105 protein-coding genes, 1 tRNA gene and 2 pseudogenes (2 of these 108 only partly in view) are annotated in these 113,318 nt (G+C 65.1%); 86 read left to right on the plus strand and 22 right to left on the minus strand.

Annotated elements, in window-relative coordinates; genetic code table 11:
• The 12 genes from ABC419_RS01880 to ABC419_RS01935 form a co-directional block, all read left to right on the plus strand.
• A protein-coding gene (locus tag ABC419_RS01880) for a tyrosine-type recombinase/integrase (RefSeq protein WP_125999597.1) crosses the window boundary here: on the plus strand, positions 1–1,236 show its 3' portion. Its footprint begins 18 nt before the window's first position; the window shows 1,236 of its 1,254 coding nt (coding positions 19–1,254); its start codon lies beyond the left edge, outside the window; the stop codon is at positions 1,234–1,236.
• Positions 1,237–1,352: 116 nt separating this feature from the next.
• Positions 1,353–1,652: a thermonuclease family protein gene (locus tag ABC419_RS01885; RefSeq protein ID WP_234831998.1), complete on the plus strand. Its 300-nt coding sequence runs from the start codon at positions 1,353–1,355 to the stop codon at positions 1,650–1,652.
• A gap of 40 nt (positions 1,653–1,692) precedes the next feature.
• Positions 1,693–2,058 carry a type II toxin-antitoxin system RelE/ParE family toxin gene (locus tag ABC419_RS01890; RefSeq protein WP_125999596.1) on the plus strand — a complete coding sequence of 122 codons (366 nt, stop codon included), beginning with the start codon at positions 1,693–1,695 and terminating at the stop codon, positions 2,056–2,058.
• A gap of 4 nt (positions 2,059–2,062) precedes the next feature.
• Positions 2,063–2,434 (plus strand): type II toxin-antitoxin system RelB family anti-toxin, encoded by a 372-nt coding sequence (locus ABC419_RS01895; RefSeq protein ID WP_125999595.1) that lies wholly within the window; start codon positions 2,063–2,065, stop codon positions 2,432–2,434.
• Positions 2,431–3,750 carry an SIR2 family protein gene (locus tag ABC419_RS01900; RefSeq protein WP_125999594.1) on the plus strand — a complete coding sequence of 440 codons (1,320 nt, stop codon included), beginning with the start codon at positions 2,431–2,433 and terminating at the stop codon, positions 3,748–3,750. Before ABC419_RS01895 ends, ABC419_RS01900 begins: the two co-directional genes overlap by 4 nt.
• Positions 3,750–4,280: a hypothetical protein gene (locus tag ABC419_RS01905; RefSeq protein ID WP_125999593.1), complete on the plus strand. Its 531-nt coding sequence runs from the start codon at positions 3,750–3,752 to the stop codon at positions 4,278–4,280. The genes ABC419_RS01900 and ABC419_RS01905 overlap by 1 nt, the downstream gene beginning before the upstream one ends.
• Positions 4,277–6,325, plus strand: coding sequence for an AAA family ATPase (locus ABC419_RS01910; protein ID WP_125999592.1), 2,049 nt, complete (start codon positions 4,277–4,279; stop codon positions 6,323–6,325). Before ABC419_RS01905 ends, ABC419_RS01910 begins: the two co-directional genes overlap by 4 nt.
• Positions 6,322–8,640 carry an nSTAND3 domain-containing NTPase gene (locus tag ABC419_RS01915; RefSeq protein ID WP_125999591.1) on the plus strand — a complete coding sequence of 773 codons (2,319 nt, stop codon included), beginning with the start codon at positions 6,322–6,324 and terminating at the stop codon, positions 8,638–8,640. Before ABC419_RS01910 ends, ABC419_RS01915 begins: the two co-directional genes overlap by 4 nt.
• Positions 8,641–8,686: 46 nt before the next feature.
• Positions 8,687–12,676: an nSTAND3 domain-containing NTPase gene (locus ABC419_RS01920; protein WP_125999590.1), complete on the plus strand. Its 3,990-nt coding sequence runs from the start codon at positions 8,687–8,689 to the stop codon at positions 12,674–12,676.
• Positions 12,677–12,819: 143 nt separating this feature from the next.
• Positions 12,820–13,545, plus strand: a complete 726-nt coding sequence (locus ABC419_RS01925) for an ImuA family protein (protein ID WP_206435088.1) — start codon at positions 12,820–12,822, stop codon at positions 13,543–13,545.
• Positions 13,460–14,971 (plus strand): Y-family DNA polymerase, encoded by a 1,512-nt coding sequence (locus ABC419_RS01930; RefSeq protein WP_125999588.1) that lies wholly within the window; start codon positions 13,460–13,462, stop codon positions 14,969–14,971. The genes ABC419_RS01925 and ABC419_RS01930 overlap by 86 nt, the downstream gene beginning before the upstream one ends.
• Entirely contained in the window at positions 14,968–18,240 is a 3,273-nt protein-coding gene (locus ABC419_RS01935; protein ID WP_125999587.1) for an error-prone DNA polymerase, read from the plus strand. Before ABC419_RS01930 ends, ABC419_RS01935 begins: the two co-directional genes overlap by 4 nt.
• 239 nt (positions 18,241–18,479) lie before the next feature.
• On the opposite strand, the gene ABC419_RS01940 is transcribed toward ABC419_RS01935, so the two are convergent.
• Entirely contained in the window at positions 18,480–19,070 is a 591-nt protein-coding gene (locus ABC419_RS01940; protein ID WP_125999586.1) for an SOS response-associated peptidase, read from the minus strand.
• A gap of 234 nt (positions 19,071–19,304) precedes the next feature.
• Between ABC419_RS01940 and ABC419_RS01945 the strand changes: the two genes are divergently transcribed.
• From ABC419_RS01945 to ABC419_RS01965, 5 genes are all read left to right on the plus strand, one after another.
• Positions 19,305–20,501 (plus strand): DUF932 domain-containing protein, encoded by a 1,197-nt coding sequence (locus tag ABC419_RS01945; protein ID WP_125999585.1) that lies wholly within the window; start codon positions 19,305–19,307, stop codon positions 20,499–20,501.
• 172 nt (positions 20,502–20,673) lie between these two features.
• Positions 20,674–22,812 (plus strand): ParB/RepB/Spo0J family partition protein, encoded by a 2,139-nt coding sequence (locus ABC419_RS01950; protein ID WP_288077403.1) that lies wholly within the window; start codon positions 20,674–20,676, stop codon positions 22,810–22,812.
• Positions 22,813–22,870: 58 nt separating this feature from the next.
• Positions 22,871–23,092, plus strand: coding sequence for a hypothetical protein (locus tag ABC419_RS01955; RefSeq protein WP_125999891.1), 222 nt, complete (start codon positions 22,871–22,873; stop codon positions 23,090–23,092).
• 71 nt (positions 23,093–23,163) lie between these two features.
• Positions 23,164–23,577 carry a hypothetical protein gene (locus tag ABC419_RS01960; protein ID WP_125999892.1) on the plus strand — a complete coding sequence of 138 codons (414 nt, stop codon included), beginning with the start codon at positions 23,164–23,166 and terminating at the stop codon, positions 23,575–23,577.
• Positions 23,574–23,810 (plus strand): DUF6117 family protein, encoded by a 237-nt coding sequence (locus tag ABC419_RS01965; protein ID WP_125999893.1) that lies wholly within the window; start codon positions 23,574–23,576, stop codon positions 23,808–23,810. The genes ABC419_RS01960 and ABC419_RS01965 overlap by 4 nt, the downstream gene beginning before the upstream one ends.
• A gap of 6 nt (positions 23,811–23,816) precedes the next feature.
• Here ABC419_RS01965 and ABC419_RS01970 read toward each other — a convergent pair whose 3' ends face one another.
• A complete protein-coding gene (locus tag ABC419_RS01970) occupies positions 23,817–24,176 on the minus strand; it encodes a hypothetical protein (protein ID WP_206435108.1) in 360 nt (119 codons plus the stop codon).
• 239 nt (positions 24,177–24,415) lie between these two features.
• Between ABC419_RS01970 and ABC419_RS01975 the strand changes: the two genes are divergently transcribed.
• The 4 genes from ABC419_RS01975 to ABC419_RS01990 all read left to right on the plus strand — a co-directional run bounded on the left by ABC419_RS01975 (position 24,416) and on the right by ABC419_RS01990 (position 31,624).
• The gene (locus tag ABC419_RS01975; RefSeq protein WP_125999894.1) at positions 24,416–24,853 is read left to right on the plus strand and encodes an antirestriction protein; all 438 of its coding nucleotides are present in this window, start codon (positions 24,416–24,418) and stop codon (positions 24,851–24,853) included.
• Between the two features lie 156 nt (positions 24,854–25,009).
• Positions 25,010–29,332 (plus strand): strawberry notch-like NTP hydrolase domain-containing protein, encoded by a 4,323-nt coding sequence (locus tag ABC419_RS01980; RefSeq protein WP_288077399.1) that lies wholly within the window; start codon positions 25,010–25,012, stop codon positions 29,330–29,332.
• Positions 29,332–30,378 (plus strand): DUF7146 domain-containing protein, encoded by a 1,047-nt coding sequence (locus ABC419_RS01985; RefSeq protein WP_125999897.1) that lies wholly within the window; start codon positions 29,332–29,334, stop codon positions 30,376–30,378. Before ABC419_RS01980 ends, ABC419_RS01985 begins: the two co-directional genes overlap by 1 nt.
• Before the next feature lie 319 nt (positions 30,379–30,697).
• Positions 30,698–31,624: a DUF2493 domain-containing protein gene (locus ABC419_RS01990; RefSeq protein ID WP_037520527.1), complete on the plus strand. Its 927-nt coding sequence runs from the start codon at positions 30,698–30,700 to the stop codon at positions 31,622–31,624.
• A 73-nt stretch (positions 31,625–31,697) separates the two neighbouring features.
• Here ABC419_RS01990 and ABC419_RS01995 read toward each other — a convergent pair whose 3' ends face one another.
• Complete coding sequence (locus ABC419_RS01995) at positions 31,698–31,907, minus strand: hypothetical protein (protein WP_125999898.1); 210 nt, start codon at positions 31,905–31,907, stop codon at positions 31,698–31,700.
• 313 nt (positions 31,908–32,220) lie between these two features.
• Here ABC419_RS01995 and ABC419_RS02000 point away from each other — a divergent pair, with 313 nt between their 5' ends.
• From ABC419_RS02000 to ABC419_RS02140, 29 genes and pseudogenes are all read left to right on the plus strand, one after another.
• A complete protein-coding gene (locus ABC419_RS02000; protein WP_164546176.1) occupies positions 32,221–32,388 on the plus strand; it encodes a hypothetical protein in 168 nt (55 codons plus the stop codon).
• A 138-nt stretch (positions 32,389–32,526) separates the two neighbouring features.
• A complete protein-coding gene (locus ABC419_RS02005; RefSeq protein ID WP_037520530.1) occupies positions 32,527–32,970 on the plus strand; it encodes a hypothetical protein in 444 nt (147 codons plus the stop codon).
• A 562-nt stretch (positions 32,971–33,532) separates the two neighbouring features.
• The gene (locus tag ABC419_RS02010) at positions 33,533–33,859 is read left to right on the plus strand and encodes a DUF736 domain-containing protein (RefSeq protein ID WP_037520531.1); all 327 of its coding nucleotides are present in this window, start codon (positions 33,533–33,535) and stop codon (positions 33,857–33,859) included.
• A gap of 185 nt (positions 33,860–34,044) precedes the next feature.
• Positions 34,045–34,287 carry a helix-turn-helix domain-containing protein gene (locus tag ABC419_RS02015; RefSeq protein ID WP_037520532.1) on the plus strand — a complete coding sequence of 81 codons (243 nt, stop codon included), beginning with the start codon at positions 34,045–34,047 and terminating at the stop codon, positions 34,285–34,287.
• A 120-nt stretch (positions 34,288–34,407) separates the two neighbouring features.
• Positions 34,408–34,671, plus strand: a complete 264-nt coding sequence (locus ABC419_RS02020) for a DNA -binding domain-containing protein (RefSeq protein WP_037520533.1) — start codon at positions 34,408–34,410, stop codon at positions 34,669–34,671.
• Positions 34,672–34,789: 118 nt separating this feature from the next.
• Positions 34,790–34,924: pseudogene (locus ABC419_RS02025) on the plus strand (transcriptional regulator domain-containing protein); the annotation flags it as partial.
• Positions 34,925–34,955: 31 nt separating this feature from the next.
• Positions 34,956–35,552: a DUF2285 domain-containing protein gene (locus tag ABC419_RS02030; protein WP_125999900.1), complete on the plus strand. Its 597-nt coding sequence runs from the start codon at positions 34,956–34,958 to the stop codon at positions 35,550–35,552.
• A gap of 126 nt (positions 35,553–35,678) precedes the next feature.
• Positions 35,679–35,963 carry a helix-turn-helix transcriptional regulator gene (locus ABC419_RS02035; protein WP_037520534.1) on the plus strand — a complete coding sequence of 95 codons (285 nt, stop codon included), beginning with the start codon at positions 35,679–35,681 and terminating at the stop codon, positions 35,961–35,963.
• Between the two features lie 11 nt (positions 35,964–35,974).
• Positions 35,975–36,862 (plus strand): replication initiator protein A, encoded by an 888-nt coding sequence (locus tag ABC419_RS02040; protein WP_125999901.1) that lies wholly within the window; start codon positions 35,975–35,977, stop codon positions 36,860–36,862.
• A gap of 208 nt (positions 36,863–37,070) precedes the next feature.
• A complete protein-coding gene (gene parA, locus ABC419_RS02045) occupies positions 37,071–37,709 on the plus strand; it encodes a ParA family partition ATPase (RefSeq protein ID WP_125999902.1) in 639 nt (212 codons plus the stop codon).
• Positions 37,706–37,960: a hypothetical protein gene (locus ABC419_RS02050; RefSeq protein ID WP_125999903.1), complete on the plus strand. Its 255-nt coding sequence runs from the start codon at positions 37,706–37,708 to the stop codon at positions 37,958–37,960. The genes parA and ABC419_RS02050 overlap by 4 nt, the downstream gene beginning before the upstream one ends.
• Positions 37,957–38,478 (plus strand): DUF2840 domain-containing protein, encoded by a 522-nt coding sequence (locus ABC419_RS02055; RefSeq protein WP_125999904.1) that lies wholly within the window; start codon positions 37,957–37,959, stop codon positions 38,476–38,478. Before ABC419_RS02050 ends, ABC419_RS02055 begins: the two co-directional genes overlap by 4 nt.
• A complete protein-coding gene (locus ABC419_RS02060; RefSeq protein WP_125999905.1) occupies positions 38,475–39,020 on the plus strand; it encodes a S26 family signal peptidase in 546 nt (181 codons plus the stop codon). Before ABC419_RS02055 ends, ABC419_RS02060 begins: the two co-directional genes overlap by 4 nt.
• Before the next feature lie 46 nt (positions 39,021–39,066).
• Entirely contained in the window at positions 39,067–39,414 is a 348-nt protein-coding gene (locus tag ABC419_RS02065; protein ID WP_125999906.1) for a DUF736 domain-containing protein, read from the plus strand.
• Positions 39,415–39,417: 3 nt separating this feature from the next.
• A complete protein-coding gene (locus tag ABC419_RS02070; protein ID WP_125999907.1) occupies positions 39,418–40,179 on the plus strand; it encodes a lytic transglycosylase domain-containing protein in 762 nt (253 codons plus the stop codon).
• Between the two features lie 244 nt (positions 40,180–40,423).
• Complete coding sequence (locus tag ABC419_RS02075) at positions 40,424–42,163, plus strand: relaxase/mobilization nuclease domain-containing protein (RefSeq protein WP_125999908.1); 1,740 nt, start codon at positions 40,424–40,426, stop codon at positions 42,161–42,163.
• 26 nt (positions 42,164–42,189) lie between these two features.
• Positions 42,190–44,175, plus strand: a complete 1,986-nt coding sequence (locus ABC419_RS02080) for a conjugal transfer protein TraG (RefSeq protein ID WP_125999909.1) — start codon at positions 42,190–42,192, stop codon at positions 44,173–44,175.
• A gap of 9 nt (positions 44,176–44,184) precedes the next feature.
• A complete protein-coding gene (locus ABC419_RS02085; protein WP_037520549.1) occupies positions 44,185–44,616 on the plus strand; it encodes a hypothetical protein in 432 nt (143 codons plus the stop codon).
• A 217-nt stretch (positions 44,617–44,833) separates the two neighbouring features.
• On the plus strand, positions 44,834–45,769 hold the full coding sequence (gene trbB / locus ABC419_RS02090; RefSeq protein ID WP_409516131.1) for a P-type conjugative transfer ATPase TrbB: 936 nt from the start codon (positions 44,834–44,836) through the stop codon (positions 45,767–45,769).
• On the plus strand, positions 45,766–46,098 hold the full coding sequence (locus tag ABC419_RS02095; RefSeq protein ID WP_037455233.1) for a TrbC/VirB2 family type IV secretion system protein: 333 nt from the start codon (positions 45,766–45,768) through the stop codon (positions 46,096–46,098). The genes trbB and ABC419_RS02095 overlap by 4 nt, the downstream gene beginning before the upstream one ends.
• Positions 46,098–46,379, plus strand: a complete 282-nt coding sequence (locus tag ABC419_RS02100) for a VirB3 family type IV secretion system protein (protein ID WP_008827607.1) — start codon at positions 46,098–46,100, stop codon at positions 46,377–46,379. Before ABC419_RS02095 ends, ABC419_RS02100 begins: the two co-directional genes overlap by 1 nt.
• Before the next feature lie 11 nt (positions 46,380–46,390).
• On the plus strand, positions 46,391–48,847 hold the full coding sequence (trbE, locus tag ABC419_RS02105; protein ID WP_125999911.1) for a conjugal transfer protein TrbE: 2,457 nt from the start codon (positions 46,391–46,393) through the stop codon (positions 48,845–48,847).
• Positions 48,844–49,614 (plus strand): P-type conjugative transfer protein TrbJ, encoded by a 771-nt coding sequence (trbJ, locus tag ABC419_RS02110; protein ID WP_099648633.1) that lies wholly within the window; start codon positions 48,844–48,846, stop codon positions 49,612–49,614. The genes trbE and trbJ overlap by 4 nt, the downstream gene beginning before the upstream one ends.
• Positions 49,615–49,624: 10 nt before the next feature.
• Positions 49,625–49,990, plus strand: coding sequence for a putative entry exclusion protein TrbK-alt (trbK-alt, locus tag ABC419_RS02115; protein WP_037520714.1), 366 nt, complete (start codon positions 49,625–49,627; stop codon positions 49,988–49,990).
• 4 nt (positions 49,991–49,994) lie between these two features.
• Positions 49,995–51,359 (plus strand): P-type conjugative transfer protein TrbL, encoded by a 1,365-nt coding sequence (gene trbL, locus ABC419_RS02120; RefSeq protein WP_037520557.1) that lies wholly within the window; start codon positions 49,995–49,997, stop codon positions 51,357–51,359.
• Positions 51,359–52,042, plus strand: a complete 684-nt coding sequence (trbF, locus tag ABC419_RS02125; protein ID WP_037520558.1) for a conjugal transfer protein TrbF — start codon at positions 51,359–51,361, stop codon at positions 52,040–52,042. Before trbL ends, trbF begins: the two co-directional genes overlap by 1 nt.
• Positions 52,039–53,088, plus strand: coding sequence for a P-type conjugative transfer protein TrbG (trbG, locus tag ABC419_RS02130; RefSeq protein ID WP_125999912.1), 1,050 nt, complete (start codon positions 52,039–52,041; stop codon positions 53,086–53,088). The genes trbF and trbG overlap by 4 nt, the downstream gene beginning before the upstream one ends.
• A complete protein-coding gene (locus tag ABC419_RS02135; RefSeq protein WP_288077381.1) occupies positions 53,085–54,305 on the plus strand; it encodes a TraB/TrbI/VirB10 family type IV secretion system protein in 1,221 nt (406 codons plus the stop codon). The genes trbG and ABC419_RS02135 overlap by 4 nt, the downstream gene beginning before the upstream one ends.
• A gap of 2 nt (positions 54,306–54,307) precedes the next feature.
• Complete coding sequence (locus ABC419_RS02140) at positions 54,308–54,544, plus strand: DUF2274 domain-containing protein (protein ID WP_037520564.1); 237 nt, start codon at positions 54,308–54,310, stop codon at positions 54,542–54,544.
• Here the strand turns inward: ABC419_RS02140 and ABC419_RS02145 are convergent.
• Entirely contained in the window at positions 54,541–55,443 is a 903-nt protein-coding gene (locus ABC419_RS02145; RefSeq protein WP_125999914.1) for a LysR family transcriptional regulator, read from the minus strand. The two genes, ABC419_RS02140 and ABC419_RS02145, sit on opposite strands and share 4 nt — an antisense overlap.
• A gap of 323 nt (positions 55,444–55,766) precedes the next feature.
• Here ABC419_RS02145 and ABC419_RS02150 point away from each other — a divergent pair, with 323 nt between their 5' ends.
• Together ABC419_RS02150 and ABC419_RS02155 are read left to right on the plus strand one after the other, a co-directional pair.
• Positions 55,767–56,186: a MarR family winged helix-turn-helix transcriptional regulator gene (locus ABC419_RS02150; protein WP_234832045.1), complete on the plus strand. Its 420-nt coding sequence runs from the start codon at positions 55,767–55,769 to the stop codon at positions 56,184–56,186.
• Between the two features lie 59 nt (positions 56,187–56,245).
• Complete coding sequence (locus ABC419_RS02155; RefSeq protein WP_126000174.1) at positions 56,246–57,181, plus strand: YeeE/YedE thiosulfate transporter family protein; 936 nt, start codon at positions 56,246–56,248, stop codon at positions 57,179–57,181.
• Positions 57,182–57,373: 192 nt separating this feature from the next.
• Here the strand turns inward: ABC419_RS02155 and ABC419_RS02160 are convergent, their stop codons facing one another.
• Both ABC419_RS02160 and gap read right to left on the minus strand, forming a co-directional pair.
• Entirely contained in the window at positions 57,374–57,676 is a 303-nt protein-coding gene (locus ABC419_RS02160; RefSeq protein ID WP_126000173.1) for a DNA-binding protein, read from the minus strand.
• Between the two features lie 65 nt (positions 57,677–57,741).
• Entirely contained in the window at positions 57,742–58,749 is a 1,008-nt protein-coding gene (gap, locus tag ABC419_RS02165; RefSeq protein WP_126000172.1) for a type I glyceraldehyde-3-phosphate dehydrogenase, read from the minus strand.
• A gap of 683 nt (positions 58,750–59,432) precedes the next feature.
• Between gap and ABC419_RS02170 the strand changes: the two genes are divergently transcribed.
• On the plus strand, positions 59,433–59,927 hold the full coding sequence (locus tag ABC419_RS02170; protein WP_206366640.1) for a MarR family winged helix-turn-helix transcriptional regulator: 495 nt from the start codon (positions 59,433–59,435) through the stop codon (positions 59,925–59,927).
• A 20-nt stretch (positions 59,928–59,947) separates the two neighbouring features.
• Here ABC419_RS02170 and ABC419_RS02175 read toward each other — a convergent pair whose 3' ends face one another.
• From ABC419_RS02175 to ABC419_RS02185, 3 genes are all read right to left on the minus strand, one after another.
• Positions 59,948–60,709, minus strand: a complete 762-nt coding sequence (locus ABC419_RS02175; protein WP_206435120.1) for a ZIP family metal transporter — start codon at positions 60,707–60,709, stop codon at positions 59,948–59,950.
• A gap of 76 nt (positions 60,710–60,785) precedes the next feature.
• Positions 60,786–61,322 (minus strand): peptide-methionine (S)-S-oxide reductase MsrA, encoded by a 537-nt coding sequence (gene msrA, locus ABC419_RS02180; protein ID WP_234832085.1) that lies wholly within the window; start codon positions 61,320–61,322, stop codon positions 60,786–60,788.
• 27 nt (positions 61,323–61,349) lie between these two features.
• Positions 61,350–62,576 carry a bifunctional alpha/beta hydrolase/OsmC family protein gene (locus ABC419_RS02185; protein WP_126000171.1) on the minus strand — a complete coding sequence of 409 codons (1,227 nt, stop codon included), beginning with the start codon at positions 62,574–62,576 and terminating at the stop codon, positions 61,350–61,352.
• A 194-nt stretch (positions 62,577–62,770) separates the two neighbouring features.
• On the opposite strand from ABC419_RS02185, the gene ABC419_RS02190 reads away from it, so the two are divergent.
• From ABC419_RS02190 to ABC419_RS02220, 7 genes are all read left to right on the plus strand, one after another.
• Positions 62,771–63,646, plus strand: a complete 876-nt coding sequence (locus ABC419_RS02190) for a LysR family transcriptional regulator (RefSeq protein WP_164546198.1) — start codon at positions 62,771–62,773, stop codon at positions 63,644–63,646.
• A gap of 150 nt (positions 63,647–63,796) precedes the next feature.
• Positions 63,797–64,240 (plus strand): peptide-methionine (R)-S-oxide reductase MsrB, encoded by a 444-nt coding sequence (gene msrB, locus ABC419_RS02195; protein WP_037520575.1) that lies wholly within the window; start codon positions 63,797–63,799, stop codon positions 64,238–64,240.
• Position 64,241: 1 nt separating this feature from the next.
• Positions 64,242–64,781, plus strand: a complete 540-nt coding sequence (msrA, locus tag ABC419_RS02200; protein WP_126000169.1) for a peptide-methionine (S)-S-oxide reductase MsrA — start codon at positions 64,242–64,244, stop codon at positions 64,779–64,781.
• Positions 64,782–64,915: 134 nt separating this feature from the next.
• The gene (locus ABC419_RS02205; protein ID WP_126000168.1) at positions 64,916–65,620 is read left to right on the plus strand and encodes a glutathione S-transferase N-terminal domain-containing protein; all 705 of its coding nucleotides are present in this window, start codon (positions 64,916–64,918) and stop codon (positions 65,618–65,620) included.
• Positions 65,617–66,585, plus strand: coding sequence for a magnesium and cobalt transport protein CorA (locus tag ABC419_RS02210; protein WP_037520579.1), 969 nt, complete (start codon positions 65,617–65,619; stop codon positions 66,583–66,585). The genes ABC419_RS02205 and ABC419_RS02210 overlap by 4 nt, the downstream gene beginning before the upstream one ends.
• A 103-nt stretch (positions 66,586–66,688) precedes the next feature.
• On the plus strand, positions 66,689–67,249 hold the full coding sequence (locus ABC419_RS02215; protein ID WP_313452589.1) for a hypothetical protein: 561 nt from the start codon (positions 66,689–66,691) through the stop codon (positions 67,247–67,249).
• Positions 67,246–67,785, plus strand: coding sequence for a hypothetical protein (locus tag ABC419_RS02220; RefSeq protein ID WP_234832083.1), 540 nt, complete (start codon positions 67,246–67,248; stop codon positions 67,783–67,785). Before ABC419_RS02215 ends, ABC419_RS02220 begins: the two co-directional genes overlap by 4 nt.
• A gap of 24 nt (positions 67,786–67,809) precedes the next feature.
• Here ABC419_RS02220 and ABC419_RS02225 read toward each other — a convergent pair whose 3' ends face one another.
• From ABC419_RS02225 to ABC419_RS02235, 3 genes are read right to left on the minus strand one after another with little or no spacing between them, the layout of a single operon-like run.
• Positions 67,810–69,078, minus strand: a complete 1,269-nt coding sequence (locus tag ABC419_RS02225; RefSeq protein ID WP_126000166.1) for an MFS transporter — start codon at positions 69,076–69,078, stop codon at positions 67,810–67,812.
• Positions 69,079–69,086: 8 nt separating this feature from the next.
• Positions 69,087–69,578: a DM13 domain-containing protein gene (locus ABC419_RS02230; protein ID WP_037520587.1), complete on the minus strand. Its 492-nt coding sequence runs from the start codon at positions 69,576–69,578 to the stop codon at positions 69,087–69,089.
• A 3-nt stretch (positions 69,579–69,581) separates the two neighbouring features.
• A complete protein-coding gene (locus tag ABC419_RS02235; protein ID WP_126000165.1) occupies positions 69,582–70,055 on the minus strand; it encodes a TlpA family protein disulfide reductase in 474 nt (157 codons plus the stop codon).
• Positions 70,056–70,563: 508 nt separating this feature from the next.
• Here ABC419_RS02235 and ABC419_RS02240 point away from each other — a divergent pair.
• From ABC419_RS02240 to ABC419_RS02305, 13 genes and pseudogenes are all read left to right on the plus strand, one after another.
• Positions 70,564–71,169 (plus strand): sulfite oxidase-like oxidoreductase, encoded by a 606-nt coding sequence (locus ABC419_RS02240; RefSeq protein WP_126000164.1) that lies wholly within the window; start codon positions 70,564–70,566, stop codon positions 71,167–71,169.
• Positions 71,162–71,908 carry a ferredoxin reductase gene (locus ABC419_RS02245; RefSeq protein WP_126000163.1) on the plus strand — a complete coding sequence of 249 codons (747 nt, stop codon included), beginning with the start codon at positions 71,162–71,164 and terminating at the stop codon, positions 71,906–71,908. The genes ABC419_RS02240 and ABC419_RS02245 overlap by 8 nt, the downstream gene beginning before the upstream one ends.
• Positions 71,909–71,965: 57 nt before the next feature.
• Positions 71,966–73,231 (plus strand): acetyl-CoA C-acyltransferase, encoded by a 1,266-nt coding sequence (locus tag ABC419_RS02250; protein ID WP_126000162.1) that lies wholly within the window; start codon positions 71,966–71,968, stop codon positions 73,229–73,231.
• 13 nt (positions 73,232–73,244) lie between these two features.
• Positions 73,245–74,315 carry an NADP-dependent oxidoreductase gene (locus tag ABC419_RS02255; protein WP_126000161.1) on the plus strand — a complete coding sequence of 357 codons (1,071 nt, stop codon included), beginning with the start codon at positions 73,245–73,247 and terminating at the stop codon, positions 74,313–74,315.
• A gap of 49 nt (positions 74,316–74,364) precedes the next feature.
• On the plus strand, positions 74,365–75,924 hold the full coding sequence (locus ABC419_RS02260) for a sensor histidine kinase (protein ID WP_412878763.1): 1,560 nt from the start codon (positions 74,365–74,367) through the stop codon (positions 75,922–75,924).
• Between the two features lie 8 nt (positions 75,925–75,932).
• Positions 75,933–76,301 (plus strand): response regulator, encoded by a 369-nt coding sequence (locus ABC419_RS02265; protein WP_126000159.1) that lies wholly within the window; start codon positions 75,933–75,935, stop codon positions 76,299–76,301.
• A 140-nt stretch (positions 76,302–76,441) separates the two neighbouring features.
• Positions 76,442–76,717, plus strand: a complete 276-nt coding sequence (gene grxC, locus ABC419_RS02270) for a glutaredoxin 3 (RefSeq protein ID WP_126000158.1) — start codon at positions 76,442–76,444, stop codon at positions 76,715–76,717.
• A gap of 1 nt (position 76,718) precedes the next feature.
• On the plus strand, positions 76,719–76,985 hold the full coding sequence (locus tag ABC419_RS02275) for a hypothetical protein (protein ID WP_126000157.1): 267 nt from the start codon (positions 76,719–76,721) through the stop codon (positions 76,983–76,985).
• A 152-nt stretch (positions 76,986–77,137) separates the two neighbouring features.
• A complete protein-coding gene (locus ABC419_RS02280) occupies positions 77,138–77,623 on the plus strand; it encodes a peptide-methionine (S)-S-oxide reductase (RefSeq protein WP_288077361.1) in 486 nt (161 codons plus the stop codon).
• Between the two features lie 785 nt (positions 77,624–78,408).
• Positions 78,409–78,573, plus strand: a pseudogene (locus ABC419_RS02290) (JAB domain-containing protein); the annotation flags it as partial.
• Complete coding sequence (locus ABC419_RS02295; RefSeq protein WP_125900703.1) at positions 78,570–79,088, plus strand: GNAT family N-acetyltransferase; 519 nt, start codon at positions 78,570–78,572, stop codon at positions 79,086–79,088. The pseudogene ABC419_RS02290 and the gene ABC419_RS02295, both read left to right, overlap by 4 nt.
• Before the next feature lie 92 nt (positions 79,089–79,180).
• The gene (locus ABC419_RS02300) at positions 79,181–79,423 is read left to right on the plus strand and encodes a BolA/IbaG family iron-sulfur metabolism protein (RefSeq protein WP_125900702.1); all 243 of its coding nucleotides are present in this window, start codon (positions 79,181–79,183) and stop codon (positions 79,421–79,423) included.
• A 3-nt stretch (positions 79,424–79,426) separates the two neighbouring features.
• Positions 79,427–80,320: an aldo/keto reductase gene (locus ABC419_RS02305; protein WP_412876490.1), complete on the plus strand. Its 894-nt coding sequence runs from the start codon at positions 79,427–79,429 to the stop codon at positions 80,318–80,320.
• A gap of 16 nt (positions 80,321–80,336) precedes the next feature.
• Here the strand turns inward: ABC419_RS02305 and cysQ are convergent, their stop codons facing one another.
• On the minus strand, positions 80,337–81,146 hold the full coding sequence (gene cysQ, locus ABC419_RS02310) for a 3'(2'),5'-bisphosphate nucleotidase CysQ (RefSeq protein WP_412877981.1): 810 nt from the start codon (positions 81,144–81,146) through the stop codon (positions 80,337–80,339).
• 76 nt (positions 81,147–81,222) lie between these two features.
• Here cysQ and chpT point away from each other — a divergent pair, with 76 nt between their 5' ends.
• The 3 genes from chpT to ABC419_RS02325 all read left to right on the plus strand — a co-directional run bounded on the left by chpT (position 81,223) and on the right by ABC419_RS02325 (position 83,200).
• Entirely contained in the window at positions 81,223–81,927 is a 705-nt protein-coding gene (gene chpT / locus ABC419_RS02315) for a histidine phosphotransferase ChpT (RefSeq protein WP_412876489.1), read from the plus strand.
• A 71-nt stretch (positions 81,928–81,998) separates the two neighbouring features.
• Complete coding sequence (locus ABC419_RS02320; protein WP_200168370.1) at positions 81,999–82,391, plus strand: response regulator; 393 nt, start codon at positions 81,999–82,001, stop codon at positions 82,389–82,391.
• A gap of 71 nt (positions 82,392–82,462) precedes the next feature.
• Complete coding sequence (locus ABC419_RS02325; RefSeq protein WP_234287959.1) at positions 82,463–83,200, plus strand: CheR family methyltransferase; 738 nt, start codon at positions 82,463–82,465, stop codon at positions 83,198–83,200.
• 3 nt (positions 83,201–83,203) lie between these two features.
• Here ABC419_RS02325 and ABC419_RS02330 read toward each other — a convergent pair whose 3' ends face one another.
• Positions 83,204–84,571, minus strand: coding sequence for a metallophosphoesterase (locus tag ABC419_RS02330; protein ID WP_412876488.1), 1,368 nt, complete (start codon positions 84,569–84,571; stop codon positions 83,204–83,206).
• 265 nt (positions 84,572–84,836) lie between these two features.
• Here ABC419_RS02330 and ABC419_RS02335 point away from each other — a divergent pair, with 265 nt between their 5' ends.
• The 3 genes from ABC419_RS02335 (at position 84,837) to ABC419_RS02345 (ending at position 90,173) form a co-directional block, all read left to right on the plus strand.
• Positions 84,837–87,110, plus strand: coding sequence for a TonB-dependent receptor (locus ABC419_RS02335; protein ID WP_412876487.1), 2,274 nt, complete (start codon positions 84,837–84,839; stop codon positions 87,108–87,110).
• 111 nt (positions 87,111–87,221) lie between these two features.
• Positions 87,222–89,108 (plus strand): M20/M25/M40 family metallo-hydrolase, encoded by a 1,887-nt coding sequence (locus ABC419_RS02340; RefSeq protein WP_412876486.1) that lies wholly within the window; start codon positions 87,222–87,224, stop codon positions 89,106–89,108.
• A 45-nt stretch (positions 89,109–89,153) separates the two neighbouring features.
• Positions 89,154–90,173, plus strand: a complete 1,020-nt coding sequence (locus ABC419_RS02345) for an NAD-dependent epimerase (RefSeq protein WP_412876485.1) — start codon at positions 89,154–89,156, stop codon at positions 90,171–90,173.
• A 59-nt stretch (positions 90,174–90,232) separates the two neighbouring features.
• On the opposite strand, the gene ABC419_RS02350 is transcribed toward ABC419_RS02345, so the two are convergent.
• A tRNA-Ala gene (locus ABC419_RS02350) sits at positions 90,233–90,308 on the minus strand.
• Between the two features lie 122 nt (positions 90,309–90,430).
• On the opposite strand from ABC419_RS02350, the gene ABC419_RS02355 reads away from it, so the two are divergent.
• The 5 genes from ABC419_RS02355 to hisS all read left to right on the plus strand — a co-directional run bounded on the left by ABC419_RS02355 (position 90,431) and on the right by hisS (position 95,162).
• Positions 90,431–90,736, plus strand: coding sequence for a YggT family protein (locus ABC419_RS02355; protein ID WP_046653094.1), 306 nt, complete (start codon positions 90,431–90,433; stop codon positions 90,734–90,736).
• A gap of 158 nt (positions 90,737–90,894) precedes the next feature.
• Positions 90,895–91,773: a 3-hydroxybutyryl-CoA dehydrogenase gene (locus ABC419_RS02360; protein ID WP_412876484.1), complete on the plus strand. Its 879-nt coding sequence runs from the start codon at positions 90,895–90,897 to the stop codon at positions 91,771–91,773.
• Positions 91,773–92,339, plus strand: a complete 567-nt coding sequence (locus ABC419_RS02365; protein ID WP_412876483.1) for a hypothetical protein — start codon at positions 91,773–91,775, stop codon at positions 92,337–92,339. Before ABC419_RS02360 ends, ABC419_RS02365 begins: the two co-directional genes overlap by 1 nt.
• A gap of 60 nt (positions 92,340–92,399) precedes the next feature.
• Positions 92,400–93,620 carry a DUF418 domain-containing protein gene (locus ABC419_RS02370; protein WP_125900683.1) on the plus strand — a complete coding sequence of 407 codons (1,221 nt, stop codon included), beginning with the start codon at positions 92,400–92,402 and terminating at the stop codon, positions 93,618–93,620.
• Positions 93,621–93,677: 57 nt separating this feature from the next.
• On the plus strand, positions 93,678–95,162 hold the full coding sequence (hisS, locus tag ABC419_RS02375) for a histidine--tRNA ligase (protein ID WP_125900682.1): 1,485 nt from the start codon (positions 93,678–93,680) through the stop codon (positions 95,160–95,162).
• Between the two features lie 390 nt (positions 95,163–95,552).
• Here the strand turns inward: hisS and ABC419_RS02380 are convergent, their stop codons facing one another.
• The gene (locus ABC419_RS02380; RefSeq protein WP_412876482.1) at positions 95,553–97,679 is read right to left on the minus strand and encodes a M13 family metallopeptidase; all 2,127 of its coding nucleotides are present in this window, start codon (positions 97,677–97,679) and stop codon (positions 95,553–95,555) included.
• 428 nt (positions 97,680–98,107) lie between these two features.
• Here ABC419_RS02380 and ABC419_RS02385 point away from each other — a divergent pair, with 428 nt between their 5' ends.
• Positions 98,108–98,770, plus strand: coding sequence for a TetR/AcrR family transcriptional regulator (locus ABC419_RS02385; protein WP_234288803.1), 663 nt, complete (start codon positions 98,108–98,110; stop codon positions 98,768–98,770).
• A gap of 86 nt (positions 98,771–98,856) precedes the next feature.
• Here the strand turns inward: ABC419_RS02385 and gltB are convergent, their stop codons facing one another.
• A complete protein-coding gene (gltB, locus tag ABC419_RS02390; RefSeq protein WP_412876481.1) occupies positions 98,857–103,398 on the minus strand; it encodes a glutamate synthase large subunit in 4,542 nt (1,513 codons plus the stop codon).
• Positions 103,395–104,828, minus strand: a complete 1,434-nt coding sequence (locus tag ABC419_RS02395; protein WP_412877980.1) for an NAD(P)-dependent oxidoreductase — start codon at positions 104,826–104,828, stop codon at positions 103,395–103,397. The genes gltB and ABC419_RS02395 overlap by 4 nt, the downstream gene beginning before the upstream one ends.
• A gap of 268 nt (positions 104,829–105,096) precedes the next feature.
• On the opposite strand from ABC419_RS02395, the gene ABC419_RS02400 reads away from it, so the two are divergent.
• On the plus strand, positions 105,097–107,538 hold the full coding sequence (locus ABC419_RS02400) for a membrane-bound PQQ-dependent dehydrogenase, glucose/quinate/shikimate family (protein WP_412876480.1): 2,442 nt from the start codon (positions 105,097–105,099) through the stop codon (positions 107,536–107,538).
• Between the two features lie 42 nt (positions 107,539–107,580).
• On the opposite strand, the gene ABC419_RS02405 is transcribed toward ABC419_RS02400, so the two are convergent.
• The 4 genes from ABC419_RS02405 to ABC419_RS02420 all read right to left on the minus strand — a co-directional run.
• Positions 107,581–108,843, minus strand: coding sequence for a glutamate-5-semialdehyde dehydrogenase (locus tag ABC419_RS02405; protein ID WP_412876479.1), 1,263 nt, complete (start codon positions 108,841–108,843; stop codon positions 107,581–107,583).
• The gene (proB, locus tag ABC419_RS02410; protein ID WP_412876478.1) at positions 108,840–110,012 is read right to left on the minus strand and encodes a glutamate 5-kinase; all 1,173 of its coding nucleotides are present in this window, start codon (positions 110,010–110,012) and stop codon (positions 108,840–108,842) included. The genes ABC419_RS02405 and proB overlap by 4 nt, the downstream gene beginning before the upstream one ends.
• A 188-nt stretch (positions 110,013–110,200) precedes the next feature.
• A complete protein-coding gene (locus tag ABC419_RS02415) occupies positions 110,201–111,640 on the minus strand; it encodes an efflux transporter outer membrane subunit (protein ID WP_412876477.1) in 1,440 nt (479 codons plus the stop codon).
• Between the two features lies 1 nt (position 111,641).
• A protein-coding gene (locus tag ABC419_RS02420) for an efflux RND transporter permease subunit (RefSeq protein WP_412876476.1) crosses the window boundary here: on the minus strand, positions 111,642–113,318 show its 3' portion. 1,593 nt of this gene lie beyond the right edge of the window; 1,677 of the gene's 3,270 nt are visible here — the last part of the coding sequence; the start codon falls outside the window, past its right edge — the gene reads right to left on this strand; the stop codon is at positions 111,642–111,644.

Consider the following 113,318-nt stretch of genomic DNA (forward strand, 5'->3'; position numbering starts at 1 on the left):
ACCGCCATCCGGCACGCATTGAAGCGCGTCGAGGTGAGTCAGAAGCAAGAAAACCTTCCCGACGGCGACGGGCGCGGTACAGGCCGCCTCGTCCTAATTCTGAAGCCAATGCCCAAGCGCGTCACCGCCGATTGGATGGCGCAGCAGTGGCGCGACGGCAAACGCACCAAGAAGAAGATCGGCGCATATCCCTCGATGTCCCTGGTTGACGCGCGCGCGGTCTTCAAACGCGACTTCGCAGATGTCATCCAGAAGGGCCGAAGCATCAAGATCGCGAGTGATACCCGTCCTGGCACCGTCGCGGATCTGTTCGAGGGCTATGTCGCGTCGCTCAAGGCCGCCGGCAAGCCATCATGGAAGGAGACGGAAAAAGGCCTGAACAAGATCGCCGATACGCTCGGCCGAAACCGCCTCGCCCGCGAGATCGAGGCCGAAGAGATCATCGAACTGATCCGTCCGATCTATGACCGGGGCGCGAAGTCCATGGCCGATCATGTGCGCTCGTATCTCCACGCGGCCTTCGGCTGGGGTATGAAATCCGACAACGACTATCGACAGCAGTCGGCTCGCCGCTTCCGCATCCCTTTCAATCCCGCGACGGGCATCCCGACCGAGCCCAAGGTCCAGGGCACGCGATGGCTCGACGAGGACGAGTTCTTGCGGCTGTATCGGTGGCTCGAAAACCCCGATACGCCGGTCCACCCGCCCTACACCCGCGCCGTTCGGCTGCTTATGCTGACCGGACAGCGAGTGCAGGAGATTGCACAGCTCCACATCGATCAGTGGGACGCGAAGGAACGGATCATCGATTGGTCGAAGACGAAGAACCTGCTGCCCCATGCTGTGCCGGTGCCGTCGCTCGCAGCGGAGCTTCTGCAATCCATCAACGTCAACGAATATGGCTGGTTCTTCCCTTCGATGACCGATCCCTCAAAGCCAGTCAGCCACGGGACGCTCTATTCGTTCATGTGGCGTCAGCGCGATCGCGGCGTGATCCCCTACGTCACGAACCGAGACCTCCGGCGCACCTTCAAGACGCTCGCCGGAAAGGCTGGTGTGCCGAAGGAAATCCGCGATCGGCTTCAGAACCACGCCCTTCAGGACGTCAGTTCGAAGCACTACGATCGCTGGAACTACATGGTCGAAAAACGCGCCGGCATGGCCAAATGGGATAAGTTCGTCCGGGCGCTGCTTGCGAAGAAGAAGGGCGGCAGCGCCTTGAAGAAGGCGGCGTGAGCGGTCGCTTCATCGCTGTCGTAGGCGCACTCGTCACGGTCTGCTGCGCGGCCCCCGCCTACGCAGATCCGTGCGAGGCGGCTGTCCCCTCGCAGGCTGGAGTCCAGTTCTCCGGCTTGGTCCGTTATGTCGGCGACGGCGACGGTCTCTGCGTCGGCCGTACCTCGGACCCCAACGAGTGGATCGAGGTGCGCCTTGCCGACTTCGATGCCCCGGAGCTGCACACGCCAGGCGGTCCCGCGGCGAAGGCGGCGCTCGAACGCGTCGCCCTTCGGCGCGAGATTACATGCAGAGCCGAACGTGGTCGCGGCGGCCGTGTCCGCTCCTTTGACCGCGTCATCGCGCGATGCTGGATCGGCGGAACAAGCCTTGGCGATCTGCTGCGCCAAGCTGGCGTGGCCGAGGGTGGCAACTGATGCCCCGCTCGCCATTGACTCAACATAGCTTGGAAGCTATATGACCTGGGATGTTAGGTTGCATGACGCCTTCGAGGCGGAGTTCCTGGCTTTCGAGCGCGAGGTTCAGACCCAATTGCTGGCGGTTGCGAAACTGCTCGGCGAATTCGGTCCGCAGCTCGGTCGGCCCTATGCCGACACGCTCAACGGCTCGAAACACGCCAATATGAAGGAGATGCGTTTCTCTGCCGCCGAGGGCGAATGGCGTGCTGCCTTCGCCTTCGATCCCGAACGGAAGGCCATCCTTCTCGTCGCGGGCGACAAATCCGGCGGCAGTCAGAAGCGTTTCTACAAGCAGCTTATAGCAAAAGCGGACGGTCGGTATTCCGGACATCTGGAAAACCTGAAATCCGTAAAGAAGGGATGACCCTATGGGACGGAGCATCGATCAGGTCATCGCTTCCCTGCCCCGCGATCAGCAGGAGCAGATCGAAGCGCGTTATGACGAACTTCGGCAGGAAGTCGAAGGGCTGCGAGAGCTCCGCCAGATCGCCGGCAAGGCTCAGGAAGATGTCGCGGCCGCCCTGAACATCAAGCAACCTTCGGTCTCCAAGATCGAAAACCAGGCGGACATGTATCTCTCGACACTGCGCGGCTATGTCGAAGCGATCGGTGGCAAACTCGAGCTGACGGTAAAGCTGCCGGCTCGGCCGCCCGTGAGGATCGAACATCTTGGCGACTTAACTCAGCCGGCGACGAGGCCGCCAGCTCGGCGAGCTGGTTCTCGGCGGAGGCTTGCGTGACGCCTGAGACCATCACTCGACTGCTAGCCTCTATGAATGCCGGCCGCCTTCTGGTGGTCTGCGGCGCCGGACTCTCGATGGCGCCGCCGAGCAGCCTGCCGTCGGCCCGTACGGTTGCCGAGCGGTGCTTCGACAAATACCGCCTCGAAGCTGACCCGAACTGCGACCTCGGTCTTCGGGACAATCTGGAGGCGCTCGCCGAGCACTTTGCGGGCCTCAACACACTGCAGTCGGTCTTCATTGAACATCTCGTGCCCTGGCCGGCTTTCGTAAGGCCTTCGAATACAGGGCATGCCGCAATTGCGGATTTTCTTATCACCCGCGCCGCCGTCGCCGGCATATCGAGCAACTACGACACGCTGATCGAGCGACGGGCTTGGGACTACGGCGCTGACTTCCGCGGCTCGCTCGACGGAGACGAAGCCACTGCCGACTCCGTCCGACAGGCACCCCTGCTGAAATTCCATGGATGCTCCCACCGTGATCGACAAGCCACGGTCTGGGCGCCTTCGCAGCTCGGCGAGCCGACGATCTCGGGCCGCATTGCGCGAAGCAAAGTTTGGATGGCTGCCAACCTCCGGCAGAAGGATCTGCTCGTCGTCGGCTTCTGGTCTGACTGGGAGTACCTCAACGCCGTGATCGGCGAGGCGCTGATCGACGTGCAGCCGCTGTCCGTGACCGTCATCGACCTCTCGCCGACAAACGCGCTCGAGCAGAAGGCCCCGCAACTCTGGCAGATCGCGCACGCACAAAACGTGACGTTCGAACATGTGCAAGAGTCAGGCGCTTCGGCGCTCGACGAGCTTCGTCGAGCCTTCTCGTCGAACTACCTACGTCAGGTCCTGGACGCTGGACGAGCCGCCTTCGAGCAAGCTACCGGAGCCCACTGTGACCCGGCTTGGCTAGACGTCGGAAATTTCGACAGCGAGGCCCTATATGGTCTGAGGCGGGATGCCGAAGGCGTTTCTGCTGCTGAGCCGGCCAAGCTCCTGCGTCCAGCAAATCCAGAAGCCCTAGGCTTCTTCCACTTGCTGCTCCGTCAGGCCGGCGCCGTGCAACGCGCCGAGGGATATGATCTGAACGGCCGGAGCATCCGAGTCCTCAACGGGGCGCAATCCATCCTCGGGACGCTACGCGGGAAGTTCGTCGAGCCGCCTGCAGCGATGCAGTCCGACATTGTTGTCGCGGTAGGCGCGACCGACTTGGGCGTGCCGGACAATGTGGTTCGCAGCGGACGCGCCGGTGATGTCATTCGTCCGGATCCAGCGGGTGAATGGTACGACCTTCCTGGGGCAAGAGCCGCGTTGGGCATCTGATGGACATCTTCACGCAAGCCGAAATCCTCCTTCGCGACGCACAGTATGAAACCTGGACGTGGACCGGCTCGGCCGGCCCAGTGACCTGTTTCGAAAACGCGGCGCTGATGGGATTCGTCCACGTCTTCGACAGCGCAGATGCTCTCCTCGGCGCTTGGAAGGAGAACCAGCAAACCGCGCTCGCTCGTCATGCCGCGTCGTTACGCGGCGCCGGAGTGAAGGCATGGAACGTCTATTCGGTCTTTCTGACCCCCGATCAGGACGCGCGCCGAGGGCGCGAGATCGAGCGCATCGAAGAGGATTTCTCTTTGACTCGAAAGATCGCGAAGGCATCCATCACCACGCCTGATGACGTTGAGAAGGCGCTGCTACCCCTGCTGTCGATACGCTCCAAGCCGCTGCTCGGCGCGTCCAACTTCGAAACGAGACTGCGCACGAGGCTGAAGGACATTCCTCCGGATGCCGTTACTGCTTTTCTCGGCGAGACCACACCCGCCGAGATTGCTCGCATCTTGGGGGCGACTTCATGAGGCTCCAGTTCATCGAAGTATGCGGCTTTCGTGGCTTTAGGGATCTCGTCCGGATCAATTTCGGACGGGGCTTCACCGTCATCACCGGTCGCAACGGCGTGGGCAAGAGCACGCTGTGCGATGCGGTCGAGTTCGCGATCACAGGCTCCATTGACAAGTACGCCGTCGAAAAGGCTGCGAAGGAGAGCCTCAGTGATTACCTTTGGTGGCGCGGCGAAGGTGTTCCCAAAGCCCACTATGTGACAGTCTCCTTCGTCGACGACAGCGGGAACCCATTCACCATCACGCGGACGCGGGAACGCGGCTCCGATCGCTCACCGGAGGAAATCCACGCTGCGCTCTGCCGTGGACCTGCGCCAGAAGACGCACTTCGACAACTCACCCGGACGTCGATCATCCGCGACGAATGGATCGCCGCGCTCAGCCTGGATCTCACCGAAACGGAGCGATTTGATCTCGTGCGCTCGGCGCTCGGTGCATTGGAAGGCTCGGAAGCCGGTAGCAGAGCCAAGGAGGTCGTGACTGCCGCCGAAGCTGCGCACACTAAAGATGAGGCCGCCTATGAGGCTGCCCGCTCGCGACTAGCGGACAGACTGACGCAGCAATCCGAGACACAAGCCGCGCTCAGCCGATCAGGGGACGTGTCCGGCGCGCTTCAGGTGATCGCCGCCGCGGCGCCGGATGCGCCCACCGAGCTGACGGCACGTCTTGCTGCAGGTCGAAACGCGCTCGCGAACGGACGAGCCAGATTGGGTCGAATGGGCGAAGCGCTTCAGCTCGGTCGAGAGGTCGCGGCGGCGCAAGCGCTCTACAACGCTCCGGAGGCCGTCGCAAACCGCGAGGCCGCATCGGCAGCGCACGAGGCAGCGCAGCGCGAGCATGAGGCGGCACAGCAAGCCCTCTCGGAAGCCGAACAACGCCTCTCGCGGGAAGAAGAGATGGACGCGATGGCAGCGTCGCTGAGCCTTCTCGTCGAACATGGCGAACGCCTCGGGCTACACGACGATCATTGTCCGCTATGCGCAGCCCATCGGACATCGGACGAGTTCGCTGCCGGTCTGGCCGCCGCGCGTCGACGGATTACATCACTGGCGTCGGGCGTTCAGGCCGCCCGCGATGCTCTCGCCTCCGCGAAACAGAACGCGCGGCAACCCAGCCTCACGTTGCAGACAGCCACCGCCGCGGTTCAAGCCCAAGCGGACGAGCTGCGGCGTCTGCGCGATGAGGAAGCGGCGCATCTGGATTTCTACGATCAGTGGGGGCTCGATCACCGCTTCATCCATGATCCTGACGGGCTGGAGCGGGCCATTTCTCCGGAACGCGACCGGCTGATTGACCTCGAACGCGCGCTACTCGTGCTGGAAGCCTCGCAAGCAATCTCGCGAATGTCGTCAATCGAAAGCAACATCTCGGCGCTGCGGGCTGAAATCGAGAAGCTGGCGCAGGCAGTCAGCCAGTCACAAAATGCCGTCACAGCGGCCCGCGAAATCGAACGCTCAGTTAGACGCGTGAGCGCGGAGATCATCGATGAGCGCCTTGCTCAGATCAGTCCTCTGCTCAACGAGCTTTATCAGCGCCTGCGACCGCACGCAGACTGGCGGACAATCGACTACAGCATCCGCGGTGACGTCCGACGTTTCCTAAGTCTCAAGGTAGGCGACGGACTGAACCCGCAATTCGTCTTTAGCAGCGGTCAGCGTCGCGCCGCCGGTCTCGCCTTCCTTCTTTCGGTCCATCTTGCGCGTGCGTGGACACCGCTCAGGTCCCTTCTGCTTGACGATCCCGTTCAGCACATCGACGATTTCAGGGCCCTTCACCTGGTCGAAGTGCTCGCCGCTCTGCGCGTGGACGGGCGCCAGATCATCTGCGCCGTCGAAGACCCCGCGCTGGCCGATCTGCTTTGCCGGCGCTTGGTGAGCACCGCAACGGAGGGAGGCCGGCGTCTCGACATCGACCTTGGGCCGCTCGGCGCCACAAGCGTGGTCATCGACCAGGAAATCAATCCGATGCCGGTGGGTGTTTTACGTGGTGTCGCCACCGCATGACGGCTGAGAGCGCGCAGATCGAGCTTCCGGCACCGCGCGAACGTCGGGCGCACGGACCCTGGAGCGATCTGGCGCTCCACACCGTCGGCTGGCGCGCGTTTCAGGATCTGTGTTCGCAGGTATGCGAGGTCGTGCTCGGCCGACCCGTAGAGATCTTCCGTGAAGCACAGGACGGCGGCCAGGACGCGGTCTTCCTCATCCCTTCGGGAACGGACGCACCGCCGATCGGCACGGTCCAATGCAAGCATACGTCTGATGCCATGAAGGCCTTGAAGCTCAGCGATCTCACCGCTGAGCTTAAGAATGTCGAGGAACTGGTCAAAGCCGGCCAGGCGGACACCTACGCCTTCATGACGAACATGAGCGTGGACGCGCCTGTCGCGGCGGCGATGCGCGCCAGGCTTCGGGCGCTCGGCGTGCGCAGGCCGCACATTCTTGGTCGCCAATATATTGTCCGGGTCATTAGAACCAGCGCCCGACTGCGGGCGCTCGTCCCGCAGGTCTACGGCCTGGGAGACCTCACGTCGATCGTTGATGAGCGACTGAGCGAGCAGAGCCGGGCGCTGCTTGACAGCTGGATTCCAAAGCTCCGCACCTATGTACCCACCAAAGCACATCGCGACGCTGTCAACGCCATTTCCAACCACGGCGTGGTGCTGCTGCTGGGCAATCCATCAAGCGGCAAATCGGCAATCGGCGCAATCGTCTCGACGATCGCTTCGGAAAACCCGGACAACACCGTTCTCGCTTTGACCAGTCCCCGCGATTTCGAGGCTGGATGGAATCCGAACGATCCGGGCCGCTTCTTCTGGATCGATGACGCCTTCGGCTCGAATGTGCTGCGCGACGACTATGTGCAGGACTGGGCGTCGGCCTTCTCGAAGCTGCGGGCCGCGATCAAGCACGGCAACCGGTTCCTCCTTACCTCCCGCAAACATATCTACGAAGCGGCGCGACGTCGGCTCGGACAGCGCAACCTTGCACAATTCGCTGATAACAGCGCCGTCGTCGATGTCGGCGAACTGACATTCGAAGAGAAGGCGCAGATACTTTATAATCACGTGAACTTCGGCGAGCAGAGTCAGAGCTGGCGATCAAGCGTCAAGCCACACCTAACTGCGGTCGCCGCCGTTCGCGACTTTCTTCCTGGGATTGCCGAACGTCTTGGCGATCCGAACTTCACCAAGGGGCTCGCGCCTCGCGAAAGCTCCCTTGTTCGCTTTATGGAAGAGCCCACAGAGCATTTGATCGATACGGTCAATGCCCTGGATGATCAGCTTCAAGCCGCGCTCATCTTGGTTTACGTCCAGCAAGCCGGCTTCGATCCCAGCGACCACGATGTGTCGGCTGCCCAAGCAGTCGCGGAGCTGACGTCGTACAGCCTCACCAAGATCCAGGATTGTTTCGCTGAGCTGAAAGGCTCGTTCCTGAAGCTCTCCGGATCAAAATGGACCTTCGCCCATCCGACGATATCAGACGCGCTGACGGAGATCCTGCGCCAGAAGCCGCACATGATGGCGGCGCTCATACGGGGCGCGACCATAGACACCATTCTTAACAGTTTCACATGCGAGGGCTCGCCTCTCATTCGAGACGCCCTTGTCATCCCGACGACGCTCGACAACGCTCTGGTTGCCCGGCTCGGCCACACTCCCGATGAATGGCATCGCAATTGGATGCTATTCCACTTCCTATCTTATCGGGCGAGCGAACCGGTGTTCGCCAAAGCGGTCCAGCAATTTCCAGATCTACTTCGACGATCCTGCTGGCGGACCGACCTCGCCGGCAACAATCCCCAGATCGCAGCCCTCGCCCGAGCCCATCACCTCGGCGTGTTGCCGGACGATCTGCGCTCAGAGGCGGCGGACACTCTCGAATCCGCCGTGCTTACAAACCTAGATTCTTCCGCCTTCGATGAACCAGAGATGCTAGCGCTCATACCGCCGCTGAGACTGGTCGGCATAGGTTTGGCACTGCGAACAACTGTGCTGCCTTCGCTCGAAGAACGAATCGACGAGATCGTCGCTGACGCTGACTTGGACGAGGAGCCTGACAGCCACTTCAAGAAGCTTCTTGATGTGCTCGATCGCATTGAGGCGATCGGCGTCGACGCGGACGCCACAGCCCTGATCGACCACGCGCGCGATCAGGTGAAGCGGTCGGTCAAGGGACTGGAAGAGCGCAAGCGCGAGCGGGAGGACGGCTCAGAAGACGAAGCGGATTGGACGCACATCGTGACGCAAAAGAAGGAGGAAGCTCCGGCTCCCACTCCGGTCGCCACGAAGCGCTCGGTGTTTGACGATGTCGACAAATAGTAATGGAGATAGCGAGCGGTTGAGCTCGGACCGGTCGGAGCCGTCTTTGACCGATAGCGCCGACGCAAAGCGCCCCCTACGAGGCGCCGCCGCCGCTCAAGCGGGTTTCGACTACCAACTCGACGTCTCAATCCTCGCGGCGCTGCAACTTCTCCTCATTTCCAAAGCGGCCACACGCCTCGTGCTCGAACCGGCGAGCGAGGAGGATTTGGAGGCGGACCTGGAACCCTACGTGCCAGGACGCCTGCAACCCAGTGCGATCATCGCAGGCGGGTACAAGCTTGTCGTCCAAGTCAAGATGGACAACGGCGAGCCCTGGTCGATCGAGGATTTCGACGCCCTGCTCAAGCACGGCTCTGCAAAAAAGGGGGGGCGCCGAAAAGCCCTGCATCATCTCGACGAGCCGAACACTCGCTATCTGCTCGTCACCAATGCCGACGCAAAAGGCGTCGCGCGTGGACTGCTGGTCGAAGGCTTCGAAGAGGTCTCGGACAAGGCAAGCTTTCCGCCGAGCCTGCACGCCACATTGAAGACATCGCCCGAAGGCCGTGTCGCGATCTGGGGGAAGCTGACAGAGAAACAGCTCGCATCCGATATCCGAGCGCTCATGTCGGACCTGTTGCACGTTCCCAAAGTGGAACAGCTAAATCTCCTCCAAAAGCTCCGTCTCGAAGCCAGGCGGCGGACCCGAGGCAGCACGCCCGGTCTATGGACGAGCGATGACCTTCTCGCCACGGTGCGGGCGCACGGCGGGTTCCTGGCCAGCTCCGCCAGCCTCGAGCATTTCGTGCCCCCGGCGAACTTTGACGAGATGCTCAAGGTCCTGAACGACAAGAACGCAGTTGTTATTCGGGGACCCTCGGGCACAGGCAAGACGCAGGCAGCGCTCAAGCTATGCGATCTCGCGCGACGGCGTAATGGTGTGCTGGAGGTCGTCACTGTTGGGGCGGATGATGCTCCGACGAGCGTGCGCAAGGTCGTCAACCATGGACCGACACTCTTCTATGTCGATGATCCATGGGGCCAATTCAGCCTACGCGGGGGCAGCGAGGCTTGGACCGAGCAGTTGCCGCGCCTCCTTGCTAAGGCTACGCCGGATCATCAGTTCGTCATCACGTCCCGCAGCGACATGATGCAGAGCGCCAAGGTCGGCGATAGCCTCAACGCATGGTCGGTCGAGCTGGACGCGGACCATTACCGGGACGGTCAACTCCGCGACATTCACGACAACCGCATGGATCAGCTACCCGCCGCCTTGCAGACCAAGGCCTATGCATTTCGCAATGAGGCGCTCGACAGGCTTGGCACCCCGCTTGAGATCGAGCTGTACTTTGCGCATATGCAATCCGGCCCCGATGTCGGTGAAGGAGATCACGTCTTCTTACGCCGGCTGCTCGAACTGGCGCAGCGCGATGCGGTGGAAGGCGTTGTCCTCAGAGCCCTATCATCGATCGACACTTGCGGCACGTCAGCCATCGTTTGGGCGCTGCTGGCGGCACGCGGGCAATTCGACCGCAGCCGACTCAACCCTCTTCAGCGCACGCTACGCGGGCTTGATCGCGCACTCGCCGACGGCCTAGACCGTCTTATAGACCGCATGGTCGCGGCCCGCCATTTGCGTCAGCCGGCCCGCACCATAGCCTTTGCTCATCCCAGCGTCCGACAAGGTTTTGAAGCCTTCGCCAAGGACAATTGGGGCCAGAGCGGGGCTGCGATCGAGACTCTGATCGCCGCGCTCACTCAGTTGCCTTCAGCGCATCGCGATTGGGGCTTGGAAACCGCCGCCCGAATTTTCGAAGTGACGCGCTCGTTCGCAAGCCGAGAGGACGTTGATCGGACCTTCGACATTGATTCCGGCAGCCAGGAAGCGATCGACGCTTGGCTGGACGAAAGCCTGATGGATCCGGCTTCCAAGTTCGCGCCCTTGCTGGAGCTGGCGTCGGAGGTGGGCAGCGATGTGTCCATACCGAGCCGCGTTGCGCGGTGGCTGTTGAAAGGCACGCAGCGGGGAGCTTCCTTCTTCGTTCGTAACTGGCAACCGCCGATCTTCGACGATGCCTGGTACGACACCGTGGCAGCGAGCCCGTTCGCAGCCAAAGTCGCCGAGCGATTTATCCGTGAGCAGCTTGGCTTCGACCGAGGGAATTACGGATCGGGATTCGCCAAGCGGCTCGATCGCTTCGCACCCGCCCTGACCTCCGCCTATCACGACGCCGCGCGCCAGATGGTCGGCAACGGCTTCGAGCTCAATGCCGACGCCGTCGCGGCCGGCGCCGTGCGCGACCTAGATGGATTTGAGAGCGTCGTGCAGGCTGCGCTGGATGACCTCGCGGGCCTCCACCGTCAGCACGTTCAGAGCGGCCGGGAGGAGTGGCGCGCGATCGAGGATGGCGAACGGGATCATGCCGTCGAAGAGGCCGCGCAATCGAGCCATGAAGGCGACGGTTATACATCCGGCGTCTTCGTCGACGCCTATGTCCGACAGCTTCGCGCAGAGGGTCGCTGGGTGGTGCTTGCTGACCATCCGCGGCTCCCGGAGTTGGTCCGCGCCTGGTCGCAGGCGCTCGTGATGTCCCCCGGACCGGTTGATGAAGATGAGCTGCGGGCTGTGCTCGCGGCGGTCAAGCAGACCGAAGACGAGCCAAATGTCTGGGCGGCAGTGCGAGAGCACTGGCGCCCAGCGCTAGAGCCTATGCTTGCGGCACGGATCAGCTTTGTCCCCTCTCAGGCGGATCTGCGCGACGAGTTTGCGCTTACAGCTTTGAAAGTCGCACCAAATACGCTGATCGCCGCATTCCAGGCGAATAGCGAGCAGCCTGATCGGCAAGTCACGCTGCTCACTGCCATGCAACGCGCTCGCCGGCGGCTTGGGAAAAGCAGCCACGCCAAACTCAGACGCGTCACTGATGCACTTCCAAATGAACTCCAGGAAATTTTCAACGCCCTTTCGACCACGAAGCGGAAAGCTCGCCGGGTCAGCGGTACCGCGCTCTCATTCCTGACGGGCTGTGCATCGCAACTCGATGCGGAGGCGCTTGATCTTGTGGTGCCGGTCATCATCGAAAGCAGCGGCGACGCCTCGCCAGCGATCGCCCGATGGCTGACAATTGCCAGCCGCACGGAGCATGCTGTCAGGGCGACGGAGGCGGCGATTGCAACTGGCGATGCCACCCTCCTTCAAACGGCGCTGCGGCACCAGCGCGCCGACGCGCGCCGTGCTGCACTACTTCATCTCGCGCCGACCCTCGCCGACCCCTTGCCGCCGACAATCCTTGCAATGGCATCCGATCCCGGTAGCCGCGTTCGCCGCGCTCTGGTCTCTCTGCTCGCAGAACGTCCGCATCCGGATCACCTCAAAACGCTGTTGGCCCTGATCCATGACAGTTGGTCAAGCGCTGAGCCGCACCACAACGAACCCGAAAGCTTCGATATAGCACAAGAAGCCGTCGTTGCCCTTGCAGCCAACGGCCCCTTGTCGGATGTAGTCGGCGATACGCTTCTCGATCTTGCCAATACCACGGTTGACCGAACGCTCAGCCAACTCGCCCTGATCGTCGCAGCCCATTGCTGCAGCTCCGGAATCCAGCAGAAGATCTTTAACCTCGTCAACATCCCGGAAGCACGCTGGATTCGGCTCGACGCCCTTGATGCCTTGGCCGATGCAGAGTCCGTGGACCCGAGCATCGTCGGGCGTCTGACGCCTGGGTTTGTACTGAGGTCGCCGGCAATCCTCGCGGCGCCAGCGGCTCATCTCGTCGGCGCCCATGCTCCGGCGGAAACAGCCCTCAAATTCTTCGAGCGGGTCGCCAGCTCGAACAAGCGGCGCGCTTTGCTGCTCGTCGGGGCCAATGCCATGGCCAAACGCGACCGCGCGACTGCCGATCGAATCCTTGATCTGCTGGAGCCCGGTCATCCTGGGCGTCAATTATTGACGGCGTCGGAACCTCTTCCAGCCTCCATTCTTGACGATCTTGGCAAGGTTCAGTTGCGAGAGGCCGTCCGAAAAAGGCTCGGGGATCGGGTCGCCTCCTCGTAAGCAAGAGCCAGCGAGAACTGCCGAGGCCATCGACTCTTCCCTTGACTCTGGCGCCTCAACGATAGAACAAATAGAGAACATGGAAGCAAATCCGCCCTTGGAGGTCAAGAACGAGCTTGCGGCCCGAGCCCGCCATAGAGTCTTTGCGCGCGCAGATCGAAAAGATCGAAGGTCGCAGCCGGCGCGCCAAATCGGTTCTCCCCTTCGGGATTGCCGATGTCGACTCGCGCCTACCCGGCGGAGGCCTCGCACTCGGCGCCCTGCATGAGATCGCCGGCGGCGGCAACGGCGCGATCGATGGAGCCGCTGCCGCCCTCTTCAGCGCCGGGATCGCCGCCCGCACGAAGGGCAAGATCCTTTGGTGCATCACGCGCCCCGACCTCTTCGCGCCAGCGATCGCCCAAGCAGGCCTTGCATCCGATCGCGTGATCTATCTCGAAGCCGGCGACGACAAGACCGTGCTCGCCTGCATGGAGGAAGGCCTGCGCCACGGTGGCCTGGGCGCCGTCCTTGGTGAAGTGGCCCGACTTTCCATGACCGCCTCGCGGCGCCTGCAACTGGCGGCCGAAGGCACCGGATCGATCGGGATCGCGCTGAGACGCTGGCGGCGACAGACAGAGGCTACAGACTTCGGCCAGCCAACGGCGGCGATGACGCGCTGGCGCGTCTCCGCTTTGCCTTCGACATCGCTTCCCGTTCCGGGCGTGGGTCGAGCCCGCTGGCTAGTCGAACTGATCCGCGCTCGCGCGGGCGAAAGTGCAGATTTCGAAGTGGAGGCGTGCGATGACACGGGTCGTCTCGCTCTTCCTGCCGAGCTGGTCCACCGACCGGCTACGGCGGAAGGCTGGCGACGCGGCGCCGCCGGCTGAGGCGCCGCTCGTCCTGATTGGCCGCGACGGGAACAGGCGGGTGGTGCTGGCGGCTGACGCCGCCGCCCACGCTGCGGGCCTGCGCGTCGGCATGCCCGTCACCAAGGCGCAGGTCCTGGCGCCCGGTCTCATCGTGCAGGACGCCAACCCGGCAGGCGACGCCGAGGCGCTCGACCGGCTCGCGACCTGGCTCCTCCGATACGCTCCCGTCGTCGCTCCCGATCCGCCGGACGGGATCATCATCGACTCGACTGGCGCCGATCATCTCCATGGCGGCGAAAGTGCAATGCTGGACGGCCTCATCGGCCGGCTTGCCATGTCCGGGATCGCGGCTCGGGGCGCGATCGCCAACACCTGGGGCGCTGCGCACGCTCTGGCCCGCTATGCCCCGCAGATCGCACCGGACCGACACGGCGCATCCATAATGGAGCCTTTGCCGCTCGCGGCGCTACGCATCGCCGCGTCTACCGTCGCCGCGCTGCGGACGCTCGGTTTCGATACGGTGGGCGATCTTCTCGCGCAGCCTCGGGCGCCGCTCACCTTGCGCTTCGGCCCCGAACTTGGCCGCCGCATCGATCAAGCCCTCGGCCAGGCGGCCGAGCCGATCGAGCCGGTCCGGCCGGTCGATCTCATCGAAGTGCGCCGCGCCTTCGCCGAGCCGATTGCCGCGGCTGAGACCATAGCCCGGTATATCGCCAAGCTCGTCGGCCAGCTCTGCGAGCGTCTCGAGGCCGGCGGCTTGGGCGCTCGCAGACTTGACCTCATCTGCCACGGCGTCGACAGCCGCGCCCAAGCCGTCAGGGTCGGCATGGCAACGCCGGTCCGCGACGTTAAGCGCCTGACGCGTCTGCTCTGCGACAAGATCGAGACCATCGAACCCGGCTTTGGCATCGAGGTGATGACGCTCGCCGCGAGCGTCGCCGAGCCGCTTGAGCGCAGGCAGATCGTCAATTCCCTCATCGAGGAAAGCACGCCGGACGTCTCCGATCTCATCGACACGTTGATGAACCGGGTGGGAGAGCGCGCCCTTTATCGACTTGCTCCCGTCGCAAGCGACGTTCCCGAGCGATCCGTCTGCCGCATCCCGGCGATGGCGGCCGACACGGGGGCGAGCTGGCCCGGCCATTGGCCGAGGCCCTCACGCCTTCTGCCTCAACCCGAGTTGGTCGAGACGGTGGCGCTGTTGCCCGACCATCCGCCGGTCTCCTTCACCTGGCGCGGCGTGCGCCGGCGCCTGCGTCGCGGCGACGGCCCGGAGCGCGTCTTCGGCGAATGGTGGAAGCGCGACGCCGAGCTGGTCGCCGTGCGCGACTATTTTCGGGTCGAGGACGACGCTGGCGAGCGCTACTGGCTCTACCGCGCTGGCGATGGCGAGGACACCGCCACGGGCTCGCACCGATGGTTCATCCATGGGGTCTTCGGATGAGCGAGCCCCGCTACGTCGAGCTTCAGGTCACCTCGCATTTCAGCTTCCTGCGCGGCGCGTCGTCCTGCGAGGAGCTGTTCGCCCAGGCGGCGCTTGCCGGGATCGAGGCGGTGGCCGTCGTTGACCGCAACTCCCTCGCCGGCATCGTGCGCGCCCATGAGGTCGCGAAGACGACCGGCGTGCGCCTGATCGTCGGATGCCGCCTCGACCTCGCCGACGGCATGTCGGTGCTGGTCTATCCGACCGACCGCCCCGCCTATTCGCGCCTCTGCCGTCTGCTCTCGCTCGGCAAGGGTCGCGGCGGCAAGGCCAAATGCATTCTCGAATGGCCGGACCTCGTAGCCTATGGCGATGGCCTGGTCGCCGTCCTCGTGCCCGACCTCGCCGATGACGAGTGCGGCTTCAGATTGCGCCGGCTTCGCGACGCGTTCGGTGACCGCGCCTACGTCGCCCTCACGCTACACCGTCGCCCCAATGACCAGCTTCGCCTTCACGAGGTGTCGAACCTCGCCGCGCAAATGCGCGTGCCCACGGTGGTGACGAACGACATCCTCTTTCACGAGCCGGGTCGCCGCGTTCTGCAAGACGTCGTGACCTGCATCCGCCACAACGTCACGATCGACGCCCTCGGCGATCGACGCGAACGTCACGCCGACCGCTACATCAAGCCGCCGGACGAGATGCACCGGCTGTTCAGCCGCTATCCGGAAGCGCTTGCTCGCTCTATCCAGATCGCTGATCGCTGCCGCTTCAGCCTCGACGAGCTTGCCTATCAATATCCGGAGGAGCGTGACGATCCGGCGCTCTCGCCGCAAGAAGCGCTGGCGAGGCTGACCTGGGCAGGCGCATCGGAGCGCTATCCCGAGGGCGTGCCCGACAGCGTGACCGCCGCGCTCCAGCATGAGCTGCGGCTGATCGAGAAGCTGGATTACGCGCCCTACTTCCTGACAGTGAATTCGATCGTTCGCTTCGCCCGATCGAAAGACATCCTCTGCCAGGGTCGCGGCTCGGCCGCCAATTCGGCTGTCTGCTACGTCCTCGGCATCACGTCGATCGATCCTGGTCGCAATGACCTGCTCTTCGAGCGCTTCGTGTCCGAGGAACGCCGAGAGCCGCCCGATATCGACGTCGATTTCGAGCACGAGCGGCGCGAGATCGTCATGCAGTGGGTGTTCGACACCTACGGCCGTGACCACGCCGCGCTCTGCTCCACCGTCATTCGCTACCGCACCAAGGGCGCGCTGCGTGATGTCGGCAAGGCGCTCGGCCTGCCCGAAGACCTGATCGGCACCTTGTCGTCGCAGGTCTGGGCCTGGTCCGAGGAAGGCGTCGAGCCAAAGCATGTTGAGGAGCTGAACCTCAATCTCGCCGACCGCCGCCTTCGCCTGACCCTCGATCTCGCGCGACAGCTCATGGGCGCGCCACGCCATCTCAGCCAGCATCCAGGCGGCTTCGTCCTAACCCATGACAGGCTCGACGATCTGGTCCCGATCGAGCCCGCTGCGATGAAGGACCGGCAGGTCATCGAGTGGGACAAAGACGATATCGACGCGCTCAAGTTCATGAAGGTCGACGTCCTGGCGCTCGGGATGCTGACCTGCATGAAGAAGGGGCTGGATCTTCTGGCCGAGCACAAGGGTGTCAATCTCGACCTCGCCTCCATCCCGGCCGAGGACCCGCGCACCTACGCGATGATACGAAAGGCGGACACGCTCGGCACTTTCCAGATCGAGAGCCGGGCCCAGATGTCGATGCTGCCGCGGCTCAAGCCACGCACTTATTACGATCTCGTCGTGCAGGTCGCGATCGTCCGACCAGGTCCGATCCAGGGCGACATGGTGCATCCCTATCTTCGTCGCCGGGAGGGCCTTGAGCCCGTCCACTACCCGAAGCCCGAGCTGGAGAAGGTGCTCGGCAAGACTCTCGGCGTGCCGCTTTTTCAAGAGCAGGCGATGCGTGTCGCGATCGAATGCGCCGGCTTCACCCCCGGCGAGGCCGACATGCTCCGCAAGTCGATGGCCACTTTCAAGTTCACGGGCGGCGTTTCGCATTTCCGCGACAAGCTGATCGCCGGCATGGTCTCCAACGGCTACGAGCAGGCGTTTGCCGAGCAGACCTTCAAGCAGCTTGAAGGCTTCGGCAGTTACGGATTTCCGGAAAGCCACGCAGCCTCTTTTGCACTGATCGCCTACGCCTCGGCCTGGCTTAAATGCTGGCACCCGGAAATCTTCTGCGCCGCGTTGCTGAACAGCCAGCCCATGGGCTTCTATGCGCCGGCACAGATTGTTCGCGATGCGCGCGATCATGGCGTCGAGATCCGCCCGGTCTGCGCCAACGCTTCGCGATGGGACTGCACCCTTGAGCCCACCGGCAGCGAGGAGCGGCTCGCCGTTCGTCTGGGTCTGCGAATGGTCAAAGGTCTGGCCAACGCCCATGGCGCGGCAATCGTCGCGGCGCGGGCGGAGCAGCCCTTCGCCTCCATAGACGACCTCTGGCGCCGGGCCGGTGCGCCCGTCGCGGCGCTCACGCAGATCGCCGAGGCGGACGGGTTTCGTCCGCCCTTCGGTCTCGCACGTCGTGAAGCCTTGTGGGCGATCAAGGCGTTGCGCGACGAGCCACTCCCGCTTTTTGCCGCTGCGTCGGCCCGTGAGTCTGATATCGTGCCCGAGGTCGCCGAGCCGACCGTCCTCCTCCGCCCCATGACAGCGGGTGGCGAGGTGGTCGAAGACTACCGGCATGTCAGCCTGTCACTGCGGGACCATCCGGTCTCGTTCCTCCGTCAGGACCTGCGCCGCCGTCGAATGGTCACTTGCCAGGAGGCGATGGACGCCAAAGACGGTCGATGGCTGGAGGCGGCCGGCATTGTGCTGGTTCGACAGCGGCCCGGCAGCGCAAAGGGCGTCATGTTCATCACGCTTGAAGACGAAAGCGGGATCGCCAATCTCGTGGTGTGGCCCAAGGTCTTCGAGCAAAACCGGCGCACGATCCTGTCGGCCGGCATGATCGCAGTGCGCGGCCGCGTCCAGCGCGAGGGCGAAGTGGTCCATCTTGTCGCCCAGCGGCTGACGGACCTTTCCGGCGAGTTGGCGAGTGTTGGTGAATGCGACGCTGCCTTCCCGCTGCGACATGGACGCGGCGACGAATTCTCCCGAGGCTCGCCAACGCCCGACCCGCGGGGCCTGGCGCCCGCGGGGCTAAGGACGCGCGACATCTATATCCGCGACTTACACATTGACTCGATCAAGGTGAAGACACGGGATTTCCGGTAACGGTAACGTTCACGACGCTGGCCGCGACCGCCACTCGCCGCTCTTGCGCTGGACAACGATCCCATTCCGGGCCGCAACCTCCGTGCCTCTCTCGGTTCGATGGGCCGGAATGAAAGGTGGGTGACGTCACCGTCGCCCCGTCGCCAACCTCGACTAAGCCGCTTGGGCCGCCGTTGCCGTCGTCTTTGACAACGACGCGACCGCCCGAGACGGCATGGCTATGGGGAAGGTGAACCGCATCAGCCGACCTGCTCGACAAGGAGTGATCCTGCCGGCAGCGGCCGAATGATTGATTGCGCTGAAACCGACGGATCGAGCCAGTCGGCCCAGGCATCACGCTCGACAATGACAATCTGCCGATCATGATACGGCGCTATGTCGGGACCCGGCTCCATGGTGAGCATTGTGAAGGCCTGCCCGACGTCCTTGGTCTCCCGCCAGATTCCGGCCACACAGAAAATCGGATTGTCCCGCATCGTGAAAAGCCACTTGTCCTTGCGCTTCTTCTTTGGATCGGCCGGCGCGGTGAACTCGTAAAATCCGTCGGCGACGATCAAACAGCGGCCTGACACAAGCTCACGCCCGTCCGAACGGAAGTTATAGACCGGTCGCTTGTTCGGCCCGGGCCAGCTCCACCGCCGCTGGACCAGATCGCCCTGATTGCGGGAACCCTCTATGGTCCTGACGATCGGCGCGACGTCGGTAATCTTGATGTCCTGCCGCGCTTCGATGTTCGGCGCGCCTTCGCTGAAGACAATCTTGATCTTCAGATCAGCGAACTCCTCAATGATCGACGCAACATCGACAGTTAACCTGTAATCGTTGCACACACGCTCATCTCCTCCCGTCTTGGATGGAGCCCCTCGGTTGTATCGCGGTTCTGATAATGCATATCGCCTCTAAGGGGGAAAGCCTTCCCCTGCGGCCGAGCCCAAGGTCTCGGCCTACCCCTTCTGCGGGGAGACCCCGCAACGCCCCCTGAGAGCGAGAGTGCTGAGGGATTTTCCGTGACGGGTTGAGGGCTGGAGAAGAGGTCTCTGGCGCCCGTCATGGAGATTGGTCCCATGACCCAGCTTTCAGTTCTCGATGCGCGCCGCGACGCCAGTGGCGGTTACAAGGTCGATGTCGGCCGCGGCGAGCGGATCGGCCGCGTTTCGTCGGAATGGTTTTCCCGGCCGGCAGACGAACGGTATCTGTCGTTGTCCGAACTCGCGCACTCCGTTCGCGACCGCGCCGACCGCAGCCGGACGCGCATGGTGGAGAGCGCTCTCATCCACGTTGAAGCGAACCGCAGCGACCCGGAGCGGCTGGCGCTCATCCTGCCAGGCACGGATACGCCCATCGCCCCCACCCATTGGAGCTTCGGCCAACTGGCCAGCCTGGTCGGCGCGCCGGCAGCCTATCTGCGCCAGCTCCCGGCGCCGCTTGCCGCGATCAACCTGCAATATGGCCTGACGTCCAATCGGGCGGAGCAGATCAAGACACTCGAGGCCGACAACGGCCGCGTCGAACTGCGCGCCGTCACCGGCCCGGACTATGGCCGTATCTACGACTACGAGCTGGTCGAGGCAGTGCAGCGCATCGCCGGCAATGGCACCGGCGACACGCGCTGGAAAGTGCCCGGCGTGCTCGACTGGTCGACCGGCATCTACAATCCGCGTGTCGACATCACCAAGGACACAACGACGCTCTACGCCTCGGATCGCGACGTCTTCCTCTTCCTCGTCGACGATTTGAACCCGATCGAGGCCGGCCGGCTGCCGGACGGCTCGCCGGATCTCTATTTCCGGGGCTTCTACTGCTGGAACTCAGAGGTCGGCGCCAAGACGCTCGGCATGGCGAGCTTCTATCTGCGCGCGGTCTGCCAGAACCGGAATCTCTGGGGTGTGGAGGATTTCGAGGAGATCACCATTCGCCACTCCAAGTATGCCGCCAACCGCTTCGCCCATGAGGCGGCGCCGGCGCTGGCGAACTTCGCCAATTCCTCAGCCCTGCCTTTCGTCAACGGCATCAAGATGGCCCGCGAGCGAATCGTGGCGCGCACCGACGAGGATCGTATCGACTTCCTGCGCCGCCGCGGCTTCTCGAAGGCCGAGACCGGCAAGATTATCGACACGGTGCTGGCCGAAGAAGGGCGGCCGCCCGAGACCATCTTCGATTTTGTGCAGGGCATCACCGCCGTCGCACGCGACAAGCCCCATCAGGACGCTCGCCTCGACATGGAGGCTAAGGCGAAGAAGCTGCTCGATCGAGCCGCCTGACATCCGCAAAGCGGGAGATGCGGATTTCCGTGTCTCCGGCTTTGCGCTTCCGCGTGTCCTCAATTCCGGTCCCCGGCGCTGCCCCCTTTAGAGGAAGAGGGCGGCGCTTCGCTTCGTGACGGGTTTAGGGCTGAGAGAGAGTCTCTCGGCGCCCGTCGCGGAGACTACCCCGATGGCTACTGCCGTTCAGAAGATCACCCTGTCGTCCTCGCGCGACATCCCCTTCAACAAACTGGTTCTGTCCCAGTCCAACGTCCGGCGCGTGAAGGCCGGCGTCTCGATCGAAGACCTGGCGGCCTCGATCGCCCGTCGCGGCCTGATCCAGAGCCTCAGCGTCCAGCCCGTCATCGACGCGGAAGGTGTTGAGACCGGCATGTTCGAGGTTCCGGCCGGTGGCCGTCGCTTCCGCGCCCTCGAACTGCTGGTGAAGCAGAAGCGCCTCGCCAAGATCGCACCGGTGCCCTGCATCGTACGCGACAATGACAGTGAGATCCTCGCCGAAGAGGTCTCGCTCGCAGAGAATATCGAGCGTGCTCCGCTCCATCCCCTCGATCAGTTCCGCGCCTTTCAGGACATGCGCGCCAAGCATATGACCGAGGAGGAAATCGCCGCGGCGTTCTTCGTGCCCGTCAACATGGTCAAGCAGCGGCTGCGACTTGCCTCGGTCTCGCAGGCGCTCCTCGACGTCTATGCCGACGACGGCATGACGCTGGAGCAGCTCATGGCGTTCACGGTCTCCGAAGACCATGCGCGCCAGCAGCAGGTCTGGGACACGATCAAGGACGCCTGGTCCAAGGAACCCTACCAGATCCGGCGTATGCTGACCGAGACGACGGTGCGCGCTTCCGACAAGCGTGCCATCTTCGTCGGCATCGAGGCCTATGAAGCGGCGGGCGGCACCGTCATGCGCGACCTGTTCCAGTCCGACGACGGCGGATGGCTTCAGGACGCGGGCCTCCTCGACAGCCTCGTTGGCGAGAAGCTGAAGGCCGAAGCCGAGACGATCGCGGCCGAAGGGTGGAAGTGGATCGAAGTGGCCGTGAGCTTCCCGTACGATGCGGCACGCGGCCTGCAGGAGATCACCGGCACGCCGCTCGACCTCTCGCCCGAAGAGCAGGCGACCATTGACGCGCTGAACGCCGAAATGGCGAAGCTGGAAGCCGAGTATCAGGACGCCGACGAGCTGCCGGATGAGGTGGATCAGCGTCTGGGCGAAATCGAGACCGCGCTCGCGAGCTTCGAGGATCGTCCGGTTCACTACGAGCTGGCTGACATCGCCATCGCCGGCGTGTTTGTCAGCATCGACGCCAACGGCTCGCTGACGGTGGATCGCGGTTTTGTCCGCCCCGAGGACGTTCCAGTTATCCCGGTCGACGGCAACGGCGACGGCGACAGCGGCTCGGAGACCGATAGCGTATCGGGCGCAACCGCCGGCCAGACGGTCCAGCGCGCCGTCATTACCATCGGCGGCCAGCCCACCGAGACTGAAGATGACGACGAAGACGACGCCATCAAGCCGCTGCCCGAGCGCCTGGTCATCGAGTTGACCGCCTACCGCACGCTCGCGCTTCGCGACGCCGTCGCGAACAACCCGCATGTCGCCATGACGGCGCTGCTGCACAAGTTCGTCTCGGACCGGTTCATGACCCGCATGTATAACGGCGTCATGGAAGCGGGCGTGAAGCACATCTACTTCCCCGCGCAGGACGAGAGTCTCGCCGACAGCCCTCCCGCCCGTGCGGTGCAGGAGCGGCACGACGCCTGGGCGAGCGACATCCCGAAAGACGACGATGCGCTTTGGGATTGGCTGGCTGGCCTGGACGACACCAGCCGCATGGCGCTGCTGGCCCACTGCGTCAGCTACGGCGTCAACGCCCTTTACGAGCGGCCGAATCCGCACAGCTCCAGCGGCGTGTCGCAGCATACGCTCGACATGCGGCTCACCCAGGCCGACCGCCTGACGCGCGCGACCGGGCTGGACATGGTGGAGGCCGGCTGGCGTCCGACCTTCGGCAACTACCTCAATCGCGTAACCAAGCCGCGCATCCTCGAAGCAGTCCGCGAGGCGAAGGGCGAACAGGCCGCCCAACTCATCGACCACCTGAAGAAGGGCGATATGGCCAAGGAGGCCGAACGGCTCCTGGCCGATAGTGGCTGGCTGCCCGAGCCGCTGCGGCTCGCTGATGTTGCCGATCAGCCTGAGGGCGGCGACGCCGGTGACGCCGAGGCGCTGCCGGACTTCCTCGCTGGTGACGATGACGAGGTGATCGAAGCCGACGAGGATGCGTCCGACCTGATCGCTGCCGAATAGGCCACTTGGCGGGGAGCGACGCTGATCGCTCCCCGTTGCTTGTCTCAAGGAGCCTTAGATGGAAACATCCGGCACCGACGCGCCGCGCCGCGTCGTCTTCCAATATCTCGTCCCGGTTCACGTCGAGGTCGAAGATGGCCTCGTCTGCCGCGTGACGGTGATCGACGAAACGCCTGTGCGCGGTCCCACCGTCGTCGAGGGCGACAGCGCCTACCTCAACGACGCGGTCCGCGCCTCCGACGACGGTCAGCCGTGGCCGTCCTGGCAGTTCGGGTACTGACCCAAACCACACCCCAACATCCACCCCGAGCCCGGCCATACGCCGGGCTCTTTTCGTTTCAGGAGACCGCCATGGCGGACTATTTCACACGCTTCTCGTGCCTGCTGGACGTGGGCACCATCGAGAACGCCGCGCGCGCGCTCGACATCTACAACGAGCTGATGGCGCAGAACGCCACGGAAGACCCTCCGGCGGAGCCGTTCCTGCTCTCGATCGAGCCGGAACATGGCGCCACGCGGCTCTGGATGCGTGATCCCGGCACCGCCGACCCGCAGCTCCTCATCACCTTCGTGACGCAGTGCGCAGAAGCGTTCGGCTTGGCCGGACGCTGGGGCTTCCAATGGGCGGGCGTCGCCTCCGAACCGCGTATCGACGGCTTCTCCGGTGGCGCCCATGTCCTTGACCTGACGACCGGGCAGACCGTGGAATGGATGAGCAGCAGCCGCTGGCTCGCCGACCGCCTCGCTGCGGGAGGCGCGTCATGAGCATCCCGGATCATGCGCGTGAAAATTTCGAAACTTTGCTTCGCGCAGCAGCGGACGGCAATCTGGCACTTTTGGAATGCGCGGACACAGCCACCGGAGAAACCCGCTACGTCATCTGCGCGGTCGGCCGCGACGATGGTGATTACGTGTTCACCCCGTTCGGCCATCTCGCCGACGGCGATCCATACGAGGCTTACACGCCTCCAAATAGCGGTGACGGGATCGCGGATTGATATCCGCTACCAGACCGCGACTTCCCACTGGCCGTTCACGCGCGCGAAGCCGACCGGCCGGTTCTGCGGTGTGGCGTTGGCCCGCGTTGTATCCATCGTGAGCTGCGTCATGCACGTCACGCCAGGACCGACGGCACCCGGAGAGCAATCGCCAAGCTTCAGCGTCGCATTGGCGAGCGACGTTCCCGTGAACAGCCGGTGGCGACGGACAGCGGCGATCGCTTCTTCCTCGCTCGGCTGCGCGACGCCGGCGACGGCCGCGGCCGACGATCCGCCCGGCGAAATCAGGGGTCGCGCGAAGAATCCCGCGCCGAACCCCACCACCAGGCACCCCGCCGCCACAATGCCGATCGCACTTCCCTTCATCGCCGTCTCCCTGGACCTCGCTCGGTGAAGCGGACGCGCGTCCTCGATCGTCAACGCCGCCGCCCGCCATGTGTTGGATGAAGGAGTGTAGCGGCGCGCGGCCGACCTCGGAATACGAAGCGGTCAAAAGGTCATCGCGCGCGCCAGAGCGAGAGGAGGCCGGGACGGGTTCGAGCCGGTGCGGTCGAAAGAGAGCGCCTGCCGGCTCCACCGTTTCCCGCTCTCCCGAGGTGCCCCCCATGACCGAGACGACAGCCCACGCCGAATATTCCCTCGACCGCTCCGCGCTGCTTGTGCCGGATGCTCGTCGAATGGATTTCCTTCCGACCCTCTTCGGCCGCCAGCATCTCCTGATCGGAGAGATGACGGTCTATCACCACATGGAGCGTCTCAGCCCACGCGATTATCGAGGCGGTCTCTGGGACTTCTATGAGCACGACGGAAAGCCGCTTTACCTCGCGCCAGCCTCGAAGCCCCGCCTTCAGATCATCTGCGACACGAACGGCTATGAAGGCGAGGTGTCCGCCGGCGCGGCAGGGATTATCGCCACGCTCTTCGCCTTCTCCCATCTTTCCTTCCAGTATCCCGTCGACCTGATGGCGGAGGGATACAGCCGCCTTTACGACTATGCGGCGGAGCACCCCGAGTCCGCCGAGATCTTCCAGGCGATCGATTGAGCGCTGCGACCCGCCGAGCGCCTGGCCTTCCGGTCAGGCGCTTTTTTCATGCCTGTCGTTCAGAGGAAGAGGTTCGCCGGGACGGGTTTGAGCCGGTGCGGTCGAGAGAGAGCGCCTGCCGGCTCCTCCGTTTCCCGCTCTCCCGAGGTGCCCTCCATGCCTATCGCTTCCCCAACCGCGGCCGTTCCGGCCGCGCCGTCTCCGCTTGCCGCGAGCCCGGCACCGGCCGCCATCCTCGCTGCGGCCCACCACCTGCTTCCGCATCTTGAGCGGGGCGAGCCCGTCGATGCCACAACCTTGCGCGGCGCGATGGAGGCAGCGTTCGACGCTTCCGACACGTCTGGCGCCTGGGACTGGAAGACGGCCTACGAGGCCTGCGAAGTGGCGACGGTGCTGTTTCTGCGCAAATACGGAAAGGCGGTTTTCCGCAAGTCGGGATCTCCGGCCGCCAGCCTCACGATGCTGGCCAAGATCGGGAGCCTGTTGCCGACACATACCCGGCGTTCTGAGGAGACGCAGGCCTTCCAGCAGTTCTCGACGCCGGTGCCCCTCGGCCTCGCTGCGCTCGCTGCCGCCGCCATCACACCTGTCGATCGTGTGCTGGAGCCCTCGGCGGGAACCGGGCTGCTCGCGGTCCTGGCCGAAACGGCGGGTGCGACGCTGATGCTCAACGAGCTGGCCGAAACCCGTGCAGCGCTTCTTTCCTCCCTCTTTCCGGCCATCCCCGTCACGCGGTTCGACGCCGCCCAGATCGATGACCATCTCGATCCGACCGCTATGCCAAGCGTCGTACTGATGAACCCGCCCTTTTCTGTAATGGCGAATGTCAGCGGCCGAGTAGCCGACGCGGCCTATCGCCATGTAGCCTCGGCCCTCGCCCGGCTCGCCGATGGCGGACGGCTCGTGACGATCACGGGCGCCAGCTTCGCGCCTGAGCTACCTGCCTGGCGCGACGCCTTTGTCCGCTTGCAGCAGCGCGGACGTGTCGTGTTCACGGCGGCGATCGACGGCTCGGTCTATGCCAAGCATGGCACGACCATCGAGACCCGCCTGACCGTCATCGACAAGGCACCTGCCGACGACCCCACCGCGTTTCCGCCATCGGCTGGCCTCGCGCAGGATGTGGCGACGCTGCTCGGCTGGATCGAAACCCAGGCCCCGTCGCGCCTGCCGGTCGCGCTGCCGCCGCTCGCGTCTATCGCACCGACGCCCCGCACCGTGCGCGGCTATCTCGCCCGCGCCACGTCATCATCGCCAAGCCGAGCGATAGCCGAACCAGAGGGCGTCGAACTCGCCTATGAAACCGTCGACTGGACGCCGCCCGAGGGTGGCCGGCTGACCGACGCCATTTATGAGGAATACGGGCTTCAGGCGATCCGGATTCCCGGCGCGCAGCCGCACCCGACCAAGCTGGTCCAGTCGGCGGCGATGGCCTCGGTCGCACCGCCGAAGCCAAGCTATCGGCCGACGCTCCCCGCCAGCATCGTCACCGACGGCATTCTGTCCGACGCCCAGCTCGAAACCGTGATCTATGCCGGCGAGGCCCATGGCGAATTCCTCGCCGGAGCCTGGACCGTTGACGAAACCTTCGACCTCGTCTCGGCCGCGCCGGATGATGCTCAGCACGCCGTCCGCTTCCGCCGCGGCTTCATGCTGGGCGACGGCACCGGCGCCGGCAAGGGCCGCCAGTCGGCCGGCATCATCCTCGACAACTGGATGCGCGGACGCCGTAAAGCGGTCTGGATTTCCAAATCCGACAAGCTGCTGGAGGACGCGCAGCGCGACTGGTCGGCGCTTGGCATGGAACGCCTGCTGGTGACGCCGCTGTCGCGCTTCCCGCAGGGCAAGCCGATCACCCTCGGCCAAGGCGTCCTATTCACCACCTATGCCACGCTACGGTCCGACGACCGTGGGGAGAAGCTTTCGCGCGTCAAGCAGATCGTCGAATGGTTGGGTTCCGACTTCGATGGAGTGATCATCTTCGACGAGAGCCACGCCATGCAGAACGCCGCCGGCGGCAAGGGCGAACGCGGCGACGTCTCGGCCTCGCAGCAGGGCCGCGCGGGCCTGCGGCTTCAGCATGCCTTGCCGAACGCGCGTGTCGTCTATGTCTCGGCGACCGGAGCGACCACCGTCCACAATCTTGCCTATGCGCAGCGGCTCGGCCTCTGGGGTGGCGAGGATTTCCCCTTCGCCACGCGGGCCGATTTTGTCGAAGCCATTGAGGATGGCGGCGTCGCGGCAATGGAAGTGCTGGCCCGTGATCTTCGCTCACTCGGCCTCTACACCTCTCGCTCCCTCTCCTACGACGGCGTCGAATATGAACTGGTCGAGCACCAGCTCACGCCCGAGCAGACGCGCATCTACGATGCCTATGCCGGGGCGTTTTCGATCATTCACAACAATCTCGACGCAGCGATGCAAGCCGCCAACATCACCGGCGATGGCGGCACGCTGAACCGCCAGGCCAAGTCCGCTGCCCGCTCGGCCTTCGAAAGCGCCAAGCAGCGGTTCTTCGGTCATCTCCTCACCAGCATGAAAACGCCGACCCTGATCCGGTCGATCGATCAGGATCTCGCCGATGGCCACGCCGCTGTCATCCAGATCGTCTCGACCGGCGAGGCGCTGATGCAACGCCGCCTGGCCGAGATCCCGACCGAGGAATGGAACGACGTCCGCGTCGACATAACGCCAAGGGAGTATGTTCTCGATTACCTCGCCCATTCCTTTCCGGTGCAGCTTTACGAGCCCTTCTCCGATAGCGCGGGCAATCTGTCGTCGCGGCCGGTCTATCGGGACGGCCAGCCCGTCGAGAGCCGGGAGGCCGTGGCCCGACGCGACGAGCTGATCGAGACGCTCGCCAGCTTGCCGCCGGTCCCGGGCGCGCTCGACCAGATCGTCCAGCGCTTCGGCACGGATATCGTCGCAGAAGTCACCGGCAGGTCCCGTCGCATTGTCCGAAGGGGCGAACGCCTCGCCGTCGAGAACCGCGCCGCTTCGGCCAATCTGGCGGAAACCTCAGCCTTCATGGACGACCTGAAGCGCATCCTCGTCTTCTCGGATGCTGGCGGTACGGGCCGCAGCTATCACGCCGACCTGTCGGCGCGGAACCAGCGGCTTCGCGTCCACTACCTGCTCGAACCCGGCTGGAAGGCCGACGCCGCCATCCAGGGACTTGGTCGCACCAACCGCACCAACCAGGCACAGCCGCCGCTGTTCAGGCCGATCGCCACCGACGTGAAGGCCGAAAAGCGCTTCCTCTCGACGATCGCACGCCGGCTCGACACGCTGGGCGCAATCACGCGCGGCCAGCGCCAGACCGGCGGTCAGGGCCTCTTCCGGCCCGAGGACAATCTGGAATCGCACTATGCGCGCGATGCGCTGCGCCAGCTCTATCTCCTGTTGGTCCGCGGCAAGGTCGAGGGTTGCTCGCTCCAGATGTTCGAAAACGCCACCGGGCTGAAGCTGACGGACGACAACGGCATCAAGGACGAGTTGCCGCCGATCACCACCTTCCTCAACCGGTTGCTGGCGCTGACGATCGACCTGCAGGGCATCCTGTTCACGGCGTTCGAGCAGCTCTTGAACGCCAAGATCGAGGGCGCCGTCGCCAGCGGCGTCTATGACCTTGGGCTGGAGACGCTCCAGGCCGAGAGCTTTGTCGTCACCGACCGTCGCACCATCCATGTCCATCCGGGCGCTGGCGCCGAGACGCAGTTGCTTACGATCACCCGGCGCGAACGCAACCGGCCGACCTCACTCGATGCCGCGTTCGATTTTCTCGCAGACCCACGCGCGAAGCTGCTGGTCAACGGCCGCTCCGGCCGAGCCGCCGTGCAGGTTACGGCATCGTCGATCATGCTCGACGATGGCGAGATCGAACGGCGCGTGGCGCTGATCCGCCCGATGGAACAGCATCACGCTACCCTGCGCTCGATGGACGAGAGCCATTGGGAGGAAACCGATCGGAACGGCTTCATGGAGGCTTGGACGGCCGAGATAGCCGAGGTGCCGGAATTCGCCGACAGCACGATCCACATCGTCGCCGGATTGCTGCTGCCGATCTGGAAGCGCCTGCCGAACGAGTCGACCCGTGTCTATCGGCTTCAGACCGATGCAGGCGAGCGCATCATCGGCCGTCGTGTCTCGCCGGCCTGGGTGGCGGGCGCATTGGCGTCGGGCGCCAACACGCTCACGCCGGAGGACGCCTTCACGGCATTGATTGACGGCCGGACCATCCTCGACCTCGCCGAGGCTATGCAACTCCGCCGCGTCCGCGTCATGGGCGCCAACCGCATCGAACTGTCCGGCTTCACCAACGCGATGCGCGATCGCCTGCGAGCCTATGGCCTGTTCAGCGAGATCATCTCGTGGAAGCTGCGCTTTTTCGTGCCCACCGACGCTTCCGGTCCGTCGATCCTCGCCAAGGTGCTGGAGCGCTTTCCCGTCGAGCGCATCGGCGAGCGGGAGGCAGCGTGATGGTCCGTCATGATGCTTCCGAACTGGCGCAACGTCTCGGCCGACAGGCCGAGGCGGTCTGCCGTCATTATCTGTCGGCCGGACATCGCGAGGGCCGTTACTGGCTGGTCGGCGATGTCCGCAACACGCCGGGCCGCTCGATGTTCGTGCGCCTGAAAGGCGGCGACACCGGCAAGGGGGCCGCAGGCAAATGGACCGATGCCGCGACCGGTGAGCATGGCGACCTGCTGGACGTCATTCGCGAGAGCTGCGGCCTTATCGACTTCAAGGATGTCGCCGACGAGGCGCGCACCTTCCTGTCGATGCCACATCCCGAGCCGGAGCACCCGCACGGTAACGAGCGCAGACTACCGGCCCCAACGGGATCGCCCGAAGCGGCGCGAAGGCTCATCGGCATGTCGCAGCCGATTTTGGGCACTGTCGTGGAAACGTATCTGCGGGAACGTGCGATTACGGCTTTGCACGGCACCGGATCACTGCGGTTCCACCCCCGTTGCTATTATCGCCCTGACGAGCATTCCCCGACCGAGACCTGGCCGGCGATGATTGCGTCCGTCACCGACTTGGCTGGCCGGATCACTGGCGCGCATCGCACCTGGCTCGCCCCAGACGGCTCGGACAAAGCGCCGATCGACACACCGAGGCGAGCGATGGGCGACCTTCTCGGTCACGCGGTCCGCTTCGGTGTACCGGGCGACGTCATGGCGGCGGGCGAAGGCATCGAGACGGTGCTGTCGCTGCGATGCGTCTTGCCCGGAATGGCCATGGCGGCGGCGCTCTCGGCAGCGCATCTCTCCGCCATCCTGTTCCCCGAAACACTGCGCAGGCTCTATATCGCGCGTGACAACGACCCGGCTGGCGACGGTGCGATGGCGACGCTGATCGAACGGGCGAACGCGGCCGGGATCGAGGCGATCGTCGTGTCTCCGAGGCTGGGCGACTTCAACGAGGATCTCCGCCTGGTTGGACTGGAAAGCCTGCGGGCAGCGGCGCGGGTACAGATCGCTCCCCATGACGTCGCACGCTTCATGGCACTGGCGGCATAGCCCGCAAGGAGAATGCTGGTGGCGGCAACGCCGTCGCTTAGCACTCGCTCGGATGCTCCCAGGTGTCGGGGAGAGCCGCAACCCGGCCTTCGAGAGGGCGATCGGCCAGCAAACGGCCCGGACCGACAACGTCGGCGCCCGACTATTTTCCGGCGCCCCTTCGGGCCTTTCCATCGCGAAACAAAATAGCCGGCCTCCGCCGTCCTCCGCTGCGCTCCGGCCCTCTCGCTTCGCTCCGGGTGCAGGTCCGGACCGCCTGCCGGCTTTCGTCGCCAGAAGGCCGCGAGGGTCGCGGTCACACCGACGAAGGAGCATCCCGATGAGCGAGCACGACGACAGCTACGAGCCGCATCACGAATCATCCCCCACCGACCACGTTCTCTCCGAGCTTCAGCTTTATGGCTACCGTCCCTTCGCGGACGAACCCGACGGAAGGCCGCTGCCCGAAGGAAACCACGTCGCCGGCGCCATCGCCGATGTCTTCGACGCCCTGATCGTCACCCTGGAAGACACCCGCCTCGAGCCCGACCTCGACGACCTCCTCTGGTCGACCGTCAACGTCTTCCACCGCGCCACCGACCGGATCGAACGCGAGCTGGACGACAATGAGCAGGCGCAGCGCCGTGGGCAACGCGAACAGGATGGCTCCGAGGTGAAGGCCGTCGAGCTGGAGCGCCTGACGGCCGAAGGGCAGACGATGATCGAACGTCGCAATGCCTTCGAGCTGATGCGCGACCAGGCCGCGGAGCACTACGAACGGCACACCGGCTCACCCTGGCGTCCCCGCAGCGGATCGATGGTCAACCATCGCAACCTTACCTCGGCAATGATCGACAGCCGCGACTTCCTCGCCGCGAAGAAGCGTGCCGACAACGAGGTTCTGCTTCCGGCCGGTCCTAAGATCGCCGTCACCGGTGGGCTCGATTTCAACGATCACACGCTGATCTGGGCCAAGCTCGACCAGGTCCACGCCAAGCATCCCGACATGGTGCTGATCCACGGCAAGTCACCGAAGGGCGCCGAGAAGATCGCCTCCCGCTGGGCCGACCATCGCAAGGTGCCGCAGGTCGGATTTGCTCCAGACTGGACCAAACACGCCAAGGCCGCTCCGTTCAAACGCAATGATCAGATGCTCGACGTCCTGCCGATCGGGGTCATGCACTTCCCGGGCACCGGCATTCAGGACAACCTCGCCGACAAGGCGAAGAAGCTCGGCATCCCAGTCTGGAAATTCGGCGGCGCTTAAGCGCCGCCCTTACGTTTCTCTGCATTGATGCCATCCCGCAGAAGCGCGTTGGCGTATTCTCGCAAAGCCGCTTTCAGTCCGGCTTGCCTGTCACTGCTATCCGGGCGGATCGCGCATAGTGCGCGAGCTCAGTATCGCTCTCGATCAGCGCATCGAGCAGCGTCTTCATATCCGCCTGGTCGGAGGAAGACTGAAAGGGACCCGGCTGACGTTCGATGGCCAACACGGCGATCGCGAGAGCCTTCTTCACGAGATGCAGATCTCTACCTATGAACTCCGCCATTGGCCCTCCCTCGCGACACCACGCCTGACGTCGGCAGAATATCTTAGATCCTCGTCCAGCGGCACTTGGCTGGAGCAAAGCAGAGTAAGGTTCGAGGCCAGTAACGTTGGTCTCCTTACACGAGAACCACCCCCGCCTTTCAGCGCTGATCCTTGGTTCAGCCGCAGACTTGTCGCCATCAACCCATAAAGGGTCGGCTATGCGAGCATGCCGCCGCTGCGGCTGCGCCTGCGCGGTGATTGCAGTCCACGGCCGAACACTTCGGGCGCCTGTCGGCGGGGGATGGTCCCCCGCTCCAGCAGGAGCCAAGCAAATGTCCCTCAACGACGCTCACGCCTTCGCCTTCAGCCTCGCCACAACCCTGATGGCCGCCATCGTCATCTTCCAGGCCGGAGACGGCACCGTGTCGGTGGCTCCCGCCAGCGAATACGACGGGGACGCCTCGGAGATCATCCATGAGATCGACCCCTTCGCCCCGTAACCGGCGCGATCCGCTGCCGGGCGGAGATCCTCAGCGATTTCCGCTCCCGGCGCGGACGCATTTCGGCTACAGTTGCCATGCGCCGTGGTGGTGGTGGAAGGCGCGACCGTCAGACCAATCGTCACGGAGTCCACCGCCATGATCATTCTCGCAATTCTCGCCTCGCTCGCCGCTATTGCCGCGCTGTGCTGGCTGCTGTTCACTCTCGCCGTCTTCGCATTGCCGGCCTTCGTCGGCGTGACCGTCGGCGCTTGGGCGCACGGCACCGGCGCCGGCATCGTGGGCGCCATTCTTGTCGGCTTGGTCGCTGCGGCGATCACTCTTGCCATCGGCAACCTCATGATCGCGTTCGTGCGACCCATCTGGCTGAAGCTGCTTGTCGCCATCGCCTTTGTTGCCCCGGCCGCGCTCGCCGGCTTCCATGCCACCCACGGCATCGTCAAACACCTCATGCCGTCCGACGGTTGGCAGATGGCCTTCTCGATCATCGGCGCGATTGCCGTTGGCATTACCGCCTTCGTGCGGGTCGCCGGGATGGCGACGGCCCCCGCCCCATCCGGTCCGGGCCTCGCGCGAGCCTGACCACATTCAGCGCCGATGCGACGGACCAAAATCACGTTGGCGCCAACGCCTCCGCAGTCTGAGGCGCGTGTGGCTGGAGCGTGGAGCGAAACTCGACGCTAGACCCTGCGCACGACCCCGCTAAAGCGCTCCGGGGCAACTGCATCGGCGTGCGCGACCTGCTACCGGGCGTCACGATCCCTCCGATAGCGGCGACGGCGAGGATGCAGCGCGACTTGCCTGTACGAGGGGGCAATCGCCAGGGGGTCCCGCATCAGCGCCGGTATGCCGATGCAGGGTGGCCGCCATCTTCTCCGTTTCCTGGCCCGTGTCTCAACCGCTCCAAACGGCCTCTTCAATGGCCTGATCTGGCCGAAGGCCGGCTGCGCCTCGATCGCCTATGACGCAACAGCCGCGTCAGACTTTCTTCCCCTGCCGGCTACGCCGCCATTCCTCGCGGGACAAGAAACCCCTCCTTAGCTGTCCAGCCCCTTCGGGGTGCGCCGTCGATCGCCTCCGGCCAACCGATCGCCATCGAGGCCGCAATGGTGCGGGCTCGAATACGGAAAAACGGAGACTTACCATGGCGACCATCGGCACCTTCAAGAAGACCGTCTCGAACGAGTTCACCGGCGAAATCGTCACCCTCAGCGTCCAGGCCAAGGGCGTGCGCATCGTCCCCGACACCCGCGCCACCGGCGAAAACGCTCCGAGCCACCGGGTTCTGGTCGGCCGTGCCGAGATCGGGGCCGCCTGGACCAAGCGCTCCAACGAGGGCCGCGACTATCTGGGCCTCAAGCTGGACGACCCTTCGTTCAACAGCCCCATCTACGCCAACCTCTTCGACGACGAGGACGCGGACACCTACTCGCTGATCTGGTCCCGTCCCAACGGGCGGCGCAGCGACTGAGGACCCGCGTCAGGCCCCGGCCGGAAGGCCGGGGCCTTCGCATTCTCGAACGACCGAATCAGGCAGCGGCTTCGACACCGGCAGTCCGCTCGCCGAGGGCGAAATTGCTGGAATTCAGAGGCGAGAGCGACTATTATAGTCGTAGTTTTAGCGTGCGCGTAGGACCGTGTGGGAGGTGATCATGCATGATCACCGCCCGACAATTTCGGGCCGCACGCGCGTTGCTGGGTTGGACACAGGAGACGCTCGCGGACAAGGCCCGGGTCTCATTGACCGCTCTCAAGCGCCTCGAATCCCATAGCGGGCTGGAGGTGTACGAGACGACTCGCGATGAGGTGAGACGAGCTTTCGAACGCGCCGGCATCGTCTTCCTGAACTCCGACCAGGGCAAGGGAGTGCTGTTGGTCGATGCTAAGAAAGACGCCTGATTTTCCGGTTATCGCGGCAACGCGACGACGTCGCGCATGTGTTGCCCGCTTCATCATTGCGATCAAATCAGCGTTAACAATGTTTCCCGGAATGGATAAACCGCGTCTTCGGGGGATGTTGTGACCAAGACGGACTTTCTCGACCAGCCACCGGGCGGCGCGGCGCTGACGGCCTACGATCGGACGCATCTAAAGCTCTACGCCCGTCTGCTCGATGCCGAGGCGCAAGGGGCGGATTGGCGAGAGGTGGCTAAAGTCCTCTTCGACCTCGAGGCCGATCGGGACGAGCCCCGCGCTCGGCAGGTCTACGACGCACATCTTGAACGCGCCAGATGGATGACGCAGGGCGGCTTCTGCGAGTTCCTTGGCTCCCGCGCGCACTGAGGTGATGCGGAACGCGCATCACCTTGATCCACCTTCGTTATTCCCAAGCCTCATTCAACTTGGAATCGTGCCCCATGCATAACTCGCGTTGCGTCTTATTGCGCGGAGGCGGTGGAGGATGTCCGAGGACGAAAGCTGGCGGTCTGAGGCCGCTTACGATTACATCGATGCGCTAACGCCCGGTGATCTTGCCTGGGAGTTTCTGCGGCGCAACCCAGACTACAGAAAATCCTATCGGGAGCTGATAGCCGTCGGGCGCTTGAGCGAGAGCGCCGCGCGCGAGTTTGCCGCCCAATGGGGGTTGCGATTTCGTCGCCGACCCGCGCAACTCGGCGCTAATCCAGCCGATCTTCTGGACCCCGCAAGTCGATCCGGCTGCGATCATCCTGACGACAGGCCCAGCGCCCGATGGTCCCCCGTTCACCGCTGAAGATGTGCACGCCCATGTAATCCTTCAGTATGACGAGGCGCTCGTCCGGCTTGAGATGCGACGCGAAAGCTTTGACGTCGCGCTGACCGCATTGTCCAGCCGCCAAGCGCTCGCCGCGCTTCTCATTCTCGATGATCTGCTGCCGGACCGCCTCACCGCTTTGGCGCGCTTCTGGGCCGCCATCAAGAACCGGCGTGCGCCCGCCGACCCCCGAGTCACGCCGCAGCGCCAGCGGCGCGCTCGCCTGATGCTCCGCGTCGTCGACGCCCGTGTCGCAGGAGCGAGCTACCGCCAGATCGCCGCGCAGCTCTTCCCGAACCTCAAACACGACTCGGAAACCTGGGTCGAGAACCCTGTCCGCGAGACGACGGTCCGCCTTGCCCGGGACGGCCTGGCGTTCGTCCGTGGCGGCTACCGCAAAATCCTTCGGCTTCCGCGTCGCTCGCGATGACACGCCCTCGGTGTCGAAAATAACTTCCTAATTCCGTTCCTGTCGAACGCGCCGGCCTCCCGCCACGGTGCTCGCATCCCGCCGCTCGTTCGCAGCGGCAACCAGCGAGCACACGGAGGTGCGATCATGGCCGAAATAGCCGCCAGTATTCCGCAGCGCTATCTCAGAACGCAGGAAGCCGCGCGGTTCCTCGGCCTATCCGAGCGCACGCTCGAAAAGCACCGTACCTACGGAACCGGCCCGACCTATCGCAAGCTTGGTGGTCGCGTCGTCTATGCGGTGGAAGACCTCCAGGCCTGGGCGGACCAGGGTCTCGTGACCTCCACCTCCGATCCACGCGCAGGCACTGTTCTGCCCGCCAAGCGTCAGCCGAAATCTCCCGCCACCGCCGGCGGGCGCTTTCCGCGCTGAGACGGCGCGCCATGCCGTCCCGCCACCAGCATCGCGATGAGCGTGCGCAGCTCGATCTGTTCCGGGCGCTGCCCGGCGATCTTGCGCCCCGCGATGCGCAGGACCTCATGGCCTATCCATTCTTCTCGCTCGCCAAGTCGAAGCGCCTGGCGCCGATCGACTTCAAGGCAGGCTCGGTGAAGATTCGCGTCGAAGCCGTCGCCGAGCACGGCATGGCGACGATCTGGGACGCCGACGTCCTGATCTGGGCCGCCTCGCAGATCGTCGAAGCACGCGACCTCGGCCTGCGGCCGTCGCGCCTAATGGCGACCACTCCCTATGAAATCCTCAACTTCATCGGTCGTGGCGTGTCGCTGCGCGATTACGACCGCTTGAAGGCCGCACTCGATCGGCTTCAGTCGACCACGGTGGCGACGTCCATCCGTCAGCCGACCGAGCGGCGGATGCACCGCTTCTCCTGGATCAACGAGTGGAAGGAACGCGCCGATCACCGAGGCCGCCCGCTCGGGCTCGAACTGATAGTCCCCGACTGGTTCTACGGCGCCGTGCTGGACGACGCGCTCGTACTCACGATCGACCGAAACTACTTCGGCCTGACCGGCGGGCTCGAACGCTGGCTCTACCGCCTGGTGCGCAAGCACGGCGGTCGCCAGGAGTTCGGCTGGAGCTTCGACTTCCCGCATCTCCATTCGAAGTCCGGCAGCCTCTCGCCGCTCAAGCACTTCGCCTACGACCTCCGCGACATCGTCAAACGCCAGCCGCTCCCCGGCTACCGCCTGACCATCGAGCAGGGCGTCGGCGGTCCGGAAATCCTCTCCTTCGTGCCGACCGATCCGGATGCCCTCGGCATCCCGCGCCGTCGTCGCCGGACCAAATCTCACCCTGGGGATAAGCTGTGAATAGTGTCGTGCTATCAGGGACCGGCACTATCGTGCCATCGGGGACCGGACTCTCGTGCTATCGGGGACCGGAATCGTCGATTCCTCGCGCTGAATCAGCAGCTTGCGAGCCCCGTAACTTATCTAACCTAGATTCCTACGGAATCTTTCTAACGCAACGGCCGTTCTCGGCCGCTGTGGACGAGTCCCCGATCGCCGGGAGACCGTCATGATCGTCGCCCTCCTCAATCAGAAGGGCGGTGTCGGGAAGACGACGCTCGCCCTCCATCTCGCCGGCGAATGGGCTCGCCGTGGACAGCGTGTCACGCTGATCGACGCCGACCCACAGGGCTCGGCCCTCGACTGGTCGCAACAGCGCAGCCGGGAGGGGCTGGAGCGGTTGTTCGGTGTCGTCGGCCTGGCCCGCGACACGCTCCACCGTGAAGCGCCGGAGCTGTCCCGCGACGTCGACCATGTCGTGATCGACGGCCCGCCCCGTGTCGCGGGGTTAATGCGCTCGGCGCTTCTCGCGGCCGATCTCGTGCTGATCCCGGTTCAGCCGTCGCCGCTCGATGGCTGGGCGTCGGCCGAAATGCTGGCGCTGCTCGGCGAGGCCCGCATCTATCGCCCCCAGCTCGCCGCGCGCTTCGTGCTGAACCGGTGCGCTGCCCGCACGATCCTGGCGCGCGAGACCGCCGAAACGCTGGCGGATCACGACCCGCCCTTGCTCTCGACCACAATCGGCCAGCGCATCGTCTTTGCCGACGTTGTGCAGACCGGCCGGCTCGCCGCCGAGCAGGACGAGGATTGCCCTGGCGCGCGCGAGATCGCCGCGCTCGCGGCGGAAGTCGCGAGGATCGGCGCATGAGCGAGCGGTCCCCGAAGCGCAGCTTTGCGGCGCGTCCCGCCGATCCCGAAAGCTGGATCAAGGCGCCCGATCGCCACGCGCCCCGCGGCCAGCCCGCCGAGGATTTCTCGGCCCGGCTGACGATCGACGTAACCGCCGACATGCGGGGCCGCATCAAGATCACCGCCTTCCAGCACGGCCAGACCGTCGCCGACATGCTGCGTGCGCTGTTCGAGCGCGAATTCCCACCCCCGTCAGGAGAAGGACAATGACCGGCCTTGTCGCCGCGCCAAAACGCGTCGGCCGTGCTGCCGCCGAGCCGCCGCCCGAAGCGTTCACCCAGGTCGAACTCGTCTGGATCGAGAAGCAGACGGAGCACTGGGTCCGCTTCGGTCGCGAGCGGCGCGAGCAGATCCTCGACCGCCGCCGCCGCATCCTCTTCTTCCCTCCCGGCAGCGTCCTCGCGCTGGTGCGCTGGGCGGCGAACGAACACGGCACCGTGGTCTCGCGCCTCGACATCCTGCGCACGGTCGAGTGCGACGCGCCGTGTCAGACCGTCCCGACGGTGACGCCCGGCGCAGAGGTCCTGCTGCACGTCGATGGCTGGCCGAAGGTGGAGCGCATGCTCCAGCTCATCGACGCCATCGAGGCGCGCGGCATCGACCCGATCGAGGTCTCGCCGGACCATTGGCGCCATGTCCACAACCGGATGACCATCGGCGAAACACCGCGCGCCTATGGTCCTCGCCAGCATCGCGCCTTTCTCCTGCGTCGGGAGATCGGCGCATGACCCGGCTTACCTACGCCATCGTCACGACGGCGGCCGTCTCGCTTATCGGCGTGGCTTCGATCGCTTCGTTCGCGCCGCGCCTAATCTGGAACGCGTCCGCCAGCACGCCGGTCGGCTTCTACACAATCGGCGATGTGGGCGCGCTCGACGTGACCGATCTGGTGGCCGTCGACGCGCCCGAGCCGCTCGCAACCTTCCTGTCCGATGGCGGCTACCTGCCGCGCGGCTCGCCGCTTTTGAAGCGCGTCGCCGCGGTCCCGGGTCAGCGCGTTTGCCGAACCGGGCTCGCCATCACCGTCGACGGCGTGCCGATGGGCGACGCGCTCGATCGTGATCGTCGCGGTCGCCCGCTCCCCGTGTGGCAGGGCTGCCGGTTGGTCGCGAACGGCGAGCTGTTCCTGATGAACTGGCAAGTCCGCGACAGCCTCGACGGTCGCTACTTCGGGCCGCTTCCGGCCACCGCCGTGATCGGCCGGGCCACCCCTCTCTACACCGACGAGGACGGCGATGGCCGCTTCGTCTGGCGCGCGCCGACGCGGTGACGGCGCGCCCATGACCCTGTCCACCGCACTCTGAAGGAGACGAGCAATGCCCGTAATCGGACAATTCATACGCGAAAATGATGGCTTCATCGGCCATCTGACGACGCTGTCGCTGCATCAGGACATCATCATCGTCGCGGCCGAGCCGTCCGACGCTGAGAACGCGCCGGACTACCGCGTCCATGTGCTCGACACCATGAGCAACGAAACCGGCGCGGAGATCGGCGCGGGCTGGAAGCGCACCGGCGAGAAGGCCGGCGACTACGTCTCGCTGCAACTCGACGATCCGACCTTCGACCACCCGATCCGCGCCAACCTGTTCCAGTCGGCCGACGACAAGTCCGCCTGGAGTCTGCACTGGAATCGACCGCCGAAGCGCGGCGAGCGGGACTGAGCGATGCCCGCCGCGCGCATCAAGCCTGTCGTCGGAGGGAGGATCGCCCTCCGACGTGCAGCCCTCTTTCTCCTTTCCGGCCTGATCCTCGCGGCACCGGCCGCAAGCACTGCCTACGCCCAGCAGGCGCAGGTCGAGCGGCCATCACGCAGCGATCCCTATGGCACTTACATCGCCGAGGCGGCGCAGCGGTTCGGCATTCCAGAAGCCTGGATACGCGCCGTCATGCGCGTCGAAAGCGCAGGCGATGTGCGCGCCATCTCTTCGGCTGGCGCAATGGGCCTGATGCAGATCATGCCCGCCACTTGGGCCGAACTGCGCGTCCGGCATCGGCTCGGCGGCAATCCCTACGATCCGCGCGACAACATTCTGGCCGGGGCTGCGTATCTGCGCGAAATGCATGATCGCTACGGATCGCCCGGCTTTCTGGCGGCCTACAACGCGGGCCCGGGCCGCTACGAAGAGTATCTCGCGGGCCGCCCATTGCCGGCTGAAACGCGCGCCTATGTCGCGACGCTTGCCTCCATTGTCGGCGGCGGTGAACTCACCGGACCCGTCACGGTGGCGGCCGCCGATCCGCTCGCCTGGACGCGGGCGCCGCTCTTCGTCGTGCAGTCGGCCGGCAGTGGACCTGCCGTGCCGTTGCAGTCTGAGGGAGAGTCAGACGCCACCACGACGGCGGCCCCGGAGCGCGATCAAGGCCCGGTGGCTTCGCGCCCCGATGGCCTTTTCGTTGCCCGAAGCGTCTCTGGTGGCCCGCGATGATCGCGTTCGCACCTCCTCGCACTGTGGCGTGTTCTGGCGGACGAAAGGCGGTCCGGGGAGGAGGAGCAGTCAGCACAACCGCACGATGGCGAGATAAAAGCCGGCGATGTGCGGCTTGGTGCGGTCGTGTGTTTTCAGGGACTTATGACGCATTTGCGCGAGGTGCGCCTGATCGGCGCAGCCTGCGCATTCGCCATTTCGCCAAGAATTTCCGCGCGATTGCGCGGTGTGCGGGGCCTCGGCGATGAGCGGCGAGGACGATTTCCGCATCCGGCCTGGCCGCATCCGCTCGACCCGAGCGCAGCAGGCACGGCCCTTCATCGCCCAGGCGCTCGCGGCCGCACAGCGGGCCGGCGGACGCGTCTCACGCTCCGGCCAGATCAGCGCGGGCAATCGCTCACGGTTCGGACGCGGCCAGCGCGCGACCGTGCAGGCCAACCGATTGCTCACGAGCCGATCGCGCAACGTCGTCATCAAAACGCGCGTCGTCCGGCACACCACTCGCTCGGCGCCGCTCAGCGCCCACCTCAGCTATCTCCGGCGCGAGGGCGTGACCCGGGATGGGGAGAAGGCTCGGCTGTTCGGTCCCGAGACCGAGGACGCCGATCCGAAGGCCTTCGCCGAGCGAACCCAGGACGATCGGCATCACTTCCGCTTCATCGTCTCACCCGAGGACGCGACGGAGATCTCCGACCTCAAGACCTATGCCCGCGACCTGATGGGGCAGATGGAGAAAGACCTCGGCAGTAGGCTCGACTGGGTCGGCGTCGATCACTGGAACACCGACAATCCGCACGTCCACATCATCCTGCGCGGGCGCACCGATGACGGCCAGGACCTCGTGATCTCCCGCGACTACATCAAGGAGGGCATGCGCGCCCGCGCGCAGGATCTCGTCACCCAGGAGTTGGGGCCGCGCACCGAGCAGGAGATCCGGCGCAACCTGGGGCGTCAGGTCGAGGCGGAACGCTGGACCGATCTCGATCGCCAGATCGCCCGCGACAGCTATCGCACTGGCGTCGCCGACCTCGCCCCACATCCCGATCGGCAGCCAGACGAATTCCACGCGCTGAAGGTCGGTCGGCTGCGCAAGCTGGAGACACTCGGCCTCGCCGATCAGGTCGGTCCCGGCCAGTGGGTCGTATCGGAAAATGCCGAGAAGACGCTGCGCGCGCTTGGCGAGCGCGGCGACATCATCAAGCGCATCCACCGCGGCCTGACCGAACGCGGCATCGAGCGCGGCGCCGCGAGCTACGTGCTCGCTGGCGAGAGCATCGACGATCCGGTCATCGGCCGGCTTGTCGATCGCGGTCTCGATGACGAGCTGAAGGGTACGGCCTATGCCGTGGTCGACGGCACCGATGGGCGCACCCACCACATCAGACTGCCCGACCTCGATGCCGCTGGCGACAGCGCCCCAGGCTCGATCGTCGAGCTGCGCAAGTTCGATGACGCGCAGGGTCGGCGCCGCGTCGCTCTCGCCATCCGCTCCGATCTCGACATCGAACGGCAGATCGGTGCGGTCGGCGCCACCTGGCTCGACCGGCAGGCGATCGCGCGCGATCCCGTCGCGCTCGGAAGTGGCGGCTTTGGCGCGGAGGTGCGTCAGGCGATGGACCGCCGTGCCGACCATCTCATCAGCCAGGGCCTCGCCGAGCGGCAGTCGCGCGGCGTTAGCTTTGCTCCGGGGCTGATCGACCAGTTGCGCCAACGCGAGGTCGAAGCGCTCGGGGAGAAGCTCACTGCCGAGACCGGGCGGACATTCACGAAGGCCGGAACGGGCGACTATGTGGCGGGCACCTATCGGCAGCGCTTCGCGCTCGCCTCGGGCCGCTTCGCCATGATCGACGACGGCCTCGGCTTCCAGCTCGTGCCCTGGTCGCCATCCCTCGAACGCCAGCTCGGCCAGCACATCTCCGGCGTCTCGCGCGGAGGCGGCGGCGTCGACTGGAGCTTCGGCCGCAATCGCGGCCTCGGCATGTAGCCCAAACAAGAAAGGAGTGCCCCGCCATGTCGGCGACGAAGATTCTTTGGGGCCAGATCCTCACCGTCTTCCTGATCGTGTTGATGACGACCTGGGGCGCGACGCAATGGACTGCCTACCGTTTCGGTTTCCAACCCCAGCTCGGGCAGCCATGGTTCGAGCTCGCCGGATGGCCGATCTACTATCCGCCCGCCTTCTTCTGGTGGTGGTACTTCTACGATGCCTATGCGCCGCCGATCTTCGTCGAAGGCGCCTATATCGCCGCGTCGGGTGGCTTCATCTCCATCGCGGTCGCGATTGGCATGTCAGTGTGGCGAGCACGCGAAGCGAAGAACGTCGAGACCTATGGTTCGGCCCGCTGGGCGCGCCCTGACGAGTTGAAGGCCGCGGGCCTGCTCGGTCCAGATGGTGTCGTGCTCGGCAAACACGAGCGTGACTATCTTCGACATGACGGCCCCGAGCATGTGCTGTGTTTCGCGCCGACGCGTTCCGGCAAGGGCGTGGGCCTGGTGGTGCCCTCGCTCTTGACCTGGCCGGGCTCGGCGATCGTCCATGACATCAAGGGCGAGAACTGGACGCTGACCGCCGGCTATCGCGCTCGGCATGGCCGCGTGCTGCTCTTCGATCCAACGAACGCGAAGTCGGCCGCCTACAATCCGTTGCTCGAGGTGCGACGCGGCGAATGGGAAGTCCGCGACGTGCAGAACATCGCCGACATTCTGGTCGACCCGGAAGGTTCGCTCGAGAAACGGAACCACTGGGAGAAGACGTCGCACGCACTTTTGGTCGGGGCAATCCTCCACGTCCTCTATGCCGAGGCCGACAAGACCCTCGCCGGCGTCGCCGCTTTCCTGTCCGATCCGAAGCGGCCGATCGAGTCGACGCTCGCGGCGATGATGAAGACCGCCCATCTCGGCGACGCGGGCCCGCACCCGGTGATCGCCAGCGCGGCGCGCGAGCTGCTCAACAAATCCGACAACGAGCGATCCGGCGTGCTGTCGACTGCGATGTCTTTCCTCGGCCTGTATCGCGATCCCGTCGCGGCCGAGGTCACCCGGCGCTGCGACTGGCGCATCGCCGACATGGTCGGCGGCAAGCATCCGACCACGCTCTACCTCGTGGTCCCGCCATCCGACATCAACCGGACCAAACCACTGATCCGGCTGATCCTCAACCAGGTCGGACGCCGGTTGACCGAGGATCTCCAGGCCAAGAGCAACCGCCATCGGCTGCTACTCATGCTCGACGAGTTTCCCGCGCTGGGCCGCCTCGACTTTTTCGAGAGCGCCCTGGCGTTCATGGCGGGTTACGGCCTGAAGGCGTTCCTAATCGCTCAGTCCCTGAACCAGATCGAGAAGGCCTACGGTCCGAACAACTCGATCCTCGACAACTGCCATGTTCGGGTCAGCTTCGCGACAAATGACGAGCGGACCGCGAAACGCGTTTCGGATGCGCTCGGCACCGCCACCGAGATGAAGGCGATGAAGAACTATGCCGGCCACCGGCTATCGCCTTGGCTCGGCCACATGATGGTGTCGCGCTCTGAGACCGCCCGACAGCTTCTGACGCCGGGGGAGATCATGCAGCTTCCCCCTTCCGATGAGATCGTCATGGTCGCCGGCATTCCGCCGATCCGGGCGAAAAAAGCGCGATATTATGAGGATCAGCGGCTTCAGGAGCGCATCTTGGCTCCGCCGACCCTGACGAAGCCGAGGACAGGTCAAGCCGACGACTGGAGCAAATTGGCGCTGCCGTCAGCGCCCGATCTCCACGCACCGATCGCCGCGCAGGAGGCGTCGGACGATGATCCGACAGAATCCGAGCGTCGCCATCAGCCCGAACTCAGCCGAACGAAGACCGTCGAGCGCAAGGCAGTCATCGAGAACGAGTTCGAAATCGATCCTCGGGATGACGTCGAGGAGGATGCCGCGCGCCTCAGCCGCATGACCCAGACCATGCGCCAGGTCGCCCGTCAGGCATCGCTCGACCCGGGCGACGGGATCGAGTTGTAGGGGGCGGCCGTGACGAAGCCTCTCAAGAAACAGCGGCTGTCGGTCTATCTCGATCCCGATGTGATGAAGGCGCTCGCCGCGCACGCCGCGCGGCGAGACCTATCCCTGTCGCTGGTCGCAGAAGCAGGCATCGCCTCCTTCTTGTCGCCTGATGCCGCGGAACGGCAAGAGGCGGCCACCACTAAGCGGCTCGACCAGCTCGATCGTCGCATCGCGCGGATGGAGCGCGATCTTGGCATTTCAGTCGAGACGCTCGCCGTGTTCATTCGCTTCTGGCTGACGTCCAATCCGCCACTGCCAGAGCCGGCACAGGTTGCGGCGCGCGCCAAGGCCGCCGAGCGCTACGAAGCTTTCGTCACCGCCCTTGGCCGACGACTCGCGCAAGGACCGAAGCTCAGGCAGGAAATCGCGGAAGACATTCCCGCGCGCGACGCGGAATAATCACTGATCTACGCATCGCAAGTATTCGGGCGTTCCGCCGTTTCCCTGTCTTTGTACGCCACAGTACGACGACCACATTATGGTTGTTGTCAGGCCATGATTTCTGCCTCTTCTACTCATCCCCGATCCAGGGCCGCATGTCGCGGTCCCGCAAGAGAACGGGGACGACGTGGCGGCCACTCACCAGAAATCGGAAGCGATCCTTCGCGGTGCGCGCATGCTGCGCACAGCCCTCGGGTCCGCGATCGCCACGTTTCTGGAAGATCCCGCGATCGTCGAGGTGATGCTCAACCCCGATGGGCGGCTCTGGGTCGACCGGCTTTCCGAGGGGCTTTCCGATACGGGTGAGCGACTGTCGCCGTCAGACGGCGAGCGCATTATCCGCCTCGTCGCCCATCACGTCGGCGCCGAAGTTCATCCGGGTGCCCCGCGTGTCTCGGCCGAACTGCCCGAGACGGGGGAGCGGTTCGAGGGGCTGTTGCCCCCCGTGGTTTCCGCGCCGGCTTTTGCGATCCGCAAGCCGGCCGTCGCCGTGTTCACGCTCGACGACTATGTCGCCGCCGGGATCATGGCGGCGGCTCAAGCCGAGACCTTGCGCCAGGCGGTTGCCGATCGGCGCAACATCCTCGTCGCCGGCGGCACCTCGACCGGCAAGACCACGCTCACCAACGCACTGCTCGCCGAGGTCTCCAAGACCTCGGATCGCGTCGTCCTGATCGAGGACACCCGCGAGTTGCAATGCGCGGCACCCAACCTCGTCGCGATGCGCACGAAGGACGGCGTCGCCTCGCTCTCCGATCTCGTCCGTTCCTCGCTTCGCCTGCGCCCCGACCGCATTCCCATCGGCGAGGTGCGCGGCTCCGAGGCGCTGGACCTCCTAAAGGCCTGGGGCACCGGCCACCCCGGCGGCGTCGGGACCATCCACGCCGGCACCGCCATCGGCGCGCTCCGCCGCATGGAGCAGCTCATCCAGGAAGCCGTCGTTACCGTCCCGCGCGCGCTGATCGCCGAGACGATCGATCTCGTCGCCGTGCTCTCCGGCCGGGGCGCGTCGCGCCGCCTGGCCGAACTCGCCCGCATCGAGGGCCTCGGCCCCGACGGCGACTACCGCGTCACCCCCGCAAGCCAGCCCGTCACAGGAGAACCGTCATGATTAAGCATGCCCTGCGCATCCGCCGCCACATCGCCACGGCGGTGTCGGTCACCTTCCTCACACTCGCCCTGGCGCCGGCCGCCCATGCGTCGGGTTCGTCGATGCCGTGGGAGGCGCCACTTCAGTCGATCCTTGAATCGATCGAGGGGCCGGTCGCCAAGATCATCGCCGTGATGATCATCATCATCACCGGTCTGACGCTCGCCTTCGGCGATACGTCCGGTGGCGCTCGTAAGCTGATCCAGATCGTGTTCGGCCTGTCGATCGCCTTCGCCGCGTCGAGCTTCTTCCTGTCCTTCTTCTCGTTCGGCGGCGGGGCGCTCGTCTGATGGCCGACGGCGCGGATCATGGCGGCGAACTGCCGGGCTTCTCAGTCCCGGTCCACCGGGCGCTGACCGAGCACATCCTGCTCGGCGGCGCGCCGCGTTCGCTGGCCATCCTGAACGGCACTCTGGCCGCCGCGCTCGGCCTCGGCCTGCGCCTCTGGCTGGTCGGCCTCGGCCTCTGGGCCGTCGGGCATTTCGCGGCCGTCTGGGCCGCCAAGCGCGATCCCCAGTTCGTCGACGTCGTGCGCAAGCATCTGCGCATCCCCGGCCACCTGTCGGTCTGAGGAGCGACGCGATGATGAACCTTGCCGAGTATCGCAACCGCAACACCCGGCTCGCCGACTACCTCCCTTGGGTAGCGCTGGTCGGCGAAGGCATGGTGCTGAACAAGGACGGGAGTTTGCAGCGCACGGCGCGCTTTCGCGGCCCCGACCTCGACAGCGCCGTACCGGCCGAGCTGGTCGCCGTCGCCGGCCGGCTCAACAATGCCTTTCGTCGCCTCGGTTCCGGCTGGGCGATCTTCGTCGAGGCGCAGCGCCATGGCGCCGCCACCTATCCGGCCAGCATGTTCGCCGACAGCGCTTCCGGCCTGGTCGATGCCGAGCGCAAGGCCGACTTCGAGGAAGCCGGCGCGCATTTCGAGTCGAGCTATTTCCTGACCTTCCTCTATCTGCCACCGGCCGAGGACGCCGCCCGCGCCGAGACCTGGCTCTACGAGGGTCGCGATCATGCCGGCGTCGATGCGCACGAGGTACTGCGCGGCTTCGCAGACCGCACCGATCGCATCCTTCAACTCATCGACGCCTTCATGCCGGAATGTGCCTGGCTCGATGACGGCGAGACGCTGACTTATCTGCATTCCACCGTCTCGACGAAGCGGCACCGCGTCCGCGTCCCCGAGACACCGATGTATCTCGACGCGCTACTCGCCGACCAGCCGCTGACCGGCGGGCTGGAGCCGCGCCTGGGCGATGCGCATCTTCGCATCCTCACCATCGTCGGCTTCCCGACCGCGACCACGCCCGGCATCCTCGACGAGCTGAACCGACTGGCCTTTCCCTATCGTTGGTCGACCCGCGCCGTCCTCCTCGACAAGACCGACGCGACGAAGCTGCTGACCAAGATCCGGCGGCAATGGTTCGCCAAGCGCAAGTCGATCGCTGCCATCCTCAAGGAGGTGATGACCAACGAGGCCTCGGCACTGGTCGACACCGACGCGGCGAACAAGGCAGCCGACGCCGACATGGCGCTGCAGGAGCTGGGCGCCGACTATGCCGGCCAGGCCTATGTGACGGCGACGATCACCGTCTGGGACGACGATCCGCGCATCGCCGCCGAGAAGCTGCGGATGGTCGAGAAGGTCATCCAGGGCCGCGACTTCACCGCGATGCCCGAGACGATCAATGCGGTGGATGCCTGGCTCGGCAGCCTGCCGGGCCATGTCTACGCCAATGTCCGGCAACCGCCGATCTCGACACTGAATCTCGCCCATATGATCCCGCTGTCGGCGGTGTGGGCGGGACCGGAACGGGACGAGCACTTCGACGCACCCCCACTGCTTTACGGCAGAACCGAAGGCTCGACCCCGTTCCGGCTTTCCATCCATGTCGGCGATGTCGGCCATACGCTGATCGTCGGCCCCACCGGCGCCGGCAAGTCCGTGCTGCTGGCGCTGATGGCGCTGCAATTCCGGCGCTATGCGCAATCCCAGGTGTTCGCGTTCGACTTCGGCGGCTCGATCCGCGCTGCCGCACTCGCCATGCGCGGCGACTGGCATGATCTCGGCGGTGGGCTTACCGAAGGATCGGACGACAGCGTGTCGCTCCAGCCGCTGGCCCGCATCGACGACGTCGCCGAGCGGGCCTGGGCCTCCGACTGGCTGATCGCGATCCTGGGGCGCGAGAGCGTTGCCGTCACGCCCGAGGTCAAGGAGCACCTCTGGTCGGCGCTGTCGTCGCTCGCCTCCGCACCGATCGCCGAGCGGACTCTGACGGGCCTGTCGGTCCTCCTCCAGTCCAACGACCTGAAGCAGGCGCTTCGACCCTATTGCGTCGGCGGTCCCTACGGCCGGTTGCTCGACGCCGAGACCGAGCATCTGGGCGAGGCCAATGTTCAGGTCTTCGAGACCGAAGGTCTGATCGGCACCGGCGCTGCCGCCGCCGTGCTCGCCTATCTCTTCCACCGCATCGAGGATCGCCTCGACGGTCGCCCAACCCTGCTGATCGTCGATGAAGGCTGGCTCGCGCTCGACGACGAGGGCTTCGCCGGCCAGCTCCGCGAATGGCTGAAGACCCTGCGCAAGAAGAACGCCAGCGTCATCTTCGCCACGCAGTCGCTCTCCGACATCGACGGCTCGGCGATCGCCCCAGCCATCATCGAAAGCTGCCAGACCCGCATCCTGCTCCCGAACGAACGCGCGATCGAGCCGCAGATCACCGCCATCTATCGCCGCTTCGGCCTCAACGATCGCCAGATCGAGATCCTCGCGCGCGCGATGCCCAAGCGCGACTATTACTGCCAGTCCCGCCGCGGCAACCGGCTCTTCGAGCTGGGTCTGTCGGACGTAGCGCTGGCGCTCTGCGCCGCCTCGTCGAAGCAGCACCAGGCGCTGATCGCCGCGGTTCACGCCCGCAGCGGCACGGATGGTTTCCTTGCCGAATGGCTTGGCGAGAACCGGCTCGGCTGGGCCGCCGACCTCATCGCCGACCTCACCAACATCACCCCCCAAACCGATCCGGAGGCACGCCCATGACCCGTTCCGTTCGTTCCCGCTCACGCGCGCTGCGCATCGGCGCCGCGCTCCTTGCCGCGCCGCTCGCGCTGTCGCCAATCTTCGCCCCGCCGGCCGCCGCACAGTGGATCGTCTATGATCCGACCAACTATGCGCAGAACGTCCTGACGGCGGCGCGCACGCTCCAGCAGGTCAATCAGCAGATCACCCAGCTTCAGAATGAAGCGACCATGCTGATAAATCAGGCCCGCAATCTCGCGAGCTTGCCATACTCCTCGCTCCAGCAGCTTCAGCAGTCGGTGCAGCGCACCCAGCAACTTCTCGCGGAGGCGCAGGGCATCGCCCTCAACGTCCAGCAGATCGACCGTGCGTTTCAGACCACCTATGGCAACGCGTCGATGTCGGCGTCCGATCAGGCGCTCGTCGCGGGAGCGCGCGAGCGCTGGCAGAACACGGTCGGAGGCTTGCAGGACGCCATGCGCGTGCAGGCCGGCGTCGTCGGCAACATCGACACCAATCGCGGTGAGATGACGGCGCTCGTCGGCCAAAGCCAGGGCGCGACCGGCGCGCTTCAGGCGACGCAGGCGGGCAATCAGCTTCTCGCCCTGCAAGCACAACAGCTCGCCGACCTCACCGCCGTCGTTGCCGCCAATGGCCGCGCACAGAGCCTCTCCGAGGCCGAGCGGGCGGCAGCGGCCGAACAGGGCCGCGAACAGCGCCGCCGCTTCCTGACGCCGGGCACGGGCTACCAGCCCGGCAACGCCCGCATGTTCCCGAACGGCAACTGAGGACATGGTCATGGACGGCAAGATGCTCGCGCGGCTTGGCGCCGTCGTGTTCGTCGCGGTCGCGGTCACCGCGACCGCGATCGAGATGACCCGCAAGGAGGAAGCGCCGGCGGCCTGGCCATCCGGCCGCTCTACCCAGGCTCAGGCCGATCCCCTGCGTGACGAATTGATCCGCTGCCAGTCCCTTGGCGAAGCGGGGCCGCGCGATCCGGGGTGCCTCCGAGCCTGGGCAGAGAACCGTCATCGCTTTCTCGCGCCCGGCGCTCGTCCGATGGAGCGTCTCCCCGAACCGCCTCCGCCGAATGCGATTCCGCGCGAGATCCCCGACAATCCGATCCGCCGTGAAAGCGCGCCCCAGCCCGACGAGGCACGGTAGTATCATGGGCGGCACCGGCGTCATCGACCACTTCCTCGAGGTCTTCACCCGCTACATAGACAGCGGCTTCGGCCTGCTTAGCGGCGAAGTCGCGTTCATCGCCACAACGCTGATTGTTATCGACGTGACGCTAGCGGCGCTGTTCTGGAGCTGGGGCGCCGACGACGACATCATCGCACGGCTGGTGAAAAAGACGCTGTTCGTCGGGGTCTTCGCCTACATCATCGGCAACTGGAACAATCTCGCTCGGATCATCTTCGAGAGCTTCGCAGGCCTTGGCCTGAAGGCCAGCGGCACGGGCTTCACGACAGCCGACCTTCTGCGCCCCGGCAAGGTCGCTCAGACCGGGCTCGACGCCGGACGGCCGCTGCTCGATTCGATCTCCAGCCTGATGGGCTACTGGTCGTTCTTCGAGAACTTCATCCAGATCGCCTGCATGTTCCTGGCCTGGGCTCTGGTGCTGCTCGCCTTCTTCATCCTCGCCATCCAGCTCTTCGTCACACTCATCGAGTTCAAGCTGACGACGCTCGCCGGCTTCGTGTTGATCCCGTTCGGCCTGTTCGGCAAATCCGCCTTCATGGCCGAACGCGTGCTCGGCAACGTCATCTCATCCGGCATCAAGGTCCTGGTCCTCGCCGTCATCATCGGCATTGGCTCTACGCTGTTCTCCGAGTTCACATCCGGCTTCGGCGGCCAGAACCCATCTATTGACGAGGCTATGGCGATCGTGCTCGCCGCTCTGTCGTTGCTTGGCCTCGGCATCTTCGGTCCCGGGATCGCGAGCGGCATCGTCTCCGGCGGTCCTCAACTCAGCGCCGGCGCCGCCGTCGGCACAGGCCTCGCCGCAGGCGGCATGGTGGCGGCAGGCGTCGGCGCGGTCGGCGCAGCCGCGTCCGGCGGCGCGGCACTCGCCGGTGGCGCAGCAGCAGCCGCCCGTGGCGGTGCTGCGCTCGCAGGCGGGGCTTCCACTGCCTACAGCCTTGGCGCTGCCGGGCAGTCCGGCGCGACAGGTGTCGCCTCGGGGCTTGGCGGGGTCGCTCGTGCCGGTGGCAGCGCTGCGGTCTCACCGCTCCGCCGTGCGGCCTCCCGCGCCGCCGAGAGCATGCGCTCCAGCTTCAACGCCGGTGGCAAAGCCGCGTTCGAGGCGACGGGCGGCTCCTCCACCATGGGCTCGATCGGCGGTGATGCCGCCGGTGACGGCGCCGCGTCCTCCGGTGCCGCCAATGCCGGCGGACCGCCCGCCTGGGCGCAGCGGATGCGCCGCTCCCAGCGCATGACCCATGCCGTGCAAGCCACGGCCCATGCCGTCCGCTCCGGCGACGCCCACGGCGGCGGCTCCTCCGTCAACCTGTCCGAAGGCGATCGCTGATGTTCAAACGACCCACCACCCATTACGGCAAAGCCGCCGAACCCGAGACGCCGTATCAGCGCGCCGCGCAGGTCTGGGATGAGCGCATCGGCGCCTCTCGCATCCAGGCCAAAAACTGGCGGCTCATGGCCTTCGGCTCCCTGATCCTCTCCGCCGGTTTCGCTACCGCGCTCGTCGTGCAGTCGGCACGCGGAACGATCGTGCCGTGGGTGGTGCAGGTCGATCGCGTCGGTCAGGCTCAAGCCGTGGCGCCGGCCGAGGCCGACTATCGTCCCACCGATCCGCAGATCGCCTTCCACCTGGCGCGCTTTATCGAGCAGGTCCGCTCGATTCCTGCCGACGCGATCATCGTGCGACAGAACTGGTTGCGGGCTTACGACTTCACGACCGACCGCGGCGCGATGGCGCTCAACGACTATGCGCGCTCGAACGACCCGTTCACGCGGGTCGGTCGCCAGCAAGTCGCCGTCGACGTCTCGAGCGTGATCCGTGCCTCGCCCGACAGTTTCCGCGTCGCCTGGGTCGAGCGCCGCTACGAGAACGGCCAGCTCGCCGAAACCACGCGCTGGACCGCGATCCTGACGATCGTCGTGCAGATCCCCCGCAATGCCGACCGGCTCAGGGCGAACCCGCTCGGCATCTACGTCAACGCTATCAACTGGTCACGGGAGCTTGGGCAATGAAGCCGTCTTTCCGTAAAGCTGGAAATCCGGCTTCACACACAATCGTATTCGCAGCTCTCCGCAGAGCCGCAATTCCGATGGTCCTGCTGGCGACGACCGCGCTCGCCGGCTGCGCCACCACGAACCCACCGCCCGAGATCTCCTACGACAACGCGGCGCCGGCTGTGCAGACAGTCGATCCGCCTGCGCCCGTCACCGTGGTCGAGCTGCCTAGGCCGCTGCCGCTACCCGGCCAGTTGCAGCGTGTGCCGGAGACGCGACGCGCGCCCGAGCCGACCAACCCGACGGCGCGCGTCAATCAGGCCAATGAGGCGGCCCGCGTCCAGCCGGTGCGCGACGGCTTCATCAACTCCATGCAGGTCTATCCCTGGACGCAAGGGGCGCTTTATCAGGTCTATACCGCTGTCGGGCAGATCACCGACATCGCGCTTCAGCCCGGCGAGCAGCTCGTTGGCGCCGGTCCGGTGGCGGCCGGGGACACGGTCCGCTGGATCATCGGCGACACCGAGAGCGGATCGGGCGCGACGCGCCAGATCCATATCCTCGTGAAGCCGACGCGGGCCGACCTGATGACGAACCTCGTCATCAACACCAACATGCGCACCTATCACATGGAGCTGCGCTCGACCGAGCGGACCTATATGGCATCGGTCTCCTGGCAGTATCCGCAGGACCAGCTCATCGCCCTGCGCCGGCAGAACGCCGAGGCGCAGGCCGCCCAGCCGGTGGCGAGCGGAGTCGATCTCGCCAACGTCAACTTCCGCTACGCGATCGAGGGTGATCGCGCGCCCTGGCGGCCGCTGCGCGCCTTCGATGACGGCCGCCAGGTCTTCATCGAGTTTCCGCGCGGCATCGGTCAGGGCGAGATGCCGCCGCTCTTCGTCGTCGGCCCCGAGGGCAATACCTCCGAGCTGGTGAACTACCGCGTTCGCGGCCACCACATGATCGTCGACCGCCTGTTCGCCGCCGCCGAACTGCGTTTCGGCTCCGGTCGCGAGCAGAAGCGCGTCAGGATCGTCCGCACCGACGGAAGGCCGACCTCATGAGCGAGAACCCGCCCCGGAATGAGGAAGTGCCCGACGACGATGGGCAGCCCTTGACCGGCGAGCCGGTCGGGCCAGCGCCGATGCGCCTGCGCGCCGAACCGCCCCGCGTCACCCGGTTATCGCGGAAGGTTCTCGCCGGCCTCGGTCTTGTCGCCAGCGTTGGGCTCGGCGGTGCGCTGATCTACGCGCTTCAGACACGCGACGGCGGTCGGCCGAACGACGAACTCTATTCGACCGAGAACCGCTCGACCGCTGACGGACTGGCCGGCCTGCCGCGAGATTACAGTGGCGTGCCGCAGCTCGGTCCGCCACTTCCCGGTGACCTCGGGCGGCCGATCCTCAGCACCCACGATCGCGGACAGCCGGTGCCGACACCCGGAATCGCCACGCCCAATCCCGGCATCAGCCCGGAAGAGCAGCGCCGCCTTCAGGAGATCGAGACCGCGCGGACCAGCCGCCTTTTCTCCGGATCGGAAAGCCGGGGGGCGCCCGCTGCGGCGGGAGGTGTCCCGGCACTCCCGCCCGCGCCGGATTTGACGAGCCTCGGCCTCGCGCCGCCGCCGGCCACACCCTCCGCGCAGGATCGCCAGAATGCCTTCCTCAACGCAGCGGCCGATCGCCGGACGGTTGCGCCCGATCGCGTCGTTGCTCCGGCGTCGCCGAACATCCTTCAGGCCGGCGCAGTCATCTCGGCGGCGCTCATAACCGGCATCCGATCCGACCTCCCGGGACAGATCACCGCCCAGGTGACGGAGAACATCTACGATAGTCCGACAGGCCGCATCCTTCTGGTGCCCCAGGGCACGCGCGTCATCGGCCAGTACGACAACAACGTGCAGTTCGGGCAAAGCCGTGTGCTGCTTGTCTGGAACCGGCTGATCTTTCCGAATGGCCGCTCGATCGTGCTCGAGCGCCAGCCCGGTGCCGATGCCGAAGGTTTCGCCGGCCTGCAGGACGGCGTCGATTACCACTGGTGGGATCTCGCCAAGGCGGCGGGACTTTCCACGCTGCTCAGCGTCGGCGCCGAACTCGCCGTGGACAATGATGATCGCTTGATCCAGGCGATCCGCAACGGCGGACAGGACACGCTTAACGACGCGGGTCAGCAGATCGTCAGACGGCAGCTTAATGTGCCACCGACGCTCACCGTCCGGCCAGGATTCCCTGTCCGGGTTATCGTGACGCGCGATCTCGTGCTCGAACCATATGGGGGATGATAATGTCGAAGCTCAAGCTGGGGCCTATCGCGGAAGAAAAGCCGATCAAAGTTCAAGTCGAGTTGCCTGCTGCTCTTCATCACGACTTGGCCGACTATGCCGATCTGTTAGGGCGCGAACAAGGGCAGCCTGCGGTTGATCCGGCTAGGTTGATCGTTCCTATGTTGCAGCGGTTCATCGCGACCGACCGCGGTTTCGCAAAAGCTAGGCGAGCTACGACGCAAAAGACCGAAGATTAGCCAACACTCCTCCCCTTCGACCCTGAGAGGGTGTCGAGACATTTCAGCAGCAGTGGTAGGGCGGGATTGTCGTTGTCGCAGGATGAAATCGTAGCAGCCGTGGGCGCTCGGGCCGATGAAAGCGGGACCAACGCGATGTCAGTTTGGCGAACCAACGTCGTGATGGTCAAACCGAAGCCCTGCTCGACCATGGTGAGGAGTGTCTCCCGGCTGACCTGTTGAATGGATAGTTGAACCTCTCCTTCTACGGCTCCTACCATGCGCTTGAGCAAGTCAGAGAGTTCACGTCCGGCACCGTCGGAACGAACGAGGAAGACCTCGTCGCAAATGTCTTCCCAAGCCAATTGCATTCGCGACGCCAACTGGTGACGCTGGGACAATGCCACAAACAAAGTGGGATCGCAGAAGCGTCGAATGTGAAACTGGCGGTTGCTGTTTGTGCGAAGGCAAATTGCGGCATCCAGTAATCCCCGCCGCACCCGCGATGTATTCTCTTCTGACGTGCCTTCCTCGAGCTTCACCTCGATAGTCGGATATTGATGTCGAAAGTCCGCGAGAAGGTCGATGATTGGGCCCGCCGGAAACGCTTCGAGCATCCCAAATCTGATAAGCCCGGTCTTGAGGTTTCGTGTGGACCGGATCTCCGTCGCAGCCTCGCGCAGGTATCGCGCTCCTACAGCCGCGTGCTGAAGAAAGCGTGCTCCCTCGGGCGTTAGCGCGGCACCTGTTCTTGTGCGCTCGAACAGCGAAACGCCAAGCTGACGCTCTAGCATCTGCACCCGACGGCTCACGGTAGATTGGGAGATCGCAATGCGTTCGGCCGCCCGGCGAAAGCTACCTGCCTCGGCGACCTGGATCGCGTATTTGAGGTATCGCAGATCAAGCGTCAGATCGGGCATGACGCCCCTCCGTGGCTGCCGCCATTCAAGCGCACGAGCAGCGCGCGAAATTTTAAGCCGCCAGTGGACGGCGCATCTCTTTCGATCTCAGGCGAGGAATCCGAGCCGAGTCCTTCGGTGAGCATGACCATCTCCGAATCCCAGAAATGTATGCGGCAGTCATACATCTTCGGACACTTGATGTCTATGCGTCACGCATATATCGTAGACGGATGGAGCCGGCGGCAGCCAAATATCATTTTGGTGCACTAGCGCTCGCGGTGGCTGACAACATCGCGAGTGCCTCAGCCTCGCTTTCGCCGAGCGGACCAGCGGCTGCGCTGATGATCCTTCTTAGTGTTGAGCCTGGGGTGCCTATCGGCGTCCTAGCTAGCCGGCTTCGGCTTTCCCATGCCGGGACGGTGCGATTGATCGACAGGCTTGAAACCGATCATCTGGTCGAACGGCGGCGACACACCGTCGACAGACGGGCGCGTTTCATCCACCTCACCAATTCCGGTGAGGAGATGACTAGAGCTTTGCTCAGAGCGCGCGAGCAGGTGATCGCGGCGTGGGTCTCGCCCCTATCACCCATGGACCTGAACGACCTAGGCGCGTTGTCCGAGCGGCTTCTCGAAAACGGGTTGAACAAAAATGAGCTCGCAAGCCTCCGGCATCTGGGCGGCTACCCGAGGCGACGACCTACTGAAAGCGCAACGCCGCCAGCCCGCTCGCCACCCCGGCGTCCTTCGAAGAACGACTGACGAGAAAATGAATCAGGCTTGATACCTTGGAATCCATCGCGTTCGACCTTCTCATATGCATGCTGGCATTCTGGTTCGGGTATTCCGCAAACCGAGGTGGAACATGTCTGGTCGTAGCTGCTCACGAGTTGCAGAAACGACGCCCACCAAGAATGTTCGTCGGATTTGTTGCGGCGTCTGCAGCGGCGGGCCTCGTTGCTATTCCGCTCGCTTGGTCTGGGACGCTGAACGCGACCCTTGCACCCTCGACGAACGTCAACGCCTTTCTCCTAATCGGCGCCATCGCCTTCGGCTTTGGGGCGCTCATCAATGACACTTGTCTGCTTGGATCGTTGGCACGGTTAGGCGATGGGGAAATGCGACTGCTAGCTCTTCCTGTGGGACTAGCAGTCGGGATCTTGATTGCCGATCATGGTCGGCCCGGCTCTCTCGTGACATGGACAAGTCTTATCGCGAGCCCAAGCATCTCTGGGGCCGCTACGGTTCTCGCCCTTGCGGTTGTACTAGCGCTGGCGGTGATGTTCGTATCGACGAAGGGCGCATCGCGAAGAAGACCGGGTTGGGCGTTTGGCGCCTCAATGATTGGCCTCGGTATCACTGGTGGACTTCTTTACGCCCTGTCACCGGCATGGACGTTCGCTGACCTGATCCAACGCGGCCTTCCTCTTCGAATGACGCCAACAGGCGAGGTCGCACTCGTTGCGGTCATTGCCTCTGTTGCGGGAGCAATCACGGCATCCGTGCGTCAGGGACGTTTGCGTTTTCAACGGCCGACGGTTGCCGGCATTCTGCGATCGATTGTCGGCGGAGCGTTGATGGGAATAGGTATCGGCCTCATACCCGGTGGCAACGACGCTTTGATCCTCGCCGCAGTGCCTACACTCTCTCCGGGCGGCATAGTTGCCTACCTCGTGATGACGACGACGATCGTTTTCGGATTTGCAGCGCGTGACAGGCTTTTCAAGAAAGGCCCATCAGGCCACGGGAGAGGGTAGATGGTCTTGGGCCGATCATGAGACCCGTGAATATCGACTTATCAGGTAATACGCCTGCGTGGGCCCATCCCTCTGATTGCCGTCTCGAAGGATAGTGCGTCGAGCATCCGGTGGTGTCATGATAGGCGTGGTCACGGCAGGAATGAGTGTCTGTCGCCTGATACCCCAGCTCCGGCGCGAGAATCTGAGGTTTCAGACATCGTCGGTGCCTACCGGCCCGCCTTCGCCCTCCAACCGATTAATGGCACGCACGTCCTTGGCGTTGAACTTAAGCCTCACGCCCGATCCCGCGCGATGATCCTCATCGATGAAGACGGCGCCGCCCCGTTCGAGCGCGTCACGCAACCGCATCAGTTCCGAAGCTGCAAGCACGCTACCGCCGGCCTCGAACCGAGCTAACGTCTCCTCGTCCAACTCAGCGATCTTGGCGACATGTGATCGCGGCCACTGAATCAGGGCTCTCGCTGCGCGCGCCAATGGTCCATTCATGCTCATCGATGCTTCCTTTTTTGGAAAACCCACCTTTTCGCCGAGTGACGACTTTGCCGGCACTCGATCGGCTATATGAGCTTCGCCATTGCGACCGCGGTATCCGCCATACGCGTCGCAAAGCTCCATTCGTTGTCGTACCAAGCAAGCACGCGAACCATCCTGCCGTCGACAACATCTGTCTGGGGAAGTGCGACGATTGAGGATTCGGTCCGATGGTTCAGATCGACCGACACCAAGGGCTCCGTCGTGAAGGCAAGCACCCCACTCATTGCACCGGCGGCAGTCTGACGGATGGCGTCGTTCACATCGTCTATCGAAACCTCACGCGACGTCGAAACAGCCAAATCTATGACCGAGACGTTCGGCGTTGGGACGCGGATCGACGAGCCATGAAGCTTACCTTTTAGTTCCGGCAGCACGCGGCCGATCGCGTTCGCAGCCCCGGTGGACGTCGGGATCATTGAGAGTGCGGCTGCGCGGGCGCGGTAGAGATCCTTATGGACGGTATCCTGCGTCGGCTGGTCACCGGTATAAGCGTGAACCGTGGTCATATAGCCTCGCTCTATGCCACAGAGATCGTTCAGTACCTTCGCGACAGGCGCGAGGACATTGGTCGTGCATGAGCCATTTGATACGACGACATCGTCAGCGGTCAGCGTGTCGTGATTGACCTTGAAGACGATCGTCTTGTCTGCCCCATCGCTCGGCGCGGAGACGAGCACGCGTTTTGCTCCCGCACGAATGTGCGACTCGGCCTTCTCCCTGGATGTGAAGAAGCCCGTGCATTCGAGCGCCACGTCAACACCAAGCTCATCATGGGGCAGGTTTGCTGGATCGCGTTCCGACGACACCCTGATTTTACCGGACCCGACGTCGATCCAGTCTTCGCCGAGGTCGATCGATCCACGAAAGGGACCATGAACCGAGTCGTACCTCAGAAGGTGCGCCAAGGTAGCGACCGGCCCGAGGTCGTTGATCGCAACCACTTCGACGTCCTCTCGACGTAGTTCGACGATCGACCGTAAGGCTAGTCGCCCGATCCGACCGAAACCGTTGATTGCGATCTTAACCGTCATGCCTGTCTCCCCTGGCTCGCCTTACTGACTGAAGCATCCGCCATTCGCTCAGTGAAACATGGCGCACGAAATCGGCTCTGGCGGCGTGTGCGCACCAACACATTATGTATGCGTCACGCATAGACTTATCTGCGTGGGCACTCGGGGTCAACGCGGCAGTGTCAGCACGGACGATCCAGCTTGCGCCGTCCAAACAAGCAGCCGTTCTTCGGGGGGGCTGCGTGAAACGCGTTCAAGGCCTACGCGTCCCCAAGACGGATAGGGGGTTTGATATCCATCTGCCGGCTGGCTGCGGCTAAAGCACGGTCGTGGCTGACCAAGGTGAGTCGGTTGAGGTGGGACGCAGAAAGCGAGCTCCCAGGCCTGCCGATAACATTTGGCCACAACGCGTAGCTGGCGCTGGAACGATGTGATTCGGCGCCAAGGCAGCCGAAACCACGGCAAACGACACCGATCTATAGCCGCCAGGTATCGGCAGTCCGTGCGCGCCATGATCTAATTGCGGAGTTTCAATCTCCCGCGTCATCGGCGGAACGTCGTAAGCCTCTGGGAATCCGGCCTTTTTTCCTCACGCTTGCCGACCCGCACCACACGCGTATGACTTGCTGTCTATGCTTCGCGCACATATAGATGTGACAATGGATGGACCTCGAGATCGAAATATCTTCGGGGCGTTCGCACTCATGATCAGCGACGACATCGTTCGCGCTAGTTCATCGCGGGCGCCGGAAGCTGGACCCGCAGCATCGGCCCTGGCGTTGATTGCGCACATGCCTGGGCTCTCGATTCGCATGCTCTCCATCGGCGTCGGCCTCTCCCATGCAGCGACTGTCCGTTTGGTGGATCGGTTAGCTGCTGAGGGATTGGTCGAACGCCGTGAGCATTTCACGGATGGTCGCACCCGGTCTCTCTATCTCACTGCGGCGGGCAAGGTAGCGAGCGACGAAGTCCTTTCCTCACGCGACGAGGTGATCGCTGAGGGGTTATCCATCCTAAGCCCAGACGAATTGAGAGTTCTTTGCGACATCGCGGAACGCGTCTTACGGCATCGCCTGGAAAATCTTGAGCATTCCTATCGTATCTGCCGCTTGTGTTGCTATGAGGGTTGCACGAATTGCCCGATTGATGCCGAGTTGCATGAGCGTGGCGTAGATCGCGAAAACAGCGGCGAGGCGTAGGACTATCGCAATCGCATGAATCAATGTTGAGCGATGAGATATGCCGCCAGAAATCCCACGACCGTGATGAGCCCTATGAACGGCGGCGCCTTTTCGAACGCTTCGGGAATCATAGCTTCTGCCAGCATCGCTATGACGGCGCCGGCCGCGAAAGAAAGGATGGCTGGCGCCTGAGTCGATGCCGAGCCGAGGATGAGATTTCCCACACCGGCGGCAACGCAAACGAGTAGGGGAATGCCGATCCAGACCGCGTAGATATAGCTTCGGGGTCGGCCCGCAACCTTCATTCCTGAAGTGCTCGATAGGCCCTGGGGCACGTTTGCAAGAAAGAAGCCTGCCACGACGGCCAGGCTGATCCTGCCGCCACCAGCCACCGACATCCCGATCACAAGGGCCTCTGGAATTCCGTCGAGAACGCTGCCGAGCGCAATTGCAGCACCACTGCCGCGGTGCTCCTGTTCAGTGGCCTGCTCCGTGCATTCACCGCATCGCTTTCGGTGCTTCGCGCCTTGGCGAGACAAAAACCAGTTCGTGCCGCTGAAGATCGCAGCTCCGGCGAGTAGCGCGAAGATCGCAAATGGGCCCATCCCGGCCGAAACGCGATCGCCGATGAGTTCGGTAGCGACAACGGCAATCAACACGCCGCCACCAAAGCCCATGACTGCGGAGATCATGCGGTGAGTAAGTCGCCCGAAAAGCACGTCCGCCAGCACCGCCCCCACCAGCAGTCCGCTTCCCGACAAAAGGCCCCACAAGCCGGCGATCACGTATTCCGGCATCATGACGGTGACCCGGCTGGCAGCACGACAAAGCGCGAGCACCCTTGCAGCAGTATTGTCGATGATAGTCGAAGCTCGCTCATCGGTTCGCTCGGTCCAATCGCCAGGTCGGTCGCGCGAAGTGGCAGCTATAGCCACCGGGTTGACGCAGGAGATACTTCTGATGCTCGGGCTCAGCCTCCCAGAAGGATTCTTCCGGGTTGATCTCGGACACGACTGGCCCAGGCCAGCGACCCGAGGCTTCGATCTCGGCGATCGTCGCTAAGGCGATGTCCATCTGCGCTTTAGACGTATAGAATATCGCCGACCGATAGCTTGGGCCGACATCGCTGCCCTGTTGCTCGTAGGTCGTCGGATCGTGAATCTGGAAGAATAGTTCCAGTAGAGCCCGATACGTCAGAATGGACGGATCGAAGGTCACCTCGACGGCTTCCGCGTGGCCGTAATGTCTCGCATAAGTCGGATCTGGCATTTCACCGCCAATATAGCCGACACGCGTGGCCACGACCCCCTTGGCGCGGTGCAGCAAATCCTCCAGGCCCCAGAAACAGCCACCCGCGAGTATCGCTCGCTCGGTTCGCGTCGGCGTCTGGTCTGTAGCTGGCAGGCTCATCATCCGATCACCCTAAACGCTGTGTGCCAATCAGTTCGACGGCCTTGCACCTGCAGGCTGGCCGCGGCTCGAAAGCTCGGTCTGCACATCAGAACCCCGGACGAGCGTCAGATCGACGGGACACCGATCCGCGATCTCAAGAATGCGCGCGCGTTGATCATCACTGAGCGGCCCATCGAGAACGATGGTGCGTGTGAAGCGGTCGGGAGGCATCATGTCCGCCACCTTCTCGTGCCGCACGCTCGTCGTCGCTCTTTCGAGCGGGAAGCCCTTGCGGTTGGCGTAAAGGCGCATCGTCATCACCGTGCAGGCAGCTAGCCCGGCTGACACCAGTTCGTAGGGAGACAGGCCGCTCCCAAGACCTCCGACCGATTCCGGTTCGTCGGCGAACAGAGTATGCTCGCCACTGCGGACCGTGAGCTGGAACTTCCCCGCTAGCGTCTCCGACGCAACGACACCTTTTGCCGCCTCGACCTGCGGAAGATCCGCCGCTAGCGGCGGAAGAAAGCGGCTGGCCCACGCGGCGACCATAGCTGAGGCGTAGTTCGCATCGTCGACGTCGGTGAGAAGGTGATCCGCCGTGTCGAGCGAGACAAAACTCTTAGGATGGCGTGACGCGACGAAGATGCGCGAGGCGTGCTCGATGCCCACGACTTGGTCCACCGGCGAATGCATGACCAGCACCGGACGTCGAAGCGCGGCGATGGACTTCTCGATGTCGGCTCGCTCTACCGTTTCCAGGAAGGTGCGGCGGATGAGGAAGGGCCTGCCAGCGATCTCCACAGAGGCCTCGCCCTCGCTCGCTATCGCGTCAAGGTCGCCAGGCCGGAAAACGCGCAAGATATGCTGAAGGTCGGCCGGCGCACCGATCGTCACCACCGCGGCGACATCCGGCAGCGCGGCAGCGGCTACGATCGCAGCCGTTCCACCCAGGCTGTGCCCGACAAGGAGGGCGGGTGGCATACCGGCGGCCGCCATGGCCTCCGCGGCTGCCCTCAGATCGTCGACGTCAGAAGCGAAGCTTACCGCTTCTTCCGCGGAACTCGCGATCCCTGTGCCGGCGAAGTCGAACCGCAAGACGCCGATACCGGCCCGCGAAAGCGCGCGTGCGATGTGCACGGCGGCGCGGCTGTCCTTCCCGCAAGTGAAACAATGGGCGAAAATCGCCCAGCCGCGAGGAGTGCCTTCTGGCGCCTCCAGGTGCCCGGTTAGTTCAGACCCCCCTCCCCCGGCAAACGTGAACCGCGTTCCTGCCATATGCGTCGAGCCTCCAACGGCGGCTTAGCAGGAGCACCATCGACCCGAACTAGCAGCCCAAGACATTCTTTCTATATGCGCGGCGCATATAGACAAGCCCCTAAACCATGATTATATGCGTCGCGCATACTTCTGAGGCTGTAGTCGGATCGGTCCTCTGGGGTGGCACTCGTCAGGGCGCAGGCCAAAGGGCTATGGAACTCAACCAGGTCAGCTATTTCATCAACTTGGCCGAGACGCTGAATTTCACTGCGGCTGCTCGTCTCAGTGGTGTCTCACAACCAAGCCTGACACGAGCGATCCGCCGCCTGGAGGAGGAACTCGGTGGACCGCTCATCTATCGTGACGGGAAGAACAGCCGGCTGACGAGCCTGGGTCAGGACGTCGAGTTGGAATTCCGCCGAATGCTGGTCGCGATGAAGAGCGTAAGACACCACTCGGAAAACTGGGCAATGGGGCGGCATCGCGTTCTCGACGTTGCTGTCGCCTCCAGCGTCGGCCCGAGGATCTTCACAGCCTTTTTCGACAGCGCGCTGGAAGAGGTGCCGTCCATCGAGATCAAACTGCACTCGCTCCAATCGGGCGAGGACACGTCGGAGGTGCTCTCAGGCAAATATCACGCGTGCATCCTGCCTCGCGAATCAAGGCCGGATCGTAAACTTGATGTGCGTCCTCTCTTCCGGGAGCGCTTCGTGCTCGGCTGCGCTGCAGATCACCCCTTGGCGGCGTGCGAAGTCGTTCGTGGTGAAGACCTGCTTGCTTTCCCGTTCGTCGATCGACTGAAATGCGAGTGCCGCGATCAAATCTTCGAGCACTTCGCGCGTCGAGAGGTGCGCATGCGCCCTCGCTTCCGCTCAGATCGAGACGACTGGGTGCAGCGCGTCGTCGCCGAAGGGCGGGGGATATGCATTTTGCCCGAACGCGCGGCCACCACCCACGGCCTGATCACAAGGCCGATCGAGGGCTTCGCGTTGGAGCGTGAGATCGTGATCGCCACCGTGTCCGGATCTACGGCACCGGTCGAGATACGAAAAGTCGCTCAGCTTGCAGCCCGTTACGATTGGAGTTGACCCGCCAAGCAGAAGGCATGTGCGGTATAGAAACTATACGCACGACGTATTGGATTAATGTTGGAGCCACTGCGATAGTTGATGTGAGTATCGACGTGATAAATTGAACGTAGTGTGCCTGGCCCTCTAACTAAGTAATGGAGACTCACCATGAAGTTTGAAAAGTCGCAGGCAGCAATCGAACGCCTGACCCCGGAACAACGCCGGATCACCCAGCAGGACGGCACCGAGAGACCCTTTACCGGCGAGTATAACGACAACAAGGAGGCGGGCATCTACGTTGACGTCGTATCCGGCGAGCCGTTGTTCGCGTCGACGGACAAGTTCGAGTCCGGCACTGGCTGGCCGAGCTTTACCAAGCCGATCGTCGCGGCTCACGTGAACGAAGTGCGAGACAGCTCGCATGGCATGGTCCGGACAGAGGTTCGCTCGGTGCACGGCGACAGCCATCTTGGCCACGTGTTTCCGGACGGGCCGTCCGACCGCGGCGGCCTGCGCTACTGCATCAACTCGGCATCGCTTCGATTCATCCCGCGCGATGAGATGGAAGCCGCGGGCTATGGCGAGTATCTCGACCAAGTAGAGGAGGCTTAACATGCATCAGCGCGCTGTTCTCGCTGGCGGATGCTTTTGGGGAATGCAGGATCTGATCCGCAAGCAGCCCGGCATCGTTTCGACCCGCGTCGGCTACACCGGCGGCGACGTGCCGAACGCCACCTATCGCAACCATGGCACTCATGCGGAGGGGATCGAGATCACCTTCGACCCGACAGTGACGAGCTACCGTAATATCCTGGAATACTTCTTCCAGATCCATGATCCGACGACAAAGAACCGCCAGGGCAACGACCGCGGCCTCTCCTATCGATCTGGCATCTATTACGTCGACGAGGAGCAGAAGCGCATCGCCGAAGATACGATAGCCGACGTCGACGCGTCCGGACTGTGGGACGGCAAGGTCGTCACCGAAGTCGAGCCCGTGGGTGACTTCTGGGAAGCAGAGCCGGAGCACCAGGATTATCTGGAGAAGAGGCCGGGCGGATATACCTGCCATTTCCCGCGCGCTAACTGGGTGCTCCCGAAGCGTAAAGACGCTGGCGACACCCAGGCTGAGGCCGGCGCGGCAGCGGAATAGCTGCAGCCACATTTGCGGCTGAGCCCCTGGGTCGCACCATCGGACCCGCATCCACTGATGGTGCGGGCCCGAAACCCAGCTAATCAAGCGGTCATACCGCTCCTCAGCCATCGAGTTGTTAGGATCGCCACATCATGCCAGACCTTTCGTCGTTTCCGATCGCACAACGCTGGCCGGCATCCAACCCTGATCTCCTGCAGCTCTACGCCGCGCCCACGCCCAACGGCGTCAAGGTCTCGATCATGCTCGAGGAGATCGGCCTGCCGTACGAGCCGCACTTTATCGACATCTCTAAGAACGAAAGCAAAGATCCGGCCTTCGTTTCGCTAAACCCGAATGGCCGCATACCTGCGATCATCGACCCAATGGGCCCGGACGGTAAGCCGCTCGGCGTTTGGGAATCCGGCGCGATCCTCGTTTATTTGGCGGAGAAGGCCGACCAGCTCATCCCGAGAGCATCAGCCAAGCGCTACGAGGCGCTAAGCTGGGTATTCTTCCAGATGTCGGCGATTGGCCCGATGTTCGGTCAACTCGGCTTTTTCCTGCGCGGGGGCGGCAAGGACTATGAGGATAAGCGTCCTCAGAAGCGTTTCGCTGATGAATCCAAACGCCTCCTGGGAGTCTTAGACCGCCAACTGGACGGGCGCGACTGGATCGTCGATGACTATTCTATCGCCGACATTGCGACCCTCGGCTGGGTCAACGCCTTGGTTGGCGCCTACGACGCCGGCGACCTACTGCGGCTTAGCAATCATTCGAATGTCCAAGCGTGGCTGGATCGCGGCCTCACGCGCCCAGCAGTCCAACGTGGGCTGCTCATTCCGGCGAGGTCAGCATGAGTGTCATCGCTGCATATTACTACAACGAGGGTCGGCGTATCCGGGAAGTAGCTATCGACGAGCGCGTCGAACTCGACAAGAACCGTTCGGGCTTTTGCTGGATTGGGCTCAGCGAGCCCTCCGTCAACGAACTGAGGGCGCTTCAGGCGACCTACAATCTGCATCCTTTAGCGATCGACAATGCGATGCACCCGATATGCCCGCCCAAGCTCGAAGTTTATAACGGCGAGCTTTACGTCGTCGCCCAGACGGCTGAGCTGGTCGGGGACCGCATACGTTACGGCAAGACGGCGATCTTTACTGGCCATAACCATCTTATCACCGTTCGCCACGGCAACGCTGGTGCATTGGGCAACCTTCGAGAGCAACTCGAGCGTTCGCCCGCCCAGTTCGGAAAAGGCGTCGATTACGTCCTCCACGCGATCCTTCACCGGATCGTGGATCAGTATCTGCCCATCTTCGAAATGATCGAGGATGACGTACTTGCGATGGAAAGGCGATCGCTCGACGACTTCCTTGGGCGAGAGGACGTTGCTCGCATCTTCGGCCTGAGATGCGAGCTGACGCGGTTTCAGCGCACCCTTGGCGCTATGGCCGAGCTAGTGCGCAAGCTCGTGCGCGGACACTTTCCCTGCATCAGCGCTGAGGTGCGGCCCTACTTCAACGACGTTGCCGACCATGTTGATCGTGTCCAGTCCATGGTCGATGGCCTCCTGCAGGTGCTATCCACTGTATTCGAGTTCAGCAGCCTTCTCGAAGCGCAAAGAATCGGGGTCGTCACCCGCCAACTTGCGGCGTGGGCCGCGATCCTCGCAGTGCCGACAGCGATTGCAGGCATATACGGCATGAACTTCAAGAACATGCCGGAACTGGACACGCCTTACGGCTACTTCGTCGTGCTTGGTGTCATGCTGATGTTCTGCCTCTTCCTGTTCGTGCGGTTCAAGAAGGCCAAGTGGCTGTGATCGCTACGCGCGAGCCGCGACTAGACCCAGCAGGCTGCCGCGCGCCGGCCACGGCCGCTCTTCCGTCCCAACGTGAACTCGAGGTGCATCAATGACAGCCCAAGTGACCGACGTTTTAGAAGCAGTGCAGTCCTTCGTCGCGAAGGGCTATGACCGCGAGTACCGCGTCAAGGACGGCAACCTGGTCGATCTCGAACTGGGATCGATGCTCGATCCATGCTCCATTCGCGTCGACGCAGCGCTGCGTCTCGAAAGCGGGGACGGTGCCGAAGATGCTTCGAACATCTACGCGATCACCGATCCCGCGACCGAGCGAAAAGGTTTGCTGATTGATGCCTTCGACGTGTTCGACGAGATCTGCCACCGTGATCTTTCCGAGCGCCTCCTGGAACATCGTGAAACAGCGCCCGCGGGCGACGAAGACGTTCCGAGCAAGCATGGGCTGCGGAAGGTCTACAAGGCCGAATTCGATCGCGAACCCGAGCGTTACGTTCTTCGAGAAGGCTTCCCCGACTTTCCGGCATGCCCGTTCGGCGGCGCATTCAGCATTCTCGGCTTCGATACCGCAGAACAGACGTATGTCTGGCTCGTGACCAGCATCATTCGGGATCCTCGGCTGATCAGGATCCCCTACCAGGGCGAAGACGTCATCATCGACGAATGACGGCGCCGGCTGCGGAACGCGGCCTTTCAACGGCTTGCTCCGATAGATCGGCTTATCATTTCAAATTGCAATGCGACGAGGTGCAGATGGATTGGAATAAGGACCACATCCGGGAAACGATGCTGTCGTTGGAGACCGCTGCTCTGCAGAGCGCTCGCGACAAGTATCTCGATTATGTTTCCACCGCTCGCTTGGATCGGAGCGAGCCGATCGAGAACGACGAACAGGCACAAGCCGAGATCGCGAGCGACTTCGCCGAGGCGCTCGACGATACGCTGGACGATTACGCCGACAAGCTCGACAAGCTGAGAACAATCGACTTCGGACCGAAGACGGCGGTTACAGAAGGGGCGGTCATCAAGTTGTCGGGTCGCTACTTCGTCGTCGCGGTGTCAACGGACAAGTTCGTCTGCCATGGGCGCGAGCTTATGGGCATATCGACGATGGCGCCGATCTTCGAGGTAATCGACGGGGCTCAGGCCGGCGAGACCGTTCAATTCAACGGCCGAGAGCTGAAGGTCGAAGCTGTCTCATAGCAAACGGTCGCCAGGGCCGCAGCGCTAGTTCCGAACGCTCTGCGGCTCGTCCTGGGTTCGTATCATCGCATCGAGAGAGGCGGTGATCATCGGCGTACTCGGACAACGTGTCGCCTTTACCTCGATTGCGGAGCGAGAGCGACCGCGTAGGCCCGCTAACACCGCTAGCATGGTCAGCAGGACAGCAGCATAGACGAACAGCCCACCGGGCCCGACACGATCCATCACCACTCCCCCGACAAGTGGTCCGGCCGCCGTTCCGATCCCGTTGAGCAGCAGAAGCCCTCGCGCGGTGCCGAGCAGCCGCCCTGGAGGAAGGTCGTCGTTCGCGGCGGCGAGACACAGCGAGTAGATCGGGATGCCAAAACCGCCGAAGAGCGCTCCCGCCGCAAGAAGGACGGGCAAAGGGGCGTCTGCCGCCACCGACACGCCGATGGCTGCCACGGCGGATGCCAGCGCCGCTCCTGCGATGACCAGGTTCCTGGACACCCGGTCGGAGAGCCAACCGAGCGGCCATTGCAACAAAAGCGTTCCTCCGAGAACTGCGGCCATGAAGGCGGAGATGCCGGCGACGTCGAGACCGATCCTTTGCGCAAAATTGGGCCCCATGCCCCAGAAGCCGCCTATGGCCAGCCCGGCCAAGAAGACGCCGATCGACGCCAAGGGCGAAACAGAAAAGAGATCCCTGAATGCAACCGACTCGTGCCGCACGTCGGCCGGCGAATGACTGGGAAGTAGAGTGATCGGAACCACTGCGGCAGATATCAGCAGCGAGACGATGAGGAAAAGTGTAACATCGGCGGGTGGAGCGATGTTGAGGAGCGCCTGTCCGGTCGCCCAAGAACCCATGGAGACAACGCCGAAAATCGACAAAAGCTGACCGCGTGTGGATTGAACCGCGTGGGCATTGAGCCAGCTTTCCGTTGCGAGGATCATACCCGCATATGCCAAGCCGGTCACGAGCCGAAGCGGCATCCAAGCTACCGGATCTACGAACGCTACATGGAGAAGGGCGGTCATCGATGCGATCGCCCCAAAGCCGGCGAAGGTCCGTACGTGCCCCACCGACACAATGATGCGAGGCAAAACCAGCGCGCCAATCGTGAAGCCTGCGAAGTAGAACGACATCATCGCGCTGATCGCGGCGGCCGAGAAGCCCTCCTGACCAGCTCTGACGATCAAAAGCGTGCCCAGCAGCCCGTTGCCGAGCAGCAAGATGGCGACGCTCAACAGCAAGGCGGCTACTGGCGCGAGGACGAGACCACGCGTGCAAGCAGCCTTCACATTGTCCATTACCTGGCTCATTTCAGAGCCTGATGTGGAACACGATACTCTGCAGCGCTGATGAATTGATCAAAAGCCTCGCACCAGATGACAACTGCACTGTAATCGTCAACATCGACGCCTCTGGGCACCTGCAATATAAACCCATTGAAGGTCTTCACATCGCCCAGCCTAACCGAAGAGCTTTTGATCTCGAGGAAGGCCGCCTTGGTCTCGACGAACCGGGGCGCGAGGTAGAGCTTGTAATCCGGACCAGGCGAAAGACGCCCTAGGTGCGCGATCCGATCGGGCGCAATCCGAACTTCTCCAGTGCCCCAATGGAGGAGATCACTGCCTTCCAGATCGCGCGCAAATCGACCAAAATAGACCGCTTCAGAAGCAGAGTTTTGAAGCGCAACTTCAGTGGGCGAAGGCGGCGCTGTCAGGATAGGCAGCAGGTAGATCCCGCCGGCGAAGCCTACGGACAAGACGAGGATGTGAGTGGCGGTTAGGATCAGCCAACGCGGCATAGATCACGCCCGCTCGAATTCTGCCACAAGACGATCCGCATCGAGATGAAAGTCAGAAAAGACAATGTGACCATCGGCATCGATCACCACGAACCACGGCGTTCCCCGGGTGTGGTAATCCCCCATAAACGTTGGGAACGGCGCGCCTGGCGGTGGCTCGTCGTGACCGAAGGCGACAGGTAAGCCGTACTGAAGCTGATTGACGCGCAACTTTTCGAACGTATTCTCTTGGGCGCCTTCGAAGACGGTTTGGATGACGGCAAACCCGACGCCCCTGGATTCCAACGCCCCATGCAACCTTTGAAGCGTGGGAAAGCCATGCAGATGGCAGCCACGGCACCAGTGCTGGAATGCGAACAGAATCTTCGGCCCGGGACCGATGTCTGAAAGCTTGATGGACGCATCGAGGCGGTGTCCATCCTCGCCGATCCAATGCTGCACACGAAGCTCGGGCGCTTGCGGTCCGGTCTCTCTCACCGATTTCTCCAACCTCAATGCAGCAGGCCGATGTCTGGCCGGTCATGGCGGCGACAGACGAACTGCTGCACGTATCTGCGCTCTTCGTCTTGAGGTCTCTTGATCGATAAGATCGGGATTTCTTTCGAACTATGCCTCAGAAAGACAGGATTTCGGCAGCCACGACTATGAATTGTTATGATAGACAATTCCAATAGCTGCTCAGCATAGTTTCTATACCCTTGGCCGACGCTGGCCGCCTCTCGCCTCAGCGCTCCCTCGACTATTCCATGAAGCTATCGAAACTATAGCGGACAGGCATTGGTCAAACTTGGCGATATGCCTCTATAGTATCTAGGCAATCGTCGTAACTCATAGTGGGCGCAATCATCTTAATACTGCAACGAACACCGGTGATCTAATATCCGACCTATCGGAAAGCATGACCTTTGCTTACGCTACGTTCTTGCTCCTAATAGTCTGTGATGAACCCGGTTTCGGTCTGTCGTGACAAGCAAGGGGGTTCGACATGGTCACCAGAGGTTTTACCGGCCGCGGTTCAGGCGGCGACCACTCGAACCGAGTCCCGCCTGGTCAGCACCTCGTTGAAAATTTTCCCGTTCTGACAGCGGGACCGACGCCGCGCATTGAGACATCCGACTGGAAGTTCACGGTCAAGATCGGCCCGAGACCCATTAAGGTCTGGAATTGGGGCGAGTTCAACGCGCTGCCCAAGACGAAGGTGACCAAAGACATTCACTGTGTGACGTCCTGGTCCAAGCTCGATACTGCATGGGAGGGCGTGCTCATCGAGGACATCCTTGCGGCAGCAGGGATTGAGCGGCCAACCGACTTCGTCTTGGCGCATTGCTACGACGGGTATTCGACGAATGTTCCCTTGGCCGACATGTTGTCGGGGAAGGCGATGATCGCTCTGAACTACGAGGGCCAGCCACTTCCACGCGATCATGGAGGACCGGCGCGCCTACTCGTTCCCCACCTATACTTCTGGAAGTCCGCAAAATGGGTGAACGCGCTGCAATTCACAACGCGTGATGAAGCCGGCTTCTGGGAGCTGCGTGGATACCACATCTACGGCGATCCTTGGCGCGAGCAGAGATACACCCATGACTGAGATCGGCGCGCAACCCGCGTTTTGGCAGTCCTGCTTCATCGACGAAATCGTCCAACAGACTCCGAGTATCAAGAGCTTCTTCCTGCGGTTGGGGAACCCGTTCGCTCATGTCGCGGGCCAGCACGTCGATGTCCGTCTGACCGCGCCCGACGGCTACACCGCGATGCGAAGCTATTCGATCGCCTCGTCGCCCGCTTCATCTCCGATCCTCGAACTCGCCATCGAGCGCCTTCACGATGGCGAGGTCTCACCGTTCTTCCATGATATCGCAGCAACCGGCGACGAGATCGAACTCCGTGGGCCGCTCGGTGGCCATTTCCTATGGCCGGAGCCTGCCGACGAGCCAGTCCTACTGATTGGGGCGGGCTCCGGCGTGGTGCCGCTAATGGCGATGATCCGCCAGCGCCGATCCCTAGCGCAGACGGTCCCAGTTGCATTGCTCCTGTCCGCGCGGACCGCCCAAGACGTGCTGTTCTCCAGGGAACTGCACTCAATTGAAACGGACGATCCAGCATTCAGCTTGGCGCTGGCGATCACCCGCGAGGCGCCCTTGCGCGCGTCGGACTTTGATCGGCGCATCGACGGCTTGATGGTCAAGGAGACAATCTCCCGTCTCGGCCGAAACCCTTCGCAGGTGTTCGTCTGCGGCTCCAACGGCTTCGTCAACATCGCAACGGACGGTGCGCTCTCGGCAGGCCTCGACCCCTCAATCATCAAGACTGAGCGCTATGGTGGTTAAACGCAGCGAACCGCCCACGCTCATCCTTCTTCAACTTCCGATTCCCAGGAGATCAGTATGAGTCGCTTTGCTGAACCTGTTTTCGTAGCGGCTGGGCTGCGGACACCCTTCGGCCGAGGTAGCGGGGCGTTGGCCAACTACGACGCGGTCTCGTTATCCGTGCCCGTGGTCCAGGCGATGGCGAATTTAGCCGAGCCCGATCTGGCTGTTTGGGGAACCGTCATACCCAACCTGGGATGGAGCAACATCGCTCGGGAAGTTTGGCTGGACGCCAAGCTCAACCCCAGCATCCCCGCGTTCTCCGTTGTCCTAGCGTGCTCGACCAGCATGACTGCAACCTTCGCTGCGGCAGGACTGCTTGGCGGCGGGACGGACCTGACAATGGTCGGCGGCGCAGAGGTCATGAGCAGGCCGTCGCTTGCCTTAACCGCTGAAGCATCCAAGCGACTGACCGATCTGTTCGGGCAGGATCCGGCCGCGGCACTTTCGGCGCTGCAATCGCTGACGCCGCGCGACTTCGTGCTCCCAACCAAGGGGTGGGCCAACCGTATCACCGGCCGGACGATGGGCGATCACATGGAAGAGACCGCCAAAGCTTGGCGGGTCTCGCGCGAAGCACAGGACGACTGGGCTCTGAAGAGCCACCAGCGAGCCGTCGCCGGCTGGGACAACGGCTTCTTCGACGACCTTGTCATCTCTCTGCCGGAGCTGGCGCGCGACGCGAACCCGCGAGCAGATACGTCTGCGGAGCGCCTCGCCGCCCTAAAGCCAGCCTTCGATCGGGAGAGCGGACAGGGCAGCCTGACGGCCGGCAACAGTTCCCCCATCACCGATGGAGCGGCCGGCTGCTGGGTTGCCAACGACGCGGGTCTGAGGAGACTCCCCGCCGGTACGCCTTTCGCGCGGCTCGTCGACTACGAAGTGTCGGCAGTCGACCTCCATACGGAAGGGCTCCTGATGGCGCCTTCCTACGGGATACCGCGCTTGCTCGCGCGGCATCGCCTCGGCTTCTCCGACATCGCTCTGTGGGAGATCCACGAAGCGTTCGCCGCCCAGGTGTTGGCCAATGTCGCGGCCATCGCCGATCCGGATTGGGTACGCGAAAAGGCCGGCGTCGAGGCCGCCATGGGCGAGTTCGATTGGAATCGAGTCAACCCCAATGGCGGTTCGGTAGCCATCGGACATCCCTTCGGGGCGACCGGCGCGCGCGATCTTAGCCAAGCGGTGAAGGAACTGTGGGCCCTGCCGGTGGGGTCGCGCGGGATCGTCAGCATCTGCGCTGACGGCGGCCAGGGCACCGTTGCTCTTCTTGAACGCGTTTGACCGGAGGATATTGATGAAGGCAATCCGCTTCCACGAATTCGGTGCTCCCGGCGTACTCCGCTACGAGGATGCTCCAAAGCCCGCCGTCAGGCCAGGCGAGGTTCTCGTCCGAGTGCATGCGGCTGGCCTCAATCCTCCAGATTGGTATCTCAGAGAAGGGTACAAGGCGCTGCCCCCCGAGTGGAGACCGCCGATCGAGTTGCCGGCCATACCCGGCTCGGATGTGTCCGGGATCGTTGAGGCTGTCGCCCCGGATGTCACAGCGTTTTCGCCGGGTGACGAAGTTTTTGGAATGATCCGATTCCCAAGTTTTGGCGAAAGCCTGGGATATGCAGAGTACGTTTCGGCACCGGCATCAGATCTGGCGCTAAAACCTCGCGGCCTCGACCATGTTCATGCCGCTGCAGCGCCGATGTCGGGACTGACCGCGTGGCAGTACCTGATAGAGCTGGGTCATAGCGAACCCAATCCCCTGCAGCCCGGGAGGCACGACCCGGTCCCGTTGGAAGGCAAAAGCGTCATGATCAATGGCGCCGGCGGCGGTGTCGGTCACCTCGCACTGCAGTTAGCAAAACACAAGGGCGCGCGCGTGATAGCTGTCGCGTCAGGCCGACACGAGACATTTCTGCGCGATCTCGGCGCAGACGAATTCATCGATTACACGAAAATCAAGGCGGAAGACTCCGTGCGCGAGGTCGACCTCGTCGTCGATGCGGTAGGTGGCCCGACAGCCAGTCGTTTCCTGCGCTCGATACGTCGTGGCGGCGCGCTTTTTCCAATCTTTCCGCTTGGCTTCGCGGGACACGATGAAGCCGCTAACCTCGGCGTGACGGTCTCTGCGACACAGGTACGGTCCAACGGAGCCCAACTCGCCGAGCTAGGTCGATTGCTGGACAGCGGGACTGTTCGCGTCGCGGTCGATAGCACATACCCCCTCTCGGAAGCGGCCGCCGCTCACGAGCGAGCTGAGGCGGGCCACATTCAAGGCAAGATTGTCCTCACCGTCGACGGTGGCGATGCTGCAGTGACGCGTGAGGCCGAGACATCGGCGCCGCAGTGGCCGCCTCGCGTGCAGGGACATTAAGGTGCCGAACCTAAGCGCCAGTGCGACAGACGCGGGGGCTGTTCAGCGAGTGAAGGCCCTTGCTGAACTCATGGTTCTCGACACACCGGACGAGCAATCCTTCGACGATCTCGTTTTCGTTGCGGCTAAGGCCTGTGGCGCTCCCATCGCTCTGATCACACTCCTTGACACCGACCGACAGTGGTTCAAGGCCAAGTACGGGCTCGACGTATGTGAGACGGATATCGAACATTCGGTCTGTCGGATCGAGATCGATCAAGGCGAGCTTCTAGAGATCGTCGATCTGACGGCCGATGCGCGAACGAAGCGCAATCCGCTTGTCACGGGCGAAAGGCACTTCCGGGCATACGCTGGCGCGCCGCTTGTTCTTCGATCCTGGGCGGTAGTCGGTCGGCTGTGTGTCATCGATACCGCTCCGCGGCCGGCAGGACTGAGCGAGATGGAAAGGGCGATGCTCCAGGCACTTGCCCGTCTCGCCAGCGAGAACCTTGAACTGCGGCGGATCGCCAAGACTAGCGAGCGCGTAACTCAACTGCAGACTGCACTTGTTGAGATTGGTGAAGTTATCCGCAACAGTAGCGACACAGAGGAGATGGCTTCTGGCACCTCGGCCATCGTCGGTCGAACACTCGCCACGGACCGAGCCGGGTTTGGAACCGTCGACCATGACGTCGAGACGATCGACGTTGAAACACACTGGACTGCACCGGGGGTGATGAGCATCGCCGGTCGACACCGGCTTGACGAATTTGGGAGCTTGCACAAGCCACTCGTCGACGGCGACCCTCTAGTAGTAAGAGACGCCCTGTCTGACGAACGCGCGCTGCACAATCTCGATGGCGCGTTGCGTATCGGTATTCGCGCAGTGATCGACATGCCTGTGCGCGATCATGGCAAGACAATTGCCGTTTTCTTTGTGCATTGCAGTATCCCCCGGCTGTGGCCCGACGAAGAGATTGCATTCCTGCGGAGCGCTGCAGACCGACTTGAAGCAGGGGTTGCGCGGCATCGTGCCGAGCAGCGCCAGCACATCGTAAATGGTGAAATAGCGCATCGCCTGAAGAATACGCTCGCCATGGTTCAAGCTATAGCGAGCCAAACTCTGCGAACCGTGACCGACCGCGACGCCGTCTACGCCTTCGAACGCCGGCTGATGGCCCTGAGTGCAGCGCACGACACCCTGCTCCAGACGAGTTGGACAAAGGCTGATCTCCAAGTGGTTGCGGCGACCGTCATAGAAGCGATTGGATTCTCTGATCGGGTTAAATTGGCTGGACCGCCAGTGGCGCTAGGCCCAAGAGCGGCGCTGTCCTTTTCGCTCATCGTGCACGAACTGCTGACCAACGCCTGCAAGTACGGCGCTCTGACGAACGACTATGGGAGAGTGTCGCTGTCTTGGGGCGTCGAAGACAGCCAGGACGGCGGCATGCTGAAGATCCAGTGGCGAGAGCAGGGCGGGCCTCCCGTTATGCCGCCGTCGCGTAAAGGCTTCGGCTCAAAGCTAATCAGCATCGGTTTGGTCGGTGCTGGTGGCGTCGATCTCCGCTTCGATCCAGCGGGTCTCGCGGCGGACCTGCATGCCTCTGTGCACCAACTGGTCCACGCTTGATGGAGTACATGCGTGGAACGAACACTCCTGTGGTGCTTGTCGTGGAAGATGAGCCACTTCTCCGTCTCTTTGCATCGGACATGATTGAAGAAGCCGGCTTCGAAGTGCTGGAAGCATCAGATGCCTCTGCTGCGCTCGTGGCTTTGGAAGAACGGCGCGACATCCGGGTCGTCTTCACCGACGTGGACATGCCAGGTGGCATCGACGGCATCATGCTGGCCATGCGTATTCGAAACAAATGGCCGACCATTCAGATCATAATCACGTCCGGAAGGCCGTGGCCGGAAGAGGCTGTTGTCCCACCCGATATTCCATTCTTTTCCAAGCCATACCGGCAAGACCGGGTACTGGATGCGGTCAGGAAAATGGCTGCGTGATGACCTGGATCTTGCGGCGGCCTCCTCAAATCAGGCGTCACGTAGGTTTGCGCCGGCGCGCACAGGCGTTCGAGAACCGCGGTGATACTTAGGTTCTGCCCTGAAGGAACACGTCACGCGGCAACGATTGGAGATGCAAAATGAAGCCAGAGGTCCTCCTCTATGTCACGAGTTGGTGCCCCTACTGCCGCCGAGCGAAAGCGCTGCTTACAAAGAAGGGGGTGCCGTTCAAGGAGGTCGACATCGAGGCTAGTGCGGAAAACCGAAAAGCGATGATCGACGTCTCAGGTCGTAGCACCGTACCGCAGATATTCATCAACGGGACGCATGTTGGCGGCTCTGACGAACTCCATGCACTCGATGCCAGGGGCGGGCTCGACAAGCTCCTCGCCGTCGAACGGCCACCAGTGATGTGAAATGGAGGAGAAAGAATTCGATACCGCTTTCGCTAGGCTACCGGACGGATATAGCGAGGGCACTTACAAAGCCCGGCGCTTCGGCGTTACAGTCCGCCGCTCCAAAGATGGCCGACGTAACAGCCTTTTTGCCCGAGAGCTGGCTGGAACCGACATCGTCAGCTTCAACCTGTACCGCGTCTCAGCCGGCAAGGCTTCACTCAAGCCGTGTGAGATGTCTGCAGAAAAGGTCGTGGCGTTCGTGCTCCACTTTCGACCGGACGCATGAGCTTGGCTTCACAGCTAACGTCATGACCGTGATGGCCGCGAACGTGGGCATCTGTGCTCACGTTTCTCCGCAGACTAGGTCTGCAACGCGGATCATGGCGTCAAACCTCAGTGGTCCGAGTCAAAATGTACGCATGCGCGCAGGAGCTGAGAATGGCGAAAGTTGGTTTCGGAGGTGGTTGCCACTGGTGCACCGAAGGCGTGTTCCAAGCATTGCGCGGCGTTGGTCAGGTCGAGCAGGGCTTCCTCCAATCTGAGGCCCCAGCGGATGCTTGGGCCGAAGGGGTGATCGTCACCTTCGATCCTTCGGTCATTGGTCTGACGACGCTGTCCGAGGTCCATCTCAGGACGCACTCCGCCACGCGAGCCCGTTCGCCCCAAAGCAAATACCGTAGTGCGATTTACGTATTCGAAGAGAGCCAGCGACATGAAGCTGAGCAAGCGATTGCCCGGTTGGGCGAAGAGTCTAGCGAGACAGTGCATACCTTGGTGCTATCGTTTGCAGGCTTTAAGGCGTCGGATGCGCGCTACCAGAACTACTATCGAACCGATCCGAGCAGGCCTTTCTGTCAGCGCTACATTGATCCGAAGCTGGCATATATTCGACAGCACTATTCAACGTTTGCTCTGCCCAGATAGCCTGAAAAAGCGCAGAGGCATCCTTCCGCCGAGCCAGCCCCGTATGCCCGGTGAACGCGATGGCTAGTCCAACATAGATGGCTGCTCGCAGGACGGGGTAACGGCTGGGCCGAGCCTCATATTTGGACAAGGGTCGTGTCTTTCCTCGCCCGCACACCCACTACAAAGTCCCCACCGGAACTGCCCACAAATCCGTAGCGCAGCATCTGACCGGCGCCTGGCGCTACGGCCGAACCCGCCTATGTGCCCCCTATGCTATCCGTTTCTCCGACACCTGCCCGGAACACCTTCCACGGCTGTGAATGACGCAGCATGTATGTCCGTGCGGAAGCGTGAGGCACCGATTCCGGGCGCTCAAGTGCAAGCCCGAAAGCGGCCTCGAGAGACTACCGCTACGATCAACTCAAGACGCGGCGGGACGGCCTGGATCGTGCGGCCGAAGGAGGCGGTAGTGCCAGATAGCAAATTCCTTACCCCTGACGAGGTGGCTGAGCGCTACCGCGGCGGTATTTCAGTCGGGACCCTTCGAAATTGGCGCGCGATGCGCCTGGGGCCGTCCTACGTGAAAATTGGCAAAGCCGTGCTTTACCCCCTCGATGAGCTTGATGCGTGGGACGAAAAGAATAAGGTCCAGTGCCGTGCATCCAAGGGCCTCGGAGAGCGTACGTATGATCAGCCGTGATGATTACGCTCGGTCATCGCGAACCGCCCCCAATCCCCGGCCCCATTTTGCATCACATTTCGAATTAGATCATATAAATCCACACGTTACGAAGCCTGTTTGGATGGTGCACAACCACCCCTCGGGCGATCCGACGCCCAGCCGGGCCGACATCGACATGACCAAACAGGTGATAGAGGCGGCGCGCGCCCTGTCGGTCCAGGTTCACGACCACCTCATCGTCGGCCGCGACGGCGTGGCCAGCTTCAAGCAACTGGGATTGATGTGACCGTTCTTTCGACTGAGCGCCTGACGCTGACGCCCGTCGCCGTCGGCGACATGGGCGACCTGACCGCCCTGTGGGCCGACGCTGAGTTCACCCGCCACATCATGGGGCGCGGCCTCTCCGAGGAGGAGGTGTGGTTCCGCCTGCTGCGCGATCTGGGTCACTGGCAGGCCAGGGGTTACGGCAACTGGACCATCCGCGAGACAGCCACAGGCGCTTATGTCGGCAGTGTCGGCGTTCTGGACTATCGCCGGGACATCACGCCGCCGTTCGACGCGCCGGAACTGGGTTGGGGCGTGGCGCCCGCCTTCCAGGGGCGCAGCATGGCGCGCGAGGCGCTGCAGGCGGCCCTGGCCTGGGCTGATCGTCGCCGACCTGAGCCGCGCACCGTCTGCATGATCTCGCCCGACAACGCCGCTTCGATCCGTCTGGCCGAGCGGGTGGGCTATCGCCCCTACGGTCACGCCGACTACAAGGATTCGATCGTCACCCTGTTCGAGCGGCCCAGGGGCGGATGAGCGCGCTGACGGCTGACAGGGCCGCCGCCGCCGGGTAGGCTTTACATTCTCGGGTCAGGCTCTACGGCCCGTCGTTTCTGGAGTGCTTTTTCATGCCCATGTCCGTTGATGATCTTCGCGCCCATCTGACCGAGGCCTTCCCCGACGCGGACATCGCCATTGAGGATCTGGCCGGCGACGGCGACCACTATCGCGCCCGCATCGTGTCTCAGGCGTTTCACGGTCTGAACCGCGTGCGTCAACATCAACTGGTCTACGCCTCGCTGAAGGGCAAGATGGGCGGTGAGCTGCACGCCCTGGCGCTGGAGACCTCGACCCCTGTCGAGGCGGGCTGATCCATGCGCTATCGCCCCTTCGGCGTGTCGGGGGCGGCTGTCTCCAACCTGACCCTGTGCCTGGGGGCGGCCGCGGCGGCGCGCGGCGGCGTGCATGTGCGCGACATGATCTTCGCGGCGCTAGAGGCGGGGATCAACGCCTATCACTTCGACATCGCCGATCCGGCGCTGCTGCGGGTGGCGGGCGAGGCCCTGGCCCATGTCGAGCGGCGGCTGGTCATCGTCAGCCTGGAGCTGGGCGCAGGCGCGGACCGGGATTTTTCCCCGATCGGCCTGGGGCGGGAGATCGAGCAGGGGCTGCACGCCTCGGGCCTGGGCTGGTTCGACATCGCCGTGCTGGATCGGCCGGGTGAAGACGAGCTGCCGCAGGCGTCGCTGACGGCGCTGAAGACGATCCGCAAGGCGGGTCATGTGCGGATGCTGGGCGTGGCCGGGAATGAGGCCGTGACCGACCTCTATGTCTCGACCGGGGCCTTCGACGCCCTGTTCACCCCCTTCCATGCCAATATCGAGTGGCGGGTGCGCGCGCGGATGCGCGCGGCGCTGGAACGGCAGATGAGCCTGTTCGTCTATGACTATTTCCCCGACAGCCTGTCGACCGAACGCAAGGCGGCCGAGGCCGGGGCGCCCAAGAAGCGCGGTCTCTTCGGCCTGGGCGGGCGAGGGCCGGTCGAGGAGGCGCGGCGCGGCTCCTTCGCCTTCCTGCATCAGACCCAGGGCTGGACCGCCGAGGCCATCTGTCTGGCTTACGGTCTGACCGATCCGGGGGTGTCCAGCGTCCTGATCCGTCCGCGCGACCGGGCGCATCTGGAGGCTCTGGCGGCAGCGCCGGAACGCGACCTGCCCGCCGGACTGTCGGCTCAGATCGAAATGGCCCGGGTGGACGCCCAGGTCTGAGGCGCGGGCCTGGCTCTCAGTCGCCGATGGCCGAGAAGGGGCCGTTGAGGAAGCCGGGCTTGCCATAGGCCAGGGGGCGGCCGTCCTCGGCGAGGACGCGCCCGCCGGCCGCCTCCAGCACCGCTTGGCCCGCAGCCGTGTCCCATTCGCTGGTCGGGCCGGTGCGCGGATAGGCGTCGTAGCGACCCTCGGCGATCAGGCAGAACTTCAGCGAGGAATCCATGCCTTGCCACTGGGGGCAGCCGTTGCGCGCGGCTAGGCGCAGGGCGTCCTCATCGCTAATGCTGTGGCTGACTAGGGCGACAGCCTCCTGCGGGCGCTCGCGCACCCGGATCGGCTTCCAGGTTTCGCCGAACGCCCGGCGCAGGGCGCCTGCCCCCGGCGCGGAGGAACGCCAGGTCAATCCAAGGGCGGGCGCCGTCACCGCGCCGGCGACGGGGGTGTCGCCACGGATCAGGGCGATGTTGACGGTGTAGCTCTCTCGACCCTGGATGAAGCCCTTGGTCCCATCCAGCGGATCGATCAGCCAGAACCATTCGCCGACCTCGGTCGGCAGCCCATCGGCGCAGGCGGCCTCTTCGGCCACGGCCTCCACTTGGGGCCAGAGGGCGGTCAGGCGCTTCAGGATCAGCGCCTCGGCGGCGCGATCGGCGGCGGTGACGGGGCTGTCGTCGGCCTTGATCTCGGCCGTTGTTCCGGCGCGCCAGTAGGGCAGGATCAGTTGGGCCGCTTCTTCGGCGATGTCGGCCAGAACGCCGGCCAACCGGCCCGAGGCGAGATCGTCTTCAAGAGCGGCGAGGGCGGAAGAAGAGGCGGAGGCGGTCATGCTCATCCGATAGCCCATGCGGCCGGTTTCAAGAACCGGCAAATCAGGTCACCTTGGCTTTAACCTTTTAAAAACCATGCCGCTGATCGCCGTGTCCGACCTGACTCCAGAGCCCATCATCGCCGACCTGCCTGTCGCAGACTTGCCCGTGGACGGGGCCGAACTGGCGGCTTACATCGCCGCCAAGCTTTGTCATGACTTCATCAGCCCGGCGGGCGCGGTGATGTCGGGGCTGGATCTTCTGGATGATCCCAGCGCTCAGGACATGCGTGACGACGCCCTGGGCCTGATCCGCCAGAGCGCGGCAAAGATGGTGGCCCTGGTTCATTTCGCGCGCGTGGCCTTTGGGGCCGCGACCACCAGTGAGCGGTTCTCGGGCGAGGAGTTGCGAAACGTTCTGGCAGGGCTGACCGACGGCGGACGGGCGACGCTGGACTGGCGCGTCGGCGAGGAAACCTTCACCAAGATTCAAGCCCGCGCCTTGTTGAATCTCGCCTATCTGACGGTGTCGGCTCTGCCGATGGGCGGAGAAGCGATCGTGGCCGTTCGGCGTGAAGACGGGCAGCTGATCCTGGTCGGCTCGGCCGAGGGAGCGCGGGCGCGGCTCAAGGCCGAGGCCCTGACCGGCCTCCGAGGCGAGCGCCTGACCGAAGGGCTGGCCGGACAGTGGATTCAGCCCTACTGGCTGTGGCTGACGGTCTGCGACGCGGGGGGGCGGCTGCAGACCACGGTCGAGGACGGTCGCGTGGCCCTGATCGCACGCCTGCCTTCGGCGGGCTGAGGCGAACCTTCCGTTAACCGCCGCTGGACCATGGTGGCGGGAATATCGTCGTTATTTCGCGTGTTGCGAGAATGAACTCCGTGGATCCTAGAACCTGTCTGATCGTTGATGACAGCCGCATCATCCGCAAGGTGGCGCGACGCATCCTCGAAGATCTTGCTTTCGAGGTACAGGAAGCGGCTGACGGCGCCGAGGCGCTGGAGGCCTGCGTCGCCGCCATGCCGGACGTGGTCCTGCTGGACTGGCAGATGCCGGTCATGGACGGCATGACCTTCCTGGGCCGTCTGCGCCACCTGCCCGGCGGCGACGATCCCAAGGTGCTGTTCTGTTCGGTCGAGACCCGCGCTGATCGTATCGCCGAAGCACTGTCCGCGGGCGCCGACGAATATGTTATGAAGCCTTTCGACGGCGAGATCCTGTACTCAAAGCTCGCCGAAGTGGGAGCGGTTCAAACGCCGTCATGACGCCGGAGGATTTCGAACGTCTTCAAGCGCTCTTGTCCTCGCGCGCGGGTTTCCGCCTCTCGCGAGAACGGATGCAACTGGCCGAGCATCGGCTGGGGCCTGTGGCGCGGCGCGAGGGCTATCACAATGTCGAGGCCATGCTGGCCAGCCTGTGGAGCCGCCCTGTGGCCTCGCTCGGCTGGGGCGTGATCGAGGCCCTGCTGAACGGCGAGACCTGGTTCCGGCGTGACCGGGCGGCCTTCGAGGTGCTGGAACGCGAGCTCCTGCCGGCCCTGACGGCGGCGCGCGGCGGGCGGGTGCGAATCTGGTCGGCGGGCGGCGGCACGGGCCAGGAAGCCTATTCCCTGGCCATCGCCGCCCTGGAAGCCGGCGCCGAGGTCGAGGTTCTGGCCACCGACCTGTCGCGCCAGGCGATCGAAAAGGCCATGTCCGGCCTTTACACCTCCTTCGAGATTCAGCGAGGTTTGTCGGCTCGCGTCATGTTGCGCTGGTTCGAACAGGTGGACGACCAGTGGCGTGCTCGACCCGAACTGCGCGCCGCGATCCGTTTCAAGCGCGCCAACCTTCTGGACGAGCCGGGGGACGAAGGTCGCTTCGACATCGTCTTCTGCCGTCATGTGTTGAACGACATGGCGTCGGACCGCCGGGCGCGCCTGCTGGATGGACTGGAGCGCCGACTGATCGACGACGGCTGTCTGTTCCTGGGCGCGGACGAGCGGCCGGACGGCGATAGCGTCGCCTTCCGTCCGGTGGCGGGACGGCGGGGATTGTATGTAAAGGCGCCGTCCGCCTATCGCCGCGCCGCCTGACCGTCAGGGCTTGAGCAGGCCCGCGGCCGCCACCGCCTTGACGCCGGGGCCGGGAACCTCGGCGAAGGCCAGGTCCGTGACGCCGAAATATTCATGCTGGTTCAGGGCGCACCAGTCGGTGGTGACGATGCGGACCGTCTCGCGCTGTTCGCCGCCTTCGACCGCGCCATAGACGAAGTCGCCGGTGCGGCGTGCGAAGGGCATGACCCGGTCCTGATTGGCCAGGGTCGTCAGTTCGGCCAGGCGAGCGGCCGGAACCTCGGCGGCCATCAGCTTGCCGTCGAAACGCACCACGGCGTCGAAGGCGTAGCGGCTGACCGGGCCGGCGCTCAGGCCCGTGCCCAGGGTGGTGTGGCCGATGAAGCCCGCCTGGGCCCCGGCGAAGCGGGCGAAGGCGGCGGCCACGGCGCGGCCGGTGTCGCCCAGAGACAGGGCGGTCGAACTGGTCCCGAGGATCACGCGCTCCTGATCGGTCAGATGCCGGTCCAGCGTCGTGCGGATCAGGGCGGCCAGGGCCGGGTCGGCGGGACCGTCCAGGGCGACGGTGCGCGACTGCGCCCGGACGCTTCCATCGCTGAGATAGTCGGCCGCCGTATAGGCGTTACTCCACGATCCGGTGTGGGCGTAGAGGCCGCGCCCCAGCGTCTCTTGGAACAGCAGATGATTGTGGCCGCCGATCATCAGGGCGCCGTCGGGCAGGGCGAACAGCATCCCACGATCGCCCGCCACCCCGGCGTGGCTCATCACCAGGGTCAGGTCCGCGCTGTCCAGAAGGGTCGGCAGCTGGACATTCGCCCATTCGCTCGGATCGGGAATCGACAGCCAGTCGCGGCTGGCCTTGGGATAGGTGTTCAGCGCGTTCGCGCCGAAGCCGATGATGCGCAGCCGTCGATCGCCGAAGGCCAGTTCAGTCGCCGCCGACGCATAGGGCTGACCGGTTCGGGCGTCGATGATGTTGCTGATGACGGTGACCCCCAGGCCGCGCATCCGCGCGACCACCTCATGCAGGTCCGCCGTCAGGTCGTTGTCGTGGTTGCCCAGATTGACCACCGTCGGGGCGATGGCGGGCAGGGCGGCCAGGAAGGCCCAGTCGATCGCGCCTTCGGAGCGTACCGAGACGACGTTGCCGTGCTCGAAGATATCGCCGTCGATCGCGATCAAGTGCGGAACGGGATGGCTGCGAACCTCGGCGCGCAGAGCGGCCAACAGTTGGGCGCTGCGTTCATAGGCGGAGTGAAGATCCGACATGGCCAGGACGCGGCCGATCACGGCGGACGGTTTGTCAGCGCCGAAAACAGACGTCGCGCCGAACAGGGGCAAGGCGGTCGCGCCCTGCATGAAGCGGCGACGGGACGGGGCGGCGATCAGCATGGGCTTCTCCTGCGGCGGGTCGCGCGCTTCGTGCATCTGCCAGCCGCAAGGGGAAGGCGCAGCCGATCTGCTTTACACGTCCTTCTGCGGCGCACAACGGCAAGGCCGCTTCGCTGATGAATCGAACATTGGTTTCTTTTGGCCTGTGGCCATGTCGCGAAAGGTTCACGCGGGAGCGCGTCTCGCCGCTGGCGCCGGCTCAGCTTCGGGCCTAGGGCCTGCGGCGAATTCACCCACTCCAGATCATCAAGAAGGGGATATCTCGATGACGCGTCTCTCGGTTCTCGCCGCCTCCGCCAGCAGCCTGGCTTTGTTGCTCTCCACGCCGGCTCTGGCGCAATCCGCCGATGCCCAGGCACAACAGGCCGCCGCCGTCGGCGACATCGTCGTCACCGCCCAGCGCCGCAGCGAAAACATCCGCGACGTGCCGTTCGCTGTCACCGCCATGAACACCGAGACGCTGAATGCCGTAAACGCCGGCGGCGGCGACATCCTGCAGCTGTCGGGTCGCGTGCCCAGCCTGCAGGTTGAGAGTTCGAACGGCCGTTATGCGCCTCGCTTCTACATTCGCGGCTTGGGCAATGTGGACTTCGACTTCAACGCCTCGCAGCCGGTTTCGGTCGTGCTGGACGACGTGGTGCTGGAGAACGTCTATCTGAAGGGCTTCCCCCTGTTCGACGTGAAGCAGCTGGAAGTGCTGCGCGGTCCGCAGGGCACCCTGTTCGGCCGCAACACTCCGGCGGGCGTGGTCAAGATCGATACGGTGAAGCCGGGCGATGACTTCACCGGCTTCGGCTCGCTGACCTACGGCAACTACGGCTCGATGCGCGCCGAGACGGGCGTGACCCTGCCAGCGTCGGATACGCTGTCGGTGCGCGTGGCCGCCCTGTGGAACCACCGCGACGACTGGGTCAACAACGCCTGGGACGCCCCCTTCGCCAAGAAGGACGGCGAGGATCTGGGCTCCTTCGACGACGTGGCGGGTCGTATCCACGTCGCCTGGACCCCGACCGACCGTCTGTCGACCCTGCTGACCCTGCAGGCGCGCGACTATGAGGGCACGGGCACGATGAACCGCGCCAACGTCCTGACCAAGGGCTCGAACAAGCTGAACGACAACTTCGACCGTGAGACGGTCTGGTACGACGGCGGCCGCAACAACTACCAGAAGCAGAAGACTCTCTCGCAGTCGCTGCAGGTCGCCTATGACTTCGGTCCCGCCACCCTGACGGGCGTGGTCGGCTCCTATCAGGGCGAAAGCCAGGGCAATGGCGACATCGACGGCGGCGTCTCGGTCGGGGCTCCGACCGGCGCCGGTTACAAGACCCCGTTCGCGGTCGAGACCGGCACCCTGTCCAGCGACCTGGTCCAGAACACCTATGAGCTGCGCCTGGCCTCGAACGGCGACGGCCGCTTCGGCTGGCAGGTCGGCGCCTTCTATTGGGACGAGCGCTTCAACCTGGTCTCGGGCACCTTCAACGGCGTCGGCGGCATCGCGCCGACGGTGGTTCCCGACGTCATCCAGAAGTCGGACTCCTGGTCGATCTTCGGTCAGGGCCGCTATCTGGTCACGGACGCGCTGAAGCTGACGGCCGGGGTTCGCTACACCGACGACAGCCGCGACTTCTGGGGCCGCCGCATCATCCCGGCAGGCAGCTCGTCCACGGCCAAGCCGCTGGATAACGTCACCAAGTCGGTCGGCGACGAGCAGGTCAGCTGGGACGTCAGCGCCCTGTACGAGGTCAATGACGGCCTGAACCTGTTCGCGCGCGTGGCCAACGGCTATCGCGGCCCGTCGATCCAGGGCCGCATCGCTTCGGTGGACATCGTGACCACGGCGGATTCGGAAACGGTCATGTCCTATGAGGCCGGGTTCAAGGCTCGCCTGTGGGACGGCCGCGCCCGCCTGAACGCCACGGCCTACTTCTACGAAGTCTCCGATCCGCAGTTTACGGCCATCGGCGGCGCCGGCAACTTCAACCAGCTGCTGAATGCCGACAAGGGCGAGGGCTATGGCCTGGAAGTGGACGGCGACGTCTATCTGGGCGCGGGCTTCAGCCTGGCCGGCGGCCTGGCCTGGAACCATACCGAGATCAAGGACAAGGATCTTCAGGTCGGCGTCTGCTCGGCGCTCGCCAACTGCACCGTCACCGACCGGATGGTGACGGTTGGATCGGCGCGTCTGGCCTATATCGACGGCAACCCCTTCCCCCAGGCGCCGGAATGGACCGCTAATCTGACGCTGTCCTACGTCCATCCGATCGGCGACGATCAGGAGCTGTTCGCCGCGACCGACTGGGTGATGCAGAAGGACTTCAACCTGTTCCTCTATGAATCGGTCGAGTTCATGCAGGACACGGCGTTCGAAGGCGGCCTGCGCGCGGGCTGGCGCGACCTGAACCGGGGTCTGGAAGCGGCCGTCTATGTCCGCAACATCACGGACGAGGTCAACATCCTCGGCGCCATCGACTTCAACAACCTGACGGCCTTCGTCAACGAACCGCGTATGTACGGCGTGGAGCTGTCGAAGCGCTTCTAAGCCTTTACGGCTGATCGCATGGGTGGGCGGCGGCGGGGAGACCTGTCGCCGCCCTCTTGCCATTCCGGTCCAGCTTGGTCCTACTGCGGACCGGATCGGGGAGGATCTCACATGCGGCTGGCCTTGCTGTTCGGATCGCTGACGCTCGCCTTCTTGCTGGCGGTGTGGACCACCCAGGCGCCGAAGCCGCGTGCGGCGGACGCGCCTGCCGCCGCCTTCTCGGCCGCGCGGGCCATGACCGACATCGAACAGATCGCCCGCGCCCCCCACCCGGTCGGCTCGCCCGAACATGCGCGGGTCCGCGCCTATCTGAGCGCGCGGCTGACGCAGCTGGGGCTGGAGGTCAGCGAACAGACCGGGCCGTTGTCGCCCGCCTCGGTCAAGCGGCTGGCGCGGGCGGGGGGCGATCCGGCGGCGGCGGGCAATCAGGCGATCAATCTGATCGGCGTCCTGCCCGGAAAAGACCGCAGCCAGCCCGCCGTCATGCTGATGGCCCACTATGACACCGTGGTCGGCTCGCCTGGCGCGGCCGACGATTCCGCCGGGGTCGCCGCCATTCTGGAGGTCATGCGGGCGATCCAGGCGCGCGGTCCGGTCGAGCGCGATCTGGTCGTGCTGCTGACCGACGCCGAGGAGCTGGGACTGGACGGGGCGCGGGTCTTCTTCGGCGGCCATCCCCTGCGGGACCGCATCGGGGCGGTGGTGAACCTTGAGGCGCGCGGCGGCGGCGGCCGCGCCGCCATGTTCGAGACCGGGCGCGAGGCAGGGCCGACGGTCCAGCTGTTCCGCCGTGCGGCGGCCAAGGCCGACGGCGGGACCACCGCCACCTCCATCGCCGCCTTCATGTATGAGCGGATGCCTAACGGCACCGATTTCACTGTGCCCAAGGATCGAGGGATCGGCGGTCTGAACCTGGCCTTCATCGGCCGTCCGGATCAGTATCACTCGGCTAACGCCACACCCGCCAATCTGGATCGGGGCGCGGTCCAGCATCTGGGCTCCCAGGCGCTGGAGGCGGCCGATGAGCTGGCGCGCGCGCACAGCTTGCCGGCCAAGGGCGAGAACCTGGTCTACTCCGACGTCTTCGGCCGCTGGATGATCGCCCATGCGCAAGGAACCGGCTGGCTTCTGCTGGCCCTGGCGGCGGCGTTGGGCGGTTTCGCCGCCTGGCGGACGCGGCGCCGGGCGGGACTGACGGCGGGACAGGTCGGCCAGGGCGTGCTGGACGGGCTGTGGTTCCTGACCGGGGGCGTGATCCTGGTGCAGGCGACGCGCCTTTTGGCCGGGCCGATGTCGAGCCGGGCAGATTCGCCGGACGTCTACTACACCCTGTTGCGCCGCCTGCCGTGGATGGAGGCGGGGGCGACGCTGGCGATCGTCGCCCTGGCCCTGGTCCTGCTGACCGGCGCGCGCCGGGCGCGGCCGCGCGTGATCGGCGGGGCGTTCGCCGTCTTGACCGCCGTCGTCCTGCTGGTCGGCGGGTTCAGTCCGGTGATGCTGGGGCTGGGCGCGGTCGCCATCATCCTGTCGCTGTGGCCAGGGCGCGCCGAGCGTTCGGCCTGGGGCGGTTGGTTGGGCCTGATCGCCCTGATCTTCGTCTTCGGCTGCGCCTTGCAGGGCGCGGCGCCCGAAGCGGCCCTGCTGTTCGTCTGGCCGGTGCTGCTGGCCGCGACGGCGGCGGCCCTGGCGGCCCTGGTCGATCCCGGTCTGACGCGGCCGCTCGGCCTCCTGCCCGCCGCCGTGGCGACGGTGCTGGGCGGCGCCTGGCTGCTGGCCATCGGCCACTTCGTCTTCCTGGGCGTGGGGATGGACATGCCGGGCGCCCTGGCCCTGATCGCCTTGCTGGCGCTGTTGTTCGCCCGGCCGTTGGCGCCGGGCGCGAAGACGATGCGCCTGATGCTGTTCGCAGCGGCCGCCTGTCTGATCGCGGGCGTCGGGCTGAACATCTCGGCCCAGCTGCTGGCGCTGTCGCCCGCCGTGGCGGAGGCCCTGCCCTAGAGGGGTGCTGGCGTCGGACCGCGTGAGCGTTTATCGCAGCCGATCATGAGCGATCCCGTCCTCGTCACCGGCTCCGCCGGCTTCATCGGCTTCCACACCGCCCGGCGTCTGCTGGAGCGGGGCGAGCGCGTCATCGGTCTGGACAACCTCAACGCCTATTATGATCCGGCGCTGAAGCAGGCGCGCCTGGCCCAGCTTCAGGCCTATCCGAACTATCGCCACCATACGCTGGACCTGGCCGATCGCGACGGCGTCGCCGCGTTGTTCGCCGAGCACAGGCCGCGCCGGGTGGCCCACCTCGCCGCCCAGGCGGGCGTCCGCTACAGCCTGGAAGCGCCCGAGACCTATGTCGATTCCAACGTCGTCGGCTTCCTCAGCATCCTGGAAGGCTGCCGCGCGGTCGGGGCCGCCAACCTGGTCTTCGCCTCGACCAGTTCGGTGTTCGGCGCCAACCGCGCCCTGCCGTTCTCGGTGCGCCAGCCCGCCGACCATCCGCTGACCGTCTATGCGGCGACCAAGCTGGCCAATGAGGCCATGGCCCATTCCTACGCCCACCTGTTCGGCTTTCCGGCGACCGGCTTGCGGTTCTTCACCGTCTATGGACCGTGGGGCCGCCCGGACATGGCCCTGTTCAAATTCACCCGCGCCATCCTGAAAGACGAGCCGATCGACGTGTACGGCGAAGGGCGGATGAGCCGTGACTTCACCTATGTCGACGACATCGTCACCGGCGTGGTCGCCGCGCTGGATCGTCCCGCCGCCGTCGACCCGACGTGGGACGCGGCCGCCCCCAATCCCGCGACCAGCGGGGTCGCCCCCTGGCGTATCCTGAACCTGGGCGCGGGCCGCCCCGTGCCGCTGATGCGCTACATCGAGGTGCTGGAGACCAAGCTCGGCCGCAAGGCCAAGCTGAACCTCATGCCCATGCAGGACGGCGACGTGGCCGACACCGAGGCCGACGTGACCGACACCCTGGCCGCCCTCGAATATGCTCCTACGACCTCGGTGGAGGAGGGCGTCGCCCGCTTCGTCGACTGGTACTGCAACTTCTACCGCGAGAACTGAGGCGCAGAGGCGCTCGCCCTGGAGGGCGGTCGAACGTCAGCAATTTTGCGGAGATGCCCTGGTGGAGCCGAGGGGAGTCGAACCCCTGACCTCGTCATTGCGAACGACGCGCTCTACCAACTGAGCTACGGCCCCGACCGACAGGCAGGCGCGGGACATAGAAGCGTGCGGGGGGGCGTGTCAACGGGCCGCGCACGAATCCTTGGCGATCTGCGGCGGGGCCGCTAGAAGCGGCGTGAACGAAGCAGGAGTTTCTCATGGGTTTCGCCCTTGTCTGGCTGGTGAACGCCGTCGTCACCTTGATGATCTGGTGCATCATCGCCTCGGCGATCCTGAGCTGGCTGTTCGCCTTCGACGTGATCAATCCGCGCAACCGTTTCGTGGGCCAGATCGCCTATGTGCTGGATACGGTGACGCGGCCGATCCTGGGCCCGCTCCAGCGTGTGGTGCCGTCGCTGGGCGGCATCGACATCACGCCGATCATCGCCTTGCTGGCGCTGCAGTTCCTGAGCGTGCTGTTCAACCGGACGGTCGCGCCGATGCTGATCATGTCGCTGGGCTGATCCACGGCTGCGTCGAGGGGGAGGCTGTCGGGCGTTGAGCCCGGATCACGGCCCCCCAGGAATCCGCACATGGAGCCCAATCCGCCCTTGCGTGGCGCGAGCGGGCTCCTAAGGTGCCGACGACTGGTCCCTGGCGGACCGCCTTTTTCGCGTAATTCATGACCACGATCAGGACAGTCGCCGTCATCGGCGCCGGGCAAATGGGTTCGGGCATCGCTCAGGTGGTGGCCGCCGGCGGCTATGAGGTGAAGCTGTACGACATTGCGCCGGACCGCGTGACCCTGGCCCTGGGCGAGATCGCGGCCAGCCTGGCGCGTCGCGCCGCACGCGGCCTGTCGAGCGAGGCGGAGGCCCAGGCGGCCCTGCAGCGCATCGCCCCAGCCGCCAGCCTGGCTGAGGCGGCCAAGGCGGATATGGTCATCGAAGCCGCGTCTGAGGAGGAAGCGGTCAAGAAGGGCGTCTTCGCCGAACTGACGCCGCTGCTGGGGCCGGACACCCTGCTGGCGTCCAACACCTCCTCGATCTCCATCACCCGCCTGGCCTCGGTCACGGATCGGCCTGAGCGCTTCATCGGCCTGCACTTCATGAAGCCGGCGCCGACGATGAAACTGGTCGAACTGGTGCGCGGCATCGCCACCTCGGCCTCGACCTTCGAGACGGCGGTCGCCTTCGCCGAGAGCCTGGGCAAGATCATCACGGAGTCCGAGGACTTCCCCGCCTTCATCGTCAATCGCATCCTGGTGCCGATGATGAACGAGGCGGTTTATGTCCTGTACGAAGGCGTCGGCGACGTCGCCTCGATCGACAAGGCGCTGAAGCTGGGCGCCAACCATCCGATGGGGCCGCTGGAGCTGGCGGACTTCATGGGCCTGGACGTGGCCCTGGCGATCATGAACGTGCTGTATGACGGCCTAGCCGACAGCAAATACCGCCCCTGTCCGCTGCTGGTGAAATATGTCGAGGCCGGTTGGCTGGGCAAGAAGAGCGGGCGCGGCTTCTACGACTATTCCGGCGAGACGCCGGTCCCGACCCGCTGATGGCCGTCGCCTTTCCCTCCCTGCCGGGCCTGAAGCGTGTGGCGCCGCGGCGCGGCGCGGGCGCCCTGGTTCCGGCCGCCCTGGCGGCGGCGGCCTGGCCGCCGGTGATCCTGACCCTGTTCATCTGGCCGCCCGAGAATTGGTGGTCGGGCGTGGATACGGACTGGCGGCTGGTGATGCTGGCGGTCGGACTGATCGCGGCGCCGGTGGGGCTTTGGCTGCTGCTCGACAGCCACGGGAAGACCGGGCGCCCGTCGACGCGACTGGGCGTGGCGTGTCGCTTCACCATGTTCGGCGGCCTGCTGGCGGCGGCGATGCAGACGATCATGGCCGTGGTCATGGCGGGTCTGGCGGGCGCCGCCTCGCAGAGTCTGGTCCAGGGCCTGGGCGCGATCGAGACGGCCCTGCTGATCTATGGCGTCGGCGGCCTGCCGCTGGCGGTCATGATGGGCGTCAGCTACGCCCTGTGGGGCGGTCTGTGCGTGGCCTATCTGGGCTTTGTCCCGGCGCCGGTGGTCAACAACCGCATGGGCGTCCTGTCCGAACGGGACGTTACGGGGATTTAACGTGAACCGAAGCGGCCGTCCCGCCTAAGCCTGAACCCCTATGCGACGAACGGGGGGAGCATGAGGGACCAGGTCACGACGGCCGAGCCGAATCCGGTGGCGGCGAACCAGCGGATCGTGACGCTGGACGTGCTGCGCGGCGCGGCCGTTCTGGGCATTCTGGCGGTCAATGCGGCGGCCTTCGCCCTGCCGATGGTGATCCTGGAATCGGCGCCGGATCAATCGCCCTTTCCCGCCGTCGTGGGGACTTCGGGCGTGGCGCAGTGGGCGGTCGATGTCTTCTTCCGCCAGAAGTTCGTGACCCTGTTCTCCATGCTGTTCGGCGTGTCGATCTTTCTGGTCGGCGGCGAGCGCGGCGATGAGGCCAAGGGGCGCGTCCTGCGCCGTCGCCTGATGTTCCTGGCTCTGTTCGGCCTGATCCACGGCCTGGCCTTCTGGTACGGCGATATCCTGCTGCTCTACGCCTGGTCGGGGCTGTTCGTGATGCTGATGCGGTCGATGCCTGCCAAGCCGCTGATCTGGATCGGCGCCGGGGCGACCGTTCTGCTGGCTACGCTTCAGGCGGGCCTGATGATGACGATGGCGCATTTCCCGGAGGCCATGAGCGAAGGCGGGCCTGCCGATGGCGCGGTCGCCGCCTCCATCGTCGCCTACCAGAGCGGCTGGGCGGGCGCGGCGCTGGAGAACCTGAAGGCCTGGGCTTTCGCCCAGGGCGCCAGCCTGCTGATGTATGTCTTCTCGACCGTGCCGCTGATGATGCTGGGGCTGGGCCTGTTCAAGGCGGGCTTCTTCCATGGCCGCGTTCCGACGCGCGTCTATGCGATGCTGATGGCGGGCGGCGCGGCGGTCTTGGCGCTGCTGGGCGTTCTGGAGTGGCTGGAGATCCAGGCCGGTCCAGGCGTCGAGGCCACCGGCGGCTGGGCGGCGGTCGTCGCCTCCTATCCGATCATCATCACCCTGGCCTACGCCTCGGCGTTGATCCTGGCGACGACGCGCGGCGTGGTTTGGCTGCGCAAGGTCTTGGCGCCGGTGGGGCGGATGGCCTTCACCAACTATCTGACCCAGACCCTGATCATGACCACGATCTTCTACATGCCGTGGGGACCGCGTCTGTTCGGCCAGGTCGACTATCCGATGCAGTGGGCCATCGTCGTCGGCGTCTGGGCGCTGCAGCTGATCTGGTCGCCGCTGTGGCTGTCGAAGTTCACCATGGGGCCGTTCGAGTGGCTGTGGCGACGCCTCAGCTATGGGCGCGACCTGCCGCTGAGGCGCGCGGCCTGAGCGGGAAGGGGCGGCGGCGAGTTGCGGCGACGGAACTGATGGCTTAATCGCCGCCTCATGACCGACGAAGCCTCCAACCGCCCCGAAGCTCGCGCGCCGCGCGGGTTCGCCGACCGTCGCGGCCGCGACCTGACCGCCGAGCGCCGCATCGTCGCGCGCGTGTCCGAGGTCTATGAGCGCTGGGGCTTTGAGGCGCTGGAGACGCCGGCGTTCGAATACGCCGACGCCCTGGGTAAGTTCCTGCCCGACGCCGACCGTCCGAACGAGGGCGTCTTCGCGCTTCAGGACGATGACGATCAGTGGATGGCCCTGCGCTATGACCACACGGCGCCGCTGGCCCGCTTCGCCGCGCAGAACTGGGAGACCCTGCCCAAGCCGTTCCGCCGCTACGCCTATGGGCCGGTGTGGCGCAACGAGAAGCCGGGACCGGGCCGCTTCCGCGAGTTCTGGCAGTGCGACGCCGACACCGTCGGCTCCGACCGGCCCGAAGCCGACGCCGAGATCATCGCCATGGGCTGCGAAGGCCTGCGCGCCGCGGGCCTGGAGGCCGGGCAGGCGGTGATCCGCGTCTCCAACCGAAAGCTGTTCGACGGCCTGTTCGACGCGGGCGGGATCACCGATCCGATGCAGCGCCTGACGGCTCTGCGGGCCGTGGACAAATACGATCGCCTCGGCGTCGAGGGCGTGCGTCTGCTGCTGGGCGAGGGCCGTCTGGACGAGTCCGGCGACTATACCAAGGGCGCCAACCTGCCCGCCTCGGTGATCGGGGCGATCGAGGCGTTTCTGGCCTCGGCCGAGACACCGGGCCTCAGCCGCGCAGGCGTGCTGGACGCCGTGTCGGGCGCCGCGCGTTCAGGTTTCTTGGGCGTCGCCGGCGAAGAAGCGTTGAAGGAGCTGGCCGCCATCGACCGCGCCCTGATCGCCATGGGCGTGTCGCAGGACGACGTGCGTTTCGACCCGACCATCGTGCGCGGGCTGGAATACTATACCGGCGCGGTGTTCGAGGCTGAACTGCTGCTGGACACCAAGGACGAGAAGGGGCGCGCAGTGCGTTTCGGCTCGATCGGCGGCGGCGGGCGCTATGACGACCTGGTGTCGCGTTTCACCGGCCAGTCGACCCCGGCGACCGGCTTCTCCTTCGGCGTGTCGCGTCTGGCCTCGGCCCTGCGCGCGGCCGGTCGCGGCGCCGAGGACGAGACGCGCGGGCCGGTGGTGGCCATCGTCTTCTCCGAGGACGACATGCGGCACTATCTCGACGCCGTGTCCGAACTGCGCGCGGCGGGCATTCCGGCCGAGCTGTATCTGGGGCGGGCGGGCATGAAGGCGCAGATGAAATACGCCGATCGGCGCGGCGCCCCGGCCGCCGTCATCCTGGGCGGAGACGAGATCGCCGCCGGTCAGGTGACGATCAAGGATCTGGACGCCGGACGCGCCCGCGCCGCCGCCATCACGGACAATAACGCCTGGAAGGCCGAGCGTCCGGGTCAGCAGACCGTGGCCCGCGATCAGCTGGTCGCGGTGGTTCGTTCTATTATCGAATAAACTTCGATAATATCCATGACGACAGCGTGACTTATCAACGTTTAGTCATAAAAGGATGCGCTTTGGGCCAGGGTTTGGTTGACGTAGGGCAGCGGAAGGCGTCATTTGGTCTCACTCAAGAGGCGCAGCGCACCGTCGCAGCGACATCTTGAAGGCGTTTCGGGGAGGAAACGTCCGCTCCTTAGAGAGCGTGAAGGCCCGCTGCGATGTATCCCCCGCAGCGGGCTTTTTCATGTCTGGAAGTCAGGGTTCTCGACGGTTGTTTGATAAGGTGGGCGAGGCGCTTCGAGCGCCGTCATGCAAGGGCGCGGCGGTGCGGGGGAGTGCGCCAATGCAAAAGGGCCGGAGCGTCGCGGCTCCGGCCCTTTCTCGTTAATTCGGCGTCGCGCCTTACCAGATACGAACGCGGTCTTCCGGCTTCAGATAGTATTTGTCGCCGGGCTTGACGCCAAAGGCTTCGTACCAGGCGTCGATGTTGCGCACCGGGCCGATGACCCGGAATTCGGCCGGGCTGTGCGGGTCGGCGGCGATCTGGTTCTTCAGGGCGTCCTCGCGGTATTTCGACTGCCACACCTGAGCCCAACCGTAGAAGAAGCGCTGGTCTCCCGTCACGCCGTCGATGACCGGGGAGGGCTGGCCGTTGAGCGACAGGTGGTAGGCTTCGAGGCCCACCGCCGTGCCGGCTGCGTCGCCGATGTTTTCGCCCATGGTCAGGCCGCCCTGGACGTGGAAGCCGGGCAGGGGTTCGAACTGGTCGTACTGGGCGCCGAGGCGCGTGGTCAGGGCCTTGAAGTTGGCCTTGTCCTGCTCGGTCCACCAGTTGCGCAGCACGCCGTCGCCGTCGGATTTGGAGCCCTGGTCGTCGAAGCCGTGGCCGATCTCGTGGCCGATCACGCCGCCGATGCCGCCGTAGTTGACGGCCGGGTCCGCGTTCGGATCGAAGAAGGGCGGCTGCAGAATAGCCGCGGGGAACACGATCTCGTTATTGGCTGAGTTGTAGTAGGCGTTCACCGTCTGCGGGGTCATGCCCCACTCATCTTTATCGACCGGCTTGTTCAGGCGGTTGAGCTGGTAGTTCCACATGAACTGGCCCAGGCGCTGGGTGTTGCCGAACAGATCGTCGGCCCTGATCTCCAGCGCCGAATAATCCCGCCACTTGTTCGGATAGCCGATCTTGACGGTGAATTTGCGCAGCTTCTCCTGGGCGGCCGCCTTGGTCTCGGCGCCCATCCAGGTCAGGTTGTCGATGCGGTGCGACAGGGCGGTGCGCAGGTTGGCGACCAGCTCTTCCATCTTGGCCTTGGATTCCGCCGGGAAGTATTCGGCGACGTAAAGACGGCCCGCAGCTTCGCCCAGCGAACCTTCCGCAAAGCTGATGGCGCGTTTTTCGCGGCTGCGCTGCTCGGGCTGGCCCGACAGGTCGCGCGAACGGAATTCCCACTGGGCGTCGGAAAAGCGCTTCGACAGGCTGCCGGCGGCGTCGTCGGTGGTGTGGAAGGCCTGCCAGGCCTGCAGAGTGGCGACCGGGGTCTCGTCGAAGATGGCGGCGATCTTCGGCATCGCCGTGTTCTGGCGCACGATCAGGCGATCGATCGAGCCCAGGCCGGCGGCGTTGAAGTAGCCGGTCCAGTCGAAGCCGGGCGCTTCGGCTGCCAGGCTCTGAATCGAATACTCATTATAGGTCTTGTCGCGATCACGGTTCTCGATCGGCGTCCAGTGAGCTTCGGCGATCTTGTCTTCCAGGGCGACGATGGCGGCCGCAGAACCCGCCGGATCCGTCCAGCCGATGTTGGTCAGCATCCGCTCGACGTAGGCCTGATACTTCTCCTTCTTGTCGGCGAAGCGAGCGTCCAGATAGTAGTCGCGGTTGGGCAGGCCCAGGCCCGACTGCCCGGCGGTCACGGCGTAGCGGGTCGGGTTCTTCTGATCGATTGTGATACCGGTGCCGAAGAAGGATGAGCCGACGCGGCCTTGCGTCTGGCCCATGTAGGCGGCGATCTTCTCGTGCGTGTCGGCAGCGCGGATGGCGGCCAGGAAGGGCTGCAGCGGTTGCGCGTCCAGCGCCTCGATGCGGGCTTCGTCGATGTAGGAACGATAGGCGTCCGCGATCTTGGCTTCGTCCGAGCCGGCGGCCAGGTCGGTGCGCGCGACCAGGCTCTGGATCAGGGCCTTCATGCGGTTGTCAGACAGCTCACGCAGAAGGGGGAAGGAGCCGTAGGAGGTGCGGTCCGACGGAATCGTCAGCTGGTCCAGCGCCGCGCCGTTGGCGTAGCGGAAGAAGCTGTCGCCCGGTTTCACCGAGGTGTCGCGTCCCGCCAGATCGAAACCCCAGGCGCCGTAGCGGGGCGCTTCCGTGCCTTGCCAGCCAGAGGCGCCGCCCTGGGCGGCTGGAGTCTGGAACAGTTCGAAGACGGAACAGGCGTCGTCGATGCAGGCGTGGTCATGGCCATCATGGGCCAGGGCCGCGCCCGGCGCCAGAAGGGCGACGGCGGCGACGCCGACAAGCAGTTTCTTCATGGGTGTTTCCTCATTTCAGCCCCGGAACCGTGCCGCCGAGCCTAGGCCGGATGCGCGGAGCCGCTGTCTTAAAAAAAATTCATGCTGAGAGCGAGAGCTCTCTCCCTACGGCGGCGGGGGCGCGACGCTCTGCCCATTTATGAGGGTGTAAGTAGATGTATGCAAAACTATAGTTTTTCGCCCGAAAAGCCGTATCGTTGTTCATATGACGTGATAGTCATTCGTATAATTGCGTAGGCTTCTTGATTGCTCCGCTTAGGCAGGGCAGAGATTTTTACCCGCCATGACCCATTTTGGTCATTGTTCGGTGATGAAAGTTCGCCCTTAGTTTCAGGGGCGCCCGTCGTCTTAAGGTTCGGACCCATGTCAAGCAGGCAGGGTCTGGCTTGCCGAGCGCGCCACCCATTTAAGCCCAGAGCCACCTGTCTATGCGCGTGCCCTCCCCCACTCTTGCCGAAACCGTCGAAACCGTCGCCCCGCCGCGCATGAACCGCCGCCAGGCGGCGAAGGTTCGTACGCGCCTCAAGGTGCTGGACGCGGCGCGGACCCTTTTCGCCGAGCGCGGCTATGACGCGGCGACGATCCGCGACATCGCCAAGGGCGCGGGCATGTCGACCGGCGCCGTCTTCGCCAACTTCCAGGACAAGGCCGAACTGTTCGAGACGGTCTTTGCTGAAGAGATGGAAGGCTTGCTGAACGACATGCGCGCCGGCGACGCGGGCGCCGATGCTCGCGTGACGGATCGCCTGACGGCAGCCCTGACCGCAGGTTATCACCGCTCTCTGGGTCATCTGCCGTTGATGCAGGCCATGGTTGCCCGTTCCTGGTTCCAACCGGAAGACGCCGATCAGCGCTCGCGCGCTTTTGTTGGTCCGCTGGTGGTCTGGATTCAGGACGTGCTGCAGGCGGCCGTGGGGCAAGGGGAGCTTCGCCAGGATATCGACCAGACGCTGCTGCCGCGCATGATCTGGGACGTCTTCATTTCCAACTTCCGCTACGCCGCCTATGACGGCTGGGGCGTTGAGGAATTGACCCCGCATGTGCGCAAGCAACTGGATCTGATCCTGTCGAGCCAGACGGCGCGTCAGTAGCTTTCGCTTGCGACAGTATTCGAGGGCCGCTTGCCGAGAGGCGAGCGGCCCTTTTTCACGCCGGGCTCAGGGCGGCTGTGGCCGACTTACGCCCTTTCCGCCAGCCTAACGTCAACAATGGCGCGCTCCGCGGCCAGGACGGTCTTGGGCGCGATGCGGACGAAGCGCGACGCGTAGGTCGACCAGCCGGCCAGAATGCGTCGCGCCAGAGGCGAGCCGGTGACGCCGGCGTGGACCTCGATTAGGGCCTTGAGCCTGCCTTCCGCCTCGGCGTCGATGCGACCGACCCCGGCCATGTCGCCGTTCAGCGCCTGAACCGCGCGACCGTCGGCGTCGAGCACGAACAATTCGCCGCCGCTCATGCCCGCCGCCAGGTTCCAGCCGACCGCGCCGAGCACCACCACCCGGCCGCCGGTCATGTATTCGCAGCCGTGCGCGCCCAGGCCCTCGACCACGGCCTCGGCGCCGGAGTTGCGGACGGCGAAGCGTTCGCCCGCCGCGCCCGCCACGAACAGACGGCCCGAGGTGGCGCCATAGAGGGTGGTGTTGCCGCAGACCTGCTGGTCGGCGCGCCACTCATGGGGACGGACGTGGATGTCGGCGCCCGACAAGCCCTTGCCGACGTAGTCGTTGACCTCGCCGGTGACGTCGAGGATCAGCCCCTTGGCTCCGAAGGCGCCGAAGCTCTGACCGGCAATGCCTTCCAGCTTCAGCTTCAGGCGGCCCTGCGGACCCTGAGGGCCGAACTTGCGGACGATGGCTGAGGAGACCCCGGCGCCCGCCGTGCGCTGGGTGTTGTTCAGCGGATAGGACAGTTCCAGAGTCTGGCCGCGCTCTAGGAAGACCTGGGCGTCCTTCAGTACCTGGGCGTCCAGGCTCTCCGGGACCGGCTGGCGCGCCTTGTCGGCCCAGCGGCCGGGGCGGTCGACGTCGACCTTCATCAGCAGGGGGTTGAGGTCCAGATCGTCCAGGTGCGCGCCGCCACGCCGCGTCTGACGCAGCAGGTCGGTGCGGCCGACGATCTCGTCGATCGTGCGCGCGCCGATCGAGGCCAGGATCTCGCGGACCTCCTCGGCGATGAAGGTGAAGAGGTTGACCACCTTCTCCGGCGTGCCGGTGAACTTGGCGCGCAGGCGCTCGTCTTGCGAGCAGACGCCGACCGGGCAGGTGTTGGAATGGCACTGGCGCACCATCAGACAGCCCATGGCGATCAGGCTCGAGGTGCCGATGCCGTATTCCTCGGCGCCCAGCAGGGCGGCCAGGACCACGTCGCGTCCGGTGCGGATGCCGCCGTCGGCGCGCAGGGACACCGAGGAGCGCAGGTGGTTCAGGCTGAGCACCTGATGGGCTTCGGCCAGGCCGATCTCCCACGGCATCCCGGCGTGCTTGACCGAGGTCTGGGGCGAGGCGCCCGTGCCGCCGTTGTGGCCGGCGATCAGGATGGCGTCGGCCTTGGCCTTGGCCACGCCTGAAGCAATGGCGCCGATGCCGGTGGCCGAGACCAGTTTGACCGTGACCTTGGCGTCGGGATTGGTCGCCTTCAGGTCGTAGATCAGCTGGGCAAGATCCTCGATCGAGTAGATGTCGTGGTGCGGCGGCGGGCTGATCAGGGTGGTGCCCGGAACGGCGTGGCGCATCCGTCCGATGAACTCGGTGACCTTGAAGCCGGGCAGTTGGCCGCCCTCGCCGGGCTTGGCGCCCTGGGCGACCTTGATCTCGATCTCGCGGCACTGGTTCAGGTATTCGGCGGTGACGCCGAAGCGGCCCGAGGCCACCTGCTTGACCGCCGAGTTGGCGTTGTCGCCGTTGGGGCGCGGCGCGTAGCGGGCCGGGTCTTCGCCGCCCTCGCCGGAGACGGCGCGCGCGCCCATCCGGTTCATGGCGATGTTCAGGGTCTCATGGGCCTCAGGGCTGAGGGCGCCCAGGGACATGGCCTGGGACAGGAAGCGGCGGCGGATGTCCGAGACGCTCTCGACCTCGTGCAGTTGCACCGGGGTCAGGCCGTCCTTGAAGTCCAGCAGATCGCGCAAGGCTAGGTCCGGCTGCTCGCGCACGGCGGCGGAGTACTGCTTGAAGCGCTTGTAGTCGCCGCGGTTCACCGCGTCCTGTAGCAGGTGGATGGTCTTCGCGTCATGGGCGTGGGCCTCGCCGCCCGCACGGATGCGGAAGAAGCCGCCCATGGACGGAGACGGGACCGCCGCGCCGAAGGCCACGGTGTGACGCTTGAGCGCCGCCTGCTCCAGACCGGCCAGGCCGATGCCGGAGATGCGCGACGGGGCGCCGGGGAAGAACTCGGCGGCCAGGGCGCGGGACAGGCCCAAGACCTCGAACTCGCAGCCGCCGCGGTAGGCGGAGATGATGCTGATGCCCTTACGCGCCAGCACCTTGAGCAGCCCCGCCTCTATGCCGTGCTTGTAGTTGAGGCAGGCGTCGTGGAGCGTCAGGCCCGGATAGGCGCCGCGATCCAGACGCTCCTGGAACAGTTCCTGCGCCAGCCACGGATTGACGGCGGTGGCGCCCACCCCTACCAGAAGGGCGAAGGCGTGCGGGTCCAAAGTCTCCGCCGAACGCACGACCAGCGAGCAATAGGTGCGCAGGCCCGCCGCGATCAGGCGGCCGTGCGTTCCGGCGGTGGCCAGGATCATCGGCGCGGCCAGACGCTCGGCCGAGGCGTGCTCGTCGGACAGGACGATCAGGGTGGCGCCCTCGCGCGCGGCGGCCTCGGCTTCGTCGCGGATGCGGTCGAGCGCCTGACGCAGGCCGGCGCCGGGGCGGTCGCCTTCGGCCGGAACGGGATAGGTGCAGTCGATCACCGTGGTCGAGCCGTCGGCGACGACGCCCAGCAGGCGTTGGTACATGCCGGTGGTCAGGACCGGGCTGTCCAGCACGAAGACCTCGGTCTGGGCCTCGTCCTGGGCCAGGATGTTGCCCAGGTTCTTGAAGCGGGTCTTCAGGCTCATGGCCCCGGCTTCACGCAGGGGGTCGATGGGCGGGTTCGTCACCTGCGAGAAATTCTGGCGGAAGTAGTGGGCCAGAGGGCGCGGCAGGCTGGACAGAACGGCGGGCGGGGCGTCGTCGCCCATGGACCCCACGGCCTCCTTGCCGTCGCGGACCAGGGCGTCCAGCAGCAGGTCCAGATCCTCGCGGCTGAAACCGGCGGCGATCTGGCGACGGATCAGGGCCTCGCCGGTGGCGGCGCGCGGCTCGGGGCCGGGGCCGATGATGGGCTCCAGATCGACCATGTTCTCCAGCCACTGTTCATAGGGCTGGGCGGCGGCCAGGGCGTCGACGGCCTCATGCTCGTCGTAGAGACGACCGTGCTTCAGATCGACGGCGATCAGCTTGCCGGGGCCGATGTGCAGGCGGCGCTTGATGCGGCCCTCGGGCAGGGGAACCAGACCGGCCTCGGAGCCGGCCAGCAGCAGGCCGTCCACGGTTTCCACGGCGCGCAGGGGGCGCAGACCGTTGCGGTCCTTGCCGGCCACGACCCAGCGACCGTCGACAGCGCACAGGGCGGCGGGGCCGTCCCACGGCTCCATCACCGCATTGCAGTAGGCGTAGAGGGCGCGGTGCTCGGGCTTCATCACCACGTCGTCCGAGGACCAGGCCTCGGGCACAAGCAGGGCCTTGGCCAGGGGGGCGGGACGCCCGGCGCGGACCAGAACCTCGAAGACATTGTCCAGGGCCGCCGAGTCCGAGCCGCCCGGCTGGACCACCGGCTTGACCTCCTGATCGCGGTCGCCGAAGGCCGAGGCCGCCATGCGGATCTCGTGGGCGCGCATCCAGTTCAGGTTGCCCTGAAGCGTGTTGATTTCGCCATTGTGGGCCAGCATGCGGAAGGGCTGGGCCAGCTTCCATTCGGGGAAGGTGTTGGTCGAGTAGCGCTGGTGGAAGACGGCGTAGCCGGCCTCGACCGTGGGGTCGTTCAGGTCGTGATACAGCTGACCCAGCAGCTCGGCGCGGACCATGCCCTTGTAGACGATCGAGCGGGCCGACAGGGAGCAGAGGTAGAAGCCGTTCAGGCCCGACGCCTGCACCGCCTTCTCGATGCGGCGGCGACACAGGAAGAGCTCGCGCTCCAGTTCCTCGATCTCCATGCCTTCGCCCTGGAGGGACTCTGGGGCGGCCAGCATGATCTGCTCGATCTCGGGCCGGGTGGCGTCGGCGCGGACGCCGACGACCGACAGGTCCAGCGGGGTCTGGCGCCAGCCGTAGATGTAGAAGCCCGAGCGGATGGCCTCGGCCTCGACGATGGCGCGGGCGTGGTCCTGGGCGCCCAGGTCGGTGCGCGGCAGGAAGACTTGGCCGACCGCGATGGGGCCGGGACGCAGGGTCTGGCCGACGGCGCGCACCTGGGCCGCGAAGAAGGCCTGGGGCAGTTCGATCATGACGCCGGCGCCGTCGCCGGACAGGCCGTCGGCGTCCACCGCGCCGCGGTGGGCCACGGCCTTCAGCGACTTGATGGCCATCTCGACGATTTCACGCCGCGGCTTGCCGTCGATGGCGCAGACCAGACCCACGCCGCAGGCGTCGCGTTCCGAGGACGGGTCATAGGCGCCGCCTTCGATCAGGCGGGCGCGGTTCTCTTCATACCGGGCCAGCCAGTTCGATTGGGATGCGTCGGTCATGCGGCGGCTTCCTCGGTACGCGCGCGCAGGTAGCGGTCGATTTCGGCCGCGGCGTCCTGGCCGTCGCGCACGGCCCAGACGACGAGGGAGGCGCCGCGCACGGCGTCTCCGGCGGCGAACACGCCGGGCAGGGTGGTGGCGAAACCGCCACGCGCCACCTGCAGGGTGTTCCACCTGGTCAGGCCGAGGCCGGCGTCGAGCTGTTCGCCAAAGGCCTCGGGCTCGAAGCCGAGGGCCTCGATCACCAGGTCGGCGGGCAGGTCGAAGTCCGAGCCGGGCACGGGGGCGATGTCGCGGCGGCCGCCTGCGGAGGCTTCGGTCAAGGCCATGCGCTGGGCGCGGACGGCGACGACAGCCTCGCCCTTGGACATCAGGGCTTTGGGGGCGCCCAGCCATTCGAAGCGGACGCCTTCCTCCTCGGCGTTCTGCACCTCGCGGGCCGAGCCGGGCATGTTGTCACGGTCGCGGCGATAGAGGCAGACGACGCTGTTCGCGCCCTGACGGATGGCGGTGCGGACGCAGTCCATGGCCGTGTCGCCGCCGCCGACGACGACGACGTCCCGACCGGCGGCGTGGGGCGCGGACGCATCAGCCGCGTCGCCGCAGTCGACGCGGTTCTGGGCGATCAGGAAGTCGAGCGCGGCGACGGTGTCGTGCGGGCCGCGACCCGGCACGGCCAGGGTGCGGGTTTGATAGACGCCCATGGCCAGCAGGACGGCGTCATGGAGCGCGCGCAGTTCGTCCATCGTCACATCGACGCCGACGTTGGTGTTGAGTACGAACTCGACCCCGCCCTCGATCAGGCGGTCGATGCGGCGCTGGACGATGCGCTTCTCCAGCTTGAAGCCGGGGATGCCGTAGGTCAGCAGGCCGCCGGCGCGGTCGTGGCGGTCATAGACGGTGACGGCGTAGCCTTCGCTGCGCAGGCGGTCGGCGGCGGCCAGGCCGGCGGGACCGGAGCCGACGATGGCGACGCTCTGGCCGCGTTCGGCCAGGGGGCGGATGGGCTCGACCCAGCCGTTGTCAAAGGCGGTGTCGGCGATCCAGGCCTCGACCGAGCCGATGGTGACGCCGTCCCAGCCCGACCGCTGCAGGGTGCAGGCGCCCTCGCACAGACGGTCCTGCGGACAGATGCGGCCGCAGATCTCGGGCATGGTCGAGGTGGCCGAGGCGACGCGCCAGGCCTCGCGCAGGTCGCCGTCGGCCGACAGGGCCAGCCAGTCGGGGATGTTGTTCTGCAGCGGACAGGCGTTTTGGCAGAAGGGCACGCCGCAGTCGGTGCAGCGCGACGCCTGGGCCGTCCCGCCGGCGGCGGTCGGTTTGAGCGTGATCTCCGTGAAGGCGCGTACGCGCTGCTCGGCGGGCTGTTTCTCAAGCCGCCGCTGTTCAATCAGGAAACCGCCAGGGTTGGATCGTCCGCCTTTTTGCATGTGCACATTAGACGGGCATATTTTCCCATCACGCAAATATTTTTCTCATTTTGCGGCATAAATTTTTCTAGAAGGCATAAAGATGCGAAAAAATCGCAATTATGACAGCCTGAGCGGGTTTTGCTTGGGTGCGTTGCGATAGGTTTCCGGGCTCGCCGCCTTGGGCGGGTCGGCCAGTCGGCAACAGTTGGCCGTCCGCGGCGGAACGTCGCGGCCGTTCGCGTGTTGCCCCTTCTCAAGGCCAAGCTGCGGGAACAGGAGGGGCGAGATGCCATCCATCGAGCGCGGACGCGGATTCGGGAGCGTCCTGGTAAGGCTTCTGGGCATTGTCATCGCCCTGATCGGGCTGACGCTGACCATAGGCGGAGGCCAGCTCATCATGCTGGGCGGGTCCGCCTATTATCTGATCGTCGGCCTGTTGATGATCGTGTCGGGCGGGCTGCTGGCCTTGCTCAGACCGTTGGGCGCCTGGCTCTACATCGCCATCTTCGTCGGCACCGTCGTCTGGGCGCTGTGGGAGGTCGGGTTGAACGGCTGGGCCCTGGTCCCGCGCGTGGTGGCGCCGCTGGTGCTGTTGATCGCGGTGGTCCTCAGCTTCCCGGCGCTGAAGCGCGACGGGGGCGGGGGCAAGCTGGCCCTGGGCGGACTGGCGGCCATCGTCGTCTTCGGCCTGATCTCCGGCGTGGTGGTGGCCCAGGCGAACAAGGCGCGGGTGCTCAGCCCGGTTCCGGGCGCGGCGAACGGCGGCTTGGGCGATCCGGCGGTGCTGAAGGTCGGCGCCGACTGGCCCGCCTGGGGCGGTTCGGACAGCGCCCAGCGCTATTCGCCGCTGAGCCAGATCACCAAGGACAATGTGAAGGGGCTTCAGCGCGCCTGGACCTTCCGCACGGGCGACTTGCCGGACGAGCGCTGGGGCGCGGAGACGACGCCGCTGAAGATCGGCGACACCCTCTATCTGTGCTCGGCCCGCAACCGGCTGTTCGCGGTCGATGCGGCCACCGGCAAGCAGAAGTGGACCTATGATCCCAAGGTCGCCGACGACCAGATCCCCTATACCGCCGCCTGCCGGGGCGTGGCCTATTACGCGACCCCGAACGTCGACGCGGCCCAGCCCTGCGCCACCCGCATCATCGAGGGCACGCTGGACGGGCGCCTGGTGGCGGTGGACGCGCGCACGGGCGTTCCTTGCGCCGGTTTCGGGACCAACGGCTCGGTCAGCATCAAGCACGGCATGGGCGATCCCTATCCCGGCATGGTGTCGATCACCTCGGCGCCGGTCATCGTGCGCGGCGTGGTGGTCACGGGCCATCAGGTGCTGGACGGACAGAAACGCTGGAACGCATCGGGCGTCATTCAGGGCTTCGACGCCGTGACGGGCCAGTTGCGCTTCGCCTGGGACATGATGCGGCCGGACATCACCACCCTGCCGCCCGAGGGCGAGACCTATACGCCGGGCACCCCCAACATGTGGACCACGGCCACGGCGGACGAGGCGCTGGGTCTGGTCTTCCTGCCGATGGGCAATTCGGCGGCGGACTACTATTCCGGCCTGCGTCGCCCGGCCGAGAACGAATACGCCACCTCCCTGGTCGCGCTGGACGTGACCACGGGCAAGCCGCGCTGGCATTTCCAGACGGTGCGCAAGGATGTTTGGGACTACGACCTGGGCTCGCAGGCGACTCTGGTCGACATGCCGATCAACGGGACTGTGGTTCCGGCGGTGATTCTGCCGTCCAAGCAGGGCGACCTCTACATCCTGGACCGCCGCACCGGCCAGCCGTTGCACAAGGTCGAGGAGCGCCGCGTGCCCCAGGGCGGCGTCGAGCCGTCGCAGCGCAGCCCGACCCAGCCCTTCTCCCTGTTCCACACGCTGAGGAAGGCCGACCTGACCGAGCGCGACATGTGGGGCATGTCCCCGATCGACCAGATGGTCTGCCGCATCCAGTTCCATCAGGCGGCCTATGACGGCTATTTCACGCCGCCGACGGCGGACCGGCATTGGATCCAGTATCCGGGCTACAACGGCGGCTCGGACTGGGGCGGGGTGGCGGTTGATCCGGCGCGCGGCGTGATCGTAGCCAACTATAACGACATGCCCAACCATAACCGTCTGGTGCCCCGCGCCGAGGCCGAGCGTCTGGGCTGGTTCGCGCGCGACGACCCCCGCTACATCGAGCGCGAGAAGGAGGCGGCCAATCGCGGCGGCAACCTGTCGAAGTCCAAGGCCGAGGGCGCGGGCGATCCGCAGATGGGCGTGCCTTACGCCATCGACGTCAATGCGGGCTGGCGGGTGAAGTTCACCGGCCTGCTGTGCAAGCAGCCGCCCTATGGCGGGATGCGCGTCATCGACCTGAAGAGCGGCCGCACTCTGTGGGATCGCCCGTTCGGTACAGCGCGCAAGAACGGGCCGTTCGGCATTCCGTCGATGTTGCCGCTGGAGATCGGCACGCCGAACAACGGCGGCTCGGCGGTGACGGCGGGCGGGCTGATCTTCATCGCCGCCGCGACGGACGACCTGATCCGCGCCATCGACATCGAGACCGGCAAGACGGTGTGGTCGGACGTGCTGCCGGCGGGCGGTCAGGCCAATCCGATGATCTATGAGCAGAACGGCCGCCAGTATCTGGTCATTATGGCCGGCGGGCATCACTTCATGGAAACGCCGCGCGGGGACTATGTTATCGCCTATGCACTGCCTGAAAGCCGTTGAGGCGCGGTTCTCTCTCCCCTTTATGGGGAGGGAGAATGTGTATTACGGTCGCGTCTGGCCCTCGCCGTGAACCACATATTTGTATGTGGTCAGCTGCTCAGCCCCCACCGGGCCGCGCGCGTGCAGTTTTGATGTCGAGATGCCGATCTCGCCGCCGAAGCCGAACTCGCCGCCGTCGGCGAACTGGGTCGAGGCGTTGATCAGGACGATGGCGCTGTCGACGCCCTCAGCGAAGCGGTCGGCCGCCTTCTCGTCGGTGGTGACGATGGCCTCGGTGTGGCCCGAGCCGTAAGCGCGGATATGCGCGACCGCGCCGTCTACGCCGTTCACGACACGCACCGAAAGAATGGGCGCCAAGTATTCGGCAGTCCAGTCGGCTTCGACCGCCTCGCCCATGTCGGGGATCAGGGCGCGGGCCTCGGCGTCGCCGCGCAGTTCGCATCCGGCGTTGATGAGATCAGCGGCGACGGCGGGCAGCAGGCGCTCCGCCGCCGCGCGATCGACCAGCAGGGTCTCGGTCGCGCCGCAGACGGAAACGCGGCGCATCTTGGCGTTCAGGGTCACGCGGCGGGCGACGTCGAGGTCGGCGGCGGCGTCCAGATAGGTGTGACACAGGCCTTCCAGATGGCCCAGCACCGGCGCCTTGGCCTCGGCCTGAACACGGGCGACCAGGCTCTTGCCGCCGCGCGGGATGATCAGGTCGACGGCGCCGTTCAGGCCCGACAGGATGGCGCCGACGGCCTCGCGGTCGGGGACGGGCACCAGCTGGACGGCGTCGGCGGGCAGGCCTGCTTCGGCCACGGCGCGGGCGACGACGGCGGCGATGGCGCGCGAGGAGTCCAGACAGTCCGAGCCGCAACGCAGGATCGCCGCATTGCCCGAGCGCAGGCACAGGGCGGCGGCGTCGGCGGTGACGTTGGGGCGGCTCTCATAGATGACGGCCAGCACGCCGATGGGGGTGCGGACGCGGGCGATGTCCAGGCCGTTGGCGGGGGTCCAGCGGGCCATTTCAACGCCGACGGGATCGGGCTGGGCGGCGATGGTCTCGACCGCGACGGCCATGCCCTCGATGCGGGCAGGCGTCAGGGCCAGACGGTCGATCAGGGCCTCGGACAGGCCGCCTTCGCGGGCGCGGGTCACGTCGCGGGCGTTGGCGGCCAGGATGTCGGTCTCGGCGGCGCGCAAGGCTGTGGCGAGCCGGCGAAGCGCCTCGGTCCGGGCGTCCGGCATCGTGGCGCGCAAGGATTCTGCGGCGGCGCGGGCGCGGCGGCCCATGTCCAGCATGAAGGCGTCGAGGTCGCTCATCGGTCCTCCAGAACCAGATCGTCGCGGTGGATGACGACCGAGGCGCCGCGATAACCCAGCAGGCTTTCGATGGCGTCGGAATGACGGCCCCGGATCAGGGCGATCTCCTCGGCGGCGTAGGACGCCAGACCGACGCCGATGCGCGCCCCGTCAGGACCAATCAGGCGCACGCTGTCGCCCTTTCCGAAGTCGCCGCTGACGGCGACGACGCCGGAGGGCAGCAGGCTTTTTCCGGCATGGAGGGCGGCGACGGCTCCGGCGTCGAGCGTCAGGGCGCCGCCGGGCGCCACGCTGCCGGCGATCCATTGTTTCCACGCGGCCAGAGGCGTGGCGGGGGCCAGGATCAGGCTGGCGCGGGCGCCTTCGCTCACAGCCTTCAGTGGATGGTCGGTCAGGCCCGAGGCGATGACGGTGGCGCATCCGGCCGAGGCGGCGATCTGGGCCGCCGCCAGCTTGGTCGCCATGCCGCCCGTGCCGACGCCGGCCTGGGCGTTGGCGCCCGAGGCCATGGCCAGAATGTCGGGCGTCAGCCGCTCGATCAGGGACAGGTGGCGGGCGCTCGGATCGCGGCGCGGGTCGGCGGTGTAGAGGCCGTCCACGTCGGACAGCAGAATCAACAGGTCGGCGCGCCCTAGCTGCGCCGCGCGCGCGGCCAGTCGGTCGTTGTCGCCGTAGCGGATCTCTTCGGTGGCGACGGTGTCGTTCTCATTGACCACGGGCACGACGCCGTGGGTCAGCAGGGCCTCCAGGGTGGCGCGGCCGTTCAGCCAGCGGCGTCGCCGTTCGGTGTCGTCGCGCGTCAGCAGCACCTGGCCCGCCATCAGGCCGTGGGGCGCCAGGGCTTTCTCCCAGGCGTGCATCAGCAGGGATTGGCCCACGGCGGCGGCGGCCTGTTTATCCTGAAGGCGGCTGGCAGGAAGGTTGAGCCGGCCGCGTCCCAAGGCGACGGCGCCGGAGGAGACGACGACTGCCTCTCGCCCCTGGCGACGCAGGTCGGCGATGTCGGCGGCCAGGCTCGCCAGCCAGTCGGCGGCGACGGCGCGGCGCGCGGCGTCGAACAGCAGGGAGGAGCCGATCTTGATCACCACCCGGCGCGCCTGGGCCAGGGCGACGGCAGGCGAGGCGGCGGCCTCAAGGGCTTCGGGGAGGGGGGCGGCGGAGGAGGTCACTCAGCCTCCCTATCGCAAGATCATCGTTCAGGCCAAGTTGTTGGCGACGATTGTTCATTGTGGTGTCGGATTGGCGGTGTCGTTATGAATAATATTCTGATCGTCGTCGGTTCAGCAGAAGAGCCGCCAAAGAAAACGCCCGGCGGGCGAACCGGCCGGGCGTCCTAGTTTCAGCTTGAGGCTGAAGGTCAGGCTTCGGGATCGGGAGCCTGTTCCCAACCACCCGCCAGGGCCTTGAACAGGCCGATCTGGTAGGTGGTGACCTGGGCTTCCGAGGCGGCCAAGGCGGCGTCGGCGCCGGCCAGGGTCCGCTCGGAATCGAGCACAGTCAGGAAGCTGTCGGCGCCCGCGTCGAAACGCAGACGCGACAGGCGGGCCGCGGTGGCCGCCTGATCCCGCGCGGTGCGCAGGGCCGTGCGGCGGTCCAGTTCGTTGGCGTAGGCGCTGAGCGCCGTCTCGGTTTCCTGCAGCGCCGTCAGCACGGTCTGGTCGAAGGTCGCCAGTGCTGCGTCCGACTGGGCGTCCGCCTGCTTGATCCGGGCCCGGGCCGCCCAGACGTTGGGGAAGGACCAGGAGATCAGCGGGCCGACGCTGAAGCGGAAGTTGGCGTCCTCGCCCAGGTCCGAGGCGTCGAGCGCCGTCGAACCCACCGACCCGCCCAGGCGGATGCTGGGATAGAGGTTGGCGGTGGCGACGTTGACGCGGGCGGCGGCCGCCGACAGGCGGGCCTCCGCCTGACGCACGTCGGGACGGCGAGCCAGCAACGCCGCGCCGTCGCCGACCGGGATCGGTTGCGACAGCTGGGGCGGCGACTGGCAGGCGCGAGCCGCTTCGCTGGCCTCGGCCGGAGTGCGGCCGGTCAGGGTGGCCAGGCGGAACAGGGCGCCGTCGCGCGACGCCCGCAGGGGCGGCAGGCTGGCGCGGGTCTGCTCCAGGGCGGCACGGGCGCGGGCGACGTCCAGGCCGTTGCCGGCGCCTCCGTCCAGCAGGCGCTGGGTCAGGTCGACGGTCTTGGCCTGTAGGTCGATGGTCCGCTCGGCCACGGCGATCTGGGCGTTGGCCGAGCAGGTGTCGGCGTAGGCCCGGGCCGTTTCGGCCGCGACGGTCACCCGCACGACCTCCAGGGCGGCGGCGGCGGCGGCCACGTCGCCCCGCGCGGCGCGGATGGAGGACTCCACCCGGCCGAACAGGTCGATCTCATAGGAGACGTCCAGGCCGACGTCATAGGTGTCGACTTCCGGCAGCTTGGCTCCGCCGGCGGTCGGCACGGTGTCGGTCGAGGCCCGGCTGTGGTTATAGGCGGCCGAGGTGGTGGTGGTCGGGAACCGGCCCGAGCGGGCTTCGGACAGCGAGGCCCGGACGGCGCGCAGATTGGCCGCGGCCGCCTCCAGCTCATTGTTCTCGGTCAGGGCCTGCTGGATCAGGCCGTCCAGCGTCGGATCCTGATACAGCCGCCACCAGTCGTCGCGGGCCGCCTCGGTCGAAACCGAGGCGGATTGCGAGCCGACGAAGGCGCCCTGGCCTTCGGCCGGGAGGGTGGGGAGCGGCGCCTTGGGGCCCACCGCGCAGGCGGCGAGCAGGGCGGCCGACCCCGCGGCGGTCAGCAGAGTGCGGAGTTTGCCGTTCATTTTACGCATCTCCCTGGCGCGGAGCGGCGGGAGCCGGTTCCGGGCCGTCGGGGTCAAAGGGGTCGTGCGGGGTGGAGCCGAAGCTGGTCGGGAGCTCGCGCTCCTTGCCCGGCGCCTTGGGCAGCTTGCCCGCCATCCAGCGACAGATGACATAGAAGACCGGGGTGAAGATCAGACCGAAGAAGGTCACCCCCAGCATCCCATAAACCACCGCGATGCCCAGGGCGTTCTGCATCTCCGAGCCGGGGCCCGTGGCGATGGCCAGGGGCAGCACGCCGAAGATGAAGGCGAACGAGGTCATCAGGATCGGGCGCAGACGCTGGCGCGCAGCCTGAACGGCGGCGTCCCAACGGTCGAGACCCTCTTCGTCCTCGGCCTGCTTGGCGAACTCCACGATCAGGATGGCGTTCTTGGCCGCCAGGGCGATCAGGACCACCAGGCCGACCTGGGTCAGGATGTTGTTGTCCAGACCATGCAGGTTCACCCCGACAATGGCCGCCAGGATACACATCGGCACGATCATGATGACCGCCAGCGGCAGGGTGAAGGCCTCATACTGAGCGGCCAGCACCAGGAAGACGAACACCACCGCCATGATGAAGATGATGGTCGCGCCGCCCGCCGCCTGCTTCTCCTGCAGGGCGATTTCGGTCCACTCGTAGCTGAAGCCTTCCGGCAGCGTCTTGGCCGCCAGCTCTTCCATCGTGGCGATGGCGTCGCCGGTGGACACGCCCGGCGCCGCTTCACCCTGCAGTTCCGAAGCCGGGAACAGGTTGTAGCGGACCACGCGCGCCGGGCCGGAATCGTCGGCCAGGGTCGCCACCGAACCGATCGGCACCATCCCGCCCGAGGCCGAACGGACCTTCAGGTTGGCGATGTCGGCCAGTTCGTCGCGATAGGCGGGCTCGGCCTGGGCGGTCACGCGGAAGGTGCGGCCCAGGAAGTTGAAGTCGTTGACGTAGGTAGAGCCGAGGTAGGTGCCCAGGGTGTTGAACACGGTCGAGGGCTGGACGCCCATCAACAGGGCCTTGTCGCGGTCGACGTCGGCGGCGATGCGCGGCGAGCCGGTGTTGTAGAGGCTGAACACCTGCTGCACCTGCTCCGGTGCCTGAGCGGCCGCGCCCATCATGGCGAAGGTCGCGCCTTCCAGAGCCTGGAAGCCGGCGCCGGAACGGTCCTGGATCATCATCTTGAAACCCGAGCCGGTGCCCATGCCCTGAACGGGCGGGGGCGACAGCATGAAGATGCTGGCTTCCTCGATGACGCCGGTCGCCCCGCTGAGCGCGCCGGCCAGGGCCGAGGCTTCCAGTTCGGGCGTGGTCCGCTCATCATAGTCCTTCAGCTTGATGAACATGGTGGCGGCGTTGGACGACAGCGAGAAGCTGGAGCCGTCCAGGCCGGCGAAGGCGGTGACTTCCTGAACGCCGTCGGCCTTCTGGACGATCTCGACAGCCTTGTTCATGGCGGCCTTGGTGCGTTCCAGCGAGGCGCCCGGCGGAAGCTGGACGACGCCGATCAGCACGCCCTGGTCCTGGGCCGGAATGAAGCCCGTGGGCGTATCGGCCATGCGCCAGCCCGTCAGCGCCAGCAGGGCGGCGTAGATGACGAGCATGATGGTGACCATGCGGATCAGCTTGGCCGTCAGGCGGCCGTAGCGGTCCGACACCCAGTCGAAGCC

It is taken from the genome of Brevundimonas phoenicis, from assembly GCF_047237745.1.
Taxonomy (GTDB): Bacteria; Pseudomonadota; Alphaproteobacteria; order Caulobacterales; family Caulobacteraceae; genus Brevundimonas.

Excerpts from the sequence above, each read along its gene's own strand:
- ABC419_RS02230 (WP_037520587.1), bottom strand. The coding sequence starts at position 69,578 with ATGCCGCGTTGGCTGATCCTAACCGCCACTCACATCCTCGTCTTGTCC.
- ABC419_RS02190 (WP_164546198.1), top strand. The coding sequence starts at position 62,771 with ATGGAACTCAACCAGGTCAGCTATTTCATCAACTTGGCCGAGACGCTG.
- ABC419_RS02035 (WP_037520534.1), top strand. The coding sequence starts at position 35,679 with ATGGCCGAAATAGCCGCCAGTATTCCGCAGCGCTATCTCAGAACGCAG.
- ABC419_RS02325 (WP_234287959.1), top strand. The coding sequence starts at position 82,463 with ATGCAACTGGCCGAGCATCGGCTGGGGCCTGTGGCGCGGCGCGAGGGC.
- ABC419_RS02300 (WP_125900702.1), top strand. The coding sequence starts at position 79,181 with ATGCCCATGTCCGTTGATGATCTTCGCGCCCATCTGACCGAGGCCTTC.
- ABC419_RS02015 (WP_037520532.1), top strand. The coding sequence starts at position 34,045 with ATGATCACCGCCCGACAATTTCGGGCCGCACGCGCGTTGCTGGGTTGG.
- ABC419_RS02070 (WP_125999907.1), top strand. The coding sequence starts at position 39,418 with ATGCCCGCCGCGCGCATCAAGCCTGTCGTCGGAGGGAGGATCGCCCTC.
- ABC419_RS01965 (WP_125999893.1), top strand. The coding sequence starts at position 23,574 with ATGAGCATCCCGGATCATGCGCGTGAAAATTTCGAAACTTTGCTTCGC.
- ABC419_RS02365 (WP_412876483.1), top strand. The coding sequence starts at position 91,773 with ATGGCCGTCGCCTTTCCCTCCCTGCCGGGCCTGAAGCGTGTGGCGCCG.
- ABC419_RS02050 (WP_125999903.1), top strand. The coding sequence starts at position 37,706 with ATGAGCGAGCGGTCCCCGAAGCGCAGCTTTGCGGCGCGTCCCGCCGAT.
- ABC419_RS02100 (WP_008827607.1), top strand. The coding sequence starts at position 46,098 with ATGGCCGACGGCGCGGATCATGGCGGCGAACTGCCGGGCTTCTCAGTC.
- ABC419_RS02330 (WP_412876488.1), bottom strand. The coding sequence starts at position 84,571 with ATGCTGATCGCCGCCCCGTCCCGTCGCCGCTTCATGCAGGGCGCGACC.
- ABC419_RS02275 (WP_126000157.1), top strand. The coding sequence starts at position 76,719 with ATGGAGGAGAAAGAATTCGATACCGCTTTCGCTAGGCTACCGGACGGA.
- ABC419_RS02095 (WP_037455233.1), top strand. The coding sequence starts at position 45,766 with ATGATTAAGCATGCCCTGCGCATCCGCCGCCACATCGCCACGGCGGTG.
- ABC419_RS02280 (WP_288077361.1), top strand. The coding sequence starts at position 77,138 with ATGGCGAAAGTTGGTTTCGGAGGTGGTTGCCACTGGTGCACCGAAGGC.
- ABC419_RS02240 (WP_126000164.1), top strand. The coding sequence starts at position 70,564 with ATGGTCACCAGAGGTTTTACCGGCCGCGGTTCAGGCGGCGACCACTCG.
- ABC419_RS01905 (WP_125999593.1), top strand. The coding sequence starts at position 3,750 with ATGGACATCTTCACGCAAGCCGAAATCCTCCTTCGCGACGCACAGTAT.
- ABC419_RS02060 (WP_125999905.1), top strand. The coding sequence starts at position 38,475 with ATGACCCGGCTTACCTACGCCATCGTCACGACGGCGGCCGTCTCGCTT.
- ABC419_RS01995 (WP_125999898.1), bottom strand. The coding sequence starts at position 31,907 with ATGGCGGAGTTCATAGGTAGAGATCTGCATCTCGTGAAGAAGGCTCTC.
- msrA (WP_126000169.1), top strand. The coding sequence starts at position 64,242 with ATGCATCAGCGCGCTGTTCTCGCTGGCGGATGCTTTTGGGGAATGCAG.
- ABC419_RS01980 (WP_288077399.1), top strand. The coding sequence starts at position 25,010 with ATGCCTATCGCTTCCCCAACCGCGGCCGTTCCGGCCGCGCCGTCTCCG.
- ABC419_RS02255 (WP_126000161.1), top strand. The coding sequence starts at position 73,245 with ATGAAGGCAATCCGCTTCCACGAATTCGGTGCTCCCGGCGTACTCCGC.
- ABC419_RS02065 (WP_125999906.1), top strand. The coding sequence starts at position 39,067 with ATGCCCGTAATCGGACAATTCATACGCGAAAATGATGGCTTCATCGGC.
- ABC419_RS02185 (WP_126000171.1), bottom strand. The coding sequence starts at position 62,576 with ATGGCAGGAACGCGGTTCACGTTTGCCGGGGGAGGGGGGTCTGAACTA.
- ABC419_RS02055 (WP_125999904.1), top strand. The coding sequence starts at position 37,957 with ATGACCGGCCTTGTCGCCGCGCCAAAACGCGTCGGCCGTGCTGCCGCC.
- gap (WP_126000172.1), bottom strand. The coding sequence starts at position 58,749 with ATGACGGTTAAGATCGCAATCAACGGTTTCGGTCGGATCGGGCGACTA.
- ABC419_RS02385 (WP_234288803.1), top strand. The coding sequence starts at position 98,108 with ATGCGCGTGCCCTCCCCCACTCTTGCCGAAACCGTCGAAACCGTCGCC.
- ABC419_RS01960 (WP_125999892.1), top strand. The coding sequence starts at position 23,164 with ATGGCGGACTATTTCACACGCTTCTCGTGCCTGCTGGACGTGGGCACC.
- ABC419_RS01990 (WP_037520527.1), top strand. The coding sequence starts at position 30,698 with ATGAGCGAGCACGACGACAGCTACGAGCCGCATCACGAATCATCCCCC.
- ABC419_RS01930 (WP_125999588.1), top strand. The coding sequence starts at position 13,460 with ATGACACGGGTCGTCTCGCTCTTCCTGCCGAGCTGGTCCACCGACCGG.
- hisS (WP_125900682.1), top strand. The coding sequence starts at position 93,678 with ATGACCGACGAAGCCTCCAACCGCCCCGAAGCTCGCGCGCCGCGCGGG.
- ABC419_RS02005 (WP_037520530.1), top strand. The coding sequence starts at position 32,527 with ATGATCATTCTCGCAATTCTCGCCTCGCTCGCCGCTATTGCCGCGCTG.
- ABC419_RS02170 (WP_206366640.1), top strand. The coding sequence starts at position 59,433 with ATGATCAGCGACGACATCGTTCGCGCTAGTTCATCGCGGGCGCCGGAA.
- parA (WP_125999902.1), top strand. The coding sequence starts at position 37,071 with ATGATCGTCGCCCTCCTCAATCAGAAGGGCGGTGTCGGGAAGACGACG.
- ABC419_RS02265 (WP_126000159.1), top strand. The coding sequence starts at position 75,933 with ATGCGTGGAACGAACACTCCTGTGGTGCTTGTCGTGGAAGATGAGCCA.
- ABC419_RS02080 (WP_125999909.1), top strand. The coding sequence starts at position 42,190 with ATGTCGGCGACGAAGATTCTTTGGGGCCAGATCCTCACCGTCTTCCTG.
- ABC419_RS02305 (WP_412876490.1), top strand. The coding sequence starts at position 79,427 with ATGCGCTATCGCCCCTTCGGCGTGTCGGGGGCGGCTGTCTCCAACCTG.
- trbE (WP_125999911.1), top strand. The coding sequence starts at position 46,391 with ATGATGAACCTTGCCGAGTATCGCAACCGCAACACCCGGCTCGCCGAC.
- ABC419_RS02150 (WP_234832045.1), top strand. The coding sequence starts at position 55,767 with ATGATCCTTCTTAGTGTTGAGCCTGGGGTGCCTATCGGCGTCCTAGCT.
- ABC419_RS02415 (WP_412876477.1), bottom strand. The coding sequence starts at position 111,640 with ATGAACGGCAAACTCCGCACTCTGCTGACCGCCGCGGGGTCGGCCGCC.
- ABC419_RS01955 (WP_125999891.1), top strand. The coding sequence starts at position 22,871 with ATGGAAACATCCGGCACCGACGCGCCGCGCCGCGTCGTCTTCCAATAT.
- ABC419_RS02340 (WP_412876486.1), top strand. The coding sequence starts at position 87,222 with ATGCGGCTGGCCTTGCTGTTCGGATCGCTGACGCTCGCCTTCTTGCTG.
- msrA (WP_234832085.1), bottom strand. The coding sequence starts at position 61,322 with ATGATGAGCCTGCCAGCTACAGACCAGACGCCGACGCGAACCGAGCGA.
- ABC419_RS02000 (WP_164546176.1), top strand. The coding sequence starts at position 32,221 with ATGTCCCTCAACGACGCTCACGCCTTCGCCTTCAGCCTCGCCACAACC.
- ABC419_RS02335 (WP_412876487.1), top strand. The coding sequence starts at position 84,837 with ATGACGCGTCTCTCGGTTCTCGCCGCCTCCGCCAGCAGCCTGGCTTTG.
- ABC419_RS02245 (WP_126000163.1), top strand. The coding sequence starts at position 71,162 with ATGACTGAGATCGGCGCGCAACCCGCGTTTTGGCAGTCCTGCTTCATC.
- ABC419_RS02360 (WP_412876484.1), top strand. The coding sequence starts at position 90,895 with ATGACCACGATCAGGACAGTCGCCGTCATCGGCGCCGGGCAAATGGGT.
- ABC419_RS02370 (WP_125900683.1), top strand. The coding sequence starts at position 92,400 with ATGAGGGACCAGGTCACGACGGCCGAGCCGAATCCGGTGGCGGCGAAC.
- ABC419_RS02400 (WP_412876480.1), top strand. The coding sequence starts at position 105,097 with ATGCCATCCATCGAGCGCGGACGCGGATTCGGGAGCGTCCTGGTAAGG.
- ABC419_RS02225 (WP_126000166.1), bottom strand. The coding sequence starts at position 69,078 with ATGGACAATGTGAAGGCTGCTTGCACGCGTGGTCTCGTCCTCGCGCCA.
- ABC419_RS02175 (WP_206435120.1), bottom strand. The coding sequence starts at position 60,709 with ATGATGCCGGAATACGTGATCGCCGGCTTGTGGGGCCTTTTGTCGGGA.
- ABC419_RS02250 (WP_126000162.1), top strand. The coding sequence starts at position 71,966 with ATGAGTCGCTTTGCTGAACCTGTTTTCGTAGCGGCTGGGCTGCGGACA.
- trbG (WP_125999912.1), top strand. The coding sequence starts at position 52,039 with ATGAAGCCGTCTTTCCGTAAAGCTGGAAATCCGGCTTCACACACAATC.
- ABC419_RS01975 (WP_125999894.1), top strand. The coding sequence starts at position 24,416 with ATGACCGAGACGACAGCCCACGCCGAATATTCCCTCGACCGCTCCGCG.
- ABC419_RS02220 (WP_234832083.1), top strand. The coding sequence starts at position 67,246 with ATGACGGCGCCGGCTGCGGAACGCGGCCTTTCAACGGCTTGCTCCGAT.
- ABC419_RS01935 (WP_125999587.1), top strand. The coding sequence starts at position 14,968 with ATGAGCGAGCCCCGCTACGTCGAGCTTCAGGTCACCTCGCATTTCAGC.
- trbK-alt (WP_037520714.1), top strand. The coding sequence starts at position 49,625 with ATGGACGGCAAGATGCTCGCGCGGCTTGGCGCCGTCGTGTTCGTCGCG.
- chpT (WP_412876489.1), top strand. The coding sequence starts at position 81,223 with ATGCCGCTGATCGCCGTGTCCGACCTGACTCCAGAGCCCATCATCGCC.
- ABC419_RS02405 (WP_412876479.1), bottom strand. The coding sequence starts at position 108,843 with ATGAGCGACCTCGACGCCTTCATGCTGGACATGGGCCGCCGCGCCCGC.
- trbF (WP_037520558.1), top strand. The coding sequence starts at position 51,359 with ATGTTCAAACGACCCACCACCCATTACGGCAAAGCCGCCGAACCCGAG.
- ABC419_RS01915 (WP_125999591.1), top strand. The coding sequence starts at position 6,322 with ATGACGGCTGAGAGCGCGCAGATCGAGCTTCCGGCACCGCGCGAACGT.
- ABC419_RS02345 (WP_412876485.1), top strand. The coding sequence starts at position 89,154 with ATGAGCGATCCCGTCCTCGTCACCGGCTCCGCCGGCTTCATCGGCTTC.
- ABC419_RS02395 (WP_412877980.1), bottom strand. The coding sequence starts at position 104,828 with ATGCAAAAAGGCGGACGATCCAACCCTGGCGGTTTCCTGATTGAACAG.
- grxC (WP_126000158.1), top strand. The coding sequence starts at position 76,442 with ATGAAGCCAGAGGTCCTCCTCTATGTCACGAGTTGGTGCCCCTACTGC.
- trbJ (WP_099648633.1), top strand. The coding sequence starts at position 48,844 with ATGACCCGTTCCGTTCGTTCCCGCTCACGCGCGCTGCGCATCGGCGCC.
- ABC419_RS02010 (WP_037520531.1), top strand. The coding sequence starts at position 33,533 with ATGGCGACCATCGGCACCTTCAAGAAGACCGTCTCGAACGAGTTCACC.
- ABC419_RS01910 (WP_125999592.1), top strand. The coding sequence starts at position 4,277 with ATGAGGCTCCAGTTCATCGAAGTATGCGGCTTTCGTGGCTTTAGGGAT.
- ABC419_RS02135 (WP_288077381.1), top strand. The coding sequence starts at position 53,085 with ATGAGCGAGAACCCGCCCCGGAATGAGGAAGTGCCCGACGACGATGGG.
- ABC419_RS02155 (WP_126000174.1), top strand. The coding sequence starts at position 56,246 with ATGCTGGCATTCTGGTTCGGGTATTCCGCAAACCGAGGTGGAACATGT.
- msrB (WP_037520575.1), top strand. The coding sequence starts at position 63,797 with ATGAAGTTTGAAAAGTCGCAGGCAGCAATCGAACGCCTGACCCCGGAA.
- ABC419_RS02205 (WP_126000168.1), top strand. The coding sequence starts at position 64,916 with ATGCCAGACCTTTCGTCGTTTCCGATCGCACAACGCTGGCCGGCATCC.
- ABC419_RS01970 (WP_206435108.1), bottom strand. The coding sequence starts at position 24,176 with ATGAAGGGAAGTGCGATCGGCATTGTGGCGGCGGGGTGCCTGGTGGTG.
- ABC419_RS02160 (WP_126000173.1), bottom strand. The coding sequence starts at position 57,676 with ATGAGCATGAATGGACCATTGGCGCGCGCAGCGAGAGCCCTGATTCAG.
- ABC419_RS02145 (WP_125999914.1), bottom strand. The coding sequence starts at position 55,443 with ATGCCCGATCTGACGCTTGATCTGCGATACCTCAAATACGCGATCCAG.
- trbB (WP_409516131.1), top strand. The coding sequence starts at position 44,834 with ATGCTGCGCACAGCCCTCGGGTCCGCGATCGCCACGTTTCTGGAAGAT.
- ABC419_RS01945 (WP_125999585.1), top strand. The coding sequence starts at position 19,305 with ATGACCCAGCTTTCAGTTCTCGATGCGCGCCGCGACGCCAGTGGCGGT.
- ABC419_RS02210 (WP_037520579.1), top strand. The coding sequence starts at position 65,617 with ATGAGTGTCATCGCTGCATATTACTACAACGAGGGTCGGCGTATCCGG.
- cysQ (WP_412877981.1), bottom strand. The coding sequence starts at position 81,146 with ATGACCGCCTCCGCCTCTTCTTCCGCCCTCGCCGCTCTTGAAGACGAT.
- trbL (WP_037520557.1), top strand. The coding sequence starts at position 49,995 with ATGGGCGGCACCGGCGTCATCGACCACTTCCTCGAGGTCTTCACCCGC.
- ABC419_RS01890 (WP_125999596.1), top strand. The coding sequence starts at position 1,693 with ATGACCTGGGATGTTAGGTTGCATGACGCCTTCGAGGCGGAGTTCCTG.
- ABC419_RS02075 (WP_125999908.1), top strand. The coding sequence starts at position 40,424 with ATGAGCGGCGAGGACGATTTCCGCATCCGGCCTGGCCGCATCCGCTCG.
- ABC419_RS02320 (WP_200168370.1), top strand. The coding sequence starts at position 81,999 with ATGAACTCCGTGGATCCTAGAACCTGTCTGATCGTTGATGACAGCCGC.
- ABC419_RS01950 (WP_288077403.1), top strand. The coding sequence starts at position 20,674 with ATGGCTACTGCCGTTCAGAAGATCACCCTGTCGTCCTCGCGCGACATC.
- ABC419_RS01895 (WP_125999595.1), top strand. The coding sequence starts at position 2,063 with ATGGGACGGAGCATCGATCAGGTCATCGCTTCCCTGCCCCGCGATCAG.
- ABC419_RS02355 (WP_046653094.1), top strand. The coding sequence starts at position 90,431 with ATGGGTTTCGCCCTTGTCTGGCTGGTGAACGCCGTCGTCACCTTGATG.
- ABC419_RS02380 (WP_412876482.1), bottom strand. The coding sequence starts at position 97,679 with ATGAAGAAACTGCTTGTCGGCGTCGCCGCCGTCGCCCTTCTGGCGCCG.
- ABC419_RS02040 (WP_125999901.1), top strand. The coding sequence starts at position 35,975 with ATGCCGTCCCGCCACCAGCATCGCGATGAGCGTGCGCAGCTCGATCTG.
- ABC419_RS02140 (WP_037520564.1), top strand. The coding sequence starts at position 54,308 with ATGTCGAAGCTCAAGCTGGGGCCTATCGCGGAAGAAAAGCCGATCAAA.
- gltB (WP_412876481.1), bottom strand. The coding sequence starts at position 103,398 with ATGACCGACGCATCCCAATCGAACTGGCTGGCCCGGTATGAAGAGAAC.
- ABC419_RS01985 (WP_125999897.1), top strand. The coding sequence starts at position 29,332 with ATGGTCCGTCATGATGCTTCCGAACTGGCGCAACGTCTCGGCCGACAG.